The following is a 115,343-nucleotide window of genomic DNA, read 5'->3' as shown; positions in this document are numbered from 1 at the left end:
CTAACAGATTTCCCTGATTTTAAATATATTTTAATACGAAGACACCCAAAACCATCCATTCCTTATATAGTTCGAGCTTACGGACATGAGACCCAAAACTATAAACGTGTTGAAATGTATTATGATAAAAATACTGCCGAATTACTAGATACCTTTTATTTTAAGGACAAAAATAATGGTGAAAAAATACAAGCCTTAAATTATGATTTACACGTAGGTAGCATTGGCGGATTACCAACACAAATACTCATGTTTTTTGCCAGCTTATTAATAGCATCCATGCCTATAACAGGGATTTTAATTTGGTATGGCAGACACTATAAAAAGCGTAGAACTAGGGTTAAATAACGTTTCCAACTCGGTATCGGTTAATGTTGGGTTCGATACGACCAAACAGACAACCAGGTATTAATTTGTTACAGTGAGCCTTTCGGAGTGCTTTTTTATGTATTTTTCATACCCCACATCACAAAATATCTCGAAACCTTTGTGCAATCCCTTTTTCAATATAACTTTACAAAATATTTAAACACAAGCGTCATCAATTCAAAAGCCAAATATTTAATTGCTGTTGTTGGACCTACGGCCATAGGAAAAACGGCGTTAAGCATTAAGCTCGCGGAACATTTTCAAACCGAAATTATTTCGGCCGATTCACGTCAGTTTTTCAAAGAAATGAGTATCGGAACCGCGGCTCCTACTCCCGACGAACTTGCCGCTGCACCGCATCATTTTATTCAGCATAAATCCATTCAAGAAAATTACAATGTTGGTGCTTTCGAAAAAGAGGCTTTAGGTTGTCTAGATGATTTATTCCAAAAACACGATGTTCTTATTATGGTTGGAGGCTCAGGCTTATACGTTGATGCTGTAACTAAAGGCCTGGATTATTTTCCCGAAGTCGACTCCAATATCCGAGAAAACCTCAATAAAACACTGGAAAAAGAAGGTTTAGAAGTGTTACAAAACAAACTTAAAGACTTAGACTTAAAAAGCTACAACACCATCGCGATTGACAATCCGCACCGCGTGATTAGAGCCTTAGAAATTTGTATTGGAACCAACAAACCGTATTCATCATTTTTAAATAAAGGCAAAGAAAAAAGACACTTCAAAACCATGACCGTTGGTTTAACTGCCGATCGTGAGATTATCTACGACCGTATCAATAAACGTGTGGATATTATGATGGAACAAGGTTTGCTAGAAGAAGTGAAACGTTTACAAGAACACCAAAACTTAAACGCTCTAAACACGGTAGGTTACAAAGAAATATTTAATTATCTAAATGGAGAATGGCCTTTAGATTTTGCAGTTTCAGAAATCAAAAAAAATTCACGCCGTTTTGCTAAACGCCAATTGACTTGGTTTAAACGAAATGAAGAAACTTTGTGGTTTGATTATTTGGACCCTTTAGATGCTATTGTTAAAGCTATTGAAAAGACACAGGTTGAAACTCTAGAATAAACATCTATTGATGGAACTACTCCTCCATCTCTACCGTGCTAAACTTCGCATTAACCACGATATTTTTTCCGCTATCCAGTGACCCTGCTGAAAAAGTAGAAAGGTTTTCTTTAGCCGATTTTTTAGGATGCGAAAAGCGAGATCGTGTGCCTTTATACTGGAAATGACAAGCGGTTTCAGGTAGTTTTATTTTGGCGTTAGAATTTTGAAGGATCACATTAACACTGGAAAACTTATCACTAATATTTAAAATTTTCAAATCCCCAATATTTCCATCAATCACAGCACTTTTTATCAAATTATCAATGGTGATTTTTGAAGAGTTTAAATTTAAAGTCAAGTGATTCACTGCATGTAATTCAGCCTTATCTACATAATTTAATTGCAAGGCGCCAGCATTCCAGTTGGCGATATAAATTGGCGAATACGAAGCATTGATGGAAGTTAAACTCCCATCAATACCTTGTGCTTTAAGTTTGGTGTAATCTAAATCTGCCTTTAAATTTTCTACATTATCGGCAAACTCGATTTCACCATATTTTACTTTCACCTTTAACTTTGAGTTTTTAGGCATTTTTATTTTAATCGTCCTTTTAACTTTTGCATCGGCGTGCCCTTTAACCATACGTTCTATTTTACGCTGTCTATCTTCTTGCAAAATAATGCGCTCTTCGGTTTGCGTGGCATGCATTCTTGCTCTTTCGGCCATCCTTCTGGCTTGCATCGCTTCCGCTCTTTTTTGCTGCGCCTCTATCCTAGCGGTTTGACTCTCCAATTGTTTGGTAAGGCGTTCGCTCCAGGCTTCCATTTTTTCAGCATATTCTTCAGAGTTCATGCGTGCTTCAAACTCTTCTGCCCAAGCCTCCATTTGTTTTCCGTATTTTTCACCCCATTCTTTGCCAAACTTTTCGCCCCAAGCTTCCATTTTTTTAGCAAAGTCATCGCCATATTTCAATTCAATTTTCTTTGAGTACTTATCTAAATACTTATCACCTTCTTTTTTATACGCCTCGTAATCAAAACGTACATCCGTAATACCTTCAGGCAATTCTGGAAGCTCCGGGAGTTCTGGCAATTCTGGTAATTGAGGCATCTCGGGAAATCCAGGAGGCATAGGCGCATCGGGAGCTAGTGGCACTTCAACGTGAATATCTACATCGGGAATATCGGCCAATTCATATTTTAACTCCTTTATAATGGCTTCAACAGCTTCATCATCTTCATAGGCAGTGGTATTTACCACCCAAACCTGAGGTCCGCTACCTTTTGTACTTATACGCACTTGGTCGGTAGATGCATCGACATCAATATTCCAAGCCTTTAAAGCTTTTTGTAAATCTTCAGCGCTAAGTTGATCGCCTTCAATATAAGCTTCAATTTCAACGGTATCTCTATTCCATGTATCGAAAACAATGTTACAATGACTGGTGTTCAAATCGATCTTAACATCTTTATTGACTTTAATCGCTTGAGACACTTTGGTTAATTTTTGTTGTGCAAACAAGTTTCCTGCTAAAAGCAAGCACAACATGATTACAATTTTATGTTTTATGATTCTGTTCATTTTTTGATTTTTAAATGTGTTGCTGCAAGGCATCCTTTTTAGTCTCAGGACTTTGTAAGTCCTTCAGTTGGCCCTTTAATCGGTACAATAAGTTTAATCGCAATTTCAAATTATCGATTAAAGCATTTATGGTCAATTCACTAGGACCTTCTTCAGTAAACTCTAAAAACAAATCTTGATAAGCTTTATCCAAAGTATCAATTTGTTCTAAATAACTATCTACCAATTCTTTGGTTTCATCGGTATAAGTCATTTTCGAGAGTTCTAAATTGATACTCGCTAAGTAATAATCCTCCACTTTTTTAAGTCCGGGAGAAATATCGCCTAAAGTCTTCGTTTCAACAGGTTTGGTATGCGCAACTTGAACAGGCACCGTATTTTCTGCACCATTGAAAAACTTAAAAAGGCCAAAAGTCAACCCCAAGAGCACCGCTATACTCGCCGCTATTTTAAGTCCTAAAAACCTATTCGGTTTAGGTTGCTGCGGCAAGGCTTTGTCTAGCTTTTCTAGAAACCTGACTTGATGATTTTCAGGCATTCGTTCATTACTAACTACTTGATCTTTAAACAGGTCTTTAATATCTCGCGCCATTTTTTTTAAGTTTTAATAATTCTTGTAACTTCACTTTCCCTCTTGACAATTGTGTTCTAGAGGCTACCTGAGAGATGCCCAATATTTCGGAAATCTCCTGATGGTCGTAGCCTTCTACTAAAAAAAGCATCACAACATATTGATATTTGTCTGGTAATTTTTCTATGGCTGTTTTTACATCAGATAATGTAATCGCCTCGTCAACCAACCATTTGCTGTCTTTTTCGGTATCGACGACTTTGAGGTGCACCTCATCTAAAGCCACAAAATCGGCTTTTCTAGCTTTAATGAAATCGATACTTTTATTAACAACAATACGTTTTAACCAAGCCCCAAAAGTCACTTCTGCATTGTATTGATGAAGTTTTGTAAAGGCATTTATAAATGCTTCTTGTACAACATCTTCGGCATCGGCAGCATCTTTTAAAAACCGTTTAGCTACAATATACATACCATCGCAGTATTGGTTGTACAACTGCATTTGAGCCTTGCGGTTATTTTTTTTGCACTGTTCAATAATATCAATATGAAACATGCTAATGCGACTTTGTTTATTGGTTAGTTCATATTAAAGACGATAAAAAATGGGGAGTGTTGCAAAAACTATTTACTTTTTTTGCCGATTTATAACAAAGCTAAATAAATCTGCGTTTGCATTTTAGTAGTCATCCCAATTAATTTATCTTTATACCCTAAAAGTCTATCTATGAACACCTTTTTAAAACGTATCCTAATTCTCTTATCTGTAGTGGCTTTAGGATTATTTTTATATTCTGTTTTTGTTGAAAATATTTTCGCGCCACGTTTAAGTCCGAAAGACACCGTGGAGTTTAAATTAAACGATTTAGAATTAGAAGTTTTTTATAATAGACCTTTTAAAAAGAACCGTGAAATTTTTGGAGCCTTGGTTCCTTACAATCAGGTTTGGCGTACGGGAGCAAACGAAGCGACCACTTTTGAAACCAATGAAAACCTTGAAATTAACGGTATGCCATTACCCCCTGGGAAATACACGCTGTGGACGGTACCTAAAGACTCTACTTGGACCGTAATATTCAATTCTAAACAATACAAATGGGGTGTTAATGCTGAAATGCAACCTATGTGGGATCCTAATTACGATGTGATCACTACCGAAGTTCCGGTTCAAAAATTAGATAATACCGTAGAACAATTTACTATCGCTTTTGATAATTCTACCGACAACCTCTTTTTAACCATGGCCTGGGATGATGTAAAAATCGCCTTGCCATTGAAATAGAGTATTCTTCCCATAGAAAAAAATGTTACTTTTAGACAAACTATTGGCGTGTCTAAACCTAAAAAAACATCCATTCAAGAAAATGAAGGGGTTTCAATTTCTGAAATCACCAACCCTGAGGCCATAGAGCGCTTTAAATCTAGACGTAACAAAACCATTGATGTTGATGATTTAATTTCGAGTCTTCTCAACAAAAACATATCAGCCCTTAGTCGCGGCATTACTATCGTTGAAAGCGAACACCCAAAACATACAGCACAAGCAAGTGCTATTATAAAGGCCTGTTTGCCCAAGGCTAATAAATCCATCCGTATTGGTATTACTGGCGTTCCTGGCGTAGGGAAAAGCACGTTCATTGAAGCTTTTGGTCATTACTTAAGTCAGCTTGGCAAACGCGTTGCCGTACTCGCTATAGACCCCAGCAGCAGCATTACTAAAGGCAGTATTTTAGGAGATAAAACCCGTATGGAGGATTTAGTAAAAAATGAAAATGTTTTTATTAGACCGTCTGCTTCGGGTAATTCTTTAGGTGGTGTGGCAAGAAAAACGCGCGAATCTATTATTTTGTGTGAAGCCGCTGGTTTTGATGTGGTTATTATTGAAACCGTAGGTGTTGGACAAAGTGAAACTACCGTGCATAGTATGGTCGATTTCTTTTTATTACTGAAACTTCCAGGGGCTGGTGATGAGTTACAAGGCATAAAACGAGGCATCATTGAAATGGCCGATGCCATAGCCATTAATAAAGCCGATGGTGACAACCTCAAAAAAGCTAAAGTAGCGCAAACTGACTTTAAAAATGCGCTACACCTCTACCCCAATAGTAAATCGGAATGGCAACCCCAAGTTAGTCTTTGTAGTGCTTTGAATAAAGAGGGTATTGATGCGATTTGGCAACAGATTTTAGACTATGTTCAAATCACTTCAGCTAACAATTACTTTAACGAAAAGCGCCAAGAACAAAATAAGTATTGGCTCATTCAGACGATTGAATCCCAATTAAAATCAGATTTCTTTAATAAACCAGAAATAAAAGCGGCATTGAACGAACAAATACAACTTCTAGATCTTAATAAAACCACGCCTTTTGCAGCTGCAGAATATCTTTTGAAACTAAAGCATTAATCTCTAGCATAGCGCTTGAGTAACAACTGCGCAATTAAATAGAACAAAGTACCTCCAAAAACCCCAAAGGTTAATCCGCATAACAAGTCTAAAGGATAATGCACGCCAACATAAATTCTACTATAAGCTACAATTAAACTCCAAACTATTAGAATACCCATCAAATATTTGTAATAAGGTTTTAACATTAATCCTGCAAAAATAGCAGCTGCCATAGAGTTTGAGGCATGGCCAGAGAAAAATCCGTATTTACCACAGCGCACGGCTATAAAACGCACCTGATCGGCAATACTAGGTTCTCCACAAGGACGTAAACGCTGGAAACCACGCTTAAACACATTGGTTATTTGATCGGTAAAAGTGATCATTAAAGCAATAACAACAACGAGAATTAATAACGATTTCAACCCCAGTTTTTTATAAATTAAATACAATAAAATGGCATAAAGCGGAACAAAGGTAAGTTCGTCTGTAATGAGTAACCAGAGCTGATCCCAGGTTTCAGACCCTAAATTGTTTAGATATAAAAAAAGCTCGGTGTCGTACTTTAATAATTCGTCAATCGTCATAAAAAGTTATTCTTCGTATTTAGCGACTTCACTATCATAAAAATCGGTGGCCAACTTAATGGCTAACTCGGTTTCACTGGCCAATTCTTTTTGGTCTTCAGCATCAAAATCTTCAAACCATTCCACCTCATCATTTTCAAGATTTATAATGAAACGCGGAAATTCGGTATGAATAACATAGATCGCATCAGGAAATTCGGTATTATCACCTAGAATAAATTTTGGAAGACTCATTTTTTATGATTTGTTGTTTGACAAAATTAACCTTTTCGTTAAATAATTAAACCTTATATACAATAAAATCGCAGCGGTGGTTAATCCGGCTAGAAGTCCTATCCAAATACCAAAACTCCCATAAGCCTCTTCTTTACCTAAAAACCAACTTATAGGAAATCCTACCAACCAATAGGAAATAAAAGTTATTACCGTTGGGATTTTCACATCCTGTAACCCACGTAAAGCTCCCAATACAAGCACTTGAATACTGTCGCTAATTTGAAATATGGCTGCTGCAATTAATAATTTGGAAGCAATACCAACCACCTCTTTATTATCCGCTAGGTTTTTAGCATCGTCAAAATCGACATATATTCTAGGCAGATACTCATGAAATACAGAGAAAAACAAAGCAAATAAAACCGCCAACAAGGTACCCATTAAAAATAATGAAAAGGCAATGCGACGAAGTTCAAAATAGGCTTTAAGTCCTTTTTGATTTCCAACACGAATCATAGCTGCTACACTCAAACCTGTAGCCACCATAAAGGTCATCGAACTTAAGTTTAAAGCAATTTGATTGGCTGCCTGCGGGTTTTTCCCTAGCAATCCGCTTAACCAAATAGCTGCCGTAAAAATAGCTACTTCAAAAAACATTTGCATAGCACTAGGAGAACCTAGATGCAGCAACTTTTTAATCATCAATTTATCTAGTACAAAAAACTTGATATTTGTAACAAAAGCTTTCGATTTTTCTTTCCCTTTAAGTAAGTACCAAATGTACCAAACCATGAGAATTCGAGACACTAAAGTCCCGTAAGCCGCTCCAACTATACCGAATTCTGGAAAGCCAAACTTTCCAAAAATTAAGACGTAATTCAATACAATATTAATCACATTACCCACTAAAGTGGCATACATGGGGTATCGCGTCATAGACATTCCATCGCTAAATTGTTTAAAGCCTTGAAATATCACCAAGGGAATTAAAGACACGGCCACCAAATCCAGATATGGAATGGCCAGCTCGACCACCTCAACAGGTTGCTTCATGAGGTACATGAGTGGTTTAGCGAAATAAACGATAAAAAACAAGATGACACCAATTACCGTACATAAAAACAAGCCATTTTTAAAGGCCGATTTCCCTTGTTTGAAATTATTAGCGGCATCCGATTCTGCAACCACAGGCGTTATTGCTGTTGAAAATCCGATACCTAAAGACATGGCAATAAACATAAAACTATTCCCCAAAGAAACAGCTGCTAATTCGGCTGTACCTAATTGCCCAACCATGATATTATCTACAAAACTCACAAAGGTATGACCAAGCATCCCCAACATCACTGGCGCGGCAAGTTGCCAATTGTATTTAAACTCTTTGGTGTACTGTGATAAATTCATGCTGCAAAAGTAGTCCTATTTTATGGTAAAAAAGTGACCCTAAAACAAAAAAAATACCGAGAGCTTTCACCCTCGATATTTTCATCCTCACCTTAAAAAGATTCTATTAAAATCTCCGAAATAAAATATTAATCACGATTAACAATTAATGTTTTTGAAAAAGTTGTTTGATTTCCTACAACATGAATTAAATACACTCCAGAAGGAATATGACTAATGTTTATGGTTCCACTAGCTTCTAGCTTCCCTATAAATCTACCTGTGAAGTCGTAAAGTGAAATTTTTTCGTTCCCCTTTAGGTTTGTAATATTTAACACATCTGAGGCTGGGTTCGGGTAAAAACTAATTCCAGTACTCTGAACCTCATCAACTGAAAGGTGTCCGCCACAAGGCATATTAGCGGCATAATCACTAGGCACTTTGATAAGTTCAATTTTATCTAAATTCCATTGCCACACATCTACCCCTGTTGCTGTCACTTTAAAAGTTTGGGTTCCGGCATTTACCTGTAGTGGAGCACATGCAATATGTGTTCCTGGGGTCGTCCATTCACCTGTAGATTCAAAAGTATCCGTAGAAAAATCGGTACCATTTATAGTTCCAGTAATTTCAGTATTACTTCCTGGAGTTGCATAATGGTAGGTCACTTGATAAAATCCTGATTCAGGAATATTAACCTGGTACTCTGCCCAATCTCCTGTGTTTCCGTAATCAATCCATTCTCCATTGACTCTAAACCCGAATCCTGGACCTCCCCAAGAGCTATCATCTTCTGTACCGCTAGTAGAGGTTAAATCTTCAGCTTCAATAATTAAACTGCTGCTAGGATCAACAAAAGTAATGACACTTGAATCTTGTAAACCACCATCCACGGCCGTAGCAGTAATCGTTGCTGTACCACTTGTAATGGCTGTAACTAATCCGTTAGCATCAACAGTAGCAATATTAGCATTTGAAGTCGTCCAATTAACCGTTTTATTACTCGCATCTGCAGGTAAAACTTTGGCTGATAATTGAATAGCATCCGATGTAACCGCATAAGCAGAACTTGGAGAAACCGTTACACTCGTAATTGTTGTAGGCTGATTAATCGTTATGTCATTATCACAAGTCGATATGATTGTGGTACCATTTGTCAATTCCGCACGTAATTTATAGCCCGAACCTGGTGCTGGTGCATTTGCTAAGGTGAAAGATACAGGAACCGTTTCTAAGCCTTGAGCATTTAAATTTATGGTGTTACTCGCTAAAACATCGGTACCTTTAACTAGCGCAATATAAAACTCACGAGCTCCATCCATATTAACGTTTGCCGTAAAGTCGATATTAGTAGTCGCATCAAAATCAGTAGGCAACGCATCACAGAAAATCGTCTCTTGTCCAGCAATACCAACGGTAACAACAATGTCATCTTTAATAGTAGTTCCTTTTACAGTAGCTGTAATTGTTGCTGTTTCACCTACTTTTTTACCAATAATGGTTCCGTTAGAAACAATTTCCACAACACTATCATCGGAAGTAGTCCATTCTACTTCTGGTGCCACCGTAGGTGTCGGTGTAAATTCTATATTCAAATCGGTATTTGTATAATGCGCTACGGTTAGGGCATCACCTTCAATTATTGAAATAGCTGTTACAGATGAGGCTTGATAAGGAATAGCATTAATAGTGATGGTAGCAGCAATCGAGTTATCAGCCGTACTTGTAGCAGTAATTACTGTGCTTCCTGAATCGGCAACTGCTGTAACAACCCCATTTTCATCTACAGTAGCCACGGCTTCGTTAGAAGAGGTCCAAGTTAAACCTTTATCTGAAGCATCTTCAGGCGTAAAAATAGGTGCTAATCCTAGAGTTTCACCATTCATAACATCTTCAGAAGCTGAACTAAAAGCAAGCCCAGTAATTGTAGATCCGCCATTTGTTCTACCCGGATCGGTAGTCATATCGAAAACCTGAATCATTAAAGTTGTAAACTCCGCTGCTTGATATCTTTCAAAAGTTACCGTGTTATTGCCATCTTGAAGATACTCAATTGGACATTCTAATTCTAAAACACCAAACCATGCGCCTTTAAAGTTTCCTAATCCATATCCACGTGTATTGGCAATAAAATTATCGGCTTGTACAATAACGTCATTTCCGTTTACGGTAAGTTTTTTAATTTTCATTCCAGGATTTCCATCATTAGGATTTGGGAAAAAACCACCAACTCTAATTATGGCTTCGCCATGTGTTGGTTTTACCACACCAGAAACCGTTGCTGTTATACTTGGAGTTGACGCTGTATGACACAATTGCGTACCACGATCGTTTTTAGCATTTCCAGCTAATGGAGCACTCATATACTTTGTTTCTTCCGATTCTTGATCGATAACCACATTGTTTGCAAACGTATAATCTAAAACAATAGTAGAGTTTGGTTTTAGTGTCACTTGAGCAGGTGCCGCAGTCATATTGGCAACCGTATATTGCGTGTAACCCGTATCACCTTTGAAAATATGACGTAACTCTACGTTTTCAATATTATTACCCGCTAAACCAAACGTGTTTAAGTTTATCGACTTATTATCATCTATGGCGTTATTCAAAATAACATAAACGTGTTTGCCGTTTACATAGGCATCTACCTGCACATCAATATCGCTCGCTTTAGTATCAATACGTGTACCTTCAACATCTTTCCATAATTCAAAAAAGTGAATAATACCAGACCATTCCCATCCACCAGTAGGTTCGTTCATAGTCCAAGTACTAGAGTCTCCCGTCCATGATCCTTTAGGCTCCATAAGTGTTGCTCCATCATAACGCACCACATTATTACCTTCAAAGTGTGCACCCCAAACAGCTTTTACGGGCGCAAAAGGCATACTATAAACCACATGAGAAGGACGCTCTAAAAATTGCATCATCATTTGGTTAAAAGGTTTAATGTATAGCCAGTCACGTTTTCCATCTCGCCATGCTGGTTTGTTAATCATACCTGAGTTAACAGTACCAAATTCAGACATTATAATATCCTTTTTTTGTCCAAATAATTCATTGTCATACCACTCCATAAGATCTAGCATAGCTTCTACATGACCTCCAGAACGTGTATTGGCTTTGTCTCTTTGTGGATCTTCCTGAGGCCAATCGTATAAATGTACGCCATAAAAATCCATATCAGCTCCCGTATAATCAATAAAGCCTTGGTACATATAATCCCATTGCCACCAATCATTGGTTCTATTTTCCCAAGCTTTTGGCCAAACTGCTTTACCTACCCCAGGATTTGGTATACCGCTTCCAACACCCGATAGCATGTTGTCGTACAACAAATTAGCCTCTGCGCTAGAGTTATCGTACCAAAATTGACCATCGGTTCTACTTGGAATACCATCTTGTTTGTAAAAATCGAGTTGCCCTAAACACATACCTCCAATTTTAGGGGCATTAGCACCTAATTTTGAACGGACTTCCTGAGCGACAAGTTTGTGATATTCCCAGTTTTTCTCCATACTGGAAACAATCATACCAAATGATGGATTCATGTAATTCATATCGGGCTCATTGTATATTTCCCAATAAGTTGGTAGCTTTTCACCAATTTGTCCAGGAGTTTGGGCGTAATAATTTGCCAAATATTTAGCTACCCAGTCTGCCGCAGCATCGGTATCTTTTACAAACCAGCCGCCTGCACCTTTTCCAAAACCGGGATGCCATGATAAATTAGGATACATAGGAGTGTGATCATTAACCCCCATAATCATATGAGATTTACCTTCGTATTGATGACGATCGGCAAAGTCTTCAGATTCATACCATTGTTTTAAACCATTTCCATGTACAGCCATCTGCTCCTCATTCGCCCAACCTGGTTTATTAGGGTCTTCTTCTACATAGTGCATTTTCCAGGTTGCAGAACCTGTTTCGCGACCAAAGTAAACGTCTAGGTCATTAATTAAGTAGTTTAGTTTGTCTTCATGACCTGTCCAGTCACCTTCGGGTAAAGAAGAGTGAATCGTCATACGACGTTCACGTCCGAATCGCGATTCTCCGTCAACGGAGTGTTTCATGTTAAGGTTGACATCGACATCAACCTGTGCAAATAGGCTCATTCCAATTAAGGTAAAAGTTGAGGCTAGTGCACTTTTTCTAGTAAAAAGTTGCATAAATAGTTCTGGGTTTTAGTTTTAGTTATTGTTGGTTTTATTATCGAATACAAAAATTAACACATCTTTAATTAGTAATTCATTAGTATTACATGTGAATTATTAAAATATTCGTAATTGGATAGATGCAATATATAAACACAGTTACTTGAAGAAACAAAACTGAACTAAAAACCAACTAGACATAAACTAAACAACCTCATAAACCACCTAAAATCAATAACTTACAAGCTATTCAGCTATAGTTAAATCATGATAATTGAGTAAAAATCTAGAAAATAGGGTGTAAAAACTGTGTTGTATAAGGTAAACAAAACCTTAATTTGAAAGAAAAAACACCTAAACAGTAAATCTCATGACATATTACATAGCATTTTCATAACTATATTTAGGAATTATATCAAAGAAAATGAGCCTATTAGATAACTAAAACCGAGGTTAGCATAACAAACTTCGCAAAGTATTTCATCCCACTTATAAATTATGAAAATGGCAACCGTAATTCATTTAGGAAGCTTAACTAATTTTGACTAAAAAAGATTAGGCAGTCCTTTTTTTGCCAATTCATATTCGGCTATAATGTTAGCGACTATTTCAGAAACAGGCTTGACATCATGAATAAGTCCAGAAATTTGTCCGATTTCCAATTCGCCCTCAACTAGGTCTCCTTCGAACATGCCTTTTTTAGCACGCCCTCTTCCGAGTAAAGCTTTCAAGTCTTCAGCAGATGGAGACAATCTATATAAATCTTGAACCTGATTATAAAATTGATTTTTAATGAGTCTCACTGGAGCCAATTCTTTCAATGTTAATTGTGTATCGCCTTCCTTGGCTTCAACAACCGCTTGTTTAAAGGCCTTATGGGCTGAACTTTCTTCACTTGCCACAAAACGACTCCCTATTTGCACGCCATCGGCACCTAAAATCATAGTAGCCAACATAGCGCTTCCTGTAGCAATACCACCTGCGGCAATTAATGGAATGTTTAATTGTTCTTTAACCATAGGAATTAGGGTTAGTGTGGTAGTTTCATCCCTTCCGTTGTGGCCACCAGCTTCAAAACCTTCGGCAACAACAGCATCAACGCCCGCTTCTTGGGCTTTAAGCGCAAATTTCACGCTACTAACTACATGTACCACTGTAATGCCACGTTCTTGTAACCAGGCAGTCCATGTTTTAGGATTACCAGCCGAAGTAAAAACAATTTTCACACCTTCATCAACAATAATATTCATAATATCTTGAATATTCGGATAAAGCATCGGTACGTTCACCCCAAAAGGTTTGTTAGTGGCCTTTTTACATTTCTGGATGTGCTCGCGAAGCACTTCTGGATACATAGATCCTGCCCCAAGCAATCCTAAAATGCCAGAATTACTAGCCGCTGAAGCTAAGCGCCAACCGCTATTCCATACCATTCCTGCTTGTACGATTGGATATTTTATATTGAATAATTGTGTAACCCGATTCGTCATAGTTTTTAACTTAAGCAATAACACCAGAACCTACAAGTTCATCCTCTAAATACCAAGCCACAAACTGCCCTTCGGTAATGGCTGACTGAAAGTTTTCAAAAGACACGTATAGCCCAGTCTCCACCTTATGAAGTGTTGCGTTTTCAAGGGCTTGTCGGTAACGGATTCTAGCTTTAACAGCAAGCGTCTCACCTATTTGTAAAGCCAAATCTTCACGCACCCAATGCAATTCATCGTTGCTAACAAACAAAGCTTTTTTGTATAAGCCCGGATGTTCCTTCCCTTGTCCGGTATAAATCACATTTTCTTCAACATCGGTATCAATAACAAAAAGTGGTTCTACGGTACCACCTACGCCTAATCCTTTACGTTGGCCTTTTGTAAAATAATGAGCACCTTGATGCTTGCCTACGATTTTACCTAGGTCTATTTTATATTCGATTTTACGCGATAAGAAGGCTAATTTTTCCTCCTCAGAATTAAAATCTGGTGTATCAACCTGATATAAACTTTGATCACTCGGGATTTCAACAATAACACCTTCTTTAGGTTTAAGCTGTTGCTGAAGAAAATCTGGGAGCTTTACTTTTCCAATAAAACAAAGGCCTTGAGAATCTTTTTTATCGGCAGTAACCAGGTCTAACTTTGTCGCAATTTCACGCACCTGAGGCTTGGTTAATTCGCCTATGGGGAAAAGTGATTTCGCTAATTGTTCTTGAGAGAGCTGACATAAAAAGTAAGACTGATCTTTATTCCCATCCACTCCTGCTAATAATTGGTAAATATCCTTGCCGTCTTTTTGAATGGTTCCCTTTCTGCAATAATGCCCTGTAGCCACATAATCGGCTCCTAAATCGAGGGCTATTTTCATAAAAACGTCAAACTTAATTTCACGATTACATAGCACATCGGGATTTGGTGTTCTACCTCTTTCATATTCATGAAACATATAGTCTACAATGCGTTCCTTGTATTGTTCGCTTAAATCGACCGTTTGAAACGGAATACCTAATTTTTCAGCAACTAACATCGCATCATTACTATCGTCTAACCAAGGACATTCATTAGAAATCGTTACCGAATCGTCGTGCCAGTTTTTCATAAACAAACCAATAACCTCATAACCTTGCTCCTTTAATAAGTAAGCGGCAACACTAGAATCTACACCTCCTGAAAGTCCAATAATAACTCGTTTCATTCTTAGAAAAAATTAGGGCACAAAGATACATATAATTACAAGATGTTTTTCACTTAGACTTTATACCAAAATAAAGACATCCTTCTAACTTGTTAGTACGCCGTATAGTCAAAAAGCTAGAGATAAAATACTGCTTATTAATTTGAAGTAAAAAATGTAATTCATTTAACTTACATAGCAGGATCTACTTTTATTAAAGAATATTCTCTATCAAGTTAAGTTTCTTCAAATTCTGAATTAAAATAACCCTAATAAGCCTCCCTGTTTCTTTTACACTAATTTCAATATAGTTTTGACATTAAATTTTAAAAATAAAAAACGAGCATATAAAGTCATGCCCGTTTTAAATCTTTAATATGTTTTACACTGATTGTTTACTACAATAATCGACATCGTCAAAGCACTTACAATTACCGTATCAGAAACGAGCTATATGGTTAAACTTATTTCAATTTTTTAAGTGGATGTCGATGTGTATTAAATACAGAATAAATGAAAATCGTGTCTTTAATTTTTCGTAGATAATTACGTATGGAAATCGCTTTAATGGTAGTTCTCGAAATACAGGTTTTCTTTTTATAGGAAAATCAACATATCCACTTTTTAATGTTTCAAAATAACCTCCTAGATAATTATAAAACTCCTCGCCTAAACCTACTTGTTTGGATTCGTACCAATCAATAGCATCATAAATTTCAATTTCAGCATCTGGCTCAATTATTAATTCAAAAGCCATATTTCTTTTTAATCCCACTTTTTACATCATCCCAACTTTTACCTTTGGTTTCCCCCCCTAGCTGCTTTCTTCTGCTGTCCTCAACAATTTTATAATGTTCTTCCGAAACTAATGATGGAGAATCTATGAAATTCATAGCATCGAAGATACCATCCAACGCTATTAACTTGGAATCATCTTTAATGATTCGGTTAAATCGTTCTATCAAACTATTTCTTAAATCTATCGCTGCCATAATAACAAATATACGAAATTACTCAAATTATATTCTAACACGCCTTTACTTCGTGTATTAGCGGGAGCCCCCTTTACTTACAAGATGTTTTCTACTAGAACTTACACCAAACATAACAAACACCGATTATTTTTAACGTTTTAACAAAAAAATTAGTACAAACTTTGTAAATCCATAAAATTATTAATATATTTATAGAAGATCAGTAGGAAAAATTAAACTACCTAATTGAATTTAATTCATTTATTAGTAGGAAAATAAAACATTTTTCATTACATTTAGAATGCTGATTTGAATTATACGTTCTAATTACAAAAATGAAACACAAAAAAACGCTCCTAAAAAATTAAGGAAGTGTTTATAAAAATATCTCAATAGATAAGAAACACCATCTATTGAAAAAGAAAAGTTAGTTTAGTTAGTTTTGGTTTGTTAGTTTGTAGACAATATTTCAATCTTTCCTTCCTCGAATAGTTGTCTATAAAAAAAGAGCTCCTTAAGTCTAAGGAGTTTTTTTTGTGCGTTTAGGAACATAGGAAAAATTCTTTTCATCAGTCAGTTTTCCATTTTTATAGAACTTCCAAATCCCTTCTTTTTTACCTCTTTTAAAAATACCTTCCGACACTAATTGGCCTTTAGTATCATAAGATTTGTATGGTCCATGGAGTTCACCATTTTCATAATGACTTTCAGATAGGACAACACCTCTTTCAGTATACGAATAGGCCTTACCTTCTAATTTCCCATTAACATAATTCTTTCTTTCTGCAACTTTTCCATTAGGGAAATACACTAAACGCTCCCCTATTAATTCCCCAGTACTATCATAAGTTTCTAAGGTTAGAATTTTATCGGAATGTTTCTGATAGTATTTCCAAGTTCCAATATGCGCCTTACCGTTCATTTGGCCTTCACTGATCACCTTGCCGTTAGAAGTCAAAAACTTGACATCAGCTATACCTGTTTTTTCATCAAACAATTTAGTTGCACTTAAAACCGCCTTATTTTTATAATTTGTATAAAACTTAAATAAACCAGTCTCTTTCCCATGATTAAACGCGCCTTCATACCTTAATATGTTCGTGTTCTCGAAATTCTTCTTCCAAATACCATGGCGTTTACCATCGGCATCGAACTGATTAATCTCTTGCGCCCACATAAAACTGCTCACGAAAAATACGAAGTATACACTAAATATCTTTTTCATTTTTATCTTTTTTATCGCTTTCGCGGAATTACAATTGCAAATATTTAAACTCTTACAATAATCATTCAACACATACATAAAACGTCGTATTGTTAACTTTCTTGTACAAAAAAGGCTTTCTATAAAGTTGTATATTTCCAGAAATCAAACTTAGCTTATCATATTTTCAAAGGATCAAAATCCATCTGTTTTAATATGATGTGCCTAATAGAATCGGAACAACCTTTAGAGAGCCTCTTTAAGTTATTGATATATTATTTACGTTTTTGCTGCGCCTTTTGTTGCTGCTCAGCTTGCTCCATCATTTCCGCCATTTTCTTTTGGAAACGATTTTGTTTTTTAGGTTTCTTTTTATTCTCTTGAATTTGAGCATGAATTTTATCCTCATCCAAAATAAAGTTCTTAATCACTAAAATGATTCCGATACTAATAAGGTTTGAAATAAAGTAATACAAACTTAAACCAGAAGCATAGTTATTAAAGAAAAACAACATCATTATAGGTGAGAAATACATCATGTATTTCATCATTTTAGCCATATCAGGCATACCCTCTTGTTGAGGCTGCGATTGCATATTTTGACCTGTAGTTAATCGCATATAGAAGAAAATAGCAATAGAAGCTAAAATTGGAAATAAACTCACATGACTTCCATAAAACGGAATGTTAAACGGTAACTCTGCAATCGTATCATACGATGATAAATCATCTACCCAAAGGAATGACTTTTGTCTTAAATCGAATGCCGAAGGGAAAAATTGGAACAAAGCATAAAACACAGGCAATTGTACTAAAGCCGGCAAACAACCAGCCATCGGACTAGCGCCTGCCTTGGTTTGTAAAGCCATAGTTTCTTGTTGCGCCTTCATTTTGTTATTCTTGTACTTTTCACGGATTTCATCCAATTCAGGTTTTAAAATCTTCATTTTGGCCTGAGACAAGAATTGTTTGTATTGTACGAAAGACAATAATATTTTTACCATAATCGTCATCACAACAATAGCAATTCCGTAAGGCATAAATCCGCCAAGGAAACTAAATAATGGCATGAAAATATAACGGTTAATCCAACCAAAGATTCCCCAACCAAAAGGTACAAGCTCATCAAGGTTTCTATCGTATGCATTTAATACATCAAAATCGTTTGGACCAAAATACCAATCCATTGATTCGTTAATCTCGCCACCTTGTAACGCTAAAGGCATTTTAGCAGCAAATGCTTTTGTATAAACCGTATCAATGGTTTCGTCGTCTACTAAGTTTTCCGATTTAATATTCGCCGTTTTGAAAGCTTTATCAGTTAACAATACAGAAGAAAAGAAATGCTGTTTAAAGCCTATCCAAGTAACATCATCTAAATCTTTATCGGCATCTCTGGCACCTGTATAATTATCTTTTCCGTCTTCGTATTCGTAATGAATATCAGTATATCTATTTTCATAAGAAATACTTTTAGCATGACGATACCCCTTAAGTTTCCAATCTAAATTAATCTGTGATGCACTATTGATAACATCACCTAATCCTTGAGATCGCACGGCGAAATCAATCATATAGTCACCCTCTTTAATCTCGTAACGGTATTCTAAAAATTTAGATTCCGATACCTTAAGTTTCATAGAAACGACAGTAACATCGCCATTTTTAGTCACTTCTGGAATAAATGGTAAGTCTTGAGTGTTTAAAATTCGGCTATCGGTAGTTCCAAAATTAATATTGAATGAAGCATTTTTATCTTGGATAAGATAAATAGGAATCGAATCGTAATTTACAAACTCTTTTAGTTGTACTTCAGACAGATATCCGCCTTTACTGCTAAATTTAAGTTTAAATAAATCACTTTCAACAACGGTTTCGCCGCCTTTAGATTGGATTGCAGAATAAGCAAAAGCACCTAATTTATTTTTTAATTCAATTTGTTTTAAGGAATCAATGCCTGAACCTGTATTATAATCTGCCGCCGTGGTTACTGCGGTTTCTTGATCTGCATTTGCTTTTTGTTCGGCTGCAATTTGCTCTTGTTTGGCTTTTTCTTGTGCTTCAAGTTCTTCAGGTGTTGGCTGGTTTTGCCACAGCATGTAGGCTAAAATTCCGAAAATAAGTACAAATCCTATAATCGAATTAAGGTCTAATTTTTTTTCTTCCATATTTAAATTGCTGTCATTTTAGTGAATCAATCTTTTTGAGAACGCTTTCGTTTTTAAAAATGACAAAGTATTTGTTTTAAACTCTTATTGGTTGAGCAATAAACTCACCAAATTTATTTTTTTGCCATACTGGCACTTTTTTTCCCTCTACTATTGGTTAATGCCGCTTTTACAAAAGCTACAAATAATGGGTGCGGATTGGCAACCGTACTTTTATATTCTGGGTGGTATTGCACACCAACAAACCAAGGGTGTTTTGGAATTTCTACTATTTCTACTAAACCAGTATCTGGGTTTAATCCAGTAGCTATCATACCTGCAGCCTCCATTTGCTCCTTGTAACTACTATTAAACTCGTAACGGTGTCTGTGACGTTCGGTAATGTTTTCAGATTTATAGATATCGCGTACCGCTGAACCTAATTTTAATTCACAAGCCCAAGCTCCTAAACGCATGGTTCCACCTTTATCGGTAATGGTTTTTTGGTCTTCCATTAAATCGATCACCGCGTTCTCGGTATTGGTATTCATCTCTGAAGATGCAGCATCTTTAATACCTAGAACATTTCTAGCAAATTCGATAACGGCCATTTGCATTCCTAAACAAATTCCTAAAAATGGCACATTGTTTTCTCTAACATATTGCACGGCATCAATTTTACCATCAATACCACGCTCACCAAAACCTGGTGCTACCAAAACACCATCTAAGTGTCCTAGTTTTAATTTGGCGTTATCTTTATTAATATATTCTGAATGAACAGATTCTACATTCACTTTAACTTCATTCTCAGCTCCTGAGTGAATAAAGGCTTCTAAAATAGATTTATAAGAATCTTGCAACTCAACGTATTTACCAATTAATCCGATAGTAATTTCAGATTTCGGATTTTTATGACGGTGTACAAACTGGTTCCATCTATCAATATCTGGAACATCACTTTTAAGCGCTAATTTTTCAAGAACCACTTTATCCAAACCTTCTTCTAACATCAAGTTTGGTACATCATATATAGTTGAAGCATCAATAGATTGAATAACCGCATTCTCCTTAACATTACAGAATAAGGCCAATTTACGACGTAAGTCTTTTGGTAAATTGTGCTCTGTTCTACACACTAAAATATCGGCTTGTACTCCACTTTCCATCAATGTTTTAACACTGTGCTGAGTAGGCTTCGTTTTTAATTCACCCGCTGCAGATAAAAATGGCACTAACGTTAAGTGAATAACAATACCGTTATTTTCACCTAAATCCCAACGTAACTGACGTACAGCTTCGATGTATGGTAAAGACTCGATATCACCTACAGTACCTCCAATTTCAGTAATTACGATATCATAATCGCCAGAATTACCTAAAATTTGAATACGTTCTTTAATTTCATCTGTAATATGTGGAACAACCTGAACTGTTTTTCCTAAAAACTCGCCGCGACGTTCTTTTTCGATTACACTTTGGTAAATTCTACCAGTGGTCACGTTATTTGCCTGACTGGTTGCACGGTTTAAAAAACGCTCATAATGCCCTAAGTCTAAATCGGTTTCTGCACCATCTTCAGTCACATAACATTCGCCATGCTCGTAAGGGTTTAACGTTCCTGGATCAACGTTGATATACGGGTCTAATTTTTGAATAGTAACTCGGTAACCTTGAGCTTGTAACAATTTAGCAAGAGATGCTGCTATAATTCCTTTTCCTAAAGAAGATGTAACTCCACCGGTTACAAAGATGTATTTTGTAGTACTTGTCATGTTGCGCTTTTAAACGCAGGCAAATTTACGAAATTTTAATAGTTATTTGAGCGGTAATAACAAACATTATTTAAACACCCTAATTCACAACTCAAAACACTACATATCAACACCTTGAAAACAAACAGAATCACATAAATTTGATCCTGCTTTTATAAGAAAAAAACACAGTGATTAATTTGCACTAAAATTCTTTCTAAAAAATAACAAGTCACAAACTGAAATGCTTTGAAATTTTGAAACTATAACTTTTTCGCAACTAAAATAGTATGTGTTTCTGAAGTTGTGTCGGAGGTTTTAAAGGGAAGGTTTATAGTTTCTAAAACACTAAATCCGTTATCCAGTAATTGTGTTTTTATAGTTTGTAAACGGTGGTAGTAAAAAAATACTCTGCCGGCATTGCCCGATTTATATTTAGAATCTTTAGGGTCTCCTTCTACAAAACTTAAATATAAAACCCCTTCGTTATGCAGCAAAGTACTTGCATTAGAAATTAATGCATGGCATTCGTCTTCGGAAAGATATGGCACACAAAAACCACAAATAATACCGTGATATTTGTCTGTAAACTCACCAATTAATCGAATATCCATGGTTTTAAATTTAGCCGTAGGATTGTTCTTTTCTGCCAAAGCAATCATATTGGGAGCAATATCGACACCTAAAATCTCACAAGTGGGATGTTTTTTTAAAAGGTACTGCGTTATATTTCCAGGACCACAAGCAACATCCATTATTTTTGCTTTTGAATTGGCAAGTAGCGCACAAAAATAATCGTAAGAAGCATTATAGAGTTCTTCTTTCATAAACTTAGCTTCATACAATTGGGCAATTTTATCCCATGTAGCAAAAGTTTCGTTATTCGCATTCATTGTTTTTACTTCTTTTTATCTTCAAAAACATAAGTGTAAAACCACATGATAGTAAAGGTTGGAATAATATCTGTCCCCGGTAAAACTTCCTCAACAAAAGAAACCACCCCAGCGATTTTTCCTGGTTTCCCTTTGTACATTTTAGTCATTATCCACCCAGAAATTGGTGCCCAAACAACATCTATGAATTCGCCGACACCAGGAAAAAAATAGGAGACACATCCAATAAGGTCCAGTACAATACTGAGTACTAATTTTTTGTATTTATTCATTGTAGCATTTTAGGTAAAACTCTTTCAAGAAACAGACCAAAATTATTTTCCTACCAGTTTTAAAAACTCGTTTCTAGTTTCGTTTTTTTCAAACTGACCACGAAACCCTGAAGTTGTCGTTACCGAGTTTTGTTTTTGTACCCCACGCATCATCATGCACATGTGCGAAGCTTCAATAACTACAGCGACGCCTTGAGGTTTAAGCGTATCGTTAATACAATCTAAAATTTGCTTGGTTAAACGCTCTTGAACTTGTAAACGTCTAGCAAAAACATCAACAACGCGAGGTAATTTACTTAAACCAACAATATGTCCGTTTGGAATGTATGCAATATGCGCCTTTCCAAAAAAAGGTAATATATGATGCTCGCAAAGGGAGTATAACTCGATATCTTTAACAATAACCATTTCGTTATAAGACTCTTCAAACATCGCCCCCTTTAAAATTTCAACAGGATCTTGATCGTAACCTTGAGTTAAAAACTGCATGGCTTTTGCCGCACGTTCGGGAGTTTTTACTAAACCTTCGCGCTGGGTATCTTCCCCTAAATCTTCTATAATATTTTTATATTGATTGGTAATTCCATCGGTGATTTCATCACTATATTCTTCAAAACTTTTATATGGCATAAAATGGTTGTTATTTGTTAAGCTTTATTTTTAATTGAACATATAAACCATGGACTTACTTAGAAAATATCCAAAGAGGCAAATCGTAGACAGTACAATAATAATAGTCAACAATTGCTTCATTGATCTATTTGTATCTTTTCTTAAGGCAATTATTCCAAGAATTACTATTATTCCATTAAAAATAGGTAAAATAATTTCCATAATTAGATTTTTATGTTTCTCATTATTGTTTAATTATCGAACTTCGAGTGCTAGAATAGCTATTCAATAAAAATATACTTAAAAGTAGATATGACAAAAAAAAGAAACTTAATTGTTCATAACGCTTTAAAGTAGTAAATTCACCCCTGTTATTTACTATAGATGATTCAAGCAAAAAACATTCATAAATTTTACGGTGATTTACAAGTTTTAAAAGGTGTCGATATTCATATTAAAAAAGGGGAAGTCGTATCCATTGTAGGGGCTTCTGGTGCTGGAAAAACGACTTTATTACAAATTTTAGGGACTTTAGACAAAGCTTCGTCAAGAACTCCCTACGAATTGATAATCAATAAGACGAAGATAAACAGCCTTAAAGATAAAGCCTTAGCCAAATTTAGAAATGAACACATCGGATTTATTTTCCAGTTTCATCAATTACTTCCTGAATTTACAGCCTTAGAAAATGTTTGTTTACCTGCGTTTATTAAAGGCACCAATAAAGCTGAAGCTGAAAAACGCGGTAAAGAGCTACTTGATTTCTTAGGACTATCACACCGCTACGACCATAAGCCTAACGAACTTTCGGGAGGTGAACAACAACGTGTTGCGGTAGCACGAGCTTTAATTAATAGTCCAGCTTTAATTTTTGCCGATGAACCTTCTGGCAACTTAGATAGTGAATCGGCCGAAAACCTTCACAATTTGTTTTTTAAATTGCGTGATGAATTTGGTCAAACCTTTGTTATTGTAACGCATAATGAAGATTTAGCCAATATGGCCGACAGAAAATTAAGCATGGTTGATGGTAAAATAATTTCTTAATTTTTTGTTTTTTTAAGAAGCGCTTCCATATCATTCCCTTCCTTAATTATGTTGTAGTTCATTTTTTCCATTGATGAAAAAACGAACCAAAAAAATCTAGGCTTACGAACCTTTATCTAAATTTTACGTTCGACACCTAAATTTCAGGAACTCGCAACAATAGTTAGAGGTAACTTTTAAAATTCGCTTAGCTCAAACAGCCTGAAATTTTACGGTGTTTTCACTTCAAATTTCACGATAAATTTTCGATAGGCCATAAAACCGTTTTGACTAAGTAGCCTAAAACCAAAATTAAACTTGAATTTCCACCAAATATAAACACTAGGCTTTTTTCTTAAAAACCATTTTAGATACTAAGGCTGAGACACCTATAATCGGTCCAATAGCCAGTATAACGAAAAGATAATTTAAGGGTACAAAAGTCATCAAATAATTAAAAAGCATAATACTAATTATAGTCAAACTATAGCCCAAACAATTTACAATGGTAAGCGCTGTACCTTTAAACTCAGGGCTCACAGTGTTAGCTACCAAAGTTGAAAATAGTGGCGAATCGGCAATAACCACCATACCCCAGAATACAGCAAAAGCTACAAAAACAACTTCCGACTTTATTTCAAAAAACAAAGGCGATACCAAACAACAAATGCAAGAAAGCACTAATGCCGAAGTAGCGACATGTATGGTTTTAAATTTTTGGGATAAATATCCAGCTATCACGCAAGCCATTCCGCCTAGAGCGATAATACTAAAACTTAATAATGGGATATTAAAACTTGTACCTGGATGCATTTTAACATAAGTGGTAAGCAGCAAAGGTATAAACGCCCAAAAAGCATAAAGCTCCCACATGTGTCCGAAATACCCAAAAGCTGCCGAACGGAAATCGGGACTTTTAAATATTTTAAATATCGCAGATAGGTCTATCGCTTTCGCGGATTTTCTAAAAGGTCCATCTGGAACAAAAACGAAAATTAAAATCCCGCCTGAAACCGCAATAGCCGATGTAATGTACACCACATACTCCCACGGAAAAAGCCCACTGAAGCCTTTCAATAAATGAGGAAATGCCGTTCCTAATACTAGAGCGCCCACTAGAAACCCTAAGGATTTCCCAAGGCCTTTTTGGTAATAATCGGCGGCTATTTTCATGCCCACAGGATAAATTCCGGCCAAAAAGAAGCCCGTTAAAAAACGCAACAACATTAAACTGTAAATAGTCTGGTTAGGCAAAACAACCAATGCATTAAAAAAAGCACCTGATAAAGCACAGACGAAAAACACTTTTGAAGGCGAAAAACGATCGGTAATAGTAAAAAAGGCGAACAAAAAAGTGCCTATGATAAAACCAAATTGAACCGCTGATGTTAATAACCCTAAAGCCGAAGTCTCTAGTTTAAAGGTGATAATTAAGTCATTAATAACACCATTTCCCGCAAACCACAAGGAAGTGCAGCAAAATTGAGAAAAGACGATAATGGGTAAAATGCGCTTAGAAAGATCCAAATTAATTAAAAATATAAGTCACGAATTTAGGGTTTATTATTAAATAAATATTTTTTTAAAATTACGATCTGTTATAATATTGAAAATGAATTCATCACAACTATGTCGAGCCAACTAAATTCTAGCAATCACATTGGAAAGATTATAAAAAAAGAAACCCCGAAGCCAGAGCTTCGGGGCATTTTATAAGATTAAAACTTAATTGTAAGTAATTATTGTTCTAAAGGATATGTAATACCTAAAATGGTTATGGTTTTAGCAGAATAATCTAAAATAACATTATCAAACACTCCAACATCAAGTCTAAGAACACCTGCTTTTACTGCTCTTGGCAATAACACAAAATGTAAAGACTCTTCAACCGCTAGCTCATATGCGATACCATTTGAACTTTCACCAGATTGTGTACCACCTAACAAGTATTCGTCATCCCAAATATTTAATGGCGTATCAGCTCCAGAAATCCATGTTCTATAAGAATCCTCACTATATAAAATAGCTGCACCGTTGTTATCAGTAATTTTACCGTTTTCAATGGTAACACTATATTTTAAATTTCCATCTTCATCTTCACCTAAATTTTCAACAACTTGAGTCCCTTCTACTTTGTAGGCGTTGTGATAAAACCCATCAAAAGTTGCCGTATGCGTGGTTCCTTCTTCACCGTACCAGCCTGTTGAAACAATAGTTACAATACCTTTTCTAGTAATACCATCACGACCTAAAGTTCCGTCTTGAAAATCAACAGTAATAGTTTTAGGAAATGTGGTTAAATCCATAGGTGTCACCGTAATTTCAGGGCTATTTTTAGTACCTTCAAGTTTTGCTGAAGAAGATCCTTCTGCTTGCAAAATGGCATCACCATTATTATTTCCAATATCTTGGAATATCTGATTAACCAAAGCGTACTCTTGAATAGCTTCAATAGTTTCTGTAGGCTTTACAGCTTCATTAACAGCATCTTTTGCATCATCACATGCTATAAATAAAAGTGCTAAAACTGGAATGATTAATTTTTTCATAATGTCTGTGTTTACTTTATTCGTTTCAAAAATAACGTTATTTGATAGAATTTTAGTTCAAAACTAAGGCTGAAATATGACTTTTTATAGATAAAATTACATTTCATCGATGATTTACATCTTTTTATCTGTGATTTTAATAGTTCTTAAGATTTAAACCTTCAGTTGATTAACTTAATAATTGGTATTTTTATATCTTAAAACTAAATCAAACTTTTATATTGAATACCACAGAATTAAAAGAGTTCCTAGACAGCAAAGTATTGGAATATAACAATCCGAAGTTTATAGATAGTGATCCCATACAAATACCTCATCGATTTTCATTAAAAGAAGATATTGAAATTGCTTCTTTTCTGGCTGCCACTATCGCTTGGGGTAATCGGAAAATGATTATTAAAAACGCCGATAAAATCATGCAACTACTCGGTAATTCGCCATATGATTTTGTAATGAATCACAAGACGCATCACCTCGATGCCTTTGATGGTTTTGTACACCGTACATTTAATGCCGAAGACCTAAAATACTTCATTAGCTCCCTAAAAAACATTTATTTAAATCATGGGGGTTTAGAAAAAGTATTTATGAGTCATGCCTCAGAACATAGTATGCAGCCTGCCATTCACGAATTTAAAAAGACTTTCTTTTCCATAAATCATCCTTCACGAACATTAAAACATGTTGGCGATCCCAACAAAGGATCGGCAGCAAAACGTCTGAACATGATGTTACGATGGCTTGTAAGAAATGACCATGCTGGCGTCGATTTTGGTATTTGGACTTCCATTTCCGCATCTAAATTATCTTGTCCGCTAGATGTTCATTCGGGAAATGTGGCCAGAAAGTTAGGGCTTCTTAAGAGAAAACAAAACGACTCCAAAGCGTTAACCGAATTAGACACTGCTTTAAGAAAACTAGACCCTAAAGACCCCGTAAAATATGACTTTGCGCTTTTTGGATTGGGTGTTTTTGAAGGGTTTTAGTTAATTGTTTATAGTTGGCAACAATCCCCATAGAACCCCAAAAACTCCTCAGTACGTAAGTTAACGTAAAATTGAGTAAATTGAAGCAGAAAGTTTTAATAATTATGAAAAAACCGGATATTTATAAACCACTGATTTTTAGAAACATAATTTTACGTTAGTCAGAATTAAAACAAAAAACCAATAATATGAAAAACAACACTGGCGAAAAAAAAACTATCAAAAAGCAACCTTAGAGACCAAACTTTTGGTCGTTGACCAAATTCTTAGCGGGCAGATTTCCAATAACCAAGCTTCTAAAAAACATGATGTTCCTAGAACAACCATATCCTATTGGTTGAGAAAATACAGTACCTTAGTACAACAAAATAAAGGTATGAGTAAAAACGATGAGATTAAAAAATTAAAAGAAAAGATTGAAGAACTTGAGTTCGTAAAAGACTTTCAGCAAGATATTATCGCTGATATGGAACTCAATACAGACGTCGATATGTCAAAAAAGTCCTTGCCCAAAACATTAGCAAAAGAGATAGAGCGAAAGAAGAAAAACCGTATAAAAGAAAATGGCTATATGGGTGTTTAGGGATTAGTAAACAAGCCTTCTACAAACGGCTCAAAACCCAACAAAAACAACAAATAGACCATCAGAAAATAATCAAAATGGTCAAGGACTACCGTATAAAAATAGGCTCAAAAACTGGAAGGAATTAAGTTGTACTCTGAACTAAAACAGGACTTCATAGAGGCTGATATTAAGATTGGTAGGGATAAGTTTTACCGAATCTTAAGACTCAATAATCTTTTAGTTCCTAAATCTAAAAACTACATTTCTACTACAGACTCAAACCATATGTACAAAAAATATAAAAACCTTGTAAAAAACCACGTCCCACTCGGCCTGAACAACTTTGGGTATGCGACATAACATATATTAAAACTGAAAACGGACATAATTACCTCGCTATAGTAACAGACGCTTATTCTAAACAAATTATGGGCTATAAACTAGACAACCCTATGAGAACATCGCTTTGCACTGATGCACTCGCTATGGCCATTAAAAATAGAAAATACCCTAAGAAAAAGCTCATTCATCACTCTGACAGAGGTTTCCAGTACTGTAACCCTAAATACACGAAGTTCGCTGAAGACAATGGAATTAAAATGAGTAAGACTCAACAGTATGATCCGCATGAAAATACCGTGGCTGAACGCATTAACAGAACACTTAAATATGAATATGGTTTAAAACAAACCATTAAAAACACTGAACTGGCTCAAAAAATGATGGATCAGGCTGTATATATCTATAACAACCTAAGAACGCATTTTAGCCTGGACCATAGAAAACCAGCAGAAGTTCATTTAAATCCTAACATTAAATACAAATCCTATCGGAAAAATAATGTAAATTTACTTGAATTAACGATTTAAGAACAGACCTAGTTCAGTATAATGCAATAAAAAACTAGATGAACCAATTCTTAGCTTTAATCTTCTTGCGCCTCGAAACAGGCAATTCAAAACCACTTTTTAGAATAAATGCATCATTTCTTAATTCCATGATATGATGTTTGTTGACAAGATAAGAACGATGGCATCTAAAAAAACCTTTATCCTCAAGGATGTCTTCAAAGTAAGCCAGGTTTTTAGAAGAGAGTTCTTTATAGCCATTCACTAAATAAATGTAACTGTAGTTACCTTCCCCTTCAATATGGGTGATTTGCTTTAAAGCAAATCGCAAGGTTCCTTGTTGGGTAGGAAGCACTAATTTTTGTTCTTCGACAGATTTAGATTCAATATTCAGCAATGCATTTTTAATGGCAATACTATTATCATTAGACTTTAAAAGTCGGTTTAATGACTCCTCCAATTCGTTCTCCTTGATAGGTTTTACTAAATAATCTAAAGCATTAAATCGAAAGGCCTTAATGGCATAATCGCTATGCGCAGTAGTGAAAATAGTTTGAAAATTAATTCCCTCCAATTGACCTAGCATCTCAAAACCGGTCATATCCGGTAATTCAACATCCAAAAATACCACTTGAGGTTGTCTTTCAGTGATCATTGAAATGGCTTCATTTCCTGTAGAAGAAACTCCCACAACGGAAATAATGTCACGGTGGTGTTCTAGCATATCCGCAAGTACAGTAGCCATAAACCTATCGTCTTCAACTATTAATGCCTTTAATGGTTTCATATCTATTATGTGCAAGATAAATAATAATAATTATCTACCGTTAGATAATTTAAAATACCATTAAATAAGTCAATAACATCAAAATATTTATGCTGTCTCTACCTTAGTACATCAAAACAAACAAAATGAAAAACATTATATATACGCTTCTTACTTTAATACTATTTACACCATCATTATCATTTGCACAAGATTTTGATTACGATGGTATGTTTGATAAATGGGAAAACAAAGAACTTTCGGAAGAAGAACGGCTAAAATCATTCCATTCCATTTTGGAGTATCAAATTAAGCCTTCAAGTCGACTGCCAGAAGAGTATAAACACAAATTGTACGACGCTTTAGATAGTGCCCTGACCCTCGAAGAAAAATATAAGGACAATCAGTATCGTTATACATTTTTGTTCTTCAAGATTATCTATGAAGTATCTGAACTGCAACAAATTGATAATGAAAAGTGCACTCAGTTAGATGAACTAATGAATTTGGCTATAATGACAAATAAAGCGCAAAATATTATTAATGCGATAGCATACACCACCGGGCTTAATATGGCATGTGAAAACCCGAAATATAGCGATGACTATTTAATGGCATTGTTAGAAGAACAGCTGGATCGAGAAAATTCTAAGCTAGAAAATGAACAGAACAATCTAGGTGATGAACAATTGCAAAAACTTAATAGCCAATTAATAATGGATAATATAACGGATAATTTGACTACAGGACTCATATTTAATGCACGTTCCGAATATCCAAAGGCCTTAAAACACTATCTCAAAGGTTTGCAGCTCGCTAAAAAATTTGATGTGAAGAATGAGTGGATCACTTTTAGTTTTCAATCTGTGGGAGATATTCACATGGATATTGGTAACTACCAGGAGGCTGAGAAATATTTTATGGAACAAGCTGAATCTGCCAAAGCATTAGACCTTACCTTAGCTAAAGGTTCAGCTAATATAGAGCTATCAAAGCTCTACTTAAAAATGAATAGACCCACGGATGCGTTAGAAAAGGCGGAAAAGGCCATTTCGATAATGGTGCCGGAGGCAGATTCCGATCCTTTATGCAACTCTTGTGCACATGAGGCATATACCGCTGAAGCGGGCGCTTATAATGTGATGGGAGACCATGAAAAAGCCCTGGACAAATTATTAAAAATAAAAAATCATTACGAGGACCTTAATTCAGGAGCTTCACCTTATGGATCTGCTTATTATTATACGGAATTGGCTGCCACTTATCTTGCTTTAAAAGACTTTAAAAAAAGTATAGCGATAGCTAAAAAAAGCTTATCGTTCAAGTCCGGACAAAACTTAAATGAAGCCAAACGCGCCAATGAAATCATCTATAAATCACAAAAGGCACTTGGCAACTTCCAACAATCATTAAACGCCTATGAGAAACAAGTTGCCATTAAAGATTCCATGACTGTGCTTAGAAATGCACAAGAAGTAACACGTTTAGAGCTGGAAAGTACTTTTCAACAAAAACAATTGAAGGATGAACTGGCGTTTCAAGAAGAATTAAGTGCTCAAAAGAACACCAAAAACTTACTTTTAGCTTTAGGTATTGGTGCATTATTATTTGCACTAGGCTTGTTCTTTCGTTTGAGGCATTCGAGAAGGACGGAGAAAATTATAGAAGCTGAAAAACAAAAAGCACAAGCTTCAGAACGAGCTAAGCATCAATTCTTAGCAAATATGAGCCATGAAATTCGTACGCCTATGAACGCCATTAAAGGCATGACGGATATTTTGATAAGGCGTCAACCCAAAGCCGATCAAACAGAATATTTAGAAGGAATTAAACAGTCATCAGACGCTCTATTGGTCATTATCAATGATATTCTAGATATCTCTAAAATTGAAGCCAATAAAATTGAGTTGGAGCATGAGACTTTTTCTGTTTCCGTCTTGGTGAACAATGTTCACTCTGTTATGGAATTTAAGGCTGAAGAGAAAGGCCTGGAATTGAAGAAAAGCATCCCCTCTGAAAATTTAACCGTAAAGGGTGACGCCGCACGTTTGCGTCAAATCCTGTTTAACTTAATTGGGAATGCCATAAAGTTTACGGAAAAAGGAGTCGTTACCACAAAAATCACTTCAGAAAAAGAAGGGGACACATTGCATCTTCATTTTACCGTTTCTGATACGGGTATCGGCATTGAGGAAGATAGAATTGAAAAGATATTCAGATCCTTTGAACAAGCCTATAGCGATACGAGCCGAAAGTTTGGGGGGACAGGATTGGGCTTAAGTATTTCTAAGAAGCTAGTAGAACTGCAGAAGGGTAAAATTTGGGTAGAAAGTGAAAAAGGAAAAGGCAGTCGGTTTCATTTCATGATTCCTTATGAAATTTCTGAAGACCTAATAGAACAAGTTCAAGAGGAAACTTCCGCCAGCAATACTGACCAACTAAAAGGCATTCAGGTACTATTGGTTGAAGACAATCAGTTCAATGCCGTCGTGGCAAAAGAAGAATTGGAAGACGCCATTGAGAATGTCCGGGTAGATCTCGCGGAAAATGGAGCTATTGCCGTAGAGAAAGTGAAATCGAATGCGTACGATGTCATTCTCATGGATGTGCAAATGCCAAAAATGAATGGCTATGAGGCAACTAAAACCATTAGGGCATTTAATGATGACAAATCAAATACCCCAATCATTGCCATGACTGCCAATGTATTAAAGGAAGAAGTAGATAAATGTTACAAAGTTGGGATGAATGATTTTATCGGAAAGCCCTTTGATACGACTGAATTATTACATAAGATACATAGCATAAAAATAAAGAATCATGAATAAGAATAATCCGTTAATTTTTATAGTAGATGACGAGCCCTTATTATCTGAAATGCTTTCAGATTATTTCACACAACAATACGCCGGATTCAATATACAGTCGTTTCCAACCGGAGAGGCGTGCTTACAAAATTTAAACAAAAATCCGGACGCCATCGTTTTAGACTACTATTTGAATTCGAAAGAAAAAGACGCTGCGAATGGGATCGATATTTTAAGGGACATCAAGAAACAAAACAAAGCTCTGCCGGTAATTATTCTGTCAAGTCAGAAGAGTTATGCTACAGCGGCAAAAACCATCATGTATGGTGCCATACATTACGTTATTAAAGGCCAGGAAGCTTTCGATGAAATTTATCAACTCATAAAAGCAAATGTTTAGATGGTTGATTTAAGTTTTTTAGAGAAATTCACAAAAGGTGATGCAAAAAAAATGAAGCGTTACATTTCATTGTATCTTGATGTTGCTCCAAAAACTTTTGAAGAAATGCAACGTAATGTTGATGATCGAGATTGGGAGCAACTTCGTATTAACGCGCATTCATTAAAACCTCAAACTGATTTTATGGGAATTACATCCCTAAAAGATGTCTTAGTTAAAATAGAAGAAGCAGTTAAAGAGAAAAAGCTAGACGATATAAATAAATACTTTTCTCAGGCGAAGGGTATCTCCATTAATTCAATTAATTCACTTAAAGATGTTTTAATTGATTTGACATAAAACGGCAACAATTAAAACAAAAAACCAATATTATGAAAAACATACTTACACAAAAATCAAGATGGATATTATTCGGGTTATCAATATGCATATGGCCTATTTTTGGGCAAAACAATACTTCACAGAGCGACTTTATAGAAATCGAAGGCTATAAATATGAATATAAATTGGCAGGTATGAACCATTTAAACGAAAAAAATCATGTAGTGATTTTTGAGTCGGGATTAGGAGAAGACCTCAATAGTTTCAATGTTGTTTACGACAGTTTATCTAAATTTACACCCGTATTTGCCTACTCCCGCTCTGGGTTAGGCAACTCCGAACAAAACAATGTCGCACCTACGCCTCTTAATAGTGCTAAACTTTTACAAAAACTAACAAAACATTTAAAGCTCCCCGAACCTTATATTCTTGTTGGACATTCTTGGGGTGGTGCGATTATTAGAACCTATGCAGGACATTTTCCAACCGAAGTTAAAGGCTTAATATATGTAGACCCGAATGATTTTATGCGGAATAAAGAAGAAAGAGATCGGAAATGGTTAGATCTAAAAATTGACCCTAAAGTAGCGAATGAATTTATTGAGGATAGTTTTAAAGTATATTTAAAAGAAATGATGGCAAGCGGAAAAATAGAGGAAAAATCAGGCATCCTTTTAGAATTGGATGAGACAACCAAATTTCACAAACGCCTTGTAGAAGATAGGCAACTTGGTGTTGAGCCCGAAAAACCTATGGTAGTTTTTGCTGGATTAAAAATACCCGAAACGGTTCCTCCTGTACCGAAAGGGTTTGTAAAACCTTGGAAAGATGATGCTGAATTTTTCAAAGTAAAAAATAAAGATCGTGTACGGCATTTGACAGAATGGATGTTGAAATTAAATGATTGTGAACTGATTTTTTCCACAAATGCTTCTCATTATTTCCATTATGAAGAACCAGTACTAGTCATTCAAGGAATTCAGAGAATAATTAATTTAAAATAACTGTTACCAACATTGGCTATAAGTAATTGCTTTTTCCGCCTACTTCTAAAAATCCTCGCAGATTTTTAGTTTAGTGTGTACTTGCAAAATTAACCGCTAAACCACACAACTACTCATAGTCGAGACCGTTAAAAAGGCGCTCGATGAAGTTTCATCAAGCGCCTTTTTATAATTCTAAATATCTATTTAATTATTAGCCTTTTAACCATGCTTCACGCAGTTCTTTTTGTGCTGGGGTGGCATCAGCTTTTTCTAAAAGCCCTTCACCTGTTACAAAGGTTTTAGTGGCTTTAGTCTTAATCTCAATTTCTTTTCCATCACGTACTAAAACAACATCAACATCTTGCCCTGGCTTCCACATGTAAATTTCCTGCAAAATATCATTAGCATTTTTGAAAGTTAATGCCTTTCCGCCTACAGATTTAATGATATCATTAGGCTTAGCACCATTTTCTACCCAAAAGCTATTATCTGATACCATATCCGTAAAAAAGATAACCCCCTTAGCAGGATCTCCTGATAAAATCGGTGCCCCATTCATAATGATATAGTTTCCTTCCACTTTTCCTTTACGGATTTCTAAACCAACTTTATCAAAATATTCCGAATAATTAATCGGAATATCACCTTTTACATGGGTGTTAAAAAACTCACCTAAAGAAGGATAAGTCATGCTTACAATTTCATCAAATAACTTGTCATCTTCAAATGGTTTGTCTTTACCATATTTATTCGATAACTCTTTCATAAGCGATAAAATACCACGTTGTCCATTACTCTCTTCACGCATGATGATATCAACACACATCCCAATTAAAGCGCCTTTTTGGTAAACGTTTAAATACTGACTTTTATAAGGCTCTTTAATAACATTTTCACTCATTAAAGTAAAGCTCATGGTATCATCCATTTGTTTTGAATAATTTACTTTTTTCATGATATCACTGTAAAATTCAGCTTCATCAACTAAACCTTCATGCACTTGGAATAAGGTTGCAAAATATTCTGTTACCCCCTCGTACATCCATAAATGCTTTGAGAATGTCGGATTCGCATAATCAAAGTATTGAACATCTTCAGAATGTACACTTAAAGGTGTTACAATATGAAAAAACTCATGAGAAACTACATCAATCATACTTTCAGCTAAGGCTTCATCAGGCATGGCATCTGCAAAAACAACCACGGTAGAAGTATGGTGCTCTAAGGCCCCAAAACCTTTCGGCGAATCGTCTTTTCCTTCCGATAAGTATAAGAAAATATCATATCTAGGGGTTGAATTGATATCACCTAAAAATGCTTTTTGAGCTTTCATCATTTTATAAACCGTTTCTTTTAACGATTTTGCTGAATGCTTTTTACTAGGAGAATACACACTTAATACGATGTTGATATCTCCAACTTGAAAGGTTTCTACATCCAAATCACCATACATTAAAGGGTTATCGGTAATCTCGAAATATGTATCTGCGCTATAACTTGCAGTCGTTGATTTACCGTCGTCACTAGTTTTAGTTCCAACCTCATGTAAAGCCGAAGAACGCACAAAAGTAGAAGGACTCGAAATATCTACTTTGTATTGGTTTGTTTTCAACGAATCGAAATAACCAATAAAACCATGTAAGTTTAATACAAAATTTTGGTCTTCAATATTGGTTCCCGATGGCGAAAACGGAGTGTCATGGCCAATACCTCCTACTTCTTCGATATCAAAAGTATCGTTAACTAAGTAAGTGATTTTATCTAATTCCTTAGCATTAGAGATGGTCCATGTATTGGCATCTACATTTTTAACAGGTATTTCATTGCCATCGTAATCGTAAGCTTTTATATCATCTACATATTTTCCAAAATCGCTAACCGCATAGGTACCTTGAACCACTTTTGGCAATCTATAAGTTACTTGATCTACAGTAAAACGGCCCGGATCAATAGTTACTGGCACACGGTCGTTATTAATATTTACTAAGTCCAACGAAGTTTCAATTGGCGTGTTCACAGCAAGATCGTTCCCTGATATTTTTTTTGTACCACAACTGGCCAATAGCAAGCCTGTAAATGTCAAGGCCAAAATTTTGTTTTTCATGTAATATGTTTTTTGTTAAAATTGATGCGCAAAATACAACTCTGAAACGGTAGGTTTAACTAAGGTTTTGTTAAATTCGCAGGATGCAAACACCGCTTGTTAGTATATTAATACCGTTTAAAAATACTGAAAATTTCATTACGAATTGCCTTACGTCGATAATACAACAAAGTTATACCCATTGGGAATTACTTATTGTAGATGACCATTCAACTGATGGAAGTTTCCAAATCGTAGAACAATTTGCTTCAAAAGATCATCGGATTAAACTTTTAAAAAACGACGGACAAGGTATTATTGACGCTTTACGACTCGCATTTCAACACAGTACTGGCGAATTAGTTACTCGTATGGATAGCGACGACATTATGCGTCCTAACAAAATTGAAGTTTTAGTGCATCAATTATTGACTTACGGAAAAAAGCATGTCGCTCTTGGTCAGGTTCATTATTTTGCTGAAGACGGCATTAAAGCAGGCTATAAAAGTTATGAAACATGGCTAAACGCCTTGACTGAAAAAGGTACCAATTATTCTGAAATCTATAAAGAGTGTGTCATCCCCTCCCCTTGTTGGATGATTCATCGTGAAGACTTAATAGCTTGTGATGCCTTTAATTCGAATCGTTACCCTGAGGATTACGACCTGGCTTTTCGCTTTTACAAGCACGATTTTAAATGTATTCCTTGTGATACCGTATTGCATGAGTGGCGCGATTACAGCTATCGGACTTCCCGAACTCATGTGCATTATGCTGAAAACCATTTTATAGATCTCAAGTTAAATTATTTTTTGGAACTCGATTATAACCACAATAAAACATTGGTGATTTGGGGCGCTGGCAAAAAAGGAAAAACCATTGCCAAAGCCTTAACAACTTTAAATATCCCTTTTGTATGGATTTGCGATAATCCTAAAAAAATTGGTAAAGATATATACGGCACGCTTTTAAAACCTTTTAAGGCTTTAGAAACTATTAAATCACCACAAAGCATTATTACGGTTGCCAATAAAACGGAACAAAAAGTCATTTTAGAATACATGAATTCATTAAAACTAAAAGCTATTGAAGACTATGTTTTCTTTTGTTAATGACAAAAAATTATGTAGGTTTGACTAATCCAAATGAGATATGCAGTTTAAACACCCCGAACTTCTTTACGCCTTATTTTTACTGCTTATTCCTATTATTGTTCACCTATTTCAACTTCGAAAATTTCAGCGTGAAGATTTTACCAATGTCTCTTTTTTAAAAGAAGCCACTTTACAAACAAGAAAGAGTGCGATTATAAAAAAATGGCTTGTCCTTATCACCCGTTTACTGCTTTTAGCGGCTCTGGTTTTCGCTTTTGCACAACCCTATACCTCCAAAAAAAATGTTTTTAACAAGGAAAAAGAAACGGTAATCTATTTGGACAACTCCTTTAGTATGCAAGCCAAAGGCCAACAAGGGAGCCTATTAAAACGTGCCGTACAAGATATTATCGCCAACGTAGATAACAATCAAAATATCAGTGTTTTTACCAACGATCAGGTTTTTAAAAACACCACGATAACTGGGATAAAAAACGACTTATTAAAACTCGATTATACCGCCAATCCCTTAACTGCGCATGCCGCTATATTAAAAAGTAAAACACTTTTTAGTAACCGAACAGACCACTTAAAAAACTTGGTGTTTATTTCTGATTTTCAACAAGACAACTCCAGTTTACAGATTGAATCGGACACGCTAATGCCTATCAACCTTGTAAAACTTAGCCCGATAAACGGCAATAATGTTTCTATTGATTCGGCTTACATTTCTAAAACAAACGCAACACATGTAGAGCTTACCGTTAAACTAAAAAACAGCGGAACAAACATTGAAAATTTACCCATTTCACTGTTCAACAATCAAAAATTAATTGCAAAAACATCTATAACCCTCAATAAAACAGGAGAAACTACCTTTTCCTTACCTGCCAATCAACCCATAATTGGGAAAATTTCTATTGAAGATACAGGCTTACAGTTTGATAATCATTTACATTTTAACATCAACAAAGCCACAAAAATTAATGTTTTAGCCATCAATCATACTGATGATGATTTCCTAAAACGCATTTACACCAAGGATGTTTTCAACTACACAGGAACGGAAGAAAAACAATTAAGTTTTAACCTTATTGACCAACAACATCTTATCATTCTAAACGAATTAAAAACGCTATCAACAGCTTTAATTACAGCTTTAAAACAGTTTTCAAACCAAGGTGGCTCTATAATTATTATCCCTTCAAAGGACATTCAGATAAGTTCCTATAACCAGTTTTTAAATCCGTTTGGCACGCAATTATCAAAAGAGCACAATTCAGAAAAAAGCATTACAAGTATAAATTATAGTCACCCGCTATTTAACAACGGTGTTTTTGAAAAGCAAGTAAAGAACTTTCAATACCCTAAAGTTTCAAGTTTTTACGAACTAACATCGAATCGTGGTGCTTCAGCTTTACAATTTGAAGACGGCAAATCTTTTTTATCACAAACCGGTCAAGTTTATGTATTTGCTTCAGCATTAAATCAAGAAAATTCAACTTTTAAAAACTCACCACTTATTGTTCCTACAATGTTTAATATTGGTAAACAAAGTTTTAAAATTCCGAATTTATACTATACAATTGGTCTTGAAAACAGTTTTGATGTAGACACACAAATGCAACAAGATGCGGTATTATCTTTGGTGAAAAATGATATCCACTTGATTCCGAGACAGCAATACTTCAACAATAAAGTGGTTATTAAAACCTCTGAAGACCCTACAAAAGATGGTATTTATGCCATTATGAACACCAACGACACCATAAAACGTGTGAGTTTTAATTACGATAGAAAAGAAAGCGATTTAAGTTACCGCAATTTATCTGATTTAAAACAGGTAACTATAAGCGACTCGGTGACTAAAATTTTTGACAGCATAAAAAGTGACACAAAAATTAATGCCCTATGGAAATGGTTTGTTATTTTTGCACTAGCGTTATTGATTATTGAAATGCTCATCTTAAAATTCTTTAAATGAACATACTTATAAAATCGGCCACGATAATAGATTCTAAAAGCGAATTTCACAATGCTTCTCAAGATTTATTAATCGAAAATGGTGTGATTACTAAGATTGCCACAAGCATAAAAAATCCTAATAATTATCAAGAAATTCAACTTGACAACCTTCATATTTCACAAGGATGGTTTGATAGTGGTGTTAGTTTTGGCGAACCTGGATGGGAAGAGCGCGAAACGATTGCTAACGGATTAAAAACTGCGGCACTTTCTGGATTTACAGCTGTTGCATTAAATGCTAATAGCAATCCAGTTATCGACTCGAATGCCGACATCACGTTTATAAAAGCAAAATCCCAAAATAACGCGGTGAATCTTTTACCTATTGGTGCTTTAACAGTTTCTAGTAAAGGAGAAGATTTAGCCGAACTTTTTGATATGAGTTCTGCGGGAGCTGCAGCTTTTTACGATTATAAAAGACCGATTTCCAATCCGAATTTAATGAAAATAGCTTTGCAGTATGCTGCTAATTTCGACGGATTAGTTTGTTCGTTCCCTCAAGAAAATAAAATTGCTGGTAAAGGTGTGGTTCATGAGCATATTGCAAGCACGCGATTAGGTTTAAAAGGCATACCAGCTTTAGCTGAAGAAATGCAAATTTCAAGAGATTTGTTTTTGTTAGAATACACAGGCGGAAAGCTTCATATTCCAACCATTTCTACAGCCCGTTCGGTAGCTTTAATTCGTGAAGCCAAAAAGAAAAAACTGGATGTTACCTGTAGTGTTGCCATTCATAACTTAATTTTCACGGATGAAGCCCTAAGCGACTTCAACACCCACTTTAAAGTGCTGCCTCCTCTACGTACCCAAGAAGATGCCGATGTGCTTATTGAAGGCGTTAAAGACGGTACTATCGATATGGTAACTACCGACCATAACCCTTTAAATATCGAATTGAAAAAAATTGAATTCGACTATGCCGATTACGGAACCATAGGTTTAGAAAGTGCTTTTGGCGCCTTACAAAAACTATTTACAACTAAGAAAACCATCGATATTTTAACACGCGGAAAAGGCCGTTTTGGACTGGAACAAACACCTATAAAAGAAGGTACTGTTGCTAACCTCACGCTTTTTAATCCGAATACCAAATCGACATTTACTAAAGCTGATATACTTTCAAAATCAAAGAATGCCATTTTTGAAAACGAAAGTTTAAACGGATACGTTTACGGCATTATCGCTAATCAACAAGCGGTATTAAAATCATAATTAAATGACAGAGCAGGATATAGAAAATGGGCGTAAAAATGCCATAATTAGTTATATAACTATTTTTGGTGTGATTATCGCCTACTATTTAAACAATGAAAAGCCTAGTGTTTTTGCTAGTTTCCACATCCGACAATCCCTAGGACTTTGGCTAACTTTTTTTGCCCTTGGTTATATTGTAGGTGCCTTTGATAGCTGGCTTATCACCTCTGCCTTTTATCTGTTCTTTGCCGTGCTTTTTATTTTTGGCTTTTCAAATGCCTTAACCAGAAAAACACAGCCAGCACCTTTAGTTGGCGCTTTTTATCAAAAAATATTTGCAAATATTGGAATATAACATGGAAAACACATCACTTTCTTTACAACACCTAATTAGAGAATCTAGTTTAACCGAAAATGCACCATTATTAATCATGATGCATGGTTATGGTAGTGATGAAAATGATTTGTTTTCGTTTGCTAGCGAACTACCAAAAGAACTGTTTATCATTTCTGTTAAAGCACCCTACCCTATGGCTCCGTACGGAAACGCTTGGTATGCCATAAACTTCGATGCCGAAAAAGGCAAGTGGAATGATATTGAGCAAGCAAAACAATCACGCGATTTAATTGCCAATTTTATTGATGAAGCTGTTGAGGCTTATCCTGTAAATAAAAATAATGTGTCACTTTTAGGCTTTAGCCAAGGTAGCATTTTAAGCTATGGTGTGGCTCTTAATTATCCTGAAAAGGTTAAAAACATCGTGGCTTTAAGTGGTTATTTGATTCAAGATATTTTCCCTGATGATATCGCTTCAAAAGACTACTCAAACTTAGATTTCTATTGTTCACACGGTAGCGTAGATCAAGTAATTCCTGTGGAATGGGCCAGACAAACAGCACCTTTTTTAAACGATTTAAATATTAAAAATCAATATTCTGAATTTCCTGTTGGTCATGGTGTAGCACCTCAAAATTTTCATGAGTTCAAAGCCTGGCTTACAGAACGCATTGGGTAGTTAGCTGATTGTCACTCCATAAAAAGAGTATAAGTTCAATCAAATTTAAAAGTGAAACTACACGCAAATTATTTATCTTTCTGAATAAATTTCGTGTCCTATAATATCCTTCAGAAATGATAAAAACACCATTAACACTACTTATCATATTAAGTTTTGTATGTAACAGTTTTAGCCAGTCGGTTAAATTCAAACCTGTTAAATACCCCTCAAACTACACTGCTACTATCGATCAGGTTTACACCGAAATAAACGGTTGGCAAGGTCGTATGGATTTATACACCAATTCGACTTCTGAAACACCTACACCTATCGTCATTAATATACATGGCGGCGGTTGGGAATCTGGGCAAAAAGAATCACAAACTGGTTTTGGTACATTCTTTAAAAAAGGCTATGCTGTGGCAAATGTGGAATATCGTTTAACAGATGTTGCTCCTGCTCCTGCAGCTATACAAGATGTGAGATGTGCATTAATTTACATTTACAAACACGCCAAGTCACTCAATGTTGACACCGATAAAATTGTGATCATGGGTGGTTCTGCTGGAGGTCATCTTGCTCTTATGGCAGGTTTATTAGGAAACAACAAAAAGTTTGATACTAACTGTAATTACAAAGGCACCATAAAAGTTGCCGCTATTATCGACGAATATGGACCAGCAGATTTAACCGTTTTACATCACGATGGTTCGGCTAAAAGATGGTTAAGTAATCATTACCTCAACACAGAATTCGTGAAATCGGTTTCACCCATGTACTATGTTTCTAAGGATAGTCCGCCTACCTTCATTGTTCATGGCGACAAGGACCCTACGGTGCCTTATTCACAATCGGTTAAGCTTTATAATAAATTAAAAGCACAAGGTGTTAAAACAGAGTTTATGACGGTTAAAGGCGGGAAACACGGTAATTTTTCAAGATCACAAAAATCGGATTTCGGCAAATTTGTGTGGCCGTTTTTGGAGTCGTTGGGGTTGTGAATGTTAGAGTTTTAAAGTTGAAAAGTTTCAAAGTTACAGAGTATCAAAGTTGCATAGTTGCATAGTTGCAAAAACTTAAAGTTTTAGAGCTGAAAGACCCGTCGACAAGCTCAGGGTGACATATAATGATCCGATAGCGTGGTATTAGTCAAATTATGGACAATCCAGCTAAGATTTCTATATAAAGCCAATACAATAGACCTACTTCAACTCTTAACTTTTAACTTTTAACTTTTAACAAACCTACATAAAAACTTCAATACACTTAGCACCTTCAGATTTAAGTGTTACGTTGTTAATACTTGCTGGCAAAAGGATGGTTTCTCCTCTATTAATACTGTAAGTTGAATTATTACACTGAAGTTCTACGTCACCTTCAACACAAATATAAATCACAAAGGAATCTAAATTGGTAAAATCACGATTTATAGAGACATCGACATCAATGATATTGGTTTTAAAATAGGGTGAATTTACAAGAGTATGCGCTTCGTTTTTTGCTGTTTTGTATGCCGTTTTATAGGTGTCGTGAACTTTATAATCTAAAACATCAATCGCTAAATCGTTGTGTAAATCACGTTTCTTTCCTGTTTTAGAGTCTACACGATCGTAATCGTAAATACGATATGTGATATCGGAAGTTTGTTGTATTTCCGCCAACAAAACCCCTGCTCCAATAGCGTGAACACGCCCTGTAGGAATGTAAAACGTATCACCACTCTGTACCGTTTCATGGTGCATCACATCTAAAATTGTATTATTTTCTAGGTGTGTTTTGTATGCTTCTTTACTTATTTCTTTGTCGAAACCTACAATGAGTTCGGCATTTTCATCAGCTTGCATAACATACCACATTTCATTTTTTCCAAAGGAATTATGACGCTCTTTGGCTATTTCATTACTTGGATGTACTTGAACAGATAAAGGTGTTTTAGCATCAATAAACTTGATTAGTAAAGGGAAGTCTTCACCAAAGGCTTCATACACCTTCTTACCTACAAAATCGCCTTGATAGGTTTTAATCAGATCCTTTAAAGTACTGCCTTGTAAGGCGCCACGAGTCACTACGGTTTCATCTCCAGAAACATCTGAAATCTCCCAAGATTCACCAATACAATCTTCAGTATAATCTTTATGGAGTTGCGTTTTTAGTTTCTCGCCGCCCCAAATACGGTATTTAAATAAAGGGGTAAACTTTAAAGGGTACAATTTCATAAGCCGTTAGTTTTAAAATCTAAAGAATTAGACCTGTTTAACACAAAACTAACCATTTTTAAACTAAAATCAAGTTCGATTAACGTCTTCGACCTCCAGAGTACTCCATGGCATCCCCTTTTCCGAAGCCGTAGCTAAATCCGAAGGTTACAAAGCGACCCTGTTGCCTGTGGCTATAGGCTTCAAAATCATCTTGAATGGTCACCGCTTCATTGTATCGCGATTCAAATAAATCACGTACACTCATGCTTAAAACGCCTTTACCTTTTAAAATCTTTTTACGTAAACCTAAATCTAAAAAAGCAATAGCACTTACTTCACTTTGTAAGGTCCGGTAGGCTGAATTATAATTAGAAGTCGCTTCAAAATCAATATCAGCAGGTAATTTCAATTTGGCTAAGATTTTATAATTCCATTGGTTTCCCTTAAAATCGAATACCGTAGATTCATAACTCCCTTCACGAACAAAACGGTTGTAGTTGAAATCGACATTAAAGCTCAACCAATGTACTGGCGTATATTTGGTATTAAACTCAATACCAACCGTACTATTGGTTCCAATGTTTTCAGGACGTGTTATAATCACATTATCTGCCGAGGTTTGTACACGCTCAATCACCTCTGTGGTGTATCTGTGAAACAAACCAAAGTTTAGTGATGTATTTCCTACCTCAAAAATACTGGTGATTTCATAAGAATCTGTAAACTCCGGCTGTAGGTCAGGATTTCCTTGACGGATATTAAAATTATTTCTAATGTTGAAAAACGGATTCAAATCCCAAAGTCGTGGGCGGTAAATACGGTTAGAGTATCCGGCTTGCAAAGAAATAGCATCTGAAACCTTGTAAGAGGTATGAATACTAGGAAACAGGTTGGAGTAATCCTGACTATTGTCCTCATCGGTATCTACTAAATAGGTATCTACCTGAGTGTACTCGTATCTTAAACCAGGTTTAACACCCCATTTGCCATTCTTATATGCTCCAGTGGCATAAACCCCCAGTACATTTTGATCAAATTCAAAGGTATTAGTAAGCCCTACATTCGTTTCATAATTACCATTTATTAAATCCTGAACCTCATAGTCATTACTCACATCATTCATCACATATTGAGCTCCAGTTTCTATACTCCATTTTTCAGAAAACGGTTTGGTATAATCTATTTTAAAAGTAAAGGTGTTTTCACCAAAATCGGTTCTGGTTTTCTGAGAAGCATCTCTATCGGCACCAAAAATAGTTTCATCGTTGAAGGTGGAGTTTTGGTCTTTACTAAACGAGCGCCCCGTTGCACTAATTAATAAATCATGGTCTTCATGATCTTTAAAGTCTCTTTTATACTGTAATTCATATTGCCATTTTGGATTGGAAGCTTCGGTAGTTTCTTGACGCGTCCATTCCGATTCTAAGACTTCATTAATATCAAACTGTTGAAAATTGTTGTTAGACGGCTGATCTTCATCTTCGAAGGCATAATTCCCCGAAAGGGTAATTACATTGAGGTCGTTAATATAATAGTCGGTACCTAAAGTGATTGTATAAAATTTTTCGTTCCTATACTCTTCTCCCGTATTATACAAGGTGGTATTATCATCCAAATCTTCATTGATATAAATATTGTCCTGCGGTCTAGAACGCTTTCCTAAGCCCATTTGCGTAAACAAGTTGAATTTCTCTGAACGTTTATTTAAACTCACACCTACACTATTATTATCTGGCACACCAGCGTTTAAACTCACTGAGCCATTCACCCCTTTACGCTCTTCTTTTTTGATAACAATATTGATAATTCCAGAAGTTCCCTCAGCTTCATATTTTGCTGAGGGGTTGGTAATCACTTCAATTTTTTCGATCATGTCGGAAGTAATACTACCCAAAGAGCCGGAGTCTTCCGTTAAAATAGAAGGTTTTCCATTGATTAACACCTGAACCCCCTGACTGCCTCTTAAACTAATATCGCCATCAATATTGACACTTACAGAAGGCACATTACCTAGTACTTCTAAAGCACTGGCCCCGGTGTTACTAATATCTCTTCCAACATTAAAAACACGCTTATCTAACTTAAATTCGTTTCTAGACACCTCTGCACGAACCACCACTTCGCTTAATTGCTCGGCATCTTCAGTTAATAGAATAACGCCAAGATCTACCGTATTTTTCTGAATATCAAAGGTTTTAATAGTTTTGGAGATGAATCCCATATAGCTCACTTCAACATAAAACTCCTTAACTGAAGTATCTAAATCAAAATGTCCTTCATCGTCGGTAATAGATCCGGTGATCGCCTTTTTAGTGGTGATATCGACAATAGCCACTGTTGCGAAAGCTAAGGGTTGTTTGCTATTTTCTTCAACAACCTGACCTTTAATTTGAATGTTTTGAGCCGAACTTTTTAAACCCATAAACAAGGTTAAACATAATAGTGATAAAATAAAATAGCCTTTTCTGTGATTCATTTTCAATTGCGTTTATGCAAAAATGTTCATTTATTTTCAGAATAACAGATTGTATCCTGCGAACGACAAATTCATTCCAGTAAACGGCAAATCACTCCTTAGATAGCTTGATGATGTAAAAGCAAATGACATCAATTTGACGCTTAATTCTTTCACTGGTTGCACTACAAACACACAAACCTAAATTTACGTTTGCATGATTTATTTGGTTGTTCACAGAAGTTGCTTTTTATTATTCTCGTTTTAATTGTAATTTCGATACATGAGTAAAGCAAAAACGTTTAAAAAAATAACTTGGCAAGAAGTTGTCTTCCAATTTATCCTTCATTTATTGGTTTTTATTTTCTACACTTATGATAGAACAAACAGAACCTTTGAATTTTACCACATTATTTTCTTTTTAAACTATGCTGTTGCGGCTGCCATTATTAGCTACATTTTAATTCCTACTTTTTTCTATAAGAAGAAGTATTTAATATTTACTGCGAATTTAATTTTGGTCATTGTTGCTGTAATTCTTACTGAAGAATTTTTCCTCGAAAAAGTATTTTTCCCCAATACCAAACGGTCTGATACTTTTCCTGGTGTCTTTTTTATGCTTGCCGATATTCTACCTGTTATCGCCATTTTATCAGGATTTAAATTCACTTGGGACGCCATTGTAAAACAACGCCAGGTTGAGAAATTGACCTCACACATTCAAGAAAGTGAGCTGCAGTTTTTAAAATCACAAATTAACCCGCATTTCCTATTTAATAACTTAAACAACTTGTATTCGTACGCCATTGAAGCCTCTCCTAAAACTCCTGTAATTATTTTAGAACTGAGTTCGGTATTGCGATATATGCTTTACGAGTGTAAAGCGCGATATGTGTCTATCAGTAAAGAAATAGAACATTTAAAAAATTTCACTCAATTAAATGAACTTCAAATAGAAGAACGTGGTGTCATCAATTTTTCGGTTGAAAATATCAATACGCAGTATGAAATTGCTCCATTGATATTGGTCGTTTTTATTGAAAACGCCTTTAAACATAGTCAATCAGCGCAATCCGAAGACATTAAAATTAACATTGACATTTCCATGACAGATGATGTATTAAATTTTCATTGCAGCAACAATTTTGTACCCATAAACAAACCCGATAATTTAACGCATGGCATCGGTTTGAAAAACGTTAAAAAAAGGTTGGAGCTCCTCTACCCTGATGCCCACCAATTAAAAATTAATGAGGATGATAACTTTTATCAGATTCATTTAACTTTAAAGCTTCATAAAATTGTTTAACTATGACTTGTATTATCATTGAAGACCAACCACCAGCGCAACGTATTTTAAAAAAGTACATTGATGATGTGGATTTCCTTAGTTTAGAAGGTGTTTTCTCTGATGCTATAAAAGCTATGGATTTCCTAAAGGATAACACGGTAGACTTGATGTTTTTAGACATTCATTTACCAAAAATTTCTGGTATTGAGTTTCTTAAAAGTTCAAAACCTTTACCTCAGGTCATTTTAACTACTGCCTTCTCTGAATATGCTTTGGAAAGTTATGAGTTGAATGTGGTTGATTATTTACTAAAGCCCTTTTCGTTTCAGAGGTTTTTTCAGGCTGTATCCAAAGTGACTCCTAAACCTACAGAATTAAGCGCTCAAATTCCATCGGAAATTTTTATTAAGTCAGGTTACGAACATATAAAAGTGGTGATAGATGATATCCTATTTATTGCATCAGATTCCGACTATACTGAAATCATGACCGAAAATAAGAAGTATGTGTCTCACGAGCCGCTACGTCATTGGATAGAAGTTTTGCCTCAGGATCAATTCTATCGTATTCACAAATCTTATATTTTGAACATTCAGAAAATAAAAAAATTAGTAAGCTCTACGGTTTACCTTCAAGGTGATTTTAAAATCCCAATTGGAAGAGTTTACAAAGATAATTTCACTAAAAACATTTTAAAGCTTTAGGGGTTTAAATTAGAAAATGCATTAAAAATTTAAACAAAAAAAATGCCCGCTAACAACGTTAACGGGCATTTTGTATTTAATCAAAAAGCTGTGAATTACTCACCGCCGTTAAGGGCTTTCTTTTTGTTAGATTTATCTACTGTTTCATACATAACAGGTGTTGCGATAAATAAAGATGAGTAGGTACCTACAACCACCCCTACAATTAAGGCAAACATAAATCCTCTAATAGAATCTCCACCGAAAATAAAAATGGCTAATAACACCACTAAAGTAGTTAATGATGTATTTAAAGTTCTACTTAATGTGCTGCTTAATGACACATCAACAATTTTACTGAAGTTCCATGACGTATGCTCGTTGAAGTACTCACGAATTCTATCGAATACAACCACCGTATCATTTAAAGAGTAACCAATTACGGTTAAGACCGCTGCAATGAAAGCTTGGTTAATTTCCATGTTAAATGGCATGAATTTATAAGTTAATGAGAATACCCCTAATACTATAACCACATCGTGGAATACAGCAACTACAGCACCAAGAGAATATTGCCATTTCTTAAAACGGAATAAGATGTATAAGAACACCACGATTAACGATCCTAATACCGCCCATAAAGAAGCTTGCTTAATATCGTCGGCAATGGTTGGTGATACTTTGTAAGTTTCTAATAAACCTACTTGTTTATTCACATCATTTAAGTCGATAAACTGCTCATATGAAATCCCTTCTAAATAAGGCACTAAAGCTTGGTAAAGCTTTTCTCTAATATGTTCATCAGCTTCTGTACCAGACTCATTTACCATGTGTTTCGTGGTAATTTTTAACTGATTTGAAGAACCAAAAGTTTTAGCATCGGCACTACCAAATACAGCAGGATCTGATAAAACATCAGTAATTTCAGCTGAAGAAACCGCATGAGCAAAACGCACTTGATACGTTCTACCTCCAACAAAATCAACACCTTGATCTAATCCGTTTGTAAATAATGAAACTAACGAAACAACAATTAAAGATCCTGAAATGATGTATGCAATTTTACGTTTCTTTAAAAACTCGATATTGATATTTCTAAATAAGTTTTTAGTAATTCCCGTAGCGAATTCTAATTTACCACCTCTATTTGTATACCAATCGATTAATAATCTAGTAATAAATATTGCAGTAAATAAAGACGTTGCGATACCAATTAATAAGGTAGTTGCAAAACCTTTAATTGGACCTGTACCAAATACGAATAAGATTAAAGCTGTTAAACCAGTTGTAATGTTCGCATCTAAAATAGAAGATAAAGCATTTCCGAATCCGTCTTTAATCGCTTCAACTTGTCCTTTACCTTTCCCTAATTCTTCTCGAATACGCTCAAAGATAAGTACGTTCGCATCTACCGACATACCAATAGTTAATACGATACCCGCAATACCAGGTAAGGTTAAAACAGCTCCTAAACCAGAAAGTACACCAAAGATTAATAAGATGTTTAATAACATGGCGATATCGGCAAATAAACCAGATTTCCCATAATAAAACACCATCCATAATAATACTAAAGCTAAAGCAATCATGAATGACATGGTTCCACTTTGAATCGCTTCTTTTCCTAAAGAAGGACCAACAACTTCACTAGAAATGATATCTGCAGAAGCAGGTAATTTACCAGCACGTAAAACGTTAGCTAAATCGATCGCTTCGTTTAATGAAAAATCTCCAGAAATTGAAGAACTACCACCAGCAATAGGTCCTGTAGTAACACCTGGAGCAGAGTAAACGATATTATCTAAAACAATAGCAATCTGACTACCTTGAGCATAAGCATTTCCAGTCATTTCTTCCCAGATCTTAGCACCTTTAGCATTCATTTGCATAGAAACTTCCGATTTTCCTACCGCGCTAAATTGGTTTCTAGCATCGGTTACTACATCACCACTTAATGGTGGAATATTTTCTCTGTTACCAACTAAAGCGTATAAATCGATTAGCTCGCTATTTTTTTCTGGCTTACCAAAAGCAAATTTCACGTAACGTTGCTCTGTTGGTAATAAGTCTCTAACTTCTTTTCTGTTTAAATAATCAAGAACAGTAGCTTTATCTTTTGCTTCAAATTTAGCGATGATTGGTCCACCTGGGTACCCTTGACCTCTAATAAGGTCAAAAATTGGGTTAACCGCAGTAACTGCCGTAGAATCGGTAACAGCGTCACCTAATAAATCATCAATTTGAGAAGATTTATCGTCAGCTTCTTCTGTAGCTTCTTCGGTACCTTTTTTAGTATCAACAACATCTTTTAAAGTCTCATTAGCTTGTGCTAAGAAAGGAAAGAACTGCTCACCTTTGTAAGCATCCCAAAACTCTAATTGCGCTGTACTTTGTAATAAACTAGTAGCACGCTCTACATCTTTAACACCTGGTAATTCTACTAAAATACGACCAGAAGTTCCTAAACGTTGAATGTTAGGTGATGTTACACCAAACTCATCAATACGCTTACGTAATACTTCGAATGCAGAAACGATAGACTCGTCAATTTTTCTTTCGATAACAACTTTTACTTCGTCATCAGACATGCTTCCATCAATCTCACCATCTAATGCTTTGGTGTAAAAAATATCTGGAGACGCTAATTTTGTATCGCCTTTAATGGCATCAAATGCTGTGAAGAAATCTTCTAAATAAGTGTTTTGACCATTTTTTTGAAGTTCTGTAGCATCTTCTAAAGCTTTATTAAAAGTAGGATCGGCCGTATTATTTGCTAAACCTTTTAAGATATCTTTTACCGATACTTGAAGAATCACATTAATCCCCCCTTTTAAATCAAGACCTAAGTTCATGGCCTTTTGCTTCACCTCATTATAAGTGAATTTTGCAATACCCATGTTATACACGGTATCGTTGGCAATAGATTGCAAGTAGTTAGATTCTTCTCTACTACGCTTTGCGTGATAATTTTCTTCTGAAGATGGAATTTTGTTTGTAGCCAATTCCACAGCTTCTTTTTCAATTTGATTTGCTTTGAATGTGAATGATAACTGATAAATACTTACCAAACCAAACAAAAGCGCAAACAATTTTACTAATCCTTTGTTTTGCATTTTATAATTTTTACGTCAATTTTTAATCGGGCAAATATAGAATTTAAGCCCAAAACTAACTAATGATTTATTTTTTATGGTTGTTTACTTTCTAAGTGCGCAGTTTTAGAAAGATTTTTTGTGAGATGATCGGCTCATTTTTCATATTGATCAAGTGTTTTTCCATTTAAATAATGGCACTCATAAACATAAAAAACATTTATAATATAGCAGGCACACGCTATCTTAGCCTTTAGCAAATGGGGCCAGCTCGAACTTCGGGAATAACATGAAGGCCATCTTGAAAGTCAAGAAAAATGTTTTGACACACTTTAAAAGCCGTTTGAAAAGTAATTTCTGCTTTCGAAGTATCAATAAAGCCAACAGAAAACAGTGTATTGGAAGAAATAAATCGATCGCTTTTAGAATCTACTTGTAAAACAAGCGTCCCTTTAAAATCCCAATCCGAGGTATTTCCCGACTGGATTTCATAGACATCGACATTATATTTTTTAGAATGATCTTCGGAAGGAAGCTGGATAGGTTGTTGGTGCTCGGCATGGGCTATTTCAAGATGAGCCTCATTATTAAACACCTTTTTAATAATAGCGACATCGACGGTACTGTAGTAACTGATTCGAAATTCGCCATTGTCATAAGCTTTCACCTGAAGGTTACTTACCCCTGATTCTAATAGCTGATGTTTTATATCACTTAAAACCAGTTGTAATTCTCTAGCCGATAAAGTTTCCTCAGAAAATTGTAAAACAACCTCCTGATTAGGTAAACTTACTTGCTGCTGAGAAAGGACACCAAAAAGGGTTAATGAAAATATAAAAGCGCTAAGGCACCATCTTGCTATCATGCGCCAAATATAAAAAAATAAAGATGGTTATACTACTCTCTTTTTAAAATAAATACCCTTAAAAAATGAGGTCGAAAAAAACAGTAACTTAAAACTTTAATTACATGTCACGCTGAGCTCGTCGAAGCGCATGTTCAAATCAAAGTCTATAAGATTTAAGCATAGGACATTTAGCGTAAAGCATAAAGCCTATAGCCTTTTTACTCCTTCACGCTCTCAACTAAGGCCTCCAAACTTAGGGTATCTTGATCCCCTGTTTTCATGTTTTTAAGCGTATAATTATTTGAAGCAATTTCCTGTTCACCTACTAAAACAACAAATGGAATTTCGCGTTTGTTAGCATGGTTCATTTGCTTTTTCATTTTAGCGGCATCAGGATACAATTCGGCATTAATGCCAGCAGCTCTTAATGCTTTAATAGCTTTCAAACTAAATAAAGCTTCTTTGTCTCCGAAATTTATAAATAAAACTTCAACGTTTTTACTGACAGTTTCAGGGAATAAATTCAGTTCCTCTAATACCAAGTAGATACGATCTAAACCAAAACTAATACCAACACCACTCACATCTTTTAGTCCAAAAATACCAGTTAAATCATCGTAACGACCACCGCCACCTATAGAGCCCATTTGTACGGTTTTAGGGGCAGACACTTCAAAAATAGCACCTGTGTAATAATTTAAACCACGAGCTAAAGTCACATCCAACTGAAGTGTTGCTGTATTTAGTCCTAATTCGGAAATAGCTGTATCAATAAACGCTAGTTCTTCAATACCCTTTAATCCCTCTTCAGAAGTAGAAAGAATTCCTTTTAAACTTTCAATTTGAGATTCAAAAGAACCTGAAAGTGTAAATAAAGGCTGAAGTTTAGAAATGCCTTCCTCAGAAATACCTTTAGACAACATCTCTTCTTTAACTTTCTCTTCACCAATTTTATCAAGCTTATCTAACGCTACGGTAAAATCAATCAATTTATCGCTAGCACCAATCACTTCAGCAATACCTGAAAGAATTTTTCTATTGTTAATTTTAATGGTAACACCTTCTAGTTTTAATGCTGAAAACACGGTGTCGTAAAGCTGAATAAACTCTACTTCCTGCCACAAAGACTTCGAACCAACCACATCGGCATCACATTGATAAAACTCTCTGAAACGTCCTTTTTGAGGTCTATCGGCTCGCCATACCGGCTGAATTTGATAACGCTTAAACGGAAATTCAATCTCGTTTTGATGCTGTACCACGTAACGTGCAAAAGGTACGGTAAGATCATAACGCAATGCTTTTTCTGAAATAGACGAGGTTATTTTTGTAGAATCTCTTTCTGCATAAGCTTCGGCATTGGCCTTTGATAAAAAATCACCCGAATTTAAAATTTTAAAAATTAAACGATCGCCTTCATCACCATACTTCCCCATCAAAGTGCTTGAATTTTCAAAACTAGGCGTTTCAATAGGTTGAAATCCGAAATTTTGAAAGGCGTTTCGAATGGTATTAAAAATATAGTTTCGTTTGGCAACTTGTTCAGGATTAAAATCTCTTGTGCCTTTTGGGATGCTTGGTTTTTGTGCCATATGAATGCCTGCTAAAACAGGTATCTTTTAATTATTAAATAATAGAATCTTCCTTCTAGTTTTATAAAATGATTTTTCTAAGAGGGAAGAAAAATTAATAGTTTTAACAACAACCAGATTTCTGCCTTCGCAGGAATGCTTAGTTAATTAGTTTATCAAAATACTTAAACAAATCACCTTTAGTAATCACAGCGCCTTGCTCAATCATTTTAAATTTATCTAAGTTTTTGTCGTCTGAGTACGCCTTATCGGCTTGTAAAAATTCCACATTGTCATCCATTAGGTTTTCACGAAGCCAATCATACCCCTCTTCTGTGGTGATGTCAACATCATTTTTTATATTAACCACAATGGCTTGCATTTGCTCCTCTCCTAAATGGAATAAATACATGTGTTGCGCCGAAATATGCTCTAAATATTCTGCTTTATTCAAAACACCTTCCCAGATTAAATCGCTAAAAACATCTAATTCGGTTTCAGCAAGTTCTGGTTTATTGGCTTTTAAATTAGTCCACTCATCAGCTGTAATGGATTGGGTAGCTAAAAAGTTTATAAATTCTTGGTGTAATTCTTCGAACTGTTCTTTTGTAAGTCTTGAATATTTCATTTTCGCCTATTAGCCCCTCAAATTGAGAGTTATTTGTATCATTTAGCTTGCTTTTGAACAATAAACACTGTCCTTTACAAGCGCGCAAATTTATGAAATATCTCGCAAAACTGGGAAACTATAGCGCATAAAAAAACCACTCAAAAAGAGTGGCTTCCTTAAATTGTTAAGCTTTTAAAAAATTAAGCTTGGACAACAACTTCAAATTCTAAATCTACAGATACAGCTCTGTGTAAACGAATCACGGCATTGTATTTACCTAAACGTTTTACAGTAGTAACGGTGATGAATTTTTTATCAATTGATTGACCTTCTTTCTCTAAAGCTTCAGCTAAATCGATGTTGTTTACAGAACCAAATAATTTGTCTCCTGCTCCAACTTTAGCTGGTATTTTAATTTCTAATGCTTTAAGTGCTTCAGCAACTTTGTTAGCATCTTCAACTATTTTCTTTTCTTTATAAGCTCTTTGCTTTAAGTTCTCAGCTAATACTTTCTTTGCTGAAACTGTAGCTAAAATAGCTTGTCCCTGAGGAATTAAAAAGTTTCTACCATAACCGTTCTTAACTGTTACAACATCGTCTTTAAATCCTAAATTTTCAACGTCTTGTTTTAATATAAGTTCCATCGTTATCGGTATTTTATTTTAATAAATCAGCTACATAAGGCATTAAAGCTAAGTGACGTGCTCTTTTTACAGCAACAGACACTTTTCTTTGATACTTTAATGAAGTTCCTGTTAAACGTCTTGGTAAAATTTTACCTTGCTCGTTTACGAACTTTAATAAGAAATCTGGATCTTTATAATCGATATATTTAATACCAGATTTTTTGAAACGACAATATTTCTTTTGCTTATTAGTTTCAATATTAAGAGGCGTTAAATATCTAATTTCGCCGTCTTTTTTTCCTTTTGATTGTTGTTCTATTGATGACATAATTAAGCTTTTTGTTTAAGTTTTTCTCTTCTTCTCTCTGCCCAAGCTACAGCATGCTTATCTAAAGACACTGTTAAATAACGCATAAAACGCTCGTCACGTCTAAACTCTACCTCTAAAGTATCAATAACTTCTCCTGATACTTGGTACTGGAATAAGTGATAAAAACCACTTTTCTTGTTTTGAATTGGGTAAGCTAATTTTTTTAGTCCCCAATCTTCTTTAGCTATCATCTTAGCACCGTTAGAAACAAGAAAATCTTCGTATTTCTTTACTGTTTCCTTTATCTGATCTTCAGATAAAACGGGATTTAAGATGAAAACAGTTTCATAATGATTCATAAAAATCGTATTTTATTGTTAAAAATTGGCTGCAAAAGTAATCAATTATTACAGAACTCACAATAAATTTAAAACTAAATTTACCAACCAAGTTTTATGTTAAAAAATAGACAAAATGCACACACAAAAACCCTTTACCGATGTTTTTTGTTTTTTAATCGAATTTTTTGTATTATTGTCGATACCTTAACCGAAACATAAATTGTTATGACTTTAAACTGTGTAGTGGTAGACGATTCGGCAATTCAACGCCTCTCTATTGTTAAACTAGTCGAGAACCACCCCTCTCTCAACTTAATTGCAGAGTACAGCAGTGCTCTAGAAACAAAAAATGGTTTAAACACGCATCAAGTAGATTTAATTTTTTTAGACATTGAAATGCCTGTTCTTAATGGGTTTGAACTACTAGATGTATTGAACAACAAACCTCAAATTATTTTTGTAACTGGTAAAACTGAATACGCTTTTAAAGCATTCAATTACGACGCCACCGATTATTTACACAAACCTATCACCAGAGAACGTTTTAACATCTCTGTAGATAAAGCCTTAGAGCAACACAGATTGACTCAAGATTTTAGCGAAGAAGAAGGTGAACACATTTTTGTAAAAAGTAATCTTAAAAAACGTAAAGTTTACATTAAAGACATTAAATGGATTGAAGCCCTTGGGGATTACGTAAAACTAGTTACCGAAGAAAATAGCTTAGTGGTACTTTCAACCATGAAATCTTTTGAAGCTGAATTACCAGAAGGTAAATTCTTAAGAATTCATAAATCTTACATCGTTAATTTAGATAAAATTGACCGATTTAATAGTAAAAACGTTGAAGTTGGCGCTTACGAAATTCCGTTAAGTAGAAACAAAAAAACACAATTAGTTGATGCTTTAAATAACATTTAAAGTTTCCATCTATAATTTATAAATTTTAAAACTAGAAATTATCGACATTTAAAATTACTCTAACAGATCTAAAATCTTTTACACTTTCGAAGCTATTATTAATTTTAATAATAGCTTCTTTTGTTTTTGCTAGAGACTGTTTTTTAGGAATTTTAACCAAAATGTTTTTGTGAAACTGATTTCTAATTCTAGCCACCGGGGGCGCTTCTGGTCCTAATATATTGTCTCCAAAAACTTGACGGAGTGACTTAGCGAACCAAATCGATGCTGTTTCCACCCGATTAAAATCTTTGTGCTTTAGCGTAATCTTTATTTGCTTATAAATAGGAGGATATTTAAAATTATAGCGATCGTTCATTTGCTCTTTAAACATATCGATATAATTATTTGTAGACACCTGCTGTAATATATTATGGTGCGGATTATAAGTCTGAATTAAAACTTTACCACGCTCTGCCGTACGCCCTGCCCTACCTGCTACTTGTAACATCAATTGGAAACTACGCTCATGCGCTCTAAAATCTGGAAAATTAAGCATGTTATCGGCGTTCATAATCCCAACCAATTTCACATTCCTAAAATCTAATCCTTTAGTAAGCATTTGTGTACCCACCAAAATATCAATTTCTTGCTGCTCTAACGCTGTAATAATTTTTTCATAGCCGTATTTACCCCTGGTCGTATCCAAATCCATTCGGGCCACCTTATAATCAGGAAACAACACTTTAACCTCCTCCTCGATTTGCTCGGTCCCAAAACCTTTACTATCTAAATCCTGTCCACCACACGCCAAGCAATCCTGCATCATGGCCGCATGATATCCGCAGTAATGACAACGCAATTGGTTTCGGTATTGGTGATAGGTTAAACTCACATCGCAATTTGGACACTCGGGGGCATGACCACAAGTTTTACATTCTACGATTGGCGAAAATCCGCGACGGTTTTGAAATAAGATAATTTGATGACCTTCAGCCAAAGTTTCAGTCATTTCTTCAATCAATCGATCGCTAAAATGCCCTTTCATCCGTTTCTTTTTCTGCTTGTCTTTTATATCGACCAGCTCAATATCAGGCATTAAAACATTGTTATAACGGTATAACAATTCAACAAAACCATATTTATTTTGCCTAGCGTTATAGTAACTCTCTAAACTTGGTGTCGCCGATCCCAGTAAGGTTTTTGCTTGATGCAAGTGCGCTAAAACCACCGCCGCATCTCGGGCATGGTATCGCGGTGCAGGATCAAACTGCTTGAAAGACTGCTCGTGTTCTTCATCAACCACAATCAATCCTAAATGGTTAAAAGGTAAAAAGATGGAAGATCTTGCGCCTAATACAATTTGCGCTTTCACGGAGTTGGTTAATACTTGATTCCACACTTCTACACGCTCATGAGCCGAATATTTAGAATGAAACACCGCCACTTGCTCCCCGAAATAATTCTGAAGCCTTGTAATGAGTTGTGTGGTTAAAGCGATTTCAGGAAGCAAATACAAAACTTGCCTTCCTTGCTGAAGCACCGCTTCAATAAGTTTAACATAGACTTCTGTTTTTCCCGATGAAGTTACCCCATGCAATAAGGTTACCGCATGCGATTCAAAACTAGATTTTATTTCTGCTAACGCCGTTTCCTGATGTTCGTTTAAATGTTTCGCTGCTTCGGTATCCGCTCCAGAATATTCCACCCGATCAGTTTGAATGTGGTACTCTTCTAAAACACCTTTATCAATTAAAGCCTTAACGATAGCCGATGAAGCGCCACTTTCGGTTACCAAATCGGTAACCTTAACAGGTTTTTTAGTTTTGGCCGAAATAGAAAATAACGTTAAAACAACGTCACGTTGTTTGGGCGCCCGACTTAATTCCTCCATCAATTCATGAAAAGCCTTTTCACTCGTATAACTTACGTGGAGTTTTACGTACCGAACTAATTTTGGTTTGTACTTTTCATAAACTTCCTCTTCAACTAAAACAGCCTCTTTTTCAATAAGTCCTTTAATAACATGAAGTACATTTTTCTTTCCTAAAATATTTGAAATGTCCTGAATTTTCAACGAAGATTGATGCTGCAAAGCTTCATAAACTAAAAACTCGTCATCCTTTAGTACAGAATCATCTATAATAGCGACTTTACCTTTGGTTACCACCGTTTCACTTTCTAAAATAAAAGCATTAGGAAGCGCTGCACGCATCACATCGCCCAAAGTACACATGTAGTAACTTGCTATCCACTGCCAAAATTTTAATTGCTGCGCGTTAACTATGGGCTTATCATCTAATATCTGCTGGATATCTTTAGCTTCATAAGCCGCTGGCTCATTTTTATGCACACTAAAAACCAGTCCGGTGTAAATTTTAGATTTACCAAATGGTACAGCAACCCGCATGCCTGGTTTTAGAAATTCGGCTTCAGCAGGAGTGACTGTATAGGTAAACAGCTTTTTTAAAGGAATTGGAATTATAACATCAATAAAATCTATCATAAACTACGAGGCTTTTCTAAGTTTATTTAATGAGGCATTTAACTCATATCCCAACAACAAAATATTAGAATTTAACCATAAATACAGTAGCAATATTAATAGCGCTCCAATAGAACCGTATAATTTGTTATACTGACTAAAATTTTCAATATATACTCCAAATAAAAACGAAGTTAGAATAATGAGCAAGGTGGTAAACAAAGCACCCACCGAAAAAAACCGTGAATCTTTTCCTTCTTTAGTCCCAAAATAATACAACGTCGCTACCGACAAATACACCATTACTATAAAGAATACAGACTGCACCATTTTAGTCCAGAAAACAGCTTTGCCTTCAGCTTTATAGCCTTCTCCTCTAAATAAAACTAATAATTCTTGAACCACATAAATTTGAAAATACCCTAAAATCGCAATGGTAAATATGAGCAAAAATGCTAAAATCAAAGCGATTCCTAAAGCATACAAATATTGTTTAAATGCGTTTCGCGTTAGCTGCTCATGATAGGAGGTTTCAAATCCCGTAAAAATTGAATTTACTCCATTTGCCATTAAAAGTACTGATAGTAAAAATACCGAAGAAAGTAAACCGCCACGCTGTGATTGTTCAATATTTTCGAAAATATTTTGGAAGAAAAAATCGGAGGTCGTCGCTGGTAAAAACGATTCTAGAAACACTAAAAACTCATGTTTAAAATTCGCAACAGGAATGTATGGGATAATAATTAAAACGAATAGTAGAAAAGGAAAAATGGCCGTAAAAAAACTAAAAGCAATAGCACTGGCTCTGGTTGTAACCGCTCCTTTTATAATGCCCGTAATGTAAAGCTCTATTAAATCGTATAAGGATAAACCTTCTAAACCAGGAAGTTTAACACGTTTTAAAAACCGAACCAAAAGATTAACTACAGGAATTTTATCAAGTTTATCTTCGATAGGTTTAGTCATTAATAACTTGCTTTTGTTGTTTGTCAAACAAAGTTATTAAAATAAAAAATGTCTTTAGAAGATTTAAGTTGATTAAATCAAACTTTTAAAAGCGACAAACTACTTTATCGCTTTTAAACTTAAATCCATATTATGCACAGAATGTGTTAAGGCTCCCGAAGAAATATAATTTACACCACATTCGGCATAATGTCTTATAGTAGCTTCATTGATATTCCCTGAAGATTCTGTAAGGCATTTGTTTCCTATAATTTTTACAGCTTTTCTAGTATCCTCGTAATCGAAGTTATCTAACAGAATTCTATAAACGCCGTCATTTTGAAGAATCTCTTCTACTTCCATTAAGTTTCTAGCCTCAACCATGATTTGAAGATTTTTACCTGTTTCCTGTAAATAATCTTTTGTCATTTCGATAGCTTTTGTAATACCACCTGCAAAATCTATATGATTATCTTTAAGCATGATCATATCGTACAAAGCAAACCTGTGGTTCTCTCCCCCACCAATTTTTACAGCCCATTTTTCAAGAACTCTAATTCCTGGTGTCGTTTTACGAGTATCTAAAATGCGTGTTTTAGTCCCTTCTAACAAATCGACAAACATGCGTGTTTTGGTAGCAATAGCACTCATACGCTGCATCGCATTAAGTACGGTACGCTCGGCTTTTAAGATGGATTGTGATGGTCCTTCAATATACATTACTACATCACCATAAGTCACTTCTGAACCATCTTCAATACGAACATCTAATTTCAAGTTTTTATCTACGTAAGCAAAGACCTTTTTAGCGAAGTTAACCCCACCAATAATACCTTTGTCTTTTACTAAAAGCTTAGCTTTTCCTCTTGCATTTTCAGGAATACATGCTAACGAACTATGATCGCCATCTCCAACGTCTTCTCTAATCGCGTTAGAAATTATCATTTTCAACTCCGAATCAAACTGCTCTTGTGTTATCATAAATAAATCTTGTTTGCAGCAAAAATAATAAATAGATTCACTTTATTAAATTTTACATTTACGAAATTTTTATTTAAGTCTTATTTTAATGCATTATTAATAAAATAATTAGAAAAAACTTACAATATGACCATCAAGCTGATTACCATTGGAAAAACTGATAATAAACAACTTACGCATTTAATTAACGAGTATATCAAACGATTAAGTTTCTACATTAAGTTTAATTTAGAGGTTATTCCAGACATTAAAAATTCTAAGAATTTAAGTGAAGATCAGCAAAAAAAGAAGGAAGGCGCGCTGATACTTAGCAAGATAAATACTACAGACGCCTTGATTTTGCTTGATGAGCAAGGTAAGCAATATGATTCTGTAAAGTTTTCAGAGTATCTACAAAAGCATATGAATTCGGGTATAAAACAATTGGTGTTTGTAATTGGGGGCCCTTACGGTTTTTCAGAGGAGGTTTATGAAAAAGCGCAAGGAAAAATATCACTATCAAAAATGACTTTTTCGCATCAAATGATTCGTCTGTTTTTTATTGAGCAATTGTATAGAGGATTCACCATATTAAGAAACGAACCTTATCATCATCGATGATTATAATAAGCTTTCAGTTTTCAGTCTCAGTTTGCAGTGATTACTCGGGTGTGGTAATGTTTAGTTTTCAGTCGCGGTCGCGGTTTTCAGTAATTACTCGGGTGTGACTATATTAGTTTTCAGTCACAGTCCCAGTTATCAGGCAAACTCGGATTTATAAAATTAGTTATTAGTAACAGTTTTCAGTTTATCGGACTTCTTAAAACAAAAAAAAAGATGATTAAAAACTAGGTATTAATCATCTTTTTAAATTTATAGCTTTCGGCATCAGTCATCCGTCATCTGTCTTCCGTCATCTGTCTTCCGTCATTCTCATGTCAATTCTAATGTGTTTTATAAATTTCCTTTCTCTTTTTAAGCTGACGCTCTAAATCGCTAATGGTTTCTCTTACTGATACTTCAAAATTACGTTCATTAGAAGTTGCAAAAATTCTAGGGCCTGGTAAACTCAATTCAATATTGCAAATTTTACCTAAATCATGATCCTTTTCATCTTGTTTAAAATGTACCTCTGCACTTATTAAAAATTCGTATCTATTAAATATTTTCTCTAATTTCTCTTTTGTGAATTGTGAAAGTGTCTCACTTACATCTACGCCTACATATTGAAAATTTACTGTCATAATCGTTCTCTTTTAAGTATTAATATCCCTCCGAAGATACGAGTTTTAGAAAAAAGTGAACACAACAAAAATCATAAAATGCTATTAAAATTTTCATTAGAATAAATACAGCCTGCTTTCATTTCATATGATATAATAGTATTTTTGAAAGTTTAAAATCCTAGTTATTATGAAACTCGTTTTTGCAACCAACAATAAAAATAAAATCAAAGAAGTTCAAGCTTTGATTCCAAGTCATATCACCTTACTAAGTTTAACCGATATTGGTTGTACCGAGGATATTCCAGAAACACAAAACACCATAGAAGGTAATGCCTCTCAAAAAGCAAATTACATTAAAGACAACTATGGCTATGACTGTTTTGCAGACGATACAGGTTTAGAAGTTGAAGCACTAAACGGTGCGCCAGGTGTATATTCCGCAAGATATGCTGGCGAACAAAAGAATGACCAGGATAATATGGACAAACTTTTAAACGAGCTACAAGATAAATCTAACAGAAACGCCCAGTTCAAAACTGTAATCGCATTGCATATAAATGATACTTTACAAAATTTCACTGGAATTTGTAAAGGGGAAATTACAGATATTAAAATGGGAAGCCAAGGTTTTGGTTACGATCCTATTTTTAAACCAGAAGGATACACTGAAACATTTGCCCAGATGCCGCTATCGCTTAAAAACAGTATTGGGCATCGTGGCAAAGCTGTTGCGCTATTAGTGGCCTTTTTAAACCAAAAATAAATTAGAAAATCATCGTTTTTTTAACCCTAAATATCATTATTATTCCATTTTAAACACATTTTGTTTTAGAATGTTTAAAAAAACGAAACGCAGGTTGCCTGTTAATATTCTTTATGTTACTTTTAAATTATGACAGAGGAAGCCATTGAAAAAGAGAATGCCACTATTGCTAAGGCTTACAAGGAGCTACTGAAAGTTAGTTATACCACACTTACCAGTGACGATAAAAAATTAATTAGAAGTGCTTTTGAAGTTGCCTTAGATGGGCATAAAAATCAGCGTAGAAAATCGGGAGAAGCTTACATCTTCCACCCTATTGCTGTGGCTAAAATTGTGGCGCAAGAAATTGGATTAGACGCCACCTCTATTGCCGCGGCTTTACTTCACGATGTTGTTGAAGACAGTCCCGATTATGAAATTAAAGATATTGAAAACCGCTTTGGTAAAACCATAGCCCGCATTGTTGAAGGCCTTACTAAGATTTCTTCGCTTAGTAAAGAAAAAGACATGGATGTGTCGTTACAAGCCGAGAACTTTCGTAAAATGCTCTTAACGCTTAATGATGACGTTCGTGTTATTATTATTAAGATTGCAGACCGACTTCACAACATGCAAACCATGGATTCCATGCGTCCTGATAAACAGGATAAAATTGCATCAGAAACCTTATACATTTACGCGCCATTAGCGCATCGTATTGGGTTATACAACATAAAAACACAACTTGAAGACTTAAGTTTAAAGTATACAGAACCCGATGTTTATAACGATATTCTTCTTAAAATAAAAGAAAGCAAAGAAGAACAAGATCTTTATATTGAGCAATTTAGCGAGGTTATTAAAAATGCTTTAGACAAAGAAAAGTTTGAATATTCTATAAAAGGGCGACCAAAGTCTATCTTCTCCATCAGAAAGAAAATGCTTAATCAAGGGGTTTCTTTTGATGAAGTATATGATAAGTTTGCCATTAGAATCATATACAAAAGCGAGCCCGCTGATGAAAAGTTTCAGGCTTGGAAAATCTATTCTATAGTTACCGATCATTTTCGACCTAACCCCATGCGTTTACGCGATTGGATTACATCGCCAAAAACCACGGGTTACGAAGCGCTTCACATTACCGTTATGGGTCCTAAAGGACGTTGGGTTGAAGTACAGGTGCGTAGTGAACGTATGAACGAAATTGCAGAAAAAGGTTATGCTGCTCACTACAAATACAAAAACAACACCGAGAAAGAAGATAGTTTAGAAACTTGGATTAACAGGCTTCAAGAAGCCCTTGAAAGTCCTGAAATTAATGCTGTTGATTTTGTTGAGCAGTTTAAACTCAATCTTTATTCTCAAGAAATATTTGTTTTCACCCCTAATGGGGATTTAAAATCGCTCCCAAAAGGCGCTACTTCTTTAGATTTTGCCTTTAGTATTCATACCGAAATTGGCATGAAAACAAGAGGTGCTAAGGTAAACGGAAAACTGGTAACCTTAAGTCATGTGCTTGAAACTGGAGACCAAGTTGAAATATTAACTTCCGAAAGTGCTAAACCAAATCCGAACTGGCTCGATTATGCGACAACAGCAAGAGCTAGAGGGAAAATAAAATCGGCTTTAAAAGAAGACCGAAAACGTGTTGGCGAAGACGGTAAAGAAATTTTACGTCGTAAACTAAAACAATTAAAAATTACACTTAACGAAAAAACAATTAATGAACTTGTTAGATACTTTAAGCTAAAAACGAGTTTAGATTTGTTTTATCGTGTAGGCATTGGCTCTATAGACAATGTCATGATTAAAAACTTTGCAGCTTCGCGTAGTAATGCTTTAATGTCTTTCATTAAGAGTAAAATTACCAGAAAAGCGAATATTACTAAAGAAGAATTAGAGAAAAATGAGGTTACAACGAATTACGATTCACTAGTTTTTGGAAAAGAAGCTGAAAAACTGGATTACAAACTCGCTAATTGTTGCAACCCAATCCCTGGAGATAGTGTTTTTGGCTTTTTAACCGTTTCCGAAGGCATTAAAGTACACAAAAAAAACTGTCCGAATGCCTTAAGTCTACAGTCTAACTACGCTTACCGCATCATGACCGCCAAATGGGTAGATTCCACCCAGCAAGAATTTATGGCGCAAATTAAGCTCACGGGAATAGACCATATCGGCCTTGTTAACGAAATTACTACCATCGTTTCAGAAAATATGCATGTTAATATGAAAAGCATTAGTTTTGAAAGCGAGGACGGTTTGTTCTCTGGAAAAATCAACCTTGTAGTAAAAAACAACACCATTATTAAAAAGATTCTTGAAAAACTAAAAAAAATTAATGGTATAGATAAGGTTACTAGAGTGTAAAAAATGTGTAAATTTGCACACGGAAATTATGAATGCAAAATCGGATACAAAAAATCAGGATATCGTAAAAAATGTTTTTACGAGCTTTTTAGAAAATAACGGGCACCGTAAAACGCCAGAACGTTATGCTATATTGCAGGAAATATATAATAGTGAAGAACATTTTGATATAGAGTCTCTATATCTTAATATGAAAAACAAAAAGTACCGCGTGTCTCGCGCAACACTTTATAACACTATAGAACTACTTTTAGAATGTGGTTTGGTAAGAAAACATCAATTCGGACAAAACCAAGCCCATTACGAGAAATCATACTTCGATAGACAACACGACCATGTTATTTTAACCGATACCGGTGAAGTGATAGAGTTTTGTGACCCTAGAATTGAATCGATCAAAAAAACTATTGAAGAAGTTTTCGATATTAAAATTAACAACCACTCACTCTATTTTTACGGAAATAGAAAATCAACAACAAATAACTAATATTCACAATGGCGGTAGACTTACTACTAGGATTACAATGGGGAGACGAAGGCAAAGGAAAGATTGTTGACGTTCTTACCACAAACTATAATATTATAGCTCGTTTTCAAGGTGGTCCAAATGCAGGACACACTCTAGTTTTTAACGGTAAAAAACATGTTTTACATACTATTCCTTCAGGAATTTTCCATGATAACGCTACCAATTTAGTAGGAAACGGCGTTGTTATAGACCCTGTAATTTTTAAAGGTGAACTTGATAAACTTGAAGAACAAGACGTTGATTATAGAAAATCATTACTTATTTCAAGAAAAGCACATATCATTTTACCTACGCATCGTTTATTAGATGCTGCTAGTGAAGCTTCAAAAGGTAAAGCTAAAATTGGATCGACTCTTAAAGGAATTGGCCCAACATACATGGATAAAACTGGAAGAAACGGTATTCGTGTTGGTGATTTAGAATTAAGCGACTGGAAAGAACGATACAGAGCATTGGCTGATAAACACGAGTCAATGATTAAATTTTACAATGTTGAATTAGAATACAACTTAGATGAGTTAGAAGTTGAATTTTTTAAAGCTGTTGAAGTTTTAAAATCTTTAAAATTTATCGATTCTGAAGAATATATATACCAATCTCAAAAATCTGGACAATCCATTCTTGCTGAAGGTGCTCAAGGTTCATTATTAGATATCGACTTCGGAACTTATCCGTTTGTAACATCTAGTAATACAACTGCTGCTGGTGCTTGTACAGGTTTAGGTGTTGCGCCGAACCAAATTGGAGAAGTTTTTGGTATTTTTAAAGCTTACACCACACGTGTTGGATCTGGCCCATTCCCTACCGAACTTTTTGATGAAGATGGAGCGACTATGGCCAAAGTTGGAAATGAATTTGGAGCTACTACAGGACGACCAAGACGTTGCGGTTGGTTAGACCTTGTAGCTTTAAAATATGCTTGTCAAGTTAATGGGGTTACTCAATTAATGATGATGAAAGGTGATGTGCTTTCTGGTTTTAAAACCTTAAAAGTATGTACAGCTTACAAATATAAAGGTGAAGAAATATCGCATCTTCCATATAACATAGAACCAGAAAATGTAGAACCTGTTTATACCGAATTTAGTGGTTGGAATGAAGATTTAACAGAAATGTCTGAAGCTTCTCAAATGCCAAAAGCTCTAAACGACTACATCGAATTTTTAGAAAAAGAATTAGAAACGCCTATTACTATTGTATCTGTTGGACCAGACAGAAAACAAACTATTTTTAGACAGAAATAGTAGCGTTGATACATTTTAAAATACATGAAAGACCACATTAAATGTGGTCTTTTTTTATACCTGCTCTTTGCTTAATATTTTTCCCCAAGTACCCTCATTTTCTCTTTACTCACATTAACTAAAATCCATGTCTTAAGTATTAATTAGTTATGATATTCTAGCCAGATCCTTTTTTCGAGTTCATACCTTCTATCCGTACAATTATCTCTTTCATTAAAAAATTCATATACAGGCTTCATAAACTTGTTTAAAATCTTCACCGAAGCAACATTGGCTATATTAACATCAGCCGTAACTTTACTTTCTTTCATTTCCTCGAAATAATATTTCAACATCCCTTTGGTCGTTTCTGCACCGTATCCATTTCCCCAATAAGCTTCTCTAAAACGATAACCTAATTCTTTTTCATCGGCATCATTTATTAGAAATAGAGCAAGTCCTATCAATTCGGTTTTACCTTTTATAAATATGCCACAAGAACACTTCCGTTTACTTAAATCATTTAAATTTATATTCAGGCTTTTTTCAAATCGTTCTGTTATTTGTTTATCCGTAAATGCCTTCTGTGGAATTAGCTCTAAAACTCTTGAATCAGTAAAAAGTTCAGCAAAATATTTTTTATCCGATTTTTCTAAACTTCTAATAATTAATCTTTCAGTTTCAAAAATTTTCATTTCATAGTTTTGTTTATTTTTAAAAAACCTTAGGAGATTCCCTTATTTTTGTCCATTTATTATCTCCCTAATACCTTCAAGCACATCAGGCCTACCACCAAAACCTCTATGTATTCCATCTTTTATAGTAATTAATGTATCTGCTGGTTTAAAACAATCTTTAAGCTTTAATGATGAGCCGTAATATATGAGCCTATCTGCTGTACCATGAAAAATTGTGACCGGTGCTTTTACCTTTTTTATATGTTCCGCATTATCCAAGTTATATCGCAATAACAAATCTGTCGGTAAGTACCGTAAATATTTGAGTTTTGGTAACGTTAGGTTTTTTGCCAAGTCCTTCATGCTTTTATAAGGTGAAATCAGGATAAGTTGACTCGGACTATTATTTGCAGCGAGATAACTTGCTACTCCAGAACCTAATGAAACACCGATAATAATGATTTCATCTTCCTTATACCCCCTTTCTAATAAAATATCATAAGCTGCTTGGCCATCCTTATACATTTGTAAGTCATTATTATAACAACCTTGACTTTTTCCATACCCTCTATAATCCATGACGTAAAAATCGAAACCTTCGTCATTGTATATTTTTGCTACTTCATTTTGATTTGAAATATTTCCTCCAGCTCCCTTTAAAGTGAGAATGACTCCTTTAGAAGGTTGTATTTCTGATTTAAATAATAAAGAATTGATCTTAATACTGTCCTCTACATCAAAATTAATTTCCTCAAAATTGCCTTGAAAATCGTATTTTAAATTGTTAGGTAGTTTTACTGGATTCATGAAAATAAAAGAACCTTGATTATAATAGAACCATATACATACACCCAGATAAAACAGGATAAGTAGACTTCCGATTATTTTGATACTTTTAATAAAAATTCGTTCCATTTTCTAGGCATTATAGTGATACTCATCCGATATTTACAAGGATAGTTATGGGTTTACGTTCAAAAATTTTTAGCAATAATATCTGAAGTATCAAATATGAAACCACATTTTATTAGCACTAAATCACCAATATTTTTTACTTTTCGGCTATAGTTTATTTTATTTTCCAAGATTCATAAACTTTTGCATACAAGTCTAAGTTACAGTCAAAATTTTCCTTTGTTCCCGTTAATGTGAGCATCATTGATTCATTATCCTTAAAACTATACACCATTATATTCCTCCTCTTTTTCCCATTTATTCTGCTTTTTGTTTCTACAATTAACTTTCTAATTGGGTAATTGTTTGAAGTTAAATTCTCGGTTTCAAGAATTTTAAAATTTTCTTTATAATATCCTTTTAAGAATGAAATGTATTCTATGTAACCACCTTCAAAACTGCTTTCTTTTGATTTAACATGCTTAACTCCAATTGCTTCAACAGGATTCATATCGCTATCAGATTTAGGCTTCATAATTGTTAAACTTAGTGAATTTGAATAAAACATTTTATTTTCTTCCCAATTTTCAGGCACTTTAATTTCGTACTTTTCATGTTCTATTGTTTTTAGTTTTTGAGAATAAATAAGTGAAATGTTTAAAAAGACACTTAAAATTATAATTTTTTTTACCATTGCGTTCTAGTTACGTTGTATTCTTATTACATATTTAGTATTTAATGATTTTTGGATTTCATATTTAGAAAATGACTTTATTTTTTTATCAAATAGTCCTTGTTTATTCAATAAGTTAAGTTTTTCCTTTTGATTTAAACCATATTCTGTTCTAAAAACAAATACGGAATCTTTACTGTAGTCCTTATCTTTATATATGGTATAAAAAGAAGAGGTATCATCTCCTTTTTTATCCAATTTTATTTCATAAATATCTCCCTCTTAAGGAAATGTTATATATCTATGATAATTATTATTGTTGCAACTAATACTAATAGAGATTGAAGTTTAAAATTCATTTTTTGTTCTTACACTTATACAACAAACGATAATATAAAACATATGGCATTATTCAAAGTGATCATATTTATTAATTTTAGAATGCTTCATAATTTTTGAAGCGTTTTTAGATTCCATATCATAAATCATTTTTTTAATCGTTATTTTTGCGACAAATTTTTTATACTTTGAATAAACTTCAAGTCTTACTATTATTATTAATTGTTTGTTTTGTTTCGGTGAATAACGCTCAAGAGAAACGCAAAATTCAAATTGAGTACGCTGGTAAACTCACCATAGACGAAGAAAATTATCCCGGCGCGAAGGTTCTAACCCGTGACGACAAGCAGCAAGTTCATATAATTCATGGCGGCTCCAACATGTGGTGCGACAAAGCCATTCACTACGGTGAAGAAAATTTTGTTGAAGCTTATGGTAATGTTTCTGTAAAACAAGGCGACACCATTAATATGACATCCAAATATGTGGAGTATAGTGGTATAACCGAACTTGCTTTTGCTAGTGGTGATGTGGTTTTAACAGATCCGAATTCTACTATTTCTTCAGACACCCTTTACTTTGATCGTGTAAAACAACAAGCTTTTTATAGAAATGGCGGTAAAGTTGTAAAAGATTCGTCTGGTACAATTACCAGTAAAATTGGTAGATATTACATGGATATCAAAAAATACCAATTTGTAAAAGATGTGGTTTTAGTTAATAAAGAATCAACTATCAATTCTGATTACTTCGATTTTTATTCCGATACAGGCTTTGCATATCTTTTTGGACCTTCCACCATCACCACTGAAACCAGTAAAACCTATTGTGAAAAAGGATTTTATGACACTAAATTAGAAGTCGGATACGCCATTAAAAATGCGAGAATAGATTACGACCATAGAATTATTGAAGGAGACAGTTTATATTTTGATAACAATCAAAACTTTGCATCAGCAACCAATAACATCAAAGTAACAGACACCCTCAATAAAAGTGTGATAAAAGGGCATTATGCCGAAGTTTACAAGGCAAAAGACTCCCTTTTTATTACCAAACGAGCCTTAGCCATAACCGTTCAAGAAAAAGATTCTGTGTTCATGCACGCCGATAAAATTATGGTTACCGGAAAACCCGATAATCGTATTGTGAATGCTTACTATAACGCCAAACTTTTTAAATCGGATATTACAGGGAAATCAGATTCTATTTATGCGAATCAAAAAACAGGGATCACCAAATTAATAAACATTCCGAGGCTATCGGCTGGCGATAAATTTGCAAAAGCACGTAAACCCGTCTTATGGAATTTCGAAAACCAAATGACCGGTGATACCATTCATTTAATTTCAAATAATAAAACAGAAAAAATAGATTCACTTTTAGTTTTTAACCATGCTTTCATTATTAGCAAAGACACTTTAAGCACAGATGGTTACAACCAAATTTACGGCTTAAGACTGGTGGGGTTATTTAATGATGAAAATGTTTTAAGAGAGGTTAACATCATTAAAAATGCCGAATCCATATTCTACGCACGTAATGAAAACCAAGAACTTATAGGGATTGATAAAGCCAAGTCGGGAAGTATTAAAATATTATTTGCTGAAGGCGATATTGAAGAATATTCCAGATTTAACCAAGTAGACGGCGATTTAATTCCGGAATCGAAATACCCTCAAAAAGACAAACGCCTCAAGGGTTTCGATTGGCGTGAAGAGGAACGCCCCAAAAGCGTAGAAGATCTTTTTAGTGACGACCCTCCGTTGGAATTACCTGTTATTAAAGGCCTCGAAGATTATATACCATCGGGTCAATTCTTTGATCAAGACATGTTGGAGCGCATAAAATTAGCAGGAAAAGGGGAACCTCATCATAATAAAGCTGCTAGAAATATTCCTATTGACCATGAGTCAAAAAACTTGATTGAATACCCTAATGAATTTGAGCATCCAAGATGGTTTAAATCGGCAGTTAAAGCAAACATTAGCTCCATGGCAACGCCTGACGGTAAAAGTGTCGCCGATGAAATTACGGGGCTAGGAGAAAGCGACGGTCATATTTATCAAGTATTAAGCCATACCGAAGGTACTTTCAAATTCTCAATTTGGATGAAAGGCAAAGGAAAAACAAGACTACGTTTTCAAAGAGCGGATAAAGATTATGCCGTTTATAACACCCTAGTTATCAACCTTACTGATGACTGGAAGGAATATACCCTAACGGGCACTAAAAAGGCAGACGGCAGCAAGTTGCGATGTTTAATTAGTGATATTCAAACCGACGACACCATATACATGTGGGGCGCAAAAGTTATTGAAGTAAAAAAGGAATAAAAGTATATGATTTCAGATTTTTTTAAATACCAAGCGCAAACCTCAACACATCCCCTAGCGATGGAAGTTTCGCATGCTTCTGGCTCGTATATTTATGATATCGCTAACAAAAGGTATTTAGATTTTGTTGCTGGAGTTTCAGCTTGCCCATTAGGTCATAACCACCCTAAAGTGGTTAGTGCCATTAAGACGCAACTGGACAAATACATGCACGTCATGGTTTACGGTGAATACGCACAGCAACCCGCCGTGGAACTGACCAAACTTATCGCTAATCACCTACCCGCTCCTTTCGAGAAAACCTATTTAACCAACTCGGGAACAGAAGCTATTGAAGGCGCCTTGAAACTAGCTAGACGCGCTACGGGACGCAGCGAATTTATAGCTGCAAAAACCGCTTATCACGGCAATACCATGGGGTCTATGAGTGTTATGGGTTATGAAGAGCGTAAACAAGCTTTCAGACCTTTAATTCCTGATGTCAGATTCATTCAGTTTAATGATGAAGCTGATTTAAATCTAATCACATCTAAAACAGCTTGTGTGATTTTAGAAACCATTCAGGGTGGCGCTGGATTTATTGAGCCTCAAGATGATTACTTAGCTAAAGTTAGAGCACGATGCCATGAGGTTGGAGCCCTTTTAATTTTAGATGAAATTCAGCCTGGTATCGGCCGTACAGGAAAACTTTTCGGATTTGAAAACTACAACTGTGTTCCAGATATTATCGTGTCGGGAAAAGGCCTTGGAGGCGGCATGCCCATAGGAGCCTTTACCGCGTCTAGTGCCCTTATGGATTTATTACAAGATAAACCCAAGCTTGGTCATATTACGACGTTTGGAGGGCATCCCGTAATTGCAGCTTCAGCTTTAGCGACTTTAAAGGAAATTACAGAAACCAATTTAATGGCTGAAGCTTTAGAAAAAGAAGCCCTTTTTAAAAAGCATTTGGTACACCCATTAATTTCAGAAATAAGAGGAAAAGGCCTTATGTTAGCCTTAATTTTACCAACGTCTGACATTGTAAACCAGCTGATTTTAACCGCTCAAGACCGAGGATTAATCTTGTTCTGGCTACTTTTTGAGCCTAAAGCAGTAAGAATTACCCCGCCTTTAACGGTTTCAAATGAAGAAATAATTGAAGGATGTCAGGTGATTTTAGACATTCTTGATGAAATTCAGTCTTCTTGACCAAAATTTAACCATTTGATTATCAATCACAAACAAATAAATATTCGACGAAACACGACCTTTGTTGATTACTTTGTTGAAAACATTTAGTCCTTTTACGACTAACCTTTAAATAGAATAGTAACTTTAATAAAGTTGAACCTCACAAATGTGCTTATGGAGTTTAGTCAGGATGACAACAATAATTTGCCGCTTACCAAGTTTGAATCGATGTTAAAAACAAATCATGTTTTATTCTTTGATTCTGAAGAATTTGAAAACATCATTCATCATTATCTTAATCAGGGTAAAATAGCATTGGCAAAGAAAGCTATTAAGTTAGGATTAGATCAACATCCAACTTCCATCAACTTAAGGCTTTTTAAAGTTGAAATATTTGTTTTCGAAGACAAACTCATAGAAGCCGACACCTTATTAAGTGAATTGTACAGTTTAGATCCTAATAACGAGGAAATCTACATTCAAAAAGCCAATATTTTTTCTAAACAAGATGATCATAAACAGGCTATTTCTGTTTTAAAAAAGGCACTAGAACTTACCGATGATGTTATAGACCTTTATTCCCTTATAGGAATGGAATATTTATTTTTAGACAATTTTGAAGAAGCTAAAGTTTACTTCATGAAATGTTTAGAATCCGATCTGGAAGATTACTCGGCTTTATATAACATCATTTATTGCTTTGAATTTTTAAATCAGCATGAAGATGCCATTTCATATTTAAACCTATTTTTAGATAAAAATCCATACTGTGAAGTCGCTTGGCACCAGTTAGGTAAACAATATTATCTTTTAAAAGATTATAAAAAAGCTTTAGCAGCTTACGACTTTGCCATCATTTCCGATGATACTTTTGTTGGCGCCTATTTAGAGCGTGGAAAAGTTTTAGAAAAACTAAAACGTTTTAAAGATGCCATTGAAAATTATACGATTACGTTAACTCTAGACGACCCTACTTCTTTTGCATTACTGCGAATTGGAAACTGCTACGAACAATTAGGGAACCATGAGTTAGCGCTTCAATATTATGACAGAACCGTTCATGAGGATCCTTTATTAGATAAAGGGTGGATAGCCATTACGAAGTTTTACAAAAAAAAGAACGACTACCAAAAAGCCTTATATTATATAAATAAAGCGATAAATATCGATTCTGAAAATGTGACGTATTGGAAGCTTTATTCACAAATTAACCACAGGCTAAATTTCTTTGAAGAAGCCGAAAGAGGATACAAAAAAACCTTAGAATTAGGAAATTACGAGTTAAACACCTGGTTATCACGTGGCGATTTACTAATAAAATTAGGTGAAGCTGAAGCAGCCATATATAACTTCGAACAAGCCATAGAGTTTTATCCGGAAAATGCCGAGATTGAATACCGATTGGCAGGCTTATATTTTCAATTAAACGAAAATGACAAGGGGAGTTTTCATTTAAAAAACGGCCTAAAACACAATCATGAATACTATTTTATTATTGATGAATTGTTTCCAAAAGTTTCTAATAAACGGTTGGTAAAGAAAATACTTAAAACAAATCTGTAACACATCCTTTAATTAAATTGTATACCTTTGGTTTTCTTAAAAAACCGACTATGCAACGACGTTTTAGTGACTACTTAATCATTACATTTAAAGGGTTAGCTATGGGGGCTGCCGATGCCGTTCCAGGGGTTTCTGGAGGAACAATCGCTTTTATTTCTGGAATTTATGAAGAGTTAATTTCCACGATAAGCAATGTTAATGCATCCCTTTTTAAAACACTATTCAGTAAAGGTTTTAAGGCCTTTTGGACGCAGCTTAATGGCAATTTTATTTTAGCCCTTTTAACAGGTATTATAATCAGTTTTGTGACTTTCATGAAACTGGCAAGCTACCTCCTTATTTATTACCCTATTTTAATATGGTCCTTCTTTTTCGGTCTCATACTTGCAAGCATTTATTTTGTTGGAAAACAAATTACCAAATGGAATGCAGCCACTATTATAGCTCTTATTTTAGGAGCATCAGTTGCTTTTTATATTAGTAAAATGCCTTCTCTAGGCACTAATGATAGTTCCCTATTTTTATTCTTTGCTGGTGCCCTTGCCATTTGTGCTATGATTCTACCAGGAATTTCAGGTTCGTTTATTTTAATCATTCTAGGCGCATACAAAACCTTAAGTGATGCGATTCACGATATCGATATCAAAAAAATAATCATTTTTGGCTCTGGTGCAGTAATTGGATTACTTAGCTTTAGTCATGTATTAAAATGGCTCTTTAAACACTACCATAACGTGACATTAGCCGTTTTAACAGGTTTTATTTTTGGCTCTTTAAACAAAGTATGGCCATGGAAAAACACGCTTACTTGGCATAACAGCTCGAAAGGCATAAAAACACCTTTACTTCAAGAAAGCATTTCTCCTTTTAATTTTGAAGGCGATAATTATGTGCTTTTAGCCGTAGGTTTAATGATTCTAGGATTTTTAACTATTTTTATTCTTGAAAAATTAGGTTCTAAAAAACAGTAATGCAAAGTACCAGAACATTCACCGATAAACTTTTTCTAGTTCTAAAAGGATTAGGTATGGGCGCTGCCAATAAGGTGCCTGGAGTTTCTGGTGGTGTTGTTGCCTTTGTAGCTGGCTTTTATGAAGAATTTATTTATTCCTTAAAAAAGGTGAATAAAAAGGCTTTTGGACTCCTCTTTAATGGACGCTATAAAAGCTTTTTCCATTATATCAATGGGCGTTTTTTAAGCTTGCTTTTTCTTGGTATGCTTATTAGCTATTTCAGTATTTCCAAAGTATTGGATTTTCTTATTAAGCATTATGAGTTGTATGTTTGGAGCGTATTCTTCGGCATGATTATCGGATCCATTTATTACATTTACAAAGATTTTGACGATTGGAATTCTAAAACCTACCTTTCTCTTGGTATAGGTATAATCATTGGTTTAAGTATTAGTTTTTTAAATCCTGCTAAAGAAAATGACAACCTGTGGTTTGTGTTTTTCTGCGGCATCATTAGTGTATCCGGCATGACCTTACCCGGATTTTCTGGATCCTTTATCCTCATCCTTTTAGGTAATTACGTGCTACTATTAGTAGATTCAGTTAATGCACTATACGATACCGCTTCAGAAATTATTACTGGTGATTTCAGTTTTGTTGAAAATGCCAAACGCATTAGAATGCTTAAAATATTGGCCGTTTTTACTGCTGGTTCAATAACCGGTTTGGTTTCCTTTTCACACCTTTTAAGTTATATTTTAAAACGCTATAAAAGCATCACCCTTTCTTCTATTATCGGATTTATTGTGGGGTCACTTGGCGTGGTTTGGCCTTGGAAAGAAACCGTCTATAGAACGCATGAAAGCGGGCATTTGTTAAAAGACTCCAAAGGACAACATATTGTACACAATTACCACCGTTATATACCAGAACTTCATACCGAAACCTACTTGGCCTTAACCTTTATCATTTTAGGCATTGCCATTGTTTTAGGATTAGAGTGGTACGGACAAAAAACTAGAAAAACCACATGAACAAACTAGGATTATTAGGAAAAAATATTTCTTATTCATTTTCCAGAGCATACTTCAAAGAAAAATTTGAAAACGAAGCCATTACAGATGCATCTTATGAAAATTTCGATATCGAAGACATTAAAAATTTTCCAGATATCATAAAAAACACCCCAAATTTAAAAGGCTTAAACGTTACCATTCCATATAAGGAAGACGTTATGCCCTACCTTGATAAAATTAACAAAAAAGCCAAAGCCATAGGTGCTGTTAACACGATACGAATCACCAAAAAAGGAAAACTTATAGGATACAATACCGACTGTTATGGGTTTAAAAAAACCTTAGAACCTTTTGTGAAACCACATCATAAAAAGGCCTTAATTTTAGGTACAGGAGGCGCTAGTAAAGCTGTAGCCTATAGTCTTAAAGAATTGGGAATTGAATACGCTTATGTCTCTAGAAAACTATCCAATCACGTACAATTTTCATACGATACCCTAACGGAAAATGATGTTAAAAATCATGAAGTTATTATCAACTGTACGCCGCTAGGAACCTTCCCAGATATAGAAGACTGTCCGAACATTCCTTACCAAGGTATAGGTGAAAACCATATTCTTTTCGATTTAATTTACAATCCAGAACAAACGACATTTTTGGGTCATGGCAAAAAAAATGGCGCCACTATTATAAACGGCGCTAATATGCTAAAACTACAAGCCGAAAAATCTTGGTCGATTTGGGATCTTTATTAAATCATCTATAATTCAACAGGTTAAACTTTTTAAATATGCTAAAAAACGGTCTTTTTTCGGCCATTTTTTAGCATATTTCATTCATAGCCCTGCTATGCATTTCAAAAAAGGTTTCAATTGACTAAAAAAAATTTAAATTTCGATTAAACGCAAGAAGGTTAAATAAGTTAAAACACTAGCATGTCCTTTGTTTATACTTTACTTGTTAGTATCTTTAAACTCGAAAATAATTGATGAACCTTAACATTTTTAAAAATGTCTGACAACGAGAAATCACAAAAACCGGAAGAAGTTGATACACCTAATTCTATTGAAAATTCTACAGAATTAAATGAGAATCAAAACTTGGAATCAACATCGAATGCTGAAGTAGAAACTGTAAATTCTGTTGAAGACGCTAATGAAAGTGCTGAATCAGAAACTATTAAAAATTCAGCTGATGCTGATGACCAAGATGAAGTCTTAAATGAAATTGACGAATCGAATGCTGAAGACGCTGAAGATGAAGGAAATAAAGATCGTCATAAAATAGAAGTTAAAGAGTACGACACCATGTCGTTAGAAGCTTTGGCCATAGAGTTGGAACGCCTTGTTTCAACCGAAAAAATTCAGGCCATTCGTAACCATGTTAATAGCTTAAATTCAGAATTTAAGCAAAAACTACAATCTATTATTGATGAGAAGAAAGAAGACTTTATCAATGATGGTGGTAATGAAATAGACTTCTACTTTTCATCTCCTGTTCAAAAAAGATACAAGGATGCCTATAAAGTATACCGCACAAAACTTAATGAACATTACCAAAGTTTAGAGAAAAACTTAAAACAAAATTTAGAAGATAAATTAGCGATCATTGAAGAGTTAAAAGGACTAATTAACGTTGAAGAAAACATTAATACCACCTACAAACACTTTAAAGATCTACAGGAACGCTGGAGAACTACAGGTCCGATTCCAAGAGATAAATATAACAATGCTTGGAATAGCTACCACCACCATGTGGAGCTGTTTTATGACTTCTTACATTTAAACCGCGACTTACGTGATTTAGATTTCAAACATAATCTAGAAAAAAAGTTATTAATTATTGAGCGCGCCGAGGAGTTATCTAAAGACGATAACGTGATGCGTGCTTTTAGAGAACTTCAAGAACTACATAAAATGTGGAAAGAAGAGCTTGGTCCTGTAGGCCAAGAGCATCGCGAAGAAATCTGGGAGCGTTTTAAAGCGGCTACAAAAATTATTAACGACAAACGTCATGCTTATTACCAAGAAATTGACAAAGTATACGAAAAGAATCTAGAGAAGAAGCTTGAAATCATTGAAAAAATAAAAGCTATTAGCGCCACGGGTTGTAAATCTCATGGTACGCTTCAGAAGAAAATTAAACAAATTGAAGCCTTACGTGAAGAATTTTTCAATGCCGGAAAAGTGCCTTTAAAAGTGAACGAAAAAACATGGGCAGAGTTTAAAGAGGCTGTAAGAACTTTTAACAGACAGAAAAATAGCTTTTATAAAGATTTAAAAAAGGAACAGTACCACAACCTTCAATTAAAATTAGACTTGATTAAGGTGGCCGAGGATAATAAGGAAAGTGACGATTTTGAAACGGTGACGCCATTAATGAAGAAAATTCAAAGTGAATGGAAAAAAATTGGTCACGTTCCTAGAAAAGACAGCGATAAAATCTGGAAGCAATTTAAAGCGGCTTGTAATTATTATTTTGATAGAATTCATGCTAAAAGAAATGCGGCAAGCGCTGAACAAACGGAGGCTTACAATAAGAAAAACGAGTTTTTAAATAGCTTAAAAGATCTTAAGCTACCTGAAGACAAAACAGAAAGTATTGCGTTAATTAAAGAGAAAATTAAAGATTGGCAGGCTTTAGGTCGTGTCCCTCAAGACAAACGTTATATTGATGCTAAGTTTCAAAAAGCAACCGATCAACTGTTGTCCAACTTAGATCTTGATAAGGTGGAGGCTGAAATGATTAAGTACGAAAACAAATTGGATGTCCTTAACGCTGCAGATGATGATAACAGAAACTTAGACAATGAACGCGTATTCATTAGAAAGAAGATCGACGAAGTTAAAAGTCAGATTAATCAATTGGAGAACAACTTACAGTTTTTCACTAATGTGGAAGATGATAATCCTTTAGTTAAGGAGGTTCATAACAACATTAAACTTCATGAAGAGTCTTTAGAATTATGGAAATCTAAACTCAGAAAAGTTAAGGATCTCTACTAATAAAGAGTTCTTCTTAAACATATTTTAAAAGCGAAAAGCCCTGTGAAAACAATTATTCACAGGGCTTTTCTATATATAATGATTTACTTGGGTCATTTTTTAATTTTCATAAACTCTCAATAAATAAAGATTAACTGCTGTAGGTAACCACACCTACAGCAGCTCCATTAATCTTTAAAAACCAAACTAAACTAACTTTATGAAAAAAATGTAATTACTTCTAATTACACTACAAATTTACGCCCGGTTAATCGTTTTTTATACGACATAAGATGTCGGATCACATATACAAGCAAAGTTTTAGAAGAAAAACATGAACCCGAAACTCAATCGTAAGGCATCACGATGAAAAGTATCATTTAAATACAGGTTATTATTGGCACTACCATCAATATCTAATTGTTTTATACCGTAATCGACTTCCAGACCAATAACCATTCTCTCATAGGCATCATACATCACATTTAAAATTCCGTAATACTGGTTATGCCCAAAATCTCCAGCGATCTCTGTAAGGTCTAAAGAATCGGTTAAAACATAGCGTGATGAATCGGTTAAACTAAAACTTGTCATTCCAAAAACGGCATTCGTATGCCATTTTTCAGACCAAAAATATTCATATGCCATCCAGCCTCCAAAAGCAGGCGTAGCCTTAAACATATTATTATCAACCGGGTAACCATCGTAACCAAAACCAGAAATGGTTGTTAAATACGAAGATATGCCTTTACCGCCCACAACCTGATACTGGAAACTATTTCTATTGGGCTTATACATACCACTTAAAGTGAGTCCGTAGCCCATAAAATAATCTTTATTCCCTTCAAGCTTATAGTTGATATGCCTTAGAATGGATGACGCTCTTAAATGTCCCCACTGACGCTTATAGGAAACCGCAAAGGTAAAGTCGGGTGTTGTTTGATGTGTATCTTCAACAAAAGGCTGGATGTCTTCATAAGCAAAGTAATCATCTTGAGGTGCTTCAATACTCACCTCATATTTCCAAGCGGGGCAACCAAAGGTATTCATATATTTAATATGAGGATTACGCAGCCATATTCCTGAAGGTGGTCCCTCCCATTCCATGATATTTGGCCAAAGGTCTTCATCACCAAAATTATTCCAGTTTTGCCCGATTTGCCAATGGTCTGTCTCAACATAGGCTTTTCTTAGTCTTAATCTTCCATTACCTCCCCAAAAATCAGATTCAACAATAGCTTTTATTTGCTTTCCGTTAGGCATGACCAAGACGGTTTCCCATTTAATTTGTGTTTGATACAAATCAACATTTAAACTATTTGAATCATCGGTACCAAATACATTTATTTTTCCAACGTTAAATGTGTCAGAATCCTGCAGCCCTCCAAAAACATCAAAATAGCCGTTAAGCTTCATATTAACCCCCAAGCTACTTTTAAACTTTGGAGCCTGACCAATAGAATCTTTTGATGTTAACGTGAAGAAACGTTCTTGAGCATTAATAGAAAGACAAGTAGAAATACTCAAAACAAATAAACTGAACCACCTCATTTACCTCTATTTTTAGTTACCTGGAAAGTAGAAATATGCTCAATTAATTTTAAATATCATGGTAAAACACATCTCTTACAACCAAAGATAACTAAAAATCCATCTTAATTAGGATCTCTATAAATCCCAGAAGAGTTTTCAAATAAAATATAGTAATATTTAGATGCTTCGAAATTAAAAATGTAATTCATCGAAATTAATTTTCTTACATTTTTATTTAACGTATTTTTAACATCTTAAACCAAATCGTTTTTGAGTAAATACCTACTTATACTCATTATGTCTTGTACATATTGCTTTTCTCAAAGTATCAATTTCGACCAACTCGACAAAGAGAAATGGTTGCGATACAATGGTGGAATATCTGCTAATACAGTATATTACAACGGTACAGGAAATCGTCAAAATCTAACCTATTATGTTAGTGGTAATTTAAACTTTAATATTGCAGGGTTATACAACATCCCGCTTTCTTTTACCTACTCAAATCAGGATTTTAATTTTCCTAGCCCGTTTAATTTTAACCGTTTGAGTTTACACCCTTCCTACAAATGGGCTACAGCACATATTGGAGATGTAAGTATGACATTTTCGCCATACACTTTAAACGGACACCAATTTACGGGTGCAGGTATTGAACTAAATCCTGAAAGCAAATTTCAAATAAGTGCCATGTACGGACGCCTATTGAAGGCTACCGAATACGATTCTACAGCACAGGGTGGCATTGCAGCCTACAAGCGTATGGGTTATGGTATAAAAACGGCTTATGATTTTGATTTCATGAAATTAGGTCTCATTCTTTTTAAAGCTACCGATGCCGAAAACTCGATTGAAACCGCCTTTCCTACAACTTTAAATCTAACACCAAAAGATAATGCTGTACTTTCTTTTGAAGGCGATTTTAAAGCTTTCGAAAAAGCAAACTTTCATGTAGAATATGCAATTTCAGGGGTTACCGAAGACACCCGATTAACCGAAGACAAAACAAACCATGGCATGCTCGCTTTTCTTTTAGATGAAAACATTAGCACCAATTATTACAATGCCTTTAATGCTTCATTAGATTACCCCGCTGGTAACGGAAGTGTAGGCGCCGGATACGAACGTATAGATCCTGAATACAAAACTTTGGGCGCTTACTTTTTTAATAATGATTTAGAAAACATTACAGTAAATGCCACGCAAACCATTTTAAACAACAAATTGAATTTAAGTGTTAACGCTGGTTTGCAACGTGATAATCTTAACAAAACAAAATCGTCGGAGCAAAAACGTGTTGTAAGCGCTATTAATGCCAATTTAACAGCTTCTGAAAAACTATCAATAAACGCATCATATTCCAATTTTCAATCGTATACCAATATTCGCGACCAGTTCGATTACATTAACGAAGTAAGCGGTTTTGATAATGTAGACACATTAAATTACCGCCAAATTTCAAAAAATGCCAATTTAGGAGTCAATTATATCCTTAAAAAAACAGAACAAAACCAACATAGTACCAATCTAAACTTGGTCTATCAAAATGCAACCAATCTCCAAGATGGAAAAACTATTGAAGGCGGTGAAAATAGCTTTTATAACGGAACGGCCGCCTATACTATTGGCTATCCTAGTAAAAACTTAAACATATCTTTAGTAGCCAATACAGCGTATAACACTACTGGAATCGATAAAAGTTTTACTGTTGGCCCCACATTAGCGGTGGGAAAACAGTTTTTCGACAAACAATTACGGACTAATTTATCGAGTTCTTACAATACATCATACATCAATGGAGACCAACAAAATAGTGTTTACAATTTCCGCTTAGGAAGTAATTATCTCTGGTTAGAAAAACATAATTTAAGTCTTAATTTTATGATGTTATTTCGAAAAACCACTTTAAACGCTAACAACGATTTAACACTAACTTTAGGTTATAGCTATGCTTTTGATAATTTAAAACTTCAGTTGAAACGCGGTGAAAAAAACATTAAAAATGATACTGAAAAAACACCAAAAAACAGTTGGAGTTTCCGTTATAGAAACATCACATATAAAGGCACTAAAGCAGAATTAAACGAGCAGCTTAGTAATGTATTTAATAGTGAACAATTTAATAGCATACCTCAATTTAAAAAGGATGAATTAACACTACTACTTGAAACGACCAAAGCTCAAACAGAAGAAACTGAATATAAAACAAATGCTTTAGACTTTTTAAAAGAATTATATCGATTTAACGATTTTAAAGGCATTTATAATAAAGCTCTTTTTAAAGTTATTACCAAGATTAAGGACGACATGACCGAAATTGATAAAACGCTTGAAAGCATTTATATAAAACGAAAATATCTAGCAGACTCCCACCCTTTAAGCGGTAAAAACGAAGCCGAATATACGCTTGAAGATTTAAAATTAAAACAAGAATATCAAAACCTTCTTGATGCAGAACAAGACCGCTTAGAAAAATTAGTTGGCCACCGTTGGATGGAAGAAAATTTTATTGATTACACAGACCTCCAAATAGTAGAAAACCCAACTACGCATTTAAAAGCATTTAAAAATCAAGCTGAGGCTGCTGCATTTAAAATATATAACGACACAGAAAGTATAGAAAAAGTTGAACGCTATTTAGAATACGAAATTATTAATTTCTATTACAAAAAATCATTAAGCATAGTAAACCCCGATAATGTACAGTTAAGATATATTTCGAAAGAATAAAACGCTATCGTTACTAATGGGGTCTCTATAAATTAGAAAAATAAAAACAGTGTATTGTTCAAAGGAAAACAATAAAAATATAAGAATTTGAAAGGAAAACAAGATTTTACAAGATTTTTTAAGCTGGTTAGCCTATTGGTTTTACTAGTCTCTACCGTATCGTTATTTGGCCAAAACGCCAATTTTCCTGTCACAATAATTCCACAAGCTACACCCCCAGCTCCCATTTATTTTTCAAATTATGCCGATGCTAGCACAACGAATAGTCCGCTGCGGGTTCAAATTGTCTTAAATGATTTTACCATTCCTCATAGGGAAATAAGACTTAAAACCTATTTCCAAGGACGCGGTATTAATTTTCAAAGTAATGATGTAGTATCTGGTGCCTCGCCTATGTATTTAGAAGGTGGCGTACCTCTAATTTTAACTAACGCTGAACTAGCGCCCTATTTTAAATTTGAAAACATCACCGGTATTTCACCAAATACTTATGGTAGTATCATCCCTGAGGGCAGCTATCAGTTCTGTTTTGAGGTTTATGATGTAGCTACAGGCAGCAAGCTTTCAAACAAATCCTGTGTCACCACTGTAATTTTTGAAAACGAACCTCCTTTTTTAATAGCGCCTAGAAACAAATCTCATATTTCAGAAACCAATCCGCAATATATTGTTTTTCAATGGACTCCCCGAAATATTAATGTTACAAACGTATCATACGAGCTTAGTTTGGTCGAGATTTGGGACAATCAAATAGACCCGCAAGCAGCATTTTTAAGTTCGCCACCCATTTTTCAAACCACAACAGCGGCGACTTCTTATGTATTTGGCCCTAGCGACCCGCAATTACTTTCTGGTAAAAATTATGCCTGGCGTATTCAAGCTAAAGCCAAACAAGGTGCCGAGGATATCGGACTTTATAAAAACCAAGGTTACAGTGAAATATTCTCCTTTAGCTATTCCAGCGCCTGCGATTTGCCAACAAACATCAACCATGAAGTAAAAGGCAGCAGCATAGCCTCTGTTTTTTGGGATGATTTTTCAAACGAAGTTCCTGAATATGTCGCACGCTACAGAGTAAAAAGCGATTCAATCACCGATGCCGCTTGGTTCTACAACAAAACTACAGGAAATACCACCTCCCTGTGGGGCCTAAAAGCAGACACGACTTACGAATACCAAGTACAAAAAAAATGTACCGTTACTAAAAGCAACTGGAGTTTGGCAGAACAATTCACTACGTTTATTGCCGATAGCGAAGCTAGTGTTTACGAGTGTGGTATCACACCAGATTTTACACTTAGTAATACAGACCCCTTACAAAACCTAGCCAAAGGCGATACTTTCACAGCAGGCGATTTCCCCATATATGTACTTACATCCGAAGGTAGCAATGGTAGGTTTACAGGAACTGGTTATGTTACCATTCCTTATTTAAACAGCATTAAAGTAAGTGTAGATTTTACCAACGTTTTAATAAATACCGATAAGCAACTCGCGGAAGGTACAGTAGTCACCAAGTACGACAAGACTGGAAAAAATATTTTAGATGTAGATGCGGCTATTGAAACGGTAAGTGGTGTGGCTGAAGCTCTGGGAGAACCTTTTGAAGGCACCAACGACCTAGATGAAATTCGCATCAATTGGGTTCTTGACCATGTAAACCATATTACAATTAAAGATGACGTCCTTGTTATTACCAACCCTGCTAATGGCGCCACCGAAACCAGTCCTTTGGGCGATGATAAGGTTATTGTAGACTCAGAAAACAACGTGTACCATGTTGATGCTAAAGGCAAAGTTACTAAAGGTGGGAGTTTAGACCCAAGTGGTGGTGTTAATACAGGTAATGTAACAGGAATTTCTCAAAATGGAGATATCGTAGCATTAACTGCTGAAGGCATTCGAGTAACTTTTGAAAATGATAGTATTTTTGGGTACGACAAAATGCCTAATAATGCCAATGATAAACTAAAGGAAGAATATACAACGGTTCCTGATGCTGCTGGCAAAGATTATACCCTAGCACATTTTGCTGTAGAAAAAGAGAAAACCATTTTTGTTGATGCTAAAATTGAACTGTCTTCTAACTCGGAATACACCTTAGCCGACTTAAAATTTAAAACCAAAACTGGCGAATTAATCACTCCTACTAATATAAACAACCAAGCCAACACCTTACAATTACCCCTTAAAGGCCGTTATACTATAGAGAGCGAAACCATTTATGCCGTAGTAGAATCTAAACAAGACAGTACTAAACAACATACTGCCGGTGCATTAACCCTTTGGCACTTAACCGATAGAGCTGTAAATGTCGTTTTAGTTTCTGTAGATAACGCAACGCTGCCAGACCCAACTACCATTACTAATATCTTTAAAAAAGGAGTTACCACCTTAAACTTTGATACTAAATATGCTTCTTTAGACACCAGTACATTAGGTACAGATGGCAAATTAGAAATTGGAGATAGTCCTTGGCTAACATCTTATAATACCGAACAAAAAGCAGTAATTACAAACTTGAAATCTCAAATAGATTATCATTCTAGTAACTACTACGTGTTTGTATTCCCCAAGACATTTGAAACCACCAAACCTATTGCTGGTTTTATGCCATTACAGCGCCAGTTTGGATTTGTATTTAGCAGTGGCTTAGATTCTGGCGAAGAAGCCAAAGGCGATTTGGCCACTGTAACTGCACACGAATTAGGGCATGGTATTTTTGCTTTACAGCATCCATTTACCCAATACGGTATGCCCGAAGGGGGAACCGACTTATTAATGGATTACAAAAAAAATGCAACTGCCTTAAACCACATGAACTGGGAGCAAATGCATAACCCAGCATTAAGGTTTTATGTGTTTCAAGATGAAGAGGATGGGGAGTATAGTCCAGAACAATTCATGGTTGGATCAAATGTAATTCCTGGGAAATTTTCTCAACATGTTACTAGGGATTATTATTCGTTTGTCTCAATAGCTAACAAAATTTTCTCACTACCAAATACTGTTCAGGATGTAACTTTTGGTACTAATGGTGAGTTATTTGCTTTTACACTAAATGAAAATGGAACACTAGTTAGGTATGCAGCTACAGCAAGCGGAACTAAATTTATTGGTTATGCTAAAGAAAAAGGAAATAAGGATAATTGGAAAGAAAGAGTATATCAAGATTCTAATTCTATTTCAACAACAGGGCAATCAGTAGATGTTTTCACCGGGAAGTATAACAAAACAGCTACTGATTGTGGCATTGATTTGTATAGTGGAAAATTCTTAAACACCTCTGAAGGATCATGGAATAGTGGAGGAAATGGCACAGTTTATAGTACTGATTTTAGTGCTTTTAATACTATAACTTCTAGAATACTATTAAAAGAAAAAATCAGTTCTCCTGAAGCTTGTGATTTATGTGAAAATGGTGAAGATTTTTATAATAATCAAATTAGCAAATTAGGAGAAAACGCATCTGAAAGTGAAATTGAAAATTTGTTACTAACATCAAAGTTAATTTGTAATACAGACTATAAAATTGAAGACATAATTGCTTTTTTTGGTAGAAAATCAGATGAAGAATATAATAAAATATCAGGTTTATTCAAAGCTACAGCTCAGGCTGCACATAAAAAAGCAGTAGATGAATTCTGGAATAGACCAAATGCTTGGAAACTATTTTATAACAAATTAAATTCTTTTTTAAATGTAATAAAAGAAGCAAAAAACGTAAATGAGATAGAAAATACACCTAACGCTTCGGCAGATATTTTAGAATATTTATTATATCTGGATGAAGAAATAATTGATAAATGGACTATTGATGAGCAAATAGAAGTTTTAAATTACTTAGCCATAAAAGAAAAACGTCTAATTGGAGATCAATTATTCGGAATGTTTTCAAAGATAGATGAAGAACGAGCACTTTTAAGGTTATTAACAGCTAATTCAACAGATAAAGCACTCGTATTAATGGCTGAATTAGCTTCCCCTAATGAAGATTTAGGAAGCAGTGTTTTAAGCTATCTTTTTGACCATATTGATGATTATGGCGGGGAAGAAAATTTCACATTATTAATAAAAAAATTAACTAACATTTCTTTAACAAGTATTCCTAAGCCTAGTGGAGGAACTTTTGGAGATGGTTATACGAATGAAGATATAGAGTTTCTTAACCCTACTAAATTAGTTCGCGATGTAGTAAATAAGAACTATGTAATTAGCATATTAGAAGATAAAATTAATTATGAAATAACATTTGATAACAATACTTCTAAAATCACAATAAAGAAGTGTACTAAATGGATGTCCGTATATGACCCGCATTCAAATACTCAAACAGAACAATGTTTAGAAAAAGAAATTTTATTAAATAATATAGACCCGTTTACGCCAGTAGCATTAACTATTATAAATGATATTAGTTTTTTCGGTACAAACTGTTATGGAGGTAATACCCTAGATGAAAATAATATTTGGTGTGGTCAAGCAAGATTGGTTCCTGCTATTTTTATGTACTATTTAGATCAAAAAGGAAAAACTAAAATAGTAGAAAATTTAACCATAAATTCAGTTGTAATAGCAGGCACCATATTAACGGCAGGTGAAGTAGGAGCTGCAGTGGCCGCCGGTAAAACAGCAACAGCAGTATGGGCCGGTGGTGAATTGCTATACACAGTAGGTTCTACAGTATATATTAACGAATTACAAACACAACTTAGCGCAGCAGTTGAGGCTAATAATTTAGCACGTGAAAACGGGAACATAAGTCTTGCTGAAGAAAAAGCGGCTGAAGCAGCAGAAATTGAATCTATAATTAGTGTAATTAATAATATTAATAATGTCTTTCTTGGAAAAGCAGTTTTTGATGTCGGTAGTAGTCTAAAAAGAGCTGCTGCTATTAAAAAAGCTAAGACTAAATTACAAGGAAAGATTAGTACTGAAAATTATGCTAAATTAGATAATACAGTCAATCAATTAGAGGATGATATTAAAAGATTAGGCAAAGAAACTGAATATGATGATGCAATTGCAAGTTTTACTAATAATGCATCGGAAAGTACTCAATCGCTTCTGGCTAAATTAAAGGACTTCCCTCAGCTTAAAATTGGATTAACTGGCATAACAGACATTACTTTAATTTCTAAATTGGATGAACTTACTAAAACTGAAGAAGGATTAGAAATTCTGAGTAGATTAAATGATGATTTTGTAAGATTAGAAGGACTCAGCGCATATGGCGTATTTAAAAATAATATAAAAGACCCAGATTATCTAGATGGCTGGATAGCTATTAGTAAGAGAGAAGAAATGAGGTTAGACCCTTCAATACTTGAGTCTATGAAAAACCTTATTAAAAATAACAGGACGTATATAACTCAAAACCAAGAGTTATTCGATACGCTTTTTGAAAGATTAGCTCAAGCTCGAGCAGGATGTAAATCATGCCCATCTTCAAATAATATGGATACACAGGTCGGGTATATGGAAGATATAATTGATAACCTTGATGATGCTATCACGAAATATTCGAGAGAACCAAGTTATAATTTTCAGGGGTTTTTAAATGATATTAAGCGTACAGAAAAATCCGCAAAAGGAGGAGTATTTACATTAACACTATTAAGGAGTAAAATAGATGAAATGTCCTCTGGCGGTTTTACTTTTACAAGATTTGAAGGAAGTATACCCGATATACAAAGTGGACATCAATTAGATTTGCTATTTACTAAAGGAAGAGATCCAAACTTGATAAAACGTTCAATAGAAATAAAAAATTGGAAAGATGCTAACTCCGTAGGTTTCGAACAGTTCAAAGCTTATATAAGTAGTGGGAATGACTTTTTATATTATTTTAATGGAACACAAGATGCAATGAAAACTAGTTTTAAGAATGTTTTTAAAAATAAAGCTCCTGAATTATGGGATGTAAGGCCTGAATATTTTTTAAGTCAAAAGCTAAAAATTCCATCTACTAATGAAGATGTAACTGATGTTGAAAGTTTCTTAGAGTTTATTGATGAAGTTTCTATTTATCATACATTTTTTTCATTTATAAAATAAGAATATTGATGCTAAAAAAAATTAAACTAATTGACATAAAAACCAACTTGTCTAATTGTTTGTTTTTAAATAAACATACATTTTATGTGTTTGAAAATAAAACACTTAAGAAGTATAATATTGATAAAATGACAAGTGAAAATATACTAGAATTAAAAGAAGGCCATCCTAATTTACTTAAATTTGATGACTCTTTTTTATGGTATAGTAATAAGCGTTTATTAAGGAAATTTCAAATCAGAACAGGAAAAGAAGATACTTTTGATTATGGTAAGTTTAATACTCTAAATCAAAACCTAGGAATTTTTTATACAAAAGAGAATAACAATATTTTTTTTAATGTTTATGATTTAAACATTAAAAAAATATTATGGAAACACAAAGCTATTATTAGTCCAAAATTTTTAAATAACTACTTCTTTTCTGAAAACTCAACAAACAATAAACTATCATTGCATAGAAATGAAACTGGAGAGGTTATATGGCAATTAGATGTCTCTAAAGTTTTTCATGATTTAAAACTAAGTAAATTTATAGGTGCTTATAAAAATGTTTTATTGGTTGGAATAGGTACAACTACTGATGTAAACAATTATATTGCAGCTATTTCTATTGACACTGGAGAGGTTATATGGAAGCAAAAAGGTTTTTATAATTTCCTTAAAATAAATCCTTCAGATGGTTGTATCTATTTGATAAATGCGGGATATTCTAAAACAGATATACCAACGGGAAATATTTTAGATGAATATGTAAATAATGAAGTATTTGGCTTAGATAAATTTTTGTCATACCGTGATAATTATGTAATTCTCAAAGATCATATAATTAGTACAGATCATAAATTAGGAAAAATAGTCGCTTTTAATACAAAAACACATCAATTTGATTGGGTACATAAAGAGCCCGGAGTAAATTTCCCTATCGGAAGTCCAATAATTTATAAAGCACCATATCTGTTCGTTCAAGACAATAAAAAAACAGTACATGTTTTTGAACACACAAACCCTAATGTTTTATGAAAACTAAATTAGAATTAGGTGTATATCGTTTTTTTAACGAGGCTAACAAAACTTTCGAAACCATAATATTAACTAGAGGGTTTAATAAATTCTATTGGTCCGTTAATAAATATAAAACTTTAGATTTTTCGGTACTAAAAAAAGGACTATTTGGTAAAAGAAAAACTACGAATAAAGCACTCGAACTAAACTTCTTTAAAAACGAACACCATCAATTAAAAGGAGAAATACTATCTGTAACTAGTTTTAAAATTAATGATGATAGTACCCCTAAAATTTTCAAAAAAGAAAACAACCTAAAGGACCTAAACAATAAAGAAATTACCTTAAAATCTACCTTATTTATTTTTATTGCCGCTTGTGTTTATTTTATATACGCCTTGTTAATTCCATATTTTAACGCTTCATTAGAAAATCAACATACAAGTACGGAAATTCCAATAGCTATCGAGGTATTAACAACAAAAAACACTTTTGTTACTTCAAGAGGCGTAGGTAAACTTAGGTTTCCTGTAATTAAGGAAGAAGAACAGGTTAGTTTATATGTTAAAACAAAAAACAATTTGTACAAGACACGCTATTATAATGCTCTTGGCGAAAAACTACAAACGGTGTTGCCTTTAGAAAACATAACAGACCAAAAAATAAACTTTGATGTTAAACAAATAGAAAAGATTAAAACACTGTATAACAATAGTAATGAAATTACCGAATTACGTATTAACAACGTAACAATAAAAACTTTTAAAGAGCGGAAAATGACAAGCATAACAACGACGCCAGTCCTTGTAGTTAGCATTCTTTTACTAGGTTTTATTTATTTACTAATTTTTCTTTGGAATGAACCTTAAACTAATAAATATCTCACAAAATTTGCATACTACTAGCACGAGTATGCACGTACCACTAAAAATGAATACCCCAAAAAACACCAATCATAACCTACACTTATGAATAAAAATTACATAGTCATCATTTTACTCGTTTTGGGTTTTGTGTTTAGTATACCACTAAATGCAAAAACAGAACTACCAAATGGTGACACTTTTTTAAATACGCATAGCACACCTGTTAAAGACTCCCTCGTTAATAATACCCTAGGCGATTCTTTAAAAACAAAAAATGCTACAGCTAGCCCCATAGTGTATGCAGCAGAACCCATTACCACTCTAGCTGGTAACAATTCTCAACCTTCAGGGCAGTTCGAAGGAGCTAGTGGAAGAACTTTCCCCACACTAGACCAGAAATTATCAAATAACAAGGCGTTTAACATCCCATTAGCTCATAACAAACCCGAGTTTACCAGTGAATTTATAGCTGCACATTTTTCTAAAAACCCAAAAGTAGACCAGCTAATCGAACAAGCTAAAAAAGCATTTAACGAACTAAAAAAACTTCAAAATTTTGCCGAAATAATTACAGGCAAAGAGCTATTAGAATTGCCTGTAGGCCTGCGTAAAAAAGATTCCACCTCACAAAACACCGTAGAATTAGCCATAGTAGAAGTAAAATTCACCCCAAAGTATGCCGAATTTAAAGCCTGGGCAAAATTAACCATCCCACAAAAAGGACCAAATGGCGAACCAGAACGCGAGCTTTATTTTGGTGCCGAAGGTATAAAACTATCCCACGATGGTGCGTTAATTAATGGTATGAAGTTGGTGTTACTAGGCGATGCCGCAATTCCTCTTAATGGAGACCAATGGTTGCTAACCTTAAAAGGAGGTATCGATTTAAATACAGGAACATTTAGCGAACAAACTTTTGTGGAATTTGATTGCTCAGGTTTAAAACAAATTGGATTGGAAGCCGATTTACGTATTTCCAGAGAGGTCCTGTTACCAATAGATGACAACGGAGACTACGTATGTCCGATAACCAAAGAAACAAAAGCTTTAAAGGACCAAGATAAAGACCAAGTCGTCGGCAATAAATGTTATGTAGGCGCATCGTTTAGCATCAATGCAAATGGCTGGAATGATATATTATACGAATTAACTTTACCCAAATTTGAGGTTGTAGGACTTAAAGGTTGGGGCTTTAATATAGATCGTGCGGTTTTAGATTTAAGCGATTCCCGTTCTTCAGATAGTTTTGAGCTACCTCAAAGTTATGAAAACTTGTATACGGCGAGTAATAAAAAGTTATGGCGTGGTTTTTATGCTAAAGAAATTAGCGTCATGCTTCCTAAGGGTATAGAAAAAACGAACCAACCTGAGAAAAGAGTCAGTTTTAAAGCTGAAAATTTAATTATTGATAGTCAAGGTGTTTCAGGAAAATTTTCAGGCGAAAATATATTAAACTTAGGCGAAGGTTCCGTAGGAAAATGGGCCTTTACTGTTGAAGATGTTAGTTTAACCCTAGATATGAATACCGTTACCGACGGATCGATAGGTGGCGATATTACAGTCCCTATAATAGAAGGACCTATGGAGTATGATGGTTATGTATCCGCTGCGGGTTGGGGTCTGGAAGTGGGACTAACAAGCGAAAACGATGTTCCGCTATTTTTGGCCGAAATGACATTAGCACCAAACTCAAGCGTAGGCATTAATGTGCTTGAAGATAAGGTTTACCCCTATGCTAATTTAACTGGGCAACTTTCTATACTTGGAAAAATTAATCAAAAAGAAAATGAAGCACCACCTTCAAAAGAGGCTGTAGCATCAGATAGTAAAGGCTTTTCGTTTCCAAATATTACATTTCAAGAATTAAAATTAGAAACCAAACCGGGTGAAAAACCAATTAGTTCGCGTGCTTTTGGTTTTGACGGAGACATCAATTTAATGGGCTTTCCGGCTACAATTAGTAATTTAAAATTAGTAACTCCAGAAAAGCTGGTAGGTCTTGCTTTTGATTTAAAAATAAATCTAGACAAAGAAGGCTCTCATGCTACTTCTAAAATGAACATCTTAGGTAAATTAGAAGCGGATACTAGCATTGAAAAATGGAAATTTAGCAAAGTAAAAATCGATGGTGTTCAAATTGACTACTCTAAAAGTGGATTCGCCATTGCAGGCGAACTAAACGTTATGGAGGATGACCCCATCTATGGTGATGGTTTTTCAGGAAGCTTAAAAGCAACTTTTGAAAAACTGAATTTTAGTGCTGAAGGCAAAGCCATGTTTGGAAAAAAAGATTTCAGGTACTGGTTTGTAGATATTTGGACCGATAAAACAACCAATACAGGAACTTCAAAACTACCAATAAAAGCATTTGTTGGTGGCGTATCAAACAGAATGCGAAAAGTAAGCGGCAATACCGATGGTTTTAGTCCTGGATCTGCAAAGTATGAACCCGATGAAAAGTTAGGGCTTGGCGTTCGTGCCGGGGTAAAAATAGAAACGGCAAACTCGGGCACTTTTTCTGGAAAAGCATATCTAGAAATGGACTTTAACACCTCTGGAGGTATTAACAGAATTGGTTTTATGGGTGAAGGCGCGTTTATGGGAGACGATAAAGGCTTTCAAGCAGAATCTCAAAATGAAGCAATAGGAAAAGTATTTGGAAAGGTTAATGACTTTATTGAAAAAAACAAAGAGAAAGCAGATCAACTTTCTGAGTACGGCAACTTTTTAGGCTTGTCTCAAGAAGCCATTCCCGTTCGCGATGTCGCTTCTACAGGTGCCATTGGCGTATATGTTGGCATTGAAAAAGATTTTGAGAATGGCACTTTCGATGGGGAGTTTGAATTGTATATGGATTTATCGGGTATTAAAGGTGGCGGAGCAGACAATCTAGCAGGCTATGCTAAAATACACACAGGCCCAAAAGACTGGTACTTATATCTAGGGACACCGCAAAAAAGAATAGAACTCATTTTTAATGCTGGTACTCAAATACGTGTAGGTGGTTATTTTATGACCGGAACCGTACTGCCATCCCAATTAGACCCACACCCTACTGTAGTAAAAATTCTAGGGGATGACATGCTAAATGGGAATCGAAAAGAAAATCAACTCAACTCTGGAAAAGGTTTTGCCTTTGGTTTAAATTTTGGCTACGGCTATGGTTTTGATTGGAAACTGTTTTATGCCTTTGTTGAAGTTGGTGCTGGATTTGACGTTATGCATGCCTATTACCCTAATGCTAAGTGTGTAGGCAGACCTGGCCCTATAGGCAATAACGGCTGGTATTCAATGGGTCAGGTATACGCTTATATTTATGGAGAGTTTGGTGTTAAAGTAGATTTAGCATTTATAAAAGGAAATTTTGTTATCGCAGAAGCAGGAATCGCAGCCATGTTAAGAGGGCAATTCCCTAACCCCGTATATATTCAAGGCTATGCCGGCATGTATTACAGTATTTTAGGCGGTCTGGTTGAAGGGCGCATGCGGTTAAAAATGGAAATTGGTGAAAAATGTGAATTAGAAAACATAAGTAATGCTGTTGGAGTTCCTATAATTTCAGACCTAAGTCCTAATGATAAAAGTGACGACGTTTCTGTTTTCGCAGCACCTCAAGCTGTATTAAATTATGCTGCTAATAAAGATTTTACAGTAGATGTAGAAGGTGTTGAAAAAACATTCAAACTCCGTTTAAAAAGTTTCAACGTAACTTCTGAAGGTAAAACACTAAAAGGCGAGCTGGAATGGAATGATACGAATGATGCCGTAACCTTTAAGCCTGCTGAAACACTTCCGTCAGAAAAAAAGGTAAAAGTAGTTGTTGAGATTAGTTTTGATGAAAAAGTAGGAGGTTCGTATACAACCCTTATCCAAAACGGAAAACCTGCTGTAGAAAAAGCAGAGTCGGAATTTATGACGGATAAAGCACCTGATTATATTCCTATTGAAAACATTGCCTATATGTACCCCGTATTAGATCAACAGAGTTTTTATCCTGAAGAATATAATAAGGGCTATATAAAAATGAAAACACCTCAACATTATCTTTTTGAAAATGAGTATGAAATGCGAGCAGAATTTGTGTCTACCAATACAGCTAGAGCACTTCGAACGAACTTATCCTATGATCGTGAAAAAGCTATAATTTTCTATGATATTCCTAAAATGGAATTAAATAACAAATACGAGATAAATTTATTAGCATTTCCTCCAGGTGCCGACATACAATCGGAAATTACTATTGAAAAAACCAATGTACTCTCAGAAGAAGATGAAGCCGTAGACACGAATTGGTACAATGTAGATAGTGATAGTCAAGCTAAAAATACAGTGAGTACCACAGGAAGCGCGGTTGTTTCAAATAAAAAAGCAGCGAACATTTCCATATCTCAAGGGGCTCCAAAACCTATTTTAAACTATAATTTTAAAACCAGCAAACATGCGAGTTTTAAAGATAAAGTACGTGATTTAAATGTTACAAACAATCTAACCAATTTTATAGCTGCCAATGTTCATTCCCTTTCTATTAAAGTTTCGGAATACGAATATTTAAGTAAACTAGAAATTTTAGGAAACAAATACACAGCTCAAGAACCATTAGTTTATGCCCAGGCTATTTTAGATGATGCCTATTACAAACAGCAAATTTATGGGCTGCTTTATGAAAATTACCCACTAGATGGAGACATTCGTGTAAACCGTGATGAAAATGTGCTCGGGCTCCCCCCGATTCGTTCCTTTTATATTGGTTATGAATATTTGGCCAATATTGACGATAATCCAAATTCCTCATGGGTTAAAAACAGAATCCCTTTTGTATATAATTTACCATATCAATACAAATCGGATATGAGTTACTTAAGAAATAAAATAGCCAATCGATATTCCTTTTCAGGAGGAGATAAAATCAAGTACGAGCAATATAAATATTTAATTCATAGAGCCTTTCCTGCCTTACCATTAGGCAAATTTAAAGCGCAATTAATTTATACAACCCCTGGAAAAATATACCAAAAGGGTTACGAAATAAAATATCGAAATGACTAGCTGGTTGATGATTGATGGCAAAACAAATTAGTTTCAGGAATAAACAAACCTGAAATCTTTAAAATGAAAATAAAATTGATGAAAAAAATCGCTTTAGTACTTTTTTTTATATCCCAATGGATCCTAGCGCAGGAAGCCACAAAATTACCTGCTGTAAAAGTGATTGCACGCCCGCTTGAAAACAAAATTATGTTGCGCTGGGCTGTTGATCCGCCCTTGGCATGGAAAAAAGCCAATAATTATGGATTTTTAATTGAACGAAGTACCATATCTAGAAATGATGAACCTGTTATTCCTATTGAAAAAATAGAATTACTCTCTGCTCCATTAAAGCCAAAACCTTTGGCTGCATGGGAAACCTTAGCCACCACCAATCAAAATGCTGCCGTACTTGCCCAAGCTTTATATGGTGAACAGTTTGAAACTACGGTTCCTGGAAATAACGGAAATAGCTTAGCTGCCATTTATGCGGTAAATGATGAGTTAGAACAACGCTTTACCATTGGACTACTAGCCGCCGAACAAAGTTATGAAGCAGCAAAACTTGCTGGCTGGGGGTTTGAGGATACCACCGTAAAAAAAGGTGAAAAGTATATTTATACTATTCGTGTAAACATGCCACAAGAGGATACTATAACTATAGAAAACGGTACCGTTTTTACTAGCATTGAGTTGTTTGAAGCCCTTCCAAAACCTATTGGTTTGGTCGCATCTTTCAAAGATAGTCAAGCCACATTACGTTGGAATTTTAATTTATTACAACACCTATATACCAGCTATAGTATAGAACGTTCAGAAAATAATAAGGATTTTAAAAAACTAAACGGTGTTCCTATTTTCAATGCTCAGGATTCAAAAAATAACAACAGTAGTTCTTTAACTTATATAGACTCCATTCCCAATAATAAAGTTTTTTATTATCGCATTAAAGGAAAAACTGCTTTTGATGAAACAGGTCCAGATTCAGATGTTGCTTCGGGAAAAGCTTTAGAAAGCCTAGGTTTTACACCACGTATATATAAAAAAGAAATTCCAACCGATAATACCGCAGTATTATATTGGAATTTTGATAAAAAAGGAAATGATTTAATCACAGGCTTTGAAGTCCGCAGATCAAATAAAGATAGTGGCCCCTTCGAGACCGTAAAGAAAAACATCGCTCCTACCGAACGTAAAACAACAGTAAACGGCTTAAAAAGATCTAACTATTTTACCATTGTGGCTCTAGGCAAAAATGGTATTGAAAGCGAATCTTACACCACATTAGTACAACCGGCAGACTCCATCCCTCCTGCTCCACCAAAAGGACTTATGGCAACACTAGACACCTTAGGAGTTTTACGATTAAAGTGGGATAAAAATTTAGAAGATGACTTAAAAGGTTATCGCATTTTTACAGCTAATAATCCTAATGTTGAATTTAGCGAGATTACCAAAAACACCTTTGTTGGTGAAACATTTATAGATACCATTCCTATTAATAACCTGAATAAAAAGCTATATTTTAAATTAAAAGCAGAAGACAAACGTTATAACCGCTCCCAATTTTCTGAAGTTTTAGCATTAGATAAACCTGATGTTACGCCACCATCTCCTCCAGTAATAAAAAATTATAAAATTACTAATGATGGTGTAGCCATAACCTGGATACCAAGCAGTAGTGACGATGTGGTGTCTCATCAATTATATAGAAAAATGAACAGCCAAACCAATGCGCTTTGGCAGCTCATAAAGCAAACCGAAGTGGCGAGCGATACGATGTATCTTGATAACGCTTTGCCTGAACCTGGATTATACACCTACACATTAATTGCAAAAGATGCTACAGGCTATGAAAGCAGTCCTACCGATGGCTTATCCATTTCCTGGAAAGGTAAAGCCCTAACGGCTACTGACATTAAATTTACAGGCACCGTAAACCGCGAATTGCGCTTTATTGCACTAGCCTGGAAAGTAAAAGCAACACCCGTTTCAGAATACCGTCTCTATCGTGGGAATACTGAAAATAATATGAAATTATATAAAACACTAAATGGTGAAACCAATAACTATAATGACACCAATTTAGAAGTTAACAGTAATTATTGGTATGGTTTGCAGCTGGTTCTGCCTGGTGGACGGATATCTACAATTAAAGAAATTAAGGTAATATATTAGAGTATGAAGAAGTTAAAATATATACTATTTAGTCTTGCAGTTTTTCTAACATTTACTAATCTTTTAGTTGCACAGGAAACAAAATATAAATTAGAGTATAAAATAAATAATGAATCCTCCTCAGGACACTTTAAAATCTATTTTGATTCAAAAGAGGTTTATTCTTCTAACAAGCAGGAAACTACGACTTTTGAAGGTGTTATAACTATGCCTGATCCTATTTCGGAGGTTAGATTCACTGAATCCTGTACTAATGGCACCGACGAATATATCCTTCCCCTTCGTCAATCGTATAATTTAGCTGATATATTTTCTTCTCCCAATAATTGCTTCGGGTATATAAACGAGGAATATTTTAGGATAGCAGAGCTAGTAAAAGTTACACCCAACTCTCAACCATTAAAAACTATATATACTTGTGAGCCATTTACCATTGAACCTTACATCTGCGACTATAGTCAGACATCTGCTTTTTGTAGCACCTTTAAATCAGCCATAGAGTACGAATTTCAAGATAGTCAAACTAATAATATTACGAAATCAGGAGATATACCATACAGTCCTGGAAGCACTTATAATTTAAGTGACATTCCTGATTTAGATGCTTCTGACAACACTGTTACTTTAAGAATAAGATATACTGAAGACAAAATAATTAATGCTGTTCGTTCAGGTGAATTTATAGTGGATGTAATTGGTTGCTCGCCAAAACTAGTAGACCATAAAAAAACAGATGAAACCTGTTTTAATGCGAATGATGGTACTATAACCTTAACATTTGAGCATGATGTCGATAAAGCTAATGGTTGGGAAATGCGTTATTTTATATATGAAGGAGACCCTGATATATTTCCTCAAGGCAAATTAAAAGACATCGAACAACCTGATATTGAAGACATTCAAACTTTAGATGATCCTTTTATAGTACTTAACTCAAATTTTGAAGGGACTTATTCGGGACTTGGACCTGGCACATACTTTATTGTTTATCAAGAAGTTAAATATGACCGAGACCCCTCAAATGGAACCGATCCTACCGTTGTTAAAAGTGGTGCAATAACAGATCCGTTTGAAATTAACCCAGTCTCAGAAGTAATACTCGATATTAACAAAATAAATTTTACAGATGCTAAGTGCGGTAATTCAGCAGTTTTCAATGTAAACAACTCTGCTTCAGGAGGAAATGATTTTATTACTGATGGCACGTATTCCTACGAATATAGTGAGGATAATGGTTCGAATTGGACCACTGTAAATGGTGGAACTAATACTTTTGAAATAGCGCCCCAAAGCACCACACAAATGATCCAAGTACGAGGTGTTTATAACTATAATACATACTCAACTTGTGCAGGTAAGATAGAAACGTTCACCATCTCGGCAGCTGTAGATCCTATATTAATTACAAACTCATCAACAGGGACTTCTTCAACTGAAAATACAGAGAATGGTAACGCGCGAGTAGAATTTACAGGAGGAAGTACAATCTATACTTACGAACTTGTCAAATTAAATATCAATACGAACAATTTTGAAGTTATTACAAAGAACTACACCGAAACCATTGATATTCGTTCTGTAACATATAATTCTTTATCTCCTGGTACTTATAGAATTATTATAACCGATGAAAACGACTGTAAACAAGAATCGACTGATTTAGTTGTAGGCATAGATCCCAAACCAAATATTGGAACACCCGTAGTTTCTGAAATTAAATGTATTGGAGCGAAAGGAAGTATTTCTTTTCCTATTACCGACTTTGCTGGCAATTACAATTACCAATGGATTTTTAAAGACTCAGAGAATGAAATGATAATTGACAGAGGGGTGTCAGACTTTAACGAACTAGTTTTATCCGATTTAGACAAAAGTGGTACTTATATTTTACGTGTAGGTTCCGAGAGACTTTCTGTTGATGATTTTAAAGACCCCAAAAATTATAATCAAGCAAGCTTTACACTCACACCTCCTGTCGAGGTAAAAATTGTAAATGTTACTCCTATCAACACTAGTTGTAATGGAAGTAACGATGGAAAAATTTCTTTAGAGCTCTCAGGTGGCAATAATTATGAGTATGCGATAGCTAACTCTCCTGTAGATGAAACTGTTTGGCAAACATTAACCGACAATACCATTGATAACTTACAACCTGGATATCATTATTTAACGATTAGAAATGAAAATGGCTGCGAATCCGAAATTTGGAGTAATCCTATTTTTATTAAAGATTCCGAAACCATTTCAATTTCAGAAGTTATAAATTCTCATAAAGATGTTAGTCAAAATGGTGGTTCTGACGGTGCTATAGAGTTGAATGTTTCTAATGGAACAGGTCCCTATAACTTTGAATGGACAGGACCTAACCTATATACCTCTGATAAACAAAACCCCGAAGGGCTTAAAGCTGGTGATTATTCAGTTACTGTAACAGATAGTAACGGTTGTACAAAAACTTTTGGCCCTATTACGATAAAAGAACCTGGCCCTTTAAATATCGATAAATTAAATGTTACCCACGTTTCTTGTAAAGGTTCCAGTACAGGAGAAATTATTGCAGAAATAACTGGTTCTGCCCCCTACACCTATGTTTGGTCTAAAACAAACGCGCCTGATTTCTCGGCACCAAACCAAGCACAAATAACAAACCTTTCTCCAGGAACATACACTCTAACTTTAACAGATAATTCTGGAGCAACCGTAACAAGTAGCGTTGTTATTAGCGAACCAGATGAAGCCTTAAGTGCAACCGCAATTGGTTTAGCTCCCTCATGTATAAATAATAAAGATGGAGAAATTACTATCACAGCAACAGGTGGTACACCTCCATATTTATATAGCGTAAATGCAGGTTTGGAAAAATTAACGACAAATACTTTTACTTCTCTAGAGGCAAAGAGCTACACGGTTACTGTATATGACGCTAATAATTGTGAAGTTACTTTAAATAATATACGAGTTCCTGAAGCAACAAAAATGACTATCGACGCAACAAAGCTTAACGTGTCTGAAGCTGGCGAAACAGATGGGGCTATTTTTACAACGGTAAGTGGCGGTGTTGCTCCATACACCTATAGTTGGAAGGGACCTAACCTAAATAATGTCTCAACTAATGATATCACTAACCTTACTCAGGGCCTCTACACCTTAACCGTTAAAGATGCTAACGGTTGTGAAGTCTCGCAAACCTTCAATATTACCGAGCCTGAAAAACTAAATGTTACTGCAACACAGTCCTTATCGATAATTTGTAATGGCGATTTAGCTGAAATAACAGCCAAAGTAACAGGAGGTGTTCCTAATTATACTTATAACTGGTATCAAGTTGGAGTAACAGTCCCCCTTACCGATGATGACGGAAAACAGGAAATATTGAGTAACATTAAACCTGGCTCCTATTACGTTACTATTACTGATGCCAATCTTATTTCGATAAATTCAGAAATTATTGAAATTACAGAACCAGAAGTATTAAAAGCAGAATTAACAAGTAAAACAGACATCATTTGTGAAGGCGTGACATCCGGAAGTATTAATATTGCAGTTACAGGAGGTACCCCCCCTTATACCTTTTATTGGAATGATGAAATATCAACTCAAAATATCTCCAACTTACCTTCTGGAGCATATACCTTTTATGTTATAGACAAAAACGGATGCTACAGCTCAGATATAGATGTTACCATTGAAAACCCAATAAACCCGCTTCACATTCAAGATGTTGAAATAACAAATATTTCCGAATATTCGGCTAATGACGGAAGTATCAACCTAACAGTTTCTGGAGGTAAACCAAAATATGAATATGAATGGACAAGACTCTCCGACGGTAATATTTTTAGTAATCAGCCAACAGTTATAAATCTTTCACCAGGTATATATCAAGTTAATATAACTGATGCTAATGCATGTACAATCACACAGGAATATAATATTACACAACCTGATATTATAGAAGAAAACATTACAAATCCTACTTGCAACGGATCGGCAGATGGAAGTATCAGTCTTTTAGTAAATAAAGGGGATGGAACTTTTTCCTACTTATGGAATACTGGAGCAACTACTAGCCGTATTGATAATCTAGAAGCTGGAGAGTATGTTGTTGAAGTTACAGGCTTTGATGAACCTTTAACTAGAACTTACGTTATTGAAAACCCACTGCCACTAAAACTTGATTTGGGAGCAAACAGAGTGCTTTGTAAAGATCAAAGTATAGAAATTGATGCAGAATTAGACTCCATTGAAGCTACTTACCTTTGGACTTCAGATAATGGATTTTCAAGTACAAACCCTAATGTTAATCTATCTGAAAAAGGAAATTACACCCTCACTATAAATACATCTACAGGCTGCTCGGTAAGCGACACGGTGTTTGTTGATGTTAGTGATGATGAAATCAATGCAGAACTCGCGGTATCATCGCAAGTGTATGTTGATGAAATCCTAATCGTTGTTGATATTAGTTTTCCTTTTCCAGAAAACATCGAATGGATACTTCCTAATGAGGCTAAAATACTAAAACAAAATAATGACGAAGTCGAAATGGTTTTTAATACCCCTGGAGAATACGAAGTGGGAATTATTACAACAAAAGGAAACTGTACAGAAATCCAAACCAAAAAAATCCTAGTGCTTTCAAAAGATCCAACAGTTGAAGGAAAGGACACCAATGGTGGTCGAAAATTAATAGAAGATTTTATTGTTTACCCTAACCCTAGTGATGGTAAATTTACCGCGAAGGTAAGTCTTTCAGAAAAGGGAAATATTAGTATTAAAATATTTAATTTTATAAACAACATGCTAGTTGCCAACGAAAAATCTAGAGGAGAAATAGAGTATAAGATTCCTTTTGATATTTCCCATATGCCTACAGGCGTTTATGCCGTATTACTGGAAACACCCTATGGATCTACTTTAAGAAAAATTATTATTAAATAATTTATCGAAAATTACGCAGTAGACTGGAATCTTAAAGGGCACCGCGTTCGCAGGATCTTTAGAAGGATATTAGTCAATACAAGAGTATAACCTTAAGGCACCGTTTGGTAGTTCTAAAATACTGGAGGCAAAAGGACTGTATTACATCCGTTTTTTGCAATTACAAACGTTATGTTTGATAACCGAAAACCCCGTGAAAACAATTATTCACAGGGTTTTTCTATATATAATGATTTACTTGGGTCACTTTAATTTTTTCATCGTTTATATCTAAATAAAGATTAACTGCTGCAGGTAACCACACCTACAGCAGCTCCATTAATCTTTAAAAACCAAACTAAACTAACTTATGAAAAAAATGTAATTACTTCTAATTACACTGCAAATTTACAGCCGTTTGGGATGATTAATGGCGACATGTGGTGTCGTATTTATAAAACAGCCCGGATAGCGCGGACTTGTAGTCCGTACCTAAATCCACTCCTATATTACACTCATTTAACCCCAAATACCCTTCAAAACTTAAAAGTAAATAGAGCTAATAAATTCAACTAAAAAACACCTTATTTTCTTTAAACTTTCTTATAACTATCGTAGTTAAAGAAAAAAAATACTTCTTTATTATAACTTCCTTAGTTATTACTTATTATTACAGGCACGGACTACAAGTCCGCGCTAGCGGGCAGGACGACCCAAGAGTCTGTGCCATGATCATCTATAAAATTTCTAATGCTTTCAAAGTCATTAACAAAGTCAGCTGAAGTACATTGTGAAAACCCGTTTAAAACACTTAACATTAAGCTTAGTGCGAATATAATTTTTTGCATTTTACTCCCTATTTTTTACTTGTAAATTTGCCGAAAGGATCATTTTCACCTGCCTTTACCTCCTTTATTGCTTCATTCCAATAATCTAAAAAAGCGGAATCCAAAGGTTTTCCGTCTTTCCAATACTGGGCACCACTCAAAATATCTGTTATATCTTTATTTTTGGTAAGTTTATACCAATTCTTTAAAAACTGAAGCATAACTTCGTAGCTTTCTTTTTTGTTTAAGTCCATAATATATTTATTTACAAGAGAATTGAAATCTTGGCTTTATATTTATACCAGCGCCTTTTATATTCCCTTTATATGTGTACACGTATATTTCCTTCTCTCCATCCATGAATGCAAATTTTTTTTTACCCGATAGCTCGGACTTGTACCTTAAATCCGTAGGTACAAGTCCGAGCTATCGGGTTTAACTTTGATGATTATAAAAATATTCATCGAACTTAATGAACTCATCATACATTTCAATATAGGGACTTTCTTTTTGACTGCTTTTCTGCTCCAAGAAGCTTCTATATCTATCGTATAGACTCTGATAATCACTTGAGTTTCCTTCTTTCATGACAACCAATTTCCTTAACATCATTGAGTTATTGCTAACAACTAAAAGTTTTGAGTGCTCTTGAACATCATTTTCATTTAACCAATCTAAGACATTTTTAACTGACTTGAAATTGGTAAAGAAAAGTTGTATCTCTCGAGTGTAAAACTCCTTCATAATTTCTGAAAATAGTCTTACTTGACTTTCATTAGATAAATAAAAAGCATCTGTCAGAGTTACTCCATTAGCTTCCAAAGCAAATTCTTTTGGTATACTTCCTTCCCATTTTTTATGTATTGTATAATCGAGATTACCCGTTTTTTGTTCAATAATTTTCTCAATATCATCGAACCTTATTAAGGCAAACACCCCTTGTATTTTTATCACGTCAAATTCTGACCAAAAAAAATTAACTGAATGTACTTCATCATTAGAATGTTTCTCAAAATAAACACTTGTTTCAACTTGCCTCAAGTCATAACCCAAATCACAGAGCCAATTAAAATTTTCTTTCAAAGACTTAATAAAACTATTTCTATCCATTGTAAAACTATTTTAGTGAAACCACATCACTTATTACACTACCACTCCCATCACTATATACCTTAATAAAATCGTTGATTATTAAATTGTCAGAATTCGTGATAGTATAACCATTCGCATTTTGTTTTGATACACTTCTAACATCAAAAGTATTCGAGTTAGATTGTACTTTTGATAGTGCATTTCCTTGAGGTGTAGTTAGATTAGTTCCTGAACTCAATTTAGCCTTTAAGACAACCACATTATTTTTATCAAGAACTATTTGACCAAAGTCATCGGTTTTCTTTTTCACCAAGACCATATCAGTCACAAAATGTTCTGAACCTACCCGATAGCGCGGACTTGTAGTCCGTGCCTAAATCCACTCCTTTATTACACTCATTTAACCCCAAATACCAATAAAGCTTAAAAGTAAATAGAGCTATTAAATTCAACTAAAAAACCCTTTACTTTCTTTAAACTTTCTTATGATTACCCTCAGTTAATAAAAAAAAGACAGTACATCTTTGTTAAAGCTTTCTTGTTTATCACTTATTAGAACGGGCACGGACTACAAGTCCGCGCTAGCGGGTTAAATTAATTGATTTTTTTAGAATCAACCCCAATCGTACTATATGAATTAATTAAGATTCGCTTTTCTCAAAAAATCAAACAAAAAAAGCTCCCAATTTCTTGGAAGCTTTTTTAACTCTAGTGACCGCGCCAGGATTCAAACCTAACGTAATTTTCTTAGTATCTATAAGGTTTTACAAGTGCTTGCAAATTAAACTAACCGAATCACGAACTACTTAAATATTTAGTCCTCAAATCTTTAACCAAAATAGTAAAAATATTTTATTTGAACCTTTTGAATTTAAACCCTGAAATTTCGTACAATTTTTTTTAATAACACTTATATTTTAATTAGGTTAACATACTCCAATTATATTGGCCATACTTATACAAACTGAAATAGTGCTTTACATAGGATAAAATTATTAACTCCAAACTTATATGTCTTTTTATGTAATTACTGTATTGAATTGAGCTTATATTTCCTTTTGCAAAATCATAAATAGATTGTTTCTTATAATCTTTATTTTCTAAAAAAGTCACTTCTCCATAATTTAATGTCATCACTTAAATAATTGAAATTAGCTTTAAAAAAAAATCCAAATTGGCTCTTTTTATGGTCGAAAAATAAACCTTTTTTCCTCAATATCATTTTTCGCTGGTATTCTGATAGTTATAATTTCCAAATCAGTGAAATCTATAAATAACCGAGCACTTTCCTTTATTATTTTAACATAAGCGAAGTATTCTGTATTTGCAAAACCCTCTTTAAATGTAATAACTCTCTTGTTGTAACTTGTTTTTTAAAATCAAAAAATCATGAATTTTCCTTAGCTCGTTTAAAGTATTCATATTTTGATAGTTCAAGGTTTTTAATATTCTGATTTACCAAATAATCATAAGTCAGTTGTATTTTTTCAAGTCCGTCAAACTCAATAATATCAAGTCTTAAATTCCGTAAATTTGCACGGTTTTTAGCGACTAAATTATATCCTTTGTTATTAATTATTAATCCAAAGTTAGCTTTTGTATCTTCTATCATTACAAGAAAGCTTTCTATGATTTTCACATCAATATTGGTTGAAAAATGTTTACAGTCAATTATTCCTAGTATTTTATTTCCACCTATATTGCCTCGTACTGAAATATCAATTTGCCTACCCGTTTTACTATGTTTTCCGAAAATACTATCGTTAAATTCGAATTCGCAATCAGTAAAAACAGTAATTAATTCTTGGTGAATTTGTCTTTCATATTTCCTCCAAGTTTTATGATCTATCGACATTTTATTCTGGTTTTGTCAAACGGTTTGGCGCGTATTATCCTAAATGACAATGGGTATATGCGGTGTTTTATGCATTTTTTATGCGTCTTCAACATCAAATAAATAAATTAAAAACAACTTGCTTCTCAAGGTTTTATGTCGGTACAGATATAAAAAAGCGATTTTTCACCCTAATAACAGCAACACAATTAATTCTTTGTTATTGATCATTTTCTAAATTTGAATCACTAAAAATTAAGATTACAAATTAGAATTTTAAAAAAGTAGTCGGATTAAGTGATGTTAAAATAAATATATAAAACAAATATTACATATCCGTATATTTGCACATATATAGAACATAATGTTCGATATACTATTGTTGGCGCTCATGATTGCGCAGCGTAATAAAAATAGCGGTTTAACATTCCTAAAACCAATATTACGGCAAATCTAATCGTGTAAATCTGACTTTCTTACTCAGCCGATTTCGGACCAAAGCAATACGCAAATATTACGGCGGACTGAAAAACATTGCGTATATCAAAACCTAATAATTCGGACTTCACTCACTCATGCGACTTCGGATTCCAAGCAATACGCAAGCATTACGGCGGACAGACAAACTTTGCGGCTTAACAAAGCACAATAATCGGATTTAATTACTCTTGCGATTTCGGATCCATAACAATGCGCAATCTGGACGGCGGACTTATAAACTTCACGGCAAAGTAAAACGCACTAAATCGTGTTTTAAGATTGGATAATCAGATTCTTATAAATTTCACGTGCGCCAACAATATGTATAAAAAATTGCTATTTTAGGCAAAACTTAATGGCAAGTGCATTTTAGGACGGCTGATTTTCCTGCGGAAAATCATTCTCCTTTTGTCCGCAACTTCCCATACATGAGACCGTTGCCATTAATACCGAAAAAACTTTGCGGACTGAATAGTTTGTACTAACTTTGTAATTACAAATAAAATATTATGGAAACAGCAATTATAAAAATCGGAAATTCTAAAGGTCTACGTTTAAGTAAGACTATTTTAGAAAAGTATAACATAAAAGACAAAGTTGAGATGATTTTGGAAAAAGGACAAATAATCCTAAAGCCAATTAGTAGTCCAAGAAAAAACTGGGAAAAAGCTTTTCAAGAAATGCATGAGAATAATGACGATCGATTATTATTCAATGATGTTTTTGAGGACGAAAATTTTGAGGAATGGAATTAGAACAGTATTCAATCGTACTCGTAAATCTTGACCCAACAATTGGTAGTGAAATTAAAAAAACAAGACCTTGTGTAATTATTTCGCCAAATGAAATTAATAAGTTTTTAAGAACAATCGTTGTTGCACCAATGACAACGAACTTGAAAAATTATCCGACCAGAATAAAAGTAAAACACAGCGGAAAAAAAGGAATGATTGCAATAGACCAAATTAGGACAATTGACAAATCCCGTATATTAAAAACCTTTGACCAATTATCGAAATCTGAAATACAGAATTGTAAAGATATTATTAGAGAAACTTTTGTAGATTAAAACTAAATTTTGAACAATAAAAAGTACTAATGGCAACAAGGTGTATAATTAATGGCTAGGTCGAGCTTATTTACGAATATTCCTGCGGAATATTCTATTCGGTTTTTATTTGTTAAATTCCGTCCTAAATCACGCCACTAATTATACACGAAACCGTTGTTTACAATGCTGCGCGACGTTTCCAAAACACAACTCCAACTAAATTTTGCGCTAAAAATATTGTGGTTTAAAACATAAAAATCAAAATATTTCGGATAACTCACTCAGCCGATTTCGGACACATAACTTTACGCAATCTGGACTTCGGACTGATAAACTGTGTGGCAAATCAGAACGCAAAAATTCAGAACGTAAATAATCGGATTTTTTCTCACTCATACGGTTTCGGACACATAACAATTCGCAAGCAGGACGGCGGACTGACAAGCCTTACGGTAAAACAGTTCGTGAAAAATATTGTTCTAAAATTATGTAAATCACTGTTGCCCTAATAATTGCACTGTAAACAACAAGGGCTATAATTCATTGCGGTTGATTTCCTAAGCGGAAATCAACGCATTTTTGCTATCTTCGAGCTACGGCGGAAAGAATCCTGCGGATTTTTCCGCAACGAAATTATAGCCGAGACCGTTGGCAACAATGTAGGAAAAATTACAACCAAAAAAATGATTGAAATCCTTAAACCAAATGAATTCGGAAAAATTAGTTCTAAAGAAATTTTAGAATTTGAAAGACAAATAGGTTTTCCTTTACCTAACAATTATTCTGACTTTTTAAAAATCAATAATGGTGGACAACCAGAATTTGACAGCATAAAAGTAAAAATCGGAAAAGAAATTCAATTATGGTCGATTAAATATTTCTTCGGTTTGCATAATAAGGAATATTGGGCAAGTATGTATTCGACTTTAAAATCGTTAAAAAATAGAATTCCGACTGAATTTCTACCTATTGCCAATGATGGTGGAGGAAACTATTATTTGGTAAATTTATCCAAAGATAGTTTTGGAAAAATATACTTTTGGAACCACAATACTGAATCGAAAAATAATGGAAATAAATATTATGGAAATATAATTTATCTTTTTGATTCATTTTTGGAATTGACTACAAATCTAATAAATGACGAAAGTAATATCGAAATCAAAACCATCGAAACTGATGATGAATTTATAATAGAATAAAAACACAGTTGCCAACAATGTATAACCGCAATTACGGCGGATTTTCCTCGCGGAAAATCACGCAGAATTGCTAAGGTTAGTTCTAAAACGAAAATTATCGCTAATTTAGCCCGTAACTGACGCTTATACGAGACCGTTGCCTGCAATTAAAACCAACCAGAAACTAATATGAAATTTTTTGCAATAAGATACTTCTCAGTTAAAGCATCCATCACACTGTTCCCATTAGATGACGGACTTCAACCGAGAGATTTGTTTACTGTTCCTATTCTTGGCAAACAAGAAACAATATATTATGGCAGAAAATATACAGCTCGAATTTTAAATTCTGACTTAAACGACAATATAATACTTGGTTATTTGCTTAAAAGTACGGACACTCATCTAATCGAACTTGACCAAGAACTTTTCAACGAAGAAGATATTCAAAATTGGGAAAAACTTTTTTTTGTTATTGACCGAACAAAACAAATAATTGTTTTCGAACACAATTCAACTGTTGCAACACCTGACAATGTTAAAAACGTATTACAAAGACTTACAGAAAACTATGCTAATTCTTTTGGATACGACATAAAACTTGACTTTTTGGTAGATAAGTTTGCTTTTTGGGAAATAATCAAGAAATCAAATGGATTGTATCAAATTGGTTTTGACCTGAATGCACCGAATTTATTCGGTGGTAGTAAAAAAGCTAATGAATGGTTGGCTACCTTAAAGGAGAAACACAATATGACCGAGGTCAGTGTTGATTTTAGAAATGAAAGTGCTGACTTAACTTATAATGAAGAGGAATTAGAATCTTATAGAGATTATGCAGACTCAGGTGGAGGAAAATGGACACTTGGAGTTATCGAAGAAGGTAGAAAGAAAAAATATCAGAGTGCAAATCATCTAAGAAGAAAAGAAATGGATTTTAATGCCGATAATCCAAGAACAGTTAGAGATAACCTATTACTTTTAATTGATAGATTTAGAAGTTTAATTGTAAACATAGACGACAACAATGAGGAATAAGATTTTAATATTTATTTTGATTTTAGTCCTTTCTATTGGGCTAAATGCACTCATTGAACCAAGTGTAATGAAACCTTTACTTGAAAAATTAATCTTTAATTCTGTTTCAATTTTAGTTGGACTTTCAATTGCTATTGTAGGAATTTTTTTAAGCTCAATAAATACGGTTTATCTATCAATATATCGACTTACGAAATCAAAAAAGAAAAAGGAATCTTTTACAGACGAAGAGATAGGGATAATAAAATCAAAACTAACTGACTTAGTCGATGAATTAAAAGAGAACTCACTTTTTTCATTATATACTTTTTTAACCGTAATAATTCTCTTTTTTGTTAAAGAAGTTGATTTTCCATATTTAAAATGGTTCATAGAAAGCAAAATAATTACAAAAGTATTTGTGTTTGATTCAATAATTTTAATTGGGAACTTTTTGATTTTTTGGACAATTATAGACTCAATGAAAGTTGTTTTTAAAATAAGTAAGGCATTTGAATTAATAAAAGAAAAATAACTGCAGGCAACAATGGCTATAAGTAATTGCTTGTTCTTGCCTACTTTGGAAATTCCTACGGAATTTCCAACTTGGTGTGTACTTGCAAAGTTGAGTGCTAACCCACGCAACTACTCATAGCCGAGACCGTTGTGTGTCATACGAAAAACAAGACTACGACATTAATGACGTAGGAATGACATAAAAAGGACGCTATCAATATGACGGAACCAAATTACTTTTACTTAAAAATAAAAACATATTGAAATGAACAATTTGAATTTAGCACAAAGAGTAAAAGAGCTAAGGAATAGAAAAGGTATATCGCAAGAAATTTTGGCAGAAGAATCTGGTTTAAGCTTAAGAACTATTCAGAGAATAGAAAACAACGAAACAGTTCCTAGAGGAGATACCTTAAAAAGATTATCCATTGCTTTAGATACATCACCAGACGAAATAATAGATTGGAAAATACAGGAAGACCAAAATTATTTGATATTACTGAGCATTTCTGCTCTTGGATTTTTATTTTTTCCTTTACTTGGTATTATAATCCCACTAGCAATGTGGATGTCTAAAAAGGATAAACTTAAAAATGTAAATGAGTTGGGAAAATCAATACTGAATTTTCAAATATCTTGGACACTTTTTTTGTTCTTAACTTATATTTTATTGGCTATAGAATTTATTATAAGTATTTCAATGGATTTAAGTATATCTTGGAAAATAACAATGTGGCAAAGTTGGTTTCCAGTGACTATAATTTTTTACATTTTTAATTTAACAATTATTTTAATAAATACCGTAAGAGTATATCGAAACAAAACATTTAAATATAGACCAGCATTAAAAATTTTAAAATAAAGGTACGTCACACAACAAAGTGTATAATTAATGGCTAGTTCGGGCTTGCTTACGAATATTCCTGCGGAATATTCTATTCGGGTTTTATTTGTTAACTTCCATGCTAAATCACGCCACAAACCATACACGAGACCGTTGGCGCTCATGATTGAGCAACGTAATAAAAATGGCGGTTTAGTATTCCTAAAAACCAATATTACAGCAAATCTAATCGTGTAAATCGGACTTTCTTACTCAGCCGATTTCGGACCAAAGCAATACGCAAATATTACGGCGGACTGAAAAACAATGCGTATATCAAAGCCTAATAATTCGGACTTCACTCACTCATGCGACTTCGGATTCCAAGCAATACGCAAGCATTACGGCGGACAGACAAACTGTGCGGCTTAACAAAGCGCAATAATCGGATTTAATTACTCCTACGATTTCGGATCCATAACATTCCGCAATCTGGACTGCGGACTGATAAAACTATGCGGCAATCCAAAATGCAAAAATTAGTTGCTTAATAATGGATAAGCAGATTATTAAAAATGTCACGTGCGCCAACAATATGTATAAAAAATTGCTACTTTAGGCAAAATTTAATGGCAAGTGCATTTTAGGACGGCTGATTTTCCTGCGGAAAATCATTCTCCTTTTGTCCGCAACTTCCCATACATGAGACCGTTAGCGGTAATAATGACCACACTACTACATCATATACCAATTTGACTACTTTTCTTTATTCTACTTACAAGACTTTTGCAGAAAGATAATTTAAAAGAAATGCAAAATAAAATTAAAGATAAAGTAGTTGTTATCACTGGAGCTAGTAGTGGTATAGGGAGAGCAATTGCAAAAGAACTGGGAAAAAATGAAGTGAAAGTTGTTTTAGGTGCGCGTAGAAAAAATCAGCTAGAAAGCATTGTTAATGAAATTCGCAATAATAATGGAGAAGGTGTTTTTTTAGAAACTGATGTAACTAAAAAAACTGATATGGTAGATTTGGTGGCTTTAGCTGTAGATACTTATGGACGTTTAGATGCAATAGTAAACAATGCAGGAATAAGTGAACTCTGTCGCATAGATGAATTAGATGTAGAGGGTTGGGAAAAAATGATAGATGTCAATCTAAAAGGAGTTTTGTACGGAATGGCAGCTGCAATACCTGTTTTTAAGCAACAAAACTCAGGGCATATCATCAACATTATTTCTACATCAGGAATCAAAATTGTACCTATGCAGGGTGTCTATGCAGCGACAAAAAATGCAGTTCGGACTATCGCAGAAGCTTTTCGGCAAGAATCAGATGGAGCTATTCGAATTACCGGTATTTCACCAGGTTTTGTAAAAACTGGATTAGTAGATGAAATGGAAAATCAAGAAATGAAAAAAGTAATATTGAAAAACATGGAGCAGTTTGCCATCAATCCAGAAGCGATTGCCAATTCGGTTATATATGCTATTAGTCAACCCAAAGATGTGGAAGTTGGAGATATTATTATTCGTCCTTCAGCACAAAATTGATTATTATAAAACGTCAGATAGAAATCAATGAATCAGAAATCAAGCATAACAAATTTTAGCAGTATTTCACAGTTAATGCGTTATTTAGGTCAGTCCGCACCATTACATCCTTTGATAGCATTTGTGGATTATAACCAAACACCAATCAATTCATTTGAAGCAGGTGTAAAGATAAGTCTTGATTTTTACAAAATTTCTTTCAAAGATAAATTCAGCGGACAAGTAAAATACGGACAAGGTCATTACGATTTTGAAGAAGGCGGTTTGGCTTTTTTAAAACCCAAACAAGTAGTTACCATTTCTAATAATTTCGATACTTATGAAGGTTTTGCCTTATACTTTCATCCAGATTTTATTCGTAATTATTCATTAGGAAAAATAATGAATCGATATGGCTTTTTTTCATATGATGTTTCTGAAGCACTTTTTTTATCAGAAAAAGAAAAACACATTATCAGCGATTTGTTTAAGACAATGACTGTGGAATTGGATAATAATATTGACCCATTTAGTCAGGATGTTTTGGTCTCTCAAATAGAGTTGCTTCTTAATTATAGTAATCGTTTTTACAATCGGCAGTTCATTACCCGAAAAAATGTCAATCATAAAATTATGACCGCACTAGACAATTTATTAAACGAACACTTTAAAACGGACAACGGTTTAAAAAATGGTCTGCCGACAGTACAAATTGTAAGCGAAAAATTAAATGTATCGCCCCGTTATTTAAGTGATATGTTACGTTCCCTTACTGGACTTAATACTCAAAAATACATTCAGAATAAAGTAATCGAACAATCCAAAGATTTACTAAGTTCTACTACACTTTCTGTTGCAGAAATTGCTTATAAATTGGGGTTTGAGCACCCACAATCCTTTAATAAGTTATTTAAGACAAAAACGAACCATTCACCTTTAGTTTATAGACAATCGTTTAATTGAAAAATACTACCGCTAACAGGGTATAAAAAACATAGGGCGATTTAGGCTTTCTGAAAGGTCTGTGAATATTAACAAAGTCCGCTAAATATAAAATTTGGCGTTTAAAGCAAAAAAGATAAAAGCAAAATATTTATATTTAGCTAAGTAATAAACCGAAACGATAGTGCTTATCACCTGCCCTACGTTTCTTATACTGAAC

The 115,343-nt window shown here is 34.5% G+C and carries 91 protein-coding genes and 1 pseudogene (1 of these 92 running past the window's edge); 49 read left to right on the top strand and 43 right to left on the bottom strand.

Annotated features, from left to right (window positions below):
• Nucleotides 1–348: the final stretch of a PepSY-associated TM helix domain-containing protein gene (locus A6I66_RS03885; RefSeq protein ID WP_157614073.1), read on the top strand. Its footprint begins 810 nt before the window's first position; only the last 348 of its 1,158 coding nucleotides appear in the window; its start codon lies off the left edge, out of view; it ends in the stop codon at nucleotides 346–348.
• A gap of 192 nt (nucleotides 349–540) precedes the next feature.
• Nucleotides 541–1,467: a tRNA (adenosine(37)-N6)-dimethylallyltransferase MiaA gene (gene miaA / locus A6I66_RS03880; RefSeq protein WP_067146528.1), complete on the top strand. Its 927-nt coding sequence runs from the start codon at nucleotides 541–543 to the stop codon at nucleotides 1,465–1,467.
• A gap of 16 nt (nucleotides 1,468–1,483) precedes the next feature.
• Here miaA and A6I66_RS03875 read toward each other — a convergent pair whose 3' ends face one another.
• The 3 genes from A6I66_RS03875 to A6I66_RS03865 are packed head-to-tail and all read right to left on the bottom strand — an operon-like array spanning nucleotide 1,484 to nucleotide 4,158.
• Nucleotides 1,484–3,031 carry a DUF4097 family beta strand repeat-containing protein gene (locus tag A6I66_RS03875; RefSeq protein ID WP_067145806.1) on the bottom strand — a complete coding sequence of 516 codons (1,548 nt, stop codon included), beginning with the start codon at nucleotides 3,029–3,031 and terminating at the stop codon, nucleotides 1,484–1,486.
• Between the two features lie 10 nt (nucleotides 3,032–3,041).
• Nucleotides 3,042–3,623 (bottom strand): hypothetical protein, encoded by a 582-nt coding sequence (locus A6I66_RS03870; RefSeq protein ID WP_067145804.1) that lies wholly within the window; start codon nucleotides 3,621–3,623, stop codon nucleotides 3,042–3,044.
• Nucleotides 3,607–4,158 carry an RNA polymerase sigma factor gene (locus A6I66_RS03865; RefSeq protein ID WP_067145802.1) on the bottom strand — a complete coding sequence of 184 codons (552 nt, stop codon included), beginning with the start codon at nucleotides 4,156–4,158 and terminating at the stop codon, nucleotides 3,607–3,609. Before A6I66_RS03865 ends, A6I66_RS03870 begins: the two co-directional genes overlap by 17 nt.
• A 171-nt stretch (nucleotides 4,159–4,329) precedes the next feature.
• On the opposite strand from A6I66_RS03865, the gene A6I66_RS03860 reads away from it, so the two are divergent.
• Nucleotides 4,330–4,884, top strand: a complete 555-nt coding sequence (locus A6I66_RS03860; RefSeq protein ID WP_067145800.1) for a DUF2911 domain-containing protein — start codon at nucleotides 4,330–4,332, stop codon at nucleotides 4,882–4,884.
• Nucleotides 4,885–4,926: 42 nt separating this feature from the next.
• Nucleotides 4,927–6,009 carry a methylmalonyl Co-A mutase-associated GTPase MeaB gene (meaB, locus tag A6I66_RS03855; RefSeq protein WP_394331372.1) on the top strand — a complete coding sequence of 361 codons (1,083 nt, stop codon included), beginning with the start codon at nucleotides 4,927–4,929 and terminating at the stop codon, nucleotides 6,007–6,009.
• Here meaB and A6I66_RS03850 read toward each other — a convergent pair.
• The 14 genes from A6I66_RS03850 to folE form a co-directional block, all read right to left on the bottom strand.
• On the bottom strand, nucleotides 6,006–6,578 hold the full coding sequence (locus A6I66_RS03850) for a phosphatase PAP2 family protein (RefSeq protein WP_067145796.1): 573 nt from the start codon (nucleotides 6,576–6,578) through the stop codon (nucleotides 6,006–6,008). The two genes, meaB and A6I66_RS03850, sit on opposite strands and share 4 nt — an antisense overlap.
• A gap of 6 nt (nucleotides 6,579–6,584) precedes the next feature.
• Nucleotides 6,585–6,812 (bottom strand): hypothetical protein, encoded by a 228-nt coding sequence (locus A6I66_RS03845; protein ID WP_067145794.1) that lies wholly within the window; start codon nucleotides 6,810–6,812, stop codon nucleotides 6,585–6,587.
• A 3-nt stretch (nucleotides 6,813–6,815) separates the two neighbouring features.
• A complete protein-coding gene (locus tag A6I66_RS03840) occupies nucleotides 6,816–8,198 on the bottom strand; it encodes an MATE family efflux transporter (RefSeq protein WP_067145792.1) in 1,383 nt (460 codons plus the stop codon).
• A 128-nt stretch (nucleotides 8,199–8,326) separates the two neighbouring features.
• On the bottom strand, nucleotides 8,327–12,349 hold the full coding sequence (locus A6I66_RS03835) for an Ig-like domain-containing protein (RefSeq protein WP_084399447.1): 4,023 nt from the start codon (nucleotides 12,347–12,349) through the stop codon (nucleotides 8,327–8,329).
• 530 nt (nucleotides 12,350–12,879) lie between these two features.
• Nucleotides 12,880–13,824, bottom strand: coding sequence for an NAD(P)H-dependent flavin oxidoreductase (locus A6I66_RS03830; protein WP_067146526.1), 945 nt, complete (start codon nucleotides 13,822–13,824; stop codon nucleotides 12,880–12,882).
• Nucleotides 13,825–13,834: 10 nt separating this feature from the next.
• Nucleotides 13,835–15,022 (bottom strand): tRNA 2-thiouridine(34) synthase MnmA, encoded by a 1,188-nt coding sequence (gene mnmA / locus A6I66_RS03825; protein WP_067145787.1) that lies wholly within the window; start codon nucleotides 15,020–15,022, stop codon nucleotides 13,835–13,837.
• 448 nt (nucleotides 15,023–15,470) lie between these two features.
• Nucleotides 15,471–15,758 (bottom strand): hypothetical protein, encoded by a 288-nt coding sequence (locus A6I66_RS03820; RefSeq protein WP_084399445.1) that lies wholly within the window; start codon nucleotides 15,756–15,758, stop codon nucleotides 15,471–15,473.
• Entirely contained in the window at nucleotides 15,748–15,993 is a 246-nt protein-coding gene (locus tag A6I66_RS03815) for a hypothetical protein (RefSeq protein WP_067145786.1), read from the bottom strand. Before A6I66_RS03815 ends, A6I66_RS03820 begins: the two co-directional genes overlap by 11 nt.
• A 502-nt stretch (nucleotides 15,994–16,495) precedes the next feature.
• Nucleotides 16,496–17,200: a toxin-antitoxin system YwqK family antitoxin gene (locus tag A6I66_RS03810; RefSeq protein ID WP_067146524.1), complete on the bottom strand. Its 705-nt coding sequence runs from the start codon at nucleotides 17,198–17,200 to the stop codon at nucleotides 16,496–16,498.
• A 254-nt stretch (nucleotides 17,201–17,454) separates the two neighbouring features.
• Nucleotides 17,455–19,347 (bottom strand): membrane protein insertase YidC, encoded by a 1,893-nt coding sequence (yidC, locus tag A6I66_RS03805; protein ID WP_067145783.1) that lies wholly within the window; start codon nucleotides 19,345–19,347, stop codon nucleotides 17,455–17,457.
• A 113-nt stretch (nucleotides 19,348–19,460) separates the two neighbouring features.
• On the bottom strand, nucleotides 19,461–21,101 hold the full coding sequence (locus tag A6I66_RS03800; RefSeq protein WP_067145781.1) for a CTP synthase: 1,641 nt from the start codon (nucleotides 21,099–21,101) through the stop codon (nucleotides 19,461–19,463).
• Between the two features lie 242 nt (nucleotides 21,102–21,343).
• The gene (locus A6I66_RS03795; protein WP_067145779.1) at nucleotides 21,344–21,973 is read right to left on the bottom strand and encodes a class I SAM-dependent DNA methyltransferase; all 630 of its coding nucleotides are present in this window, start codon (nucleotides 21,971–21,973) and stop codon (nucleotides 21,344–21,346) included.
• A gap of 5 nt (nucleotides 21,974–21,978) precedes the next feature.
• Nucleotides 21,979–22,245, bottom strand: coding sequence for a hypothetical protein (locus tag A6I66_RS03790; protein ID WP_067145777.1), 267 nt, complete (start codon nucleotides 22,243–22,245; stop codon nucleotides 21,979–21,981).
• Between the two features lie 42 nt (nucleotides 22,246–22,287).
• Nucleotides 22,288–22,875 (bottom strand): GTP cyclohydrolase I FolE, encoded by a 588-nt coding sequence (folE, locus tag A6I66_RS03785; RefSeq protein WP_067145775.1) that lies wholly within the window; start codon nucleotides 22,873–22,875, stop codon nucleotides 22,288–22,290.
• A 366-nt stretch (nucleotides 22,876–23,241) separates the two neighbouring features.
• Between folE and A6I66_RS03780 the strand changes: the two genes are divergently transcribed.
• Nucleotides 23,242–23,904, top strand: coding sequence for an ABC transporter ATP-binding protein (locus A6I66_RS03780; RefSeq protein ID WP_067145773.1), 663 nt, complete (start codon nucleotides 23,242–23,244; stop codon nucleotides 23,902–23,904).
• Nucleotides 23,905–24,225: 321 nt separating this feature from the next.
• Here A6I66_RS03780 and A6I66_RS03775 read toward each other — a convergent pair whose 3' ends face one another.
• Together A6I66_RS03775 and A6I66_RS03770 are read right to left on the bottom strand one after the other, a co-directional pair.
• On the bottom strand, nucleotides 24,226–25,410 hold the full coding sequence (locus tag A6I66_RS03775; protein ID WP_067145771.1) for an MFS transporter: 1,185 nt from the start codon (nucleotides 25,408–25,410) through the stop codon (nucleotides 24,226–24,228).
• Between the two features lie 212 nt (nucleotides 25,411–25,622).
• On the bottom strand, nucleotides 25,623–26,432 hold the full coding sequence (locus A6I66_RS03770; RefSeq protein WP_067145767.1) for a hypothetical protein: 810 nt from the start codon (nucleotides 26,430–26,432) through the stop codon (nucleotides 25,623–25,625).
• A gap of 221 nt (nucleotides 26,433–26,653) precedes the next feature.
• On the opposite strand from A6I66_RS03770, the gene A6I66_RS03765 reads away from it, so the two are divergent.
• The 3 genes and pseudogenes from A6I66_RS03765 to A6I66_RS16430 form a co-directional block, all read left to right on the top strand.
• Nucleotides 26,654–27,418 carry a TIGR02757 family protein gene (locus A6I66_RS03765; RefSeq protein WP_067145765.1) on the top strand — a complete coding sequence of 255 codons (765 nt, stop codon included), beginning with the start codon at nucleotides 26,654–26,656 and terminating at the stop codon, nucleotides 27,416–27,418.
• Nucleotides 27,419–27,665: 247 nt separating this feature from the next.
• Complete coding sequence (locus tag A6I66_RS03760; RefSeq protein WP_211267535.1) at nucleotides 27,666–28,001, top strand: helix-turn-helix domain-containing protein; 336 nt, start codon at nucleotides 27,666–27,668, stop codon at nucleotides 27,999–28,001.
• A gap of 314 nt (nucleotides 28,002–28,315) precedes the next feature.
• A pseudogene (locus A6I66_RS16430) lies at nucleotides 28,316–28,852 on the top strand (IS3 family transposase); the annotation flags it as partial.
• A gap of 34 nt (nucleotides 28,853–28,886) precedes the next feature.
• On the opposite strand, the gene A6I66_RS03750 reads toward A6I66_RS16430, so the two are convergent.
• Nucleotides 28,887–29,618, bottom strand: a complete 732-nt coding sequence (locus tag A6I66_RS03750) for a LytR/AlgR family response regulator transcription factor (protein ID WP_067145763.1) — start codon at nucleotides 29,616–29,618, stop codon at nucleotides 28,887–28,889.
• Nucleotides 29,619–29,743: 125 nt separating this feature from the next.
• Between A6I66_RS03750 and A6I66_RS03745 the strand changes: the two genes are divergently transcribed.
• The 4 genes from A6I66_RS03745 to A6I66_RS03730 are packed head-to-tail and all read left to right on the top strand — an operon-like array spanning nucleotide 29,744 to nucleotide 34,129.
• Nucleotides 29,744–32,425 (top strand): tetratricopeptide repeat-containing hybrid sensor histidine kinase/response regulator, encoded by a 2,682-nt coding sequence (locus A6I66_RS03745; protein ID WP_067145761.1) that lies wholly within the window; start codon nucleotides 29,744–29,746, stop codon nucleotides 32,423–32,425.
• Nucleotides 32,418–32,804, top strand: coding sequence for a response regulator (locus tag A6I66_RS03740; protein WP_067145759.1), 387 nt, complete (start codon nucleotides 32,418–32,420; stop codon nucleotides 32,802–32,804). The genes A6I66_RS03745 and A6I66_RS03740 overlap by 8 nt, the downstream gene beginning before the upstream one ends.
• Nucleotides 32,805–33,143 (top strand): Hpt domain-containing protein, encoded by a 339-nt coding sequence (locus tag A6I66_RS03735; RefSeq protein WP_067145757.1) that lies wholly within the window; start codon nucleotides 32,805–32,807, stop codon nucleotides 33,141–33,143.
• Nucleotides 33,144–33,175: 32 nt separating this feature from the next.
• Entirely contained in the window at nucleotides 33,176–34,129 is a 954-nt protein-coding gene (locus tag A6I66_RS03730) for an alpha/beta fold hydrolase (RefSeq protein WP_067145755.1), read from the top strand.
• Nucleotides 34,130–34,322: 193 nt separating this feature from the next.
• On the opposite strand, the gene A6I66_RS03725 is transcribed toward A6I66_RS03730, so the two are convergent.
• Nucleotides 34,323–36,215 (bottom strand): M61 family metallopeptidase, encoded by a 1,893-nt coding sequence (locus A6I66_RS03725; protein WP_067145753.1) that lies wholly within the window; start codon nucleotides 36,213–36,215, stop codon nucleotides 34,323–34,325.
• A gap of 83 nt (nucleotides 36,216–36,298) precedes the next feature.
• Between A6I66_RS03725 and A6I66_RS03720 the strand changes: the two genes are divergently transcribed.
• The 6 genes from A6I66_RS03720 (at nucleotide 36,299) to A6I66_RS03695 (ending at nucleotide 42,506) form a co-directional block, all read left to right on the top strand.
• Nucleotides 36,299–37,306, top strand: a complete 1,008-nt coding sequence (locus A6I66_RS03720; protein ID WP_067145751.1) for a glycosyltransferase family 2 protein — start codon at nucleotides 36,299–36,301, stop codon at nucleotides 37,304–37,306.
• A gap of 40 nt (nucleotides 37,307–37,346) precedes the next feature.
• Entirely contained in the window at nucleotides 37,347–39,272 is a 1,926-nt protein-coding gene (locus A6I66_RS03715) for a BatA domain-containing protein (protein ID WP_067145749.1), read from the top strand.
• Entirely contained in the window at nucleotides 39,269–40,525 is a 1,257-nt protein-coding gene (locus A6I66_RS03710; protein ID WP_067145747.1) for a dihydroorotase, read from the top strand. Before A6I66_RS03715 ends, A6I66_RS03710 begins: the two co-directional genes overlap by 4 nt.
• A gap of 4 nt (nucleotides 40,526–40,529) precedes the next feature.
• A complete protein-coding gene (locus A6I66_RS03705; protein ID WP_067145745.1) occupies nucleotides 40,530–40,862 on the top strand; it encodes a hypothetical protein in 333 nt (110 codons plus the stop codon).
• A 1-nt stretch (nucleotide 40,863) separates the two neighbouring features.
• Nucleotides 40,864–41,523 carry an alpha/beta hydrolase gene (locus A6I66_RS03700; RefSeq protein ID WP_067145739.1) on the top strand — a complete coding sequence of 220 codons (660 nt, stop codon included), beginning with the start codon at nucleotides 40,864–40,866 and terminating at the stop codon, nucleotides 41,521–41,523.
• Nucleotides 41,524–41,639: 116 nt separating this feature from the next.
• Complete coding sequence (locus tag A6I66_RS03695; RefSeq protein ID WP_084399442.1) at nucleotides 41,640–42,506, top strand: alpha/beta hydrolase; 867 nt, start codon at nucleotides 41,640–41,642, stop codon at nucleotides 42,504–42,506.
• 243 nt (nucleotides 42,507–42,749) lie between these two features.
• Here A6I66_RS03695 and A6I66_RS03690 read toward each other — a convergent pair whose 3' ends face one another.
• Together A6I66_RS03690 and A6I66_RS03685 are read right to left on the bottom strand one after the other, a co-directional pair.
• Nucleotides 42,750–43,721: a type I phosphomannose isomerase catalytic subunit gene (locus tag A6I66_RS03690; protein ID WP_067145737.1), complete on the bottom strand. Its 972-nt coding sequence runs from the start codon at nucleotides 43,719–43,721 to the stop codon at nucleotides 42,750–42,752.
• A gap of 79 nt (nucleotides 43,722–43,800) precedes the next feature.
• The gene (locus tag A6I66_RS03685) at nucleotides 43,801–46,179 is read right to left on the bottom strand and encodes an outer membrane beta-barrel family protein (RefSeq protein ID WP_067145735.1); all 2,379 of its coding nucleotides are present in this window, start codon (nucleotides 46,177–46,179) and stop codon (nucleotides 43,801–43,803) included.
• A gap of 262 nt (nucleotides 46,180–46,441) precedes the next feature.
• On the opposite strand from A6I66_RS03685, the gene A6I66_RS03680 reads away from it, so the two are divergent.
• A complete protein-coding gene (locus tag A6I66_RS03680) occupies nucleotides 46,442–47,467 on the top strand; it encodes a sensor histidine kinase (RefSeq protein ID WP_067145729.1) in 1,026 nt (341 codons plus the stop codon).
• A 2-nt stretch (nucleotides 47,468–47,469) separates the two neighbouring features.
• Nucleotides 47,470–48,153, top strand: coding sequence for a LytR/AlgR family response regulator transcription factor (locus tag A6I66_RS03675; protein WP_067145728.1), 684 nt, complete (start codon nucleotides 47,470–47,472; stop codon nucleotides 48,151–48,153).
• Between the two features lie 95 nt (nucleotides 48,154–48,248).
• Here the strand turns inward: A6I66_RS03675 and secDF are convergent, their stop codons facing one another.
• From secDF to rpsF, 7 genes are all read right to left on the bottom strand, one after another.
• A complete protein-coding gene (gene secDF / locus A6I66_RS03670; RefSeq protein ID WP_067145727.1) occupies nucleotides 48,249–51,245 on the bottom strand; it encodes a protein translocase subunit SecDF in 2,997 nt (998 codons plus the stop codon).
• Nucleotides 51,246–51,477: 232 nt separating this feature from the next.
• Complete coding sequence (locus A6I66_RS03665) at nucleotides 51,478–52,089, bottom strand: hypothetical protein (RefSeq protein WP_067145725.1); 612 nt, start codon at nucleotides 52,087–52,089, stop codon at nucleotides 51,478–51,480.
• 200 nt (nucleotides 52,090–52,289) lie between these two features.
• Nucleotides 52,290–53,663, bottom strand: a complete 1,374-nt coding sequence (gene hisS / locus A6I66_RS03660) for a histidine--tRNA ligase (RefSeq protein ID WP_067145723.1) — start codon at nucleotides 53,661–53,663, stop codon at nucleotides 52,290–52,292.
• A 139-nt stretch (nucleotides 53,664–53,802) separates the two neighbouring features.
• Nucleotides 53,803–54,270 carry a DUF6495 family protein gene (locus A6I66_RS03655; protein ID WP_067145721.1) on the bottom strand — a complete coding sequence of 156 codons (468 nt, stop codon included), beginning with the start codon at nucleotides 54,268–54,270 and terminating at the stop codon, nucleotides 53,803–53,805.
• Nucleotides 54,271–54,452: 182 nt separating this feature from the next.
• Nucleotides 54,453–54,896 carry a 50S ribosomal protein L9 gene (rplI, locus tag A6I66_RS03650; RefSeq protein WP_067145719.1) on the bottom strand — a complete coding sequence of 148 codons (444 nt, stop codon included), beginning with the start codon at nucleotides 54,894–54,896 and terminating at the stop codon, nucleotides 54,453–54,455.
• 13 nt (nucleotides 54,897–54,909) lie between these two features.
• Nucleotides 54,910–55,206: a 30S ribosomal protein S18 gene (gene rpsR / locus A6I66_RS03645; protein WP_019388303.1), complete on the bottom strand. Its 297-nt coding sequence runs from the start codon at nucleotides 55,204–55,206 to the stop codon at nucleotides 54,910–54,912.
• Nucleotides 55,207–55,208: 2 nt separating this feature from the next.
• The gene (rpsF, locus tag A6I66_RS03640) at nucleotides 55,209–55,547 is read right to left on the bottom strand and encodes a 30S ribosomal protein S6 (RefSeq protein WP_067145718.1); all 339 of its coding nucleotides are present in this window, start codon (nucleotides 55,545–55,547) and stop codon (nucleotides 55,209–55,211) included.
• Nucleotides 55,548–55,754: 207 nt separating this feature from the next.
• On the opposite strand from rpsF, the gene A6I66_RS03635 reads away from it, so the two are divergent.
• Entirely contained in the window at nucleotides 55,755–56,450 is a 696-nt protein-coding gene (locus A6I66_RS03635; protein WP_067145716.1) for a LytR/AlgR family response regulator transcription factor, read from the top strand.
• Between the two features lie 31 nt (nucleotides 56,451–56,481).
• Here the strand turns inward: A6I66_RS03635 and priA are convergent, their stop codons facing one another.
• The 3 genes from priA to nadC all read right to left on the bottom strand — a co-directional run bounded on the left by priA (nucleotide 56,482) and on the right by nadC (nucleotide 60,840).
• Entirely contained in the window at nucleotides 56,482–58,935 is a 2,454-nt protein-coding gene (gene priA / locus A6I66_RS03630) for a replication restart helicase PriA (RefSeq protein WP_067145714.1), read from the bottom strand.
• Nucleotides 58,936–58,938: 3 nt separating this feature from the next.
• Nucleotides 58,939–59,880 (bottom strand): YihY/virulence factor BrkB family protein, encoded by a 942-nt coding sequence (locus A6I66_RS03625; RefSeq protein WP_067145712.1) that lies wholly within the window; start codon nucleotides 59,878–59,880, stop codon nucleotides 58,939–58,941.
• 99 nt (nucleotides 59,881–59,979) lie between these two features.
• Complete coding sequence (gene nadC / locus A6I66_RS03620; RefSeq protein WP_067145710.1) at nucleotides 59,980–60,840, bottom strand: carboxylating nicotinate-nucleotide diphosphorylase; 861 nt, start codon at nucleotides 60,838–60,840, stop codon at nucleotides 59,980–59,982.
• A gap of 126 nt (nucleotides 60,841–60,966) precedes the next feature.
• Here nadC and rlmH point away from each other — a divergent pair, with 126 nt between their 5' ends.
• The gene (gene rlmH, locus A6I66_RS03615; protein WP_067145706.1) at nucleotides 60,967–61,440 is read left to right on the top strand and encodes a 23S rRNA (pseudouridine(1915)-N(3))-methyltransferase RlmH; all 474 of its coding nucleotides are present in this window, start codon (nucleotides 60,967–60,969) and stop codon (nucleotides 61,438–61,440) included.
• Between the two features lie 323 nt (nucleotides 61,441–61,763).
• On the opposite strand, the gene hpf is transcribed toward rlmH, so the two are convergent.
• Nucleotides 61,764–62,063, bottom strand: coding sequence for a ribosome hibernation-promoting factor, HPF/YfiA family (gene hpf, locus A6I66_RS03610; protein ID WP_067145704.1), 300 nt, complete (start codon nucleotides 62,061–62,063; stop codon nucleotides 61,764–61,766).
• A 169-nt stretch (nucleotides 62,064–62,232) separates the two neighbouring features.
• Between hpf and A6I66_RS03605 the strand changes: the two genes are divergently transcribed.
• The 4 genes from A6I66_RS03605 (at nucleotide 62,233) to A6I66_RS03590 (ending at nucleotide 66,930) form a co-directional block, all read left to right on the top strand.
• Nucleotides 62,233–62,808: a non-canonical purine NTP diphosphatase gene (locus tag A6I66_RS03605; protein ID WP_067145702.1), complete on the top strand. Its 576-nt coding sequence runs from the start codon at nucleotides 62,233–62,235 to the stop codon at nucleotides 62,806–62,808.
• Nucleotides 62,809–62,937: 129 nt separating this feature from the next.
• Nucleotides 62,938–65,157, top strand: coding sequence for a RelA/SpoT family protein (locus A6I66_RS03600; RefSeq protein ID WP_067145700.1), 2,220 nt, complete (start codon nucleotides 62,938–62,940; stop codon nucleotides 65,155–65,157).
• Between the two features lie 28 nt (nucleotides 65,158–65,185).
• Nucleotides 65,186–65,644, top strand: coding sequence for a Fur family transcriptional regulator (locus A6I66_RS03595; RefSeq protein ID WP_067145697.1), 459 nt, complete (start codon nucleotides 65,186–65,188; stop codon nucleotides 65,642–65,644).
• A gap of 8 nt (nucleotides 65,645–65,652) precedes the next feature.
• Nucleotides 65,653–66,930, top strand: coding sequence for an adenylosuccinate synthase (locus A6I66_RS03590; protein WP_067145695.1), 1,278 nt, complete (start codon nucleotides 65,653–65,655; stop codon nucleotides 66,928–66,930).
• Between the two features lie 143 nt (nucleotides 66,931–67,073).
• On the opposite strand, the gene A6I66_RS03585 is transcribed toward A6I66_RS03590, so the two are convergent.
• From A6I66_RS03585 to A6I66_RS03570, 4 genes are all read right to left on the bottom strand, one after another.
• Entirely contained in the window at nucleotides 67,074–67,604 is a 531-nt protein-coding gene (locus A6I66_RS03585; protein WP_067145694.1) for a GNAT family N-acetyltransferase, read from the bottom strand.
• Between the two features lie 42 nt (nucleotides 67,605–67,646).
• Nucleotides 67,647–68,393, bottom strand: coding sequence for an alpha/beta hydrolase (locus tag A6I66_RS03580; protein WP_211267534.1), 747 nt, complete (start codon nucleotides 68,391–68,393; stop codon nucleotides 67,647–67,649).
• Nucleotides 68,394–68,655: 262 nt separating this feature from the next.
• The gene (locus tag A6I66_RS03575) at nucleotides 68,656–69,174 is read right to left on the bottom strand and encodes a hypothetical protein (protein WP_067145693.1); all 519 of its coding nucleotides are present in this window, start codon (nucleotides 69,172–69,174) and stop codon (nucleotides 68,656–68,658) included.
• A gap of 6 nt (nucleotides 69,175–69,180) precedes the next feature.
• Nucleotides 69,181–69,411: a hypothetical protein gene (locus A6I66_RS03570; RefSeq protein ID WP_067145692.1), complete on the bottom strand. Its 231-nt coding sequence runs from the start codon at nucleotides 69,409–69,411 to the stop codon at nucleotides 69,181–69,183.
• A gap of 269 nt (nucleotides 69,412–69,680) precedes the next feature.
• Here A6I66_RS03570 and A6I66_RS03565 point away from each other — a divergent pair, with 269 nt between their 5' ends.
• The 7 genes from A6I66_RS03565 (at nucleotide 69,681) to A6I66_RS03535 (ending at nucleotide 79,538) form a co-directional block, all read left to right on the top strand.
• Complete coding sequence (locus A6I66_RS03565; RefSeq protein WP_067145690.1) at nucleotides 69,681–71,828, top strand: OstA-like protein; 2,148 nt, start codon at nucleotides 69,681–69,683, stop codon at nucleotides 71,826–71,828.
• 6 nt (nucleotides 71,829–71,834) lie between these two features.
• Entirely contained in the window at nucleotides 71,835–73,019 is a 1,185-nt protein-coding gene (locus A6I66_RS03560) for an aspartate aminotransferase family protein (RefSeq protein WP_067145688.1), read from the top strand.
• Between the two features lie 156 nt (nucleotides 73,020–73,175).
• Entirely contained in the window at nucleotides 73,176–74,564 is a 1,389-nt protein-coding gene (locus A6I66_RS03555) for a tetratricopeptide repeat protein (RefSeq protein ID WP_067145684.1), read from the top strand.
• A 50-nt stretch (nucleotides 74,565–74,614) separates the two neighbouring features.
• Nucleotides 74,615–75,535, top strand: coding sequence for a DUF368 domain-containing protein (locus A6I66_RS03550; RefSeq protein WP_067145682.1), 921 nt, complete (start codon nucleotides 74,615–74,617; stop codon nucleotides 75,533–75,535).
• On the top strand, nucleotides 75,535–76,551 hold the full coding sequence (locus A6I66_RS03545; RefSeq protein ID WP_067145679.1) for a DUF368 domain-containing protein: 1,017 nt from the start codon (nucleotides 75,535–75,537) through the stop codon (nucleotides 76,549–76,551). The genes A6I66_RS03550 and A6I66_RS03545 overlap by 1 nt, the downstream gene beginning before the upstream one ends.
• Complete coding sequence (locus A6I66_RS03540) at nucleotides 76,548–77,288, top strand: shikimate dehydrogenase family protein (protein WP_067145677.1); 741 nt, start codon at nucleotides 76,548–76,550, stop codon at nucleotides 77,286–77,288. Before A6I66_RS03545 ends, A6I66_RS03540 begins: the two co-directional genes overlap by 4 nt.
• A 255-nt stretch (nucleotides 77,289–77,543) precedes the next feature.
• Nucleotides 77,544–79,538: a DUF349 domain-containing protein gene (locus A6I66_RS03535; protein WP_067145676.1), complete on the top strand. Its 1,995-nt coding sequence runs from the start codon at nucleotides 77,544–77,546 to the stop codon at nucleotides 79,536–79,538.
• A gap of 300 nt (nucleotides 79,539–79,838) precedes the next feature.
• Here A6I66_RS03535 and A6I66_RS03530 read toward each other — a convergent pair whose 3' ends face one another.
• Complete coding sequence (locus A6I66_RS03530) at nucleotides 79,839–81,068, bottom strand: hypothetical protein (RefSeq protein ID WP_067145675.1); 1,230 nt, start codon at nucleotides 81,066–81,068, stop codon at nucleotides 79,839–79,841.
• A gap of 252 nt (nucleotides 81,069–81,320) precedes the next feature.
• On the opposite strand from A6I66_RS03530, the gene A6I66_RS03525 reads away from it, so the two are divergent.
• From A6I66_RS03525 to A6I66_RS03495, 7 genes are all read left to right on the top strand, one after another.
• Complete coding sequence (locus A6I66_RS03525) at nucleotides 81,321–83,780, top strand: TonB-dependent receptor (RefSeq protein ID WP_157614070.1); 2,460 nt, start codon at nucleotides 81,321–81,323, stop codon at nucleotides 83,778–83,780.
• A gap of 87 nt (nucleotides 83,781–83,867) precedes the next feature.
• Complete coding sequence (locus A6I66_RS03520; RefSeq protein WP_067145672.1) at nucleotides 83,868–89,837, top strand: fibronectin type III domain-containing protein; 5,970 nt, start codon at nucleotides 83,868–83,870, stop codon at nucleotides 89,835–89,837.
• A gap of 8 nt (nucleotides 89,838–89,845) precedes the next feature.
• A complete protein-coding gene (locus A6I66_RS03515; protein ID WP_067145671.1) occupies nucleotides 89,846–90,859 on the top strand; it encodes a PQQ-binding-like beta-propeller repeat protein in 1,014 nt (337 codons plus the stop codon).
• Nucleotides 90,856–91,710, top strand: coding sequence for a hypothetical protein (locus A6I66_RS03510; RefSeq protein ID WP_067145669.1), 855 nt, complete (start codon nucleotides 90,856–90,858; stop codon nucleotides 91,708–91,710). The genes A6I66_RS03515 and A6I66_RS03510 overlap by 4 nt, the downstream gene beginning before the upstream one ends.
• 99 nt (nucleotides 91,711–91,809) lie before the next feature.
• Nucleotides 91,810–96,753, top strand: a complete 4,944-nt coding sequence (locus tag A6I66_RS03505) for a hypothetical protein (protein WP_157614068.1) — start codon at nucleotides 91,810–91,812, stop codon at nucleotides 96,751–96,753.
• A 78-nt stretch (nucleotides 96,754–96,831) separates the two neighbouring features.
• A complete protein-coding gene (locus A6I66_RS03500; RefSeq protein ID WP_067145666.1) occupies nucleotides 96,832–98,910 on the top strand; it encodes a fibronectin type III domain-containing protein in 2,079 nt (692 codons plus the stop codon).
• 3 nt (nucleotides 98,911–98,913) lie between these two features.
• Nucleotides 98,914–103,851 carry a T9SS type A sorting domain-containing protein gene (locus tag A6I66_RS03495; RefSeq protein ID WP_067145665.1) on the top strand — a complete coding sequence of 1,646 codons (4,938 nt, stop codon included), beginning with the start codon at nucleotides 98,914–98,916 and terminating at the stop codon, nucleotides 103,849–103,851.
• Between the two features lie 835 nt (nucleotides 103,852–104,686).
• Here A6I66_RS03495 and A6I66_RS03490 read toward each other — a convergent pair.
• The 4 genes from A6I66_RS03490 to A6I66_RS03470 all read right to left on the bottom strand — a co-directional run bounded on the left by A6I66_RS03490 (nucleotide 104,687) and on the right by A6I66_RS03470 (nucleotide 107,604).
• The gene (locus A6I66_RS03490) at nucleotides 104,687–104,911 is read right to left on the bottom strand and encodes a hypothetical protein (RefSeq protein WP_067145663.1); all 225 of its coding nucleotides are present in this window, start codon (nucleotides 104,909–104,911) and stop codon (nucleotides 104,687–104,689) included.
• 181 nt (nucleotides 104,912–105,092) lie between these two features.
• Nucleotides 105,093–105,767 carry a hypothetical protein gene (locus A6I66_RS03485; RefSeq protein ID WP_067145661.1) on the bottom strand — a complete coding sequence of 225 codons (675 nt, stop codon included), beginning with the start codon at nucleotides 105,765–105,767 and terminating at the stop codon, nucleotides 105,093–105,095.
• A 7-nt stretch (nucleotides 105,768–105,774) separates the two neighbouring features.
• Nucleotides 105,775–106,059, bottom strand: a complete 285-nt coding sequence (locus A6I66_RS03480; protein WP_157614066.1) for a hypothetical protein — start codon at nucleotides 106,057–106,059, stop codon at nucleotides 105,775–105,777.
• Between the two features lie 1,077 nt (nucleotides 106,060–107,136).
• Nucleotides 107,137–107,604, bottom strand: coding sequence for a restriction endonuclease (locus A6I66_RS03470; RefSeq protein WP_067145655.1), 468 nt, complete (start codon nucleotides 107,602–107,604; stop codon nucleotides 107,137–107,139).
• A gap of 968 nt (nucleotides 107,605–108,572) precedes the next feature.
• Here A6I66_RS03470 and A6I66_RS03465 point away from each other — a divergent pair.
• The 9 genes from A6I66_RS03465 to A6I66_RS03430 all read left to right on the top strand — a co-directional run bounded on the left by A6I66_RS03465 (nucleotide 108,573) and on the right by A6I66_RS03430 (nucleotide 115,144).
• Complete coding sequence (locus A6I66_RS03465) at nucleotides 108,573–108,818, top strand: AbrB/MazE/SpoVT family DNA-binding domain-containing protein (protein ID WP_067145653.1); 246 nt, start codon at nucleotides 108,573–108,575, stop codon at nucleotides 108,816–108,818.
• Complete coding sequence (locus A6I66_RS03460; RefSeq protein WP_067145652.1) at nucleotides 108,809–109,132, top strand: type II toxin-antitoxin system PemK/MazF family toxin; 324 nt, start codon at nucleotides 108,809–108,811, stop codon at nucleotides 109,130–109,132. The genes A6I66_RS03465 and A6I66_RS03460 overlap by 10 nt, the downstream gene beginning before the upstream one ends.
• 665 nt (nucleotides 109,133–109,797) lie before the next feature.
• Nucleotides 109,798–110,316, top strand: a complete 519-nt coding sequence (locus A6I66_RS03455) for an SMI1/KNR4 family protein (protein WP_067145650.1) — start codon at nucleotides 109,798–109,800, stop codon at nucleotides 110,314–110,316.
• Between the two features lie 168 nt (nucleotides 110,317–110,484).
• The gene (locus tag A6I66_RS03450) at nucleotides 110,485–111,333 is read left to right on the top strand and encodes a hypothetical protein (RefSeq protein WP_067145649.1); all 849 of its coding nucleotides are present in this window, start codon (nucleotides 110,485–110,487) and stop codon (nucleotides 111,331–111,333) included.
• Complete coding sequence (locus A6I66_RS16600) at nucleotides 111,323–111,847, top strand: hypothetical protein (RefSeq protein ID WP_067145647.1); 525 nt, start codon at nucleotides 111,323–111,325, stop codon at nucleotides 111,845–111,847. Before A6I66_RS03450 ends, A6I66_RS16600 begins: the two co-directional genes overlap by 11 nt.
• 246 nt (nucleotides 111,848–112,093) lie before the next feature.
• Nucleotides 112,094–112,690, top strand: coding sequence for a helix-turn-helix domain-containing protein (locus A6I66_RS03440; RefSeq protein ID WP_067145645.1), 597 nt, complete (start codon nucleotides 112,094–112,096; stop codon nucleotides 112,688–112,690).
• A 30-nt stretch (nucleotides 112,691–112,720) separates the two neighbouring features.
• Nucleotides 112,721–112,909 carry a hypothetical protein gene (locus tag A6I66_RS16595; protein WP_157614064.1) on the top strand — a complete coding sequence of 63 codons (189 nt, stop codon included), beginning with the start codon at nucleotides 112,721–112,723 and terminating at the stop codon, nucleotides 112,907–112,909.
• A 528-nt stretch (nucleotides 112,910–113,437) separates the two neighbouring features.
• Nucleotides 113,438–114,202 carry an SDR family oxidoreductase gene (locus A6I66_RS03435; protein WP_211267533.1) on the top strand — a complete coding sequence of 255 codons (765 nt, stop codon included), beginning with the start codon at nucleotides 113,438–113,440 and terminating at the stop codon, nucleotides 114,200–114,202.
• Between the two features lie 27 nt (nucleotides 114,203–114,229).
• Nucleotides 114,230–115,144: a helix-turn-helix domain-containing protein gene (locus A6I66_RS03430; RefSeq protein WP_067145641.1), complete on the top strand. Its 915-nt coding sequence runs from the start codon at nucleotides 114,230–114,232 to the stop codon at nucleotides 115,142–115,144.
• Nucleotides 115,145–115,343: the final 199 nt, after the last annotated feature.

This window comes from Pseudotamlana agarivorans (assembly GCF_001642835.1).
Lineage (GTDB): Bacteria > Bacteroidota > Bacteroidia > Flavobacteriales > Flavobacteriaceae > Pseudotamlana > Pseudotamlana agarivorans.
Note: the sequence above shows the minus strand (reverse complement) of the source record. Positions and strands in the feature narration are given on the sequence as shown.

Bases quoted from the DNA above. Each gene is read 5' to 3' on its own strand.
- A6I66_RS03790 (WP_067145777.1), bottom strand. From the start codon at position 22,245: ATGAATAAATACAAAAAATTAGTACTCAGTATTGTACTGGACCTTATT.
- A6I66_RS03745 (WP_067145761.1), top strand. From the start codon at position 29,744: ATGAAAAACATTATATATACGCTTCTTACTTTAATACTATTTACACCA.
- A6I66_RS03430 (WP_067145641.1), top strand. From the start codon at position 114,230: ATGAATCAGAAATCAAGCATAACAAATTTTAGCAGTATTTCACAGTTA.
- A6I66_RS03440 (WP_067145645.1), top strand. From the start codon at position 112,094: ATGAACAATTTGAATTTAGCACAAAGAGTAAAAGAGCTAAGGAATAGA.
- A6I66_RS03550 (WP_067145682.1), top strand. From the start codon at position 74,615: ATGCAACGACGTTTTAGTGACTACTTAATCATTACATTTAAAGGGTTA.
- A6I66_RS16595 (WP_157614064.1), top strand. From the start codon at position 112,721: ATGGCTAGTTCGGGCTTGCTTACGAATATTCCTGCGGAATATTCTATT.
- A6I66_RS03590 (WP_067145695.1), top strand. From the start codon at position 65,653: ATGGCGGTAGACTTACTACTAGGATTACAATGGGGAGACGAAGGCAAA.
- A6I66_RS03865 (WP_067145802.1), bottom strand. From the start codon at position 4,158: ATGTTTCATATTGATATTATTGAACAGTGCAAAAAAAATAACCGCAAG.
- A6I66_RS03795 (WP_067145779.1), bottom strand. From the start codon at position 21,973: ATGAATGCGAATAACGAAACTTTTGCTACATGGGATAAAATTGCCCAA.
- A6I66_RS03720 (WP_067145751.1), top strand. From the start codon at position 36,299: ATGCAAACACCGCTTGTTAGTATATTAATACCGTTTAAAAATACTGAA.
- nadC (WP_067145710.1), bottom strand. From the start codon at position 60,840: ATGATAACACAAGAGCAGTTTGATTCGGAGTTGAAAATGATAATTTCT.
- A6I66_RS03575 (WP_067145693.1), bottom strand. From the start codon at position 69,174: ATGGTAAAAAAAATTATAATTTTAAGTGTCTTTTTAAACATTTCACTT.
- A6I66_RS03450 (WP_067145649.1), top strand. From the start codon at position 110,485: ATGAAATTTTTTGCAATAAGATACTTCTCAGTTAAAGCATCCATCACA.
- A6I66_RS03835 (WP_084399447.1), bottom strand. From the start codon at position 12,349: ATGCAACTTTTTACTAGAAAAAGTGCACTAGCCTCAACTTTTACCTTA.
- A6I66_RS03545 (WP_067145679.1), top strand. From the start codon at position 75,535: ATGCAAAGTACCAGAACATTCACCGATAAACTTTTTCTAGTTCTAAAA.
- hpf (WP_067145704.1), bottom strand. From the start codon at position 62,063: ATGACAGTAAATTTTCAATATGTAGGCGTAGATGTAAGTGAGACACTT.
- A6I66_RS03540 (WP_067145677.1), top strand. From the start codon at position 76,548: ATGAACAAACTAGGATTATTAGGAAAAAATATTTCTTATTCATTTTCC.
- A6I66_RS03710 (WP_067145747.1), top strand. From the start codon at position 39,269: ATGAACATACTTATAAAATCGGCCACGATAATAGATTCTAAAAGCGAA.
- rlmH (WP_067145706.1), top strand. From the start codon at position 60,967: ATGACCATCAAGCTGATTACCATTGGAAAAACTGATAATAAACAACTT.
- mnmA (WP_067145787.1), bottom strand. From the start codon at position 15,022: ATGAAACGAGTTATTATTGGACTTTCAGGAGGTGTAGATTCTAGTGTT.
- A6I66_RS03675 (WP_067145728.1), top strand. From the start codon at position 47,470: ATGACTTGTATTATCATTGAAGACCAACCACCAGCGCAACGTATTTTA.
- rpsR (WP_019388303.1), bottom strand. From the start codon at position 55,206: ATGTCATCAATAGAACAACAATCAAAAGGAAAAAAAGACGGCGAAATT.
- A6I66_RS03850 (WP_067145796.1), bottom strand. From the start codon at position 6,578: ATGACGATTGACGAATTATTAAAGTACGACACCGAGCTTTTTTTATAT.
- A6I66_RS03470 (WP_067145655.1), bottom strand. From the start codon at position 107,604: ATGTCGATAGATCATAAAACTTGGAGGAAATATGAAAGACAAATTCAC.
- hisS (WP_067145723.1), bottom strand. From the start codon at position 53,663: ATGGCACAAAAACCAAGCATCCCAAAAGGCACAAGAGATTTTAATCCT.
- A6I66_RS03740 (WP_067145759.1), top strand. From the start codon at position 32,418: ATGAATAAGAATAATCCGTTAATTTTTATAGTAGATGACGAGCCCTTA.
- A6I66_RS03605 (WP_067145702.1), top strand. From the start codon at position 62,233: ATGAAACTCGTTTTTGCAACCAACAATAAAAATAAAATCAAAGAAGTT.
- A6I66_RS03560 (WP_067145688.1), top strand. From the start codon at position 71,835: ATGATTTCAGATTTTTTTAAATACCAAGCGCAAACCTCAACACATCCC.
- A6I66_RS03750 (WP_067145763.1), bottom strand. From the start codon at position 29,618: ATGAAACCATTAAAGGCATTAATAGTTGAAGACGATAGGTTTATGGCT.
- A6I66_RS03515 (WP_067145671.1), top strand. From the start codon at position 89,846: ATGCTAAAAAAAATTAAACTAATTGACATAAAAACCAACTTGTCTAAT.
- A6I66_RS16600 (WP_067145647.1), top strand. From the start codon at position 111,323: ATGAGGAATAAGATTTTAATATTTATTTTGATTTTAGTCCTTTCTATT.
- A6I66_RS03580 (WP_211267534.1), bottom strand. From the start codon at position 68,393: ATGAATCCAGTAAAACTACCTAACAATTTAAAATACGATTTTCAAGGC.
- A6I66_RS03780 (WP_067145773.1), top strand. From the start codon at position 23,242: ATGATTCAAGCAAAAAACATTCATAAATTTTACGGTGATTTACAAGTT.
- A6I66_RS03485 (WP_067145661.1), bottom strand. From the start codon at position 105,767: ATGGATAGAAATAGTTTTATTAAGTCTTTGAAAGAAAATTTTAATTGG.
- A6I66_RS03465 (WP_067145653.1), top strand. From the start codon at position 108,573: ATGGAAACAGCAATTATAAAAATCGGAAATTCTAAAGGTCTACGTTTA.
- A6I66_RS03730 (WP_067145755.1), top strand. From the start codon at position 33,176: ATGAAAAACATACTTACACAAAAATCAAGATGGATATTATTCGGGTTA.
- A6I66_RS03820 (WP_084399445.1), bottom strand. From the start codon at position 15,758: ATGGCTTTTGAATTAATAATTGAGCCAGATGCTGAAATTGAAATTTAT.
- A6I66_RS03815 (WP_067145786.1), bottom strand. From the start codon at position 15,993: ATGGCAGCGATAGATTTAAGAAATAGTTTGATAGAACGATTTAACCGA.
- A6I66_RS03685 (WP_067145735.1), bottom strand. From the start codon at position 46,179: ATGAATCACAGAAAAGGCTATTTTATTTTATCACTATTATGTTTAACC.
- A6I66_RS03600 (WP_067145700.1), top strand. From the start codon at position 62,938: ATGACAGAGGAAGCCATTGAAAAAGAGAATGCCACTATTGCTAAGGCT.
- A6I66_RS03505 (WP_157614068.1), top strand. From the start codon at position 91,810: ATGAATAAAAATTACATAGTCATCATTTTACTCGTTTTGGGTTTTGTG.
- rpsF (WP_067145718.1), bottom strand. From the start codon at position 55,547: ATGAATCATTATGAAACTGTTTTCATCTTAAATCCCGTTTTATCTGAA.
- A6I66_RS03840 (WP_067145792.1), bottom strand. From the start codon at position 8,198: ATGAATTTATCACAGTACACCAAAGAGTTTAAATACAATTGGCAACTT.
- A6I66_RS03705 (WP_067145745.1), top strand. From the start codon at position 40,530: ATGACAGAGCAGGATATAGAAAATGGGCGTAAAAATGCCATAATTAGT.
- A6I66_RS03725 (WP_067145753.1), bottom strand. From the start codon at position 36,215: ATGAAAAACAAAATTTTGGCCTTGACATTTACAGGCTTGCTATTGGCC.
- A6I66_RS03695 (WP_084399442.1), top strand. From the start codon at position 41,640: ATGATAAAAACACCATTAACACTACTTATCATATTAAGTTTTGTATGT.
- secDF (WP_067145727.1), bottom strand. From the start codon at position 51,245: ATGCAAAACAAAGGATTAGTAAAATTGTTTGCGCTTTTGTTTGGTTTG.
- A6I66_RS03845 (WP_067145794.1), bottom strand. From the start codon at position 6,812: ATGAGTCTTCCAAAATTTATTCTAGGTGATAATACCGAATTTCCTGAT.
- A6I66_RS03535 (WP_067145676.1), top strand. From the start codon at position 77,544: ATGTCTGACAACGAGAAATCACAAAAACCGGAAGAAGTTGATACACCT.
- A6I66_RS03800 (WP_067145781.1), bottom strand. From the start codon at position 21,101: ATGACAAGTACTACAAAATACATCTTTGTAACCGGTGGAGTTACATCT.
- A6I66_RS03595 (WP_067145697.1), top strand. From the start codon at position 65,186: ATGAATGCAAAATCGGATACAAAAAATCAGGATATCGTAAAAAATGTT.
- A6I66_RS03690 (WP_067145737.1), bottom strand. From the start codon at position 43,721: ATGAAATTGTACCCTTTAAAGTTTACCCCTTTATTTAAATACCGTATT.
- A6I66_RS03860 (WP_067145800.1), top strand. From the start codon at position 4,330: ATGAACACCTTTTTAAAACGTATCCTAATTCTCTTATCTGTAGTGGCT.
- folE (WP_067145775.1), bottom strand. From the start codon at position 22,875: ATGCCATATAAAAGTTTTGAAGAATATAGTGATGAAATCACCGATGGA.
- A6I66_RS03715 (WP_067145749.1), top strand. From the start codon at position 37,347: ATGCAGTTTAAACACCCCGAACTTCTTTACGCCTTATTTTTACTGCTT.
- A6I66_RS03810 (WP_067146524.1), bottom strand. From the start codon at position 17,200: ATGAAAAAGATATTTAGTGTATACTTCGTATTTTTCGTGAGCAGTTTT.
- A6I66_RS03585 (WP_067145694.1), bottom strand. From the start codon at position 67,604: ATGAAAATTTTTGAAACTGAAAGATTAATTATTAGAAGTTTAGAAAAA.
- A6I66_RS03490 (WP_067145663.1), bottom strand. From the start codon at position 104,911: ATGGACTTAAACAAAAAAGAAAGCTACGAAGTTATGCTTCAGTTTTTA.
- rplI (WP_067145719.1), bottom strand. From the start codon at position 54,896: ATGGAACTTATATTAAAACAAGACGTTGAAAATTTAGGATTTAAAGAC.
- A6I66_RS03500 (WP_067145666.1), top strand. From the start codon at position 96,832: ATGAAAAAAATCGCTTTAGTACTTTTTTTTATATCCCAATGGATCCTA.
- A6I66_RS03770 (WP_067145767.1), bottom strand. From the start codon at position 26,432: ATGAAAAAATTAATCATTCCAGTTTTAGCACTTTTATTTATAGCATGT.
- A6I66_RS03530 (WP_067145675.1), bottom strand. From the start codon at position 81,068: ATGAGGTGGTTCAGTTTATTTGTTTTGAGTATTTCTACTTGTCTTTCT.
- A6I66_RS03680 (WP_067145729.1), top strand. From the start codon at position 46,442: ATGAGTAAAGCAAAAACGTTTAAAAAAATAACTTGGCAAGAAGTTGTC.
- A6I66_RS03510 (WP_067145669.1), top strand. From the start codon at position 90,856: ATGAAAACTAAATTAGAATTAGGTGTATATCGTTTTTTTAACGAGGCT.
- A6I66_RS03735 (WP_067145757.1), top strand. From the start codon at position 32,805: ATGGTTGATTTAAGTTTTTTAGAGAAATTCACAAAAGGTGATGCAAAA.
- A6I66_RS03625 (WP_067145712.1), bottom strand. From the start codon at position 59,880: ATGACTAAACCTATCGAAGATAAACTTGATAAAATTCCTGTAGTTAAT.
- A6I66_RS03455 (WP_067145650.1), top strand. From the start codon at position 109,798: ATGATTGAAATCCTTAAACCAAATGAATTCGGAAAAATTAGTTCTAAA.
- A6I66_RS03665 (WP_067145725.1), bottom strand. From the start codon at position 52,089: ATGATAGCAAGATGGTGCCTTAGCGCTTTTATATTTTCATTAACCCTT.
- A6I66_RS03830 (WP_067146526.1), bottom strand. From the start codon at position 13,824: ATGACGAATCGGGTTACACAATTATTCAATATAAAATATCCAATCGTA.
- A6I66_RS03555 (WP_067145684.1), top strand. From the start codon at position 73,176: ATGGAGTTTAGTCAGGATGACAACAATAATTTGCCGCTTACCAAGTTT.
- A6I66_RS03700 (WP_067145739.1), top strand. From the start codon at position 40,864: ATGGAAAACACATCACTTTCTTTACAACACCTAATTAGAGAATCTAGT.
- priA (WP_067145714.1), bottom strand. From the start codon at position 58,935: ATGATAGATTTTATTGATGTTATAATTCCAATTCCTTTAAAAAAGCTG.
- A6I66_RS03870 (WP_067145804.1), bottom strand. From the start codon at position 3,623: ATGGCGCGAGATATTAAAGACCTGTTTAAAGATCAAGTAGTTAGTAAT.
- yidC (WP_067145783.1), bottom strand. From the start codon at position 19,347: ATGGAAGAAAAAAAATTAGACCTTAATTCGATTATAGGATTTGTACTT.
- A6I66_RS03460 (WP_067145652.1), top strand. From the start codon at position 108,809: ATGGAATTAGAACAGTATTCAATCGTACTCGTAAATCTTGACCCAACA.
- A6I66_RS03635 (WP_067145716.1), top strand. From the start codon at position 55,755: ATGACTTTAAACTGTGTAGTGGTAGACGATTCGGCAATTCAACGCCTC.
- A6I66_RS03655 (WP_067145721.1), bottom strand. From the start codon at position 54,270: ATGAAATATTCAAGACTTACAAAAGAACAGTTCGAAGAATTACACCAA.
- A6I66_RS03875 (WP_067145806.1), bottom strand. From the start codon at position 3,031: ATGAACAGAATCATAAAACATAAAATTGTAATCATGTTGTGCTTGCTT.
- A6I66_RS03495 (WP_067145665.1), top strand. From the start codon at position 98,914: ATGAAGAAGTTAAAATATATACTATTTAGTCTTGCAGTTTTTCTAACA.